The organism is Streptomyces sp. NPDC085944 (assembly GCF_040686295.1).
GTDB lineage: Bacteria > Actinomycetota > Actinomycetes > Streptomycetales > Streptomycetaceae > Streptomyces > Streptomyces salinarius.
On record NZ_JBFBJX010000001.1, the window covers coordinates 471901 to 563912 of the forward strand.

At 72.0% G+C, this 92012-nt stretch carries 90 protein-coding genes and 2 pseudogenes (1 of these 92 running past the window's edge); 48 read left to right on the forward strand and 44 right to left on the reverse strand.

Annotation, left to right across the window (positions count from 1 at the left end):
* A protein-coding gene (locus tag AB0P07_RS02325; RefSeq protein WP_365544515.1) for an FAD-dependent oxidoreductase crosses the window boundary here: on the reverse strand, window positions 1-386 show its beginning. It extends 1057 nt beyond the left edge of the window; only the first 386 of its 1443 coding nucleotides appear in the window; the start codon lies at window positions 384-386; its stop codon lies off the left edge, out of view.
* An 81-nt stretch (window positions 387-467) separates the two neighbouring features.
* On the opposite strand from AB0P07_RS02325, the gene AB0P07_RS02330 reads away from it, so the two are divergent.
* The gene (locus tag AB0P07_RS02330; RefSeq protein WP_365543861.1) at window positions 468-1118 is read left to right on the forward strand and encodes a TetR/AcrR family transcriptional regulator; all 651 of its coding nucleotides are present in this window, start codon (window positions 468-470) and stop codon (window positions 1116-1118) included.
* On the opposite strand, the gene AB0P07_RS02335 is transcribed toward AB0P07_RS02330, so the two are convergent.
* A complete protein-coding gene (locus AB0P07_RS02335) occupies window positions 1103-2140 on the reverse strand; it encodes a class I SAM-dependent methyltransferase (RefSeq protein ID WP_365543864.1) in 1038 nt (345 codons plus the stop codon). The genes AB0P07_RS02330 and AB0P07_RS02335 overlap by 16 nt on opposite strands.
* A 112-nt stretch (window positions 2141-2252) precedes the next feature.
* Entirely contained in the window at window positions 2253-3200 is a 948-nt protein-coding gene (locus AB0P07_RS02340) for a class I SAM-dependent methyltransferase (protein ID WP_365543870.1), read from the reverse strand.
* A 369-nt stretch (window positions 3201-3569) separates the two neighbouring features.
* Between AB0P07_RS02340 and AB0P07_RS02345 the strand changes: the two genes are divergently transcribed.
* The 3 genes from AB0P07_RS02345 to AB0P07_RS02355 are packed head-to-tail and all read left to right on the forward strand — an operon-like array spanning window position 3570 to window position 7919.
* Window positions 3570-6485: a YfhO family protein gene (locus AB0P07_RS02345; RefSeq protein ID WP_365543873.1), complete on the forward strand. Its 2916-nt coding sequence runs from the start codon at window positions 3570-3572 to the stop codon at window positions 6483-6485.
* A gap of 19 nt (window positions 6486-6504) precedes the next feature.
* A complete protein-coding gene (locus AB0P07_RS02350) occupies window positions 6505-7470 on the forward strand; it encodes a glycosyltransferase family 2 protein (RefSeq protein WP_365543876.1) in 966 nt (321 codons plus the stop codon).
* Window positions 7470-7919, forward strand: a complete 450-nt coding sequence (locus AB0P07_RS02355; RefSeq protein WP_125629111.1) for a GtrA family protein — start codon at window positions 7470-7472, stop codon at window positions 7917-7919. Before AB0P07_RS02350 ends, AB0P07_RS02355 begins: the two co-directional genes overlap by 1 nt.
* Before the next feature lie 18 nt (window positions 7920-7937).
* Here AB0P07_RS02355 and AB0P07_RS02360 read toward each other — a convergent pair whose 3' ends face one another.
* Entirely contained in the window at window positions 7938-9272 is a 1335-nt protein-coding gene (locus AB0P07_RS02360; protein ID WP_365543879.1) for an alpha-2,8-polysialyltransferase family protein, read from the reverse strand.
* Window positions 9269-10249 (reverse strand): glycosyltransferase family 2 protein, encoded by a 981-nt coding sequence (locus AB0P07_RS02365; RefSeq protein WP_365543882.1) that lies wholly within the window; start codon window positions 10247-10249, stop codon window positions 9269-9271. The genes AB0P07_RS02360 and AB0P07_RS02365 overlap by 4 nt, the downstream gene beginning before the upstream one ends.
* Before the next feature lie 198 nt (window positions 10250-10447).
* On the opposite strand from AB0P07_RS02365, the gene AB0P07_RS02370 reads away from it, so the two are divergent.
* The 14 genes from AB0P07_RS02370 (at window position 10448) to AB0P07_RS02435 (ending at window position 26258) form a co-directional block, all read left to right on the forward strand.
* On the forward strand, window positions 10448-11773 hold the full coding sequence (locus tag AB0P07_RS02370; RefSeq protein WP_365543885.1) for a DUF6716 putative glycosyltransferase: 1326 nt from the start codon (window positions 10448-10450) through the stop codon (window positions 11771-11773).
* 50 nt (window positions 11774-11823) lie between these two features.
* Entirely contained in the window at window positions 11824-13095 is a 1272-nt protein-coding gene (locus tag AB0P07_RS02375) for an N-acylneuraminate cytidylyltransferase (protein ID WP_365543888.1), read from the forward strand.
* Between the two features lie 13 nt (window positions 13096-13108).
* Window positions 13109-14047 carry an N-acetylneuraminate synthase family protein gene (locus AB0P07_RS02380; RefSeq protein WP_362347259.1) on the forward strand — a complete coding sequence of 313 codons (939 nt, stop codon included), beginning with the start codon at window positions 13109-13111 and terminating at the stop codon, window positions 14045-14047.
* Between the two features lie 42 nt (window positions 14048-14089).
* Entirely contained in the window at window positions 14090-15157 is a 1068-nt protein-coding gene (locus AB0P07_RS02385) for a hypothetical protein (protein ID WP_365543891.1), read from the forward strand.
* A 125-nt stretch (window positions 15158-15282) separates the two neighbouring features.
* Entirely contained in the window at window positions 15283-15753 is a 471-nt protein-coding gene (locus AB0P07_RS02390; RefSeq protein ID WP_365543894.1) for a hypothetical protein, read from the forward strand.
* A gap of 215 nt (window positions 15754-15968) precedes the next feature.
* Window positions 15969-17207: a M20 family metallopeptidase gene (locus tag AB0P07_RS02395; RefSeq protein WP_365543897.1), complete on the forward strand. Its 1239-nt coding sequence runs from the start codon at window positions 15969-15971 to the stop codon at window positions 17205-17207.
* Between the two features lie 159 nt (window positions 17208-17366).
* The gene (locus AB0P07_RS02400) at window positions 17367-18410 is read left to right on the forward strand and encodes a BMP family ABC transporter substrate-binding protein (RefSeq protein ID WP_164411714.1); all 1044 of its coding nucleotides are present in this window, start codon (window positions 17367-17369) and stop codon (window positions 18408-18410) included.
* A gap of 312 nt (window positions 18411-18722) precedes the next feature.
* Window positions 18723-19769: a BMP family ABC transporter substrate-binding protein gene (locus AB0P07_RS02405; RefSeq protein ID WP_365543901.1), complete on the forward strand. Its 1047-nt coding sequence runs from the start codon at window positions 18723-18725 to the stop codon at window positions 19767-19769.
* Window positions 19770-20008: 239 nt separating this feature from the next.
* Complete coding sequence (locus AB0P07_RS02410; protein WP_365543904.1) at window positions 20009-21622, forward strand: ABC transporter ATP-binding protein; 1614 nt, start codon at window positions 20009-20011, stop codon at window positions 21620-21622.
* Window positions 21622-22746, forward strand: a complete 1125-nt coding sequence (locus AB0P07_RS02415; protein WP_365543907.1) for an ABC transporter permease — start codon at window positions 21622-21624, stop codon at window positions 22744-22746. The genes AB0P07_RS02410 and AB0P07_RS02415 overlap by 1 nt, the downstream gene beginning before the upstream one ends.
* Window positions 22743-24017, forward strand: a complete 1275-nt coding sequence (locus AB0P07_RS02420) for an ABC transporter permease (protein WP_365543909.1) — start codon at window positions 22743-22745, stop codon at window positions 24015-24017. The genes AB0P07_RS02415 and AB0P07_RS02420 overlap by 4 nt, the downstream gene beginning before the upstream one ends.
* Window positions 24014-24406: a cytidine deaminase gene (locus AB0P07_RS02425; RefSeq protein ID WP_365543912.1), complete on the forward strand. Its 393-nt coding sequence runs from the start codon at window positions 24014-24016 to the stop codon at window positions 24404-24406. The genes AB0P07_RS02420 and AB0P07_RS02425 overlap by 4 nt, the downstream gene beginning before the upstream one ends.
* Window positions 24407-24436: 30 nt before the next feature.
* Window positions 24437-25714, forward strand: coding sequence for a thymidine phosphorylase (locus AB0P07_RS02430; protein WP_365543915.1), 1278 nt, complete (start codon window positions 24437-24439; stop codon window positions 25712-25714).
* Window positions 25715-25871: 157 nt separating this feature from the next.
* Entirely contained in the window at window positions 25872-26258 is a 387-nt protein-coding gene (locus AB0P07_RS02435) for an STAS domain-containing protein (protein WP_078653440.1), read from the forward strand.
* Here AB0P07_RS02435 and AB0P07_RS02440 read toward each other — a convergent pair.
* Window positions 26151-27155, reverse strand: coding sequence for a sigma-70 family RNA polymerase sigma factor (locus AB0P07_RS02440; RefSeq protein WP_365543918.1), 1005 nt, complete (start codon window positions 27153-27155; stop codon window positions 26151-26153). The genes AB0P07_RS02435 and AB0P07_RS02440 overlap by 108 nt on opposite strands.
* A 111-nt stretch (window positions 27156-27266) precedes the next feature.
* Window positions 27267-28574 (reverse strand): MFS transporter, encoded by a 1308-nt coding sequence (locus AB0P07_RS02445; RefSeq protein ID WP_365543920.1) that lies wholly within the window; start codon window positions 28572-28574, stop codon window positions 27267-27269.
* 63 nt (window positions 28575-28637) lie between these two features.
* Between AB0P07_RS02445 and AB0P07_RS02450 the strand changes: the two genes are divergently transcribed.
* Window positions 28638-29591 carry a LysR substrate-binding domain-containing protein gene (locus AB0P07_RS02450; RefSeq protein WP_365543923.1) on the forward strand — a complete coding sequence of 318 codons (954 nt, stop codon included), beginning with the start codon at window positions 28638-28640 and terminating at the stop codon, window positions 29589-29591.
* A 26-nt stretch (window positions 29592-29617) separates the two neighbouring features.
* Here the strand turns inward: AB0P07_RS02450 and AB0P07_RS02455 are convergent, their stop codons facing one another.
* Entirely contained in the window at window positions 29618-30379 is a 762-nt protein-coding gene (locus AB0P07_RS02455) for an alpha/beta hydrolase (RefSeq protein WP_365543926.1), read from the reverse strand.
* 182 nt (window positions 30380-30561) lie between these two features.
* On the opposite strand from AB0P07_RS02455, the gene AB0P07_RS02460 reads away from it, so the two are divergent.
* Window positions 30562-31713 (forward strand): adenosine deaminase, encoded by a 1152-nt coding sequence (locus tag AB0P07_RS02460; protein ID WP_365543929.1) that lies wholly within the window; start codon window positions 30562-30564, stop codon window positions 31711-31713.
* A gap of 179 nt (window positions 31714-31892) precedes the next feature.
* A complete protein-coding gene (locus AB0P07_RS02465; protein WP_061442870.1) occupies window positions 31893-32261 on the forward strand; it encodes a hypothetical protein in 369 nt (122 codons plus the stop codon).
* A gap of 84 nt (window positions 32262-32345) precedes the next feature.
* Here AB0P07_RS02465 and AB0P07_RS02470 read toward each other — a convergent pair whose 3' ends face one another.
* The 5 genes from AB0P07_RS02470 to afsQ1 form a co-directional block, all read right to left on the reverse strand.
* Window positions 32346-32549 carry a PspC domain-containing protein gene (locus AB0P07_RS02470; protein WP_365543932.1) on the reverse strand — a complete coding sequence of 68 codons (204 nt, stop codon included), beginning with the start codon at window positions 32547-32549 and terminating at the stop codon, window positions 32346-32348.
* 95 nt (window positions 32550-32644) lie between these two features.
* A complete protein-coding gene (locus AB0P07_RS02475) occupies window positions 32645-33187 on the reverse strand; it encodes a VanZ family protein (protein ID WP_365543935.1) in 543 nt (180 codons plus the stop codon).
* Window positions 33188-33373: 186 nt separating this feature from the next.
* Entirely contained in the window at window positions 33374-33985 is a 612-nt protein-coding gene (locus AB0P07_RS02480; protein ID WP_365543938.1) for a hypothetical protein, read from the reverse strand.
* Window positions 33985-35583, reverse strand: coding sequence for a two-component system sensor histidine kinase AfsQ2 (gene afsQ2, locus AB0P07_RS02485; RefSeq protein ID WP_365543941.1), 1599 nt, complete (start codon window positions 35581-35583; stop codon window positions 33985-33987). Before afsQ2 ends, AB0P07_RS02480 begins: the two co-directional genes overlap by 1 nt.
* Window positions 35580-36257 (reverse strand): two-component system response regulator AfsQ1, encoded by a 678-nt coding sequence (gene afsQ1 / locus AB0P07_RS02490; protein WP_003974066.1) that lies wholly within the window; start codon window positions 36255-36257, stop codon window positions 35580-35582. The genes afsQ2 and afsQ1 overlap by 4 nt, the downstream gene beginning before the upstream one ends.
* Before the next feature lie 208 nt (window positions 36258-36465).
* Here afsQ1 and AB0P07_RS02495 point away from each other — a divergent pair, with 208 nt between their 5' ends.
* Entirely contained in the window at window positions 36466-37233 is a 768-nt protein-coding gene (locus tag AB0P07_RS02495; RefSeq protein WP_233645821.1) for a SigE family RNA polymerase sigma factor, read from the forward strand.
* 251 nt (window positions 37234-37484) lie between these two features.
* Here the strand turns inward: AB0P07_RS02495 and AB0P07_RS02500 are convergent, their stop codons facing one another.
* Window positions 37485-38120 (reverse strand): uridine kinase, encoded by a 636-nt coding sequence (locus AB0P07_RS02500; RefSeq protein WP_365543945.1) that lies wholly within the window; start codon window positions 38118-38120, stop codon window positions 37485-37487.
* 158 nt (window positions 38121-38278) lie between these two features.
* Here AB0P07_RS02500 and AB0P07_RS02505 point away from each other — a divergent pair, with 158 nt between their 5' ends.
* Window positions 38279-38689, forward strand: coding sequence for a hypothetical protein (locus AB0P07_RS02505; protein WP_365543948.1), 411 nt, complete (start codon window positions 38279-38281; stop codon window positions 38687-38689).
* A gap of 68 nt (window positions 38690-38757) precedes the next feature.
* Here the strand turns inward: AB0P07_RS02505 and AB0P07_RS02510 are convergent, their stop codons facing one another.
* The 5 genes from AB0P07_RS02510 to deoC all read right to left on the reverse strand — a co-directional run bounded on the left by AB0P07_RS02510 (window position 38758) and on the right by deoC (window position 42715).
* Complete coding sequence (locus AB0P07_RS02510) at window positions 38758-39009, reverse strand: type II toxin-antitoxin system RelE/ParE family toxin (protein WP_365543950.1); 252 nt, start codon at window positions 39007-39009, stop codon at window positions 38758-38760.
* Entirely contained in the window at window positions 39010-39258 is a 249-nt protein-coding gene (locus AB0P07_RS02515) for a type II toxin-antitoxin system Phd/YefM family antitoxin (RefSeq protein ID WP_365543953.1), read from the reverse strand.
* Window positions 39259-39376: 118 nt separating this feature from the next.
* Window positions 39377-40273 (reverse strand): aldehyde dehydrogenase family protein, encoded by an 897-nt coding sequence (locus tag AB0P07_RS02520; RefSeq protein ID WP_365543956.1) that lies wholly within the window; start codon window positions 40271-40273, stop codon window positions 39377-39379.
* Window positions 40266-41726 carry an aldehyde dehydrogenase family protein gene (locus AB0P07_RS02525; RefSeq protein ID WP_365543959.1) on the reverse strand — a complete coding sequence of 487 codons (1461 nt, stop codon included), beginning with the start codon at window positions 41724-41726 and terminating at the stop codon, window positions 40266-40268. Before AB0P07_RS02525 ends, AB0P07_RS02520 begins: the two co-directional genes overlap by 8 nt.
* Before the next feature lie 5 nt (window positions 41727-41731).
* Window positions 41732-42715 carry a deoxyribose-phosphate aldolase gene (gene deoC, locus AB0P07_RS02530; protein WP_365543962.1) on the reverse strand — a complete coding sequence of 328 codons (984 nt, stop codon included), beginning with the start codon at window positions 42713-42715 and terminating at the stop codon, window positions 41732-41734.
* Between the two features lie 114 nt (window positions 42716-42829).
* On the opposite strand from deoC, the gene AB0P07_RS02535 reads away from it, so the two are divergent.
* Window positions 42830-43540 carry a PH domain-containing protein gene (locus tag AB0P07_RS02535; protein ID WP_263550152.1) on the forward strand — a complete coding sequence of 237 codons (711 nt, stop codon included), beginning with the start codon at window positions 42830-42832 and terminating at the stop codon, window positions 43538-43540.
* Between the two features lie 201 nt (window positions 43541-43741).
* Here the strand turns inward: AB0P07_RS02535 and AB0P07_RS02540 are convergent, their stop codons facing one another.
* The 3 genes from AB0P07_RS02540 to AB0P07_RS02550 form a co-directional block, all read right to left on the reverse strand.
* Window positions 43742-45400 carry a phospho-sugar mutase gene (locus tag AB0P07_RS02540; protein WP_365543965.1) on the reverse strand — a complete coding sequence of 553 codons (1659 nt, stop codon included), beginning with the start codon at window positions 45398-45400 and terminating at the stop codon, window positions 43742-43744.
* 601 nt (window positions 45401-46001) lie between these two features.
* Window positions 46002-46826: a purine-nucleoside phosphorylase gene (locus AB0P07_RS02545; RefSeq protein WP_365543968.1), complete on the reverse strand. Its 825-nt coding sequence runs from the start codon at window positions 46824-46826 to the stop codon at window positions 46002-46004.
* 94 nt (window positions 46827-46920) lie between these two features.
* The gene (locus AB0P07_RS02550; RefSeq protein ID WP_061442846.1) at window positions 46921-47358 is read right to left on the reverse strand and encodes a gamma-glutamylcyclotransferase; all 438 of its coding nucleotides are present in this window, start codon (window positions 47356-47358) and stop codon (window positions 46921-46923) included.
* A gap of 72 nt (window positions 47359-47430) precedes the next feature.
* Between AB0P07_RS02550 and AB0P07_RS02555 the strand changes: the two genes are divergently transcribed.
* Together AB0P07_RS02555 and AB0P07_RS02560 are read left to right on the forward strand one after the other, a co-directional pair.
* Window positions 47431-48879 (forward strand): NAD(P)H-quinone dehydrogenase, encoded by a 1449-nt coding sequence (locus AB0P07_RS02555; RefSeq protein ID WP_365543971.1) that lies wholly within the window; start codon window positions 47431-47433, stop codon window positions 48877-48879.
* Between the two features lie 177 nt (window positions 48880-49056).
* A complete protein-coding gene (locus AB0P07_RS02560) occupies window positions 49057-50043 on the forward strand; it encodes a DeoR/GlpR family DNA-binding transcription regulator (protein ID WP_365543974.1) in 987 nt (328 codons plus the stop codon).
* A 109-nt stretch (window positions 50044-50152) separates the two neighbouring features.
* Here the strand turns inward: AB0P07_RS02560 and AB0P07_RS02565 are convergent, their stop codons facing one another.
* Window positions 50153-51925, reverse strand: coding sequence for a biotin carboxylase N-terminal domain-containing protein (locus AB0P07_RS02565; RefSeq protein ID WP_365543977.1), 1773 nt, complete (start codon window positions 51923-51925; stop codon window positions 50153-50155).
* Window positions 51926-52299: 374 nt separating this feature from the next.
* Between AB0P07_RS02565 and AB0P07_RS02570 the strand changes: the two genes are divergently transcribed.
* A complete protein-coding gene (locus AB0P07_RS02570) occupies window positions 52300-52788 on the forward strand; it encodes a hypothetical protein (RefSeq protein ID WP_365543980.1) in 489 nt (162 codons plus the stop codon).
* On the opposite strand, the gene AB0P07_RS02575 is transcribed toward AB0P07_RS02570, so the two are convergent.
* From AB0P07_RS02575 to AB0P07_RS02590, 4 genes are all read right to left on the reverse strand, one after another.
* A complete protein-coding gene (locus tag AB0P07_RS02575; RefSeq protein WP_365543983.1) occupies window positions 52757-53380 on the reverse strand; it encodes a nucleoside triphosphate pyrophosphatase in 624 nt (207 codons plus the stop codon). The two genes, AB0P07_RS02570 and AB0P07_RS02575, sit on opposite strands and share 32 nt — an antisense overlap.
* 32 nt (window positions 53381-53412) lie before the next feature.
* Complete coding sequence (locus AB0P07_RS02580) at window positions 53413-53541, reverse strand: hypothetical protein (RefSeq protein ID WP_365543986.1); 129 nt, start codon at window positions 53539-53541, stop codon at window positions 53413-53415.
* Window positions 53542-53676: 135 nt separating this feature from the next.
* Window positions 53677-53886: an acyl-CoA carboxylase subunit epsilon gene (locus AB0P07_RS02585; RefSeq protein ID WP_365543989.1), complete on the reverse strand. Its 210-nt coding sequence runs from the start codon at window positions 53884-53886 to the stop codon at window positions 53677-53679.
* Between the two features lie 9 nt (window positions 53887-53895).
* Complete coding sequence (locus AB0P07_RS02590) at window positions 53896-55488, reverse strand: acyl-CoA carboxylase subunit beta (protein WP_365543992.1); 1593 nt, start codon at window positions 55486-55488, stop codon at window positions 53896-53898.
* Window positions 55489-55598: 110 nt separating this feature from the next.
* Here AB0P07_RS02590 and AB0P07_RS02595 point away from each other — a divergent pair, with 110 nt between their 5' ends.
* Together AB0P07_RS02595 and AB0P07_RS02600 are read left to right on the forward strand one after the other, a co-directional pair.
* Window positions 55599-56489, forward strand: a complete 891-nt coding sequence (locus tag AB0P07_RS02595) for a biotin--[acetyl-CoA-carboxylase] ligase (RefSeq protein ID WP_365543995.1) — start codon at window positions 55599-55601, stop codon at window positions 56487-56489.
* 156 nt (window positions 56490-56645) lie between these two features.
* Window positions 56646-57776, forward strand: coding sequence for an adenylate/guanylate cyclase domain-containing protein (locus AB0P07_RS02600; RefSeq protein WP_365543998.1), 1131 nt, complete (start codon window positions 56646-56648; stop codon window positions 57774-57776).
* Window positions 57777-57816: 40 nt separating this feature from the next.
* Here the strand turns inward: AB0P07_RS02600 and AB0P07_RS02605 are convergent, their stop codons facing one another.
* The gene (locus AB0P07_RS02605; protein WP_365544001.1) at window positions 57817-58536 is read right to left on the reverse strand and encodes a hypothetical protein; all 720 of its coding nucleotides are present in this window, start codon (window positions 58534-58536) and stop codon (window positions 57817-57819) included.
* 210 nt (window positions 58537-58746) lie between these two features.
* On the opposite strand from AB0P07_RS02605, the gene AB0P07_RS02610 reads away from it, so the two are divergent.
* From AB0P07_RS02610 to hutH, 3 genes are all read left to right on the forward strand, one after another.
* Window positions 58747-59547: an enoyl-CoA hydratase-related protein gene (locus tag AB0P07_RS02610; protein WP_365544004.1), complete on the forward strand. Its 801-nt coding sequence runs from the start codon at window positions 58747-58749 to the stop codon at window positions 59545-59547.
* Between the two features lie 398 nt (window positions 59548-59945).
* Window positions 59946-61094: a diguanylate cyclase gene (locus AB0P07_RS02615; RefSeq protein ID WP_365544006.1), complete on the forward strand. Its 1149-nt coding sequence runs from the start codon at window positions 59946-59948 to the stop codon at window positions 61092-61094.
* A 97-nt stretch (window positions 61095-61191) separates the two neighbouring features.
* Window positions 61192-62814: a histidine ammonia-lyase gene (hutH, locus tag AB0P07_RS02620; RefSeq protein WP_365544009.1), complete on the forward strand. Its 1623-nt coding sequence runs from the start codon at window positions 61192-61194 to the stop codon at window positions 62812-62814.
* Between the two features lie 163 nt (window positions 62815-62977).
* Here the strand turns inward: hutH and AB0P07_RS02625 are convergent, their stop codons facing one another.
* A complete protein-coding gene (locus AB0P07_RS02625; protein ID WP_365544012.1) occupies window positions 62978-63295 on the reverse strand; it encodes a hypothetical protein in 318 nt (105 codons plus the stop codon).
* A 109-nt stretch (window positions 63296-63404) separates the two neighbouring features.
* On the opposite strand from AB0P07_RS02625, the gene AB0P07_RS02630 reads away from it, so the two are divergent.
* From AB0P07_RS02630 to AB0P07_RS02645, 4 genes are all read left to right on the forward strand, one after another.
* A complete protein-coding gene (locus tag AB0P07_RS02630) occupies window positions 63405-63758 on the forward strand; it encodes a hypothetical protein (RefSeq protein ID WP_365544015.1) in 354 nt (117 codons plus the stop codon).
* A gap of 231 nt (window positions 63759-63989) precedes the next feature.
* A complete protein-coding gene (locus AB0P07_RS02635; RefSeq protein WP_365544018.1) occupies window positions 63990-65237 on the forward strand; it encodes an Ig-like domain-containing protein in 1248 nt (415 codons plus the stop codon).
* A gap of 147 nt (window positions 65238-65384) precedes the next feature.
* Complete coding sequence (locus AB0P07_RS02640; protein ID WP_365544020.1) at window positions 65385-66869, forward strand: ABC transporter permease; 1485 nt, start codon at window positions 65385-65387, stop codon at window positions 66867-66869.
* 34 nt (window positions 66870-66903) lie between these two features.
* Window positions 66904-67587, forward strand: coding sequence for an ABC transporter ATP-binding protein (locus AB0P07_RS02645; RefSeq protein WP_365544023.1), 684 nt, complete (start codon window positions 66904-66906; stop codon window positions 67585-67587).
* Between the two features lie 296 nt (window positions 67588-67883).
* Here AB0P07_RS02645 and AB0P07_RS02650 read toward each other — a convergent pair whose 3' ends face one another.
* Window positions 67884-68378, reverse strand: coding sequence for a TetR/AcrR family transcriptional regulator (locus AB0P07_RS02650; protein WP_365544518.1), 495 nt, complete (start codon window positions 68376-68378; stop codon window positions 67884-67886).
* Between the two features lie 141 nt (window positions 68379-68519).
* Here AB0P07_RS02650 and AB0P07_RS02655 point away from each other — a divergent pair, with 141 nt between their 5' ends.
* The gene (locus AB0P07_RS02655) at window positions 68520-69503 is read left to right on the forward strand and encodes an SDR family NAD(P)-dependent oxidoreductase (protein WP_365544026.1); all 984 of its coding nucleotides are present in this window, start codon (window positions 68520-68522) and stop codon (window positions 69501-69503) included.
* A gap of 18 nt (window positions 69504-69521) precedes the next feature.
* Here the strand turns inward: AB0P07_RS02655 and AB0P07_RS02660 are convergent, their stop codons facing one another.
* Window positions 69522-70397, reverse strand: coding sequence for a helix-turn-helix transcriptional regulator (locus AB0P07_RS02660; RefSeq protein ID WP_365544028.1), 876 nt, complete (start codon window positions 70395-70397; stop codon window positions 69522-69524).
* Between the two features lie 168 nt (window positions 70398-70565).
* Here AB0P07_RS02660 and AB0P07_RS02665 point away from each other — a divergent pair, with 168 nt between their 5' ends.
* Complete coding sequence (locus AB0P07_RS02665) at window positions 70566-71606, forward strand: NAD(P)-dependent alcohol dehydrogenase (RefSeq protein WP_365544031.1); 1041 nt, start codon at window positions 70566-70568, stop codon at window positions 71604-71606.
* Window positions 71607-72031: 425 nt separating this feature from the next.
* Here AB0P07_RS02665 and AB0P07_RS02670 read toward each other — a convergent pair whose 3' ends face one another.
* Window positions 72032-73069, reverse strand: coding sequence for an aldo/keto reductase (locus AB0P07_RS02670; protein ID WP_365544034.1), 1038 nt, complete (start codon window positions 73067-73069; stop codon window positions 72032-72034).
* A 158-nt stretch (window positions 73070-73227) separates the two neighbouring features.
* On the opposite strand from AB0P07_RS02670, the gene AB0P07_RS02675 reads away from it, so the two are divergent.
* Both AB0P07_RS02675 and AB0P07_RS02680 read left to right on the forward strand, forming a co-directional pair.
* Window positions 73228-73824 (forward strand): TetR/AcrR family transcriptional regulator, encoded by a 597-nt coding sequence (locus AB0P07_RS02675; RefSeq protein ID WP_365544037.1) that lies wholly within the window; start codon window positions 73228-73230, stop codon window positions 73822-73824.
* Window positions 73825-73942: 118 nt separating this feature from the next.
* Window positions 73943-75757 (forward strand): restriction endonuclease, encoded by a 1815-nt coding sequence (locus AB0P07_RS02680; RefSeq protein WP_365544039.1) that lies wholly within the window; start codon window positions 73943-73945, stop codon window positions 75755-75757.
* On the opposite strand, the gene AB0P07_RS02685 is transcribed toward AB0P07_RS02680, so the two are convergent.
* Window positions 75736-76383: a hypothetical protein gene (locus AB0P07_RS02685; protein ID WP_365544520.1), complete on the reverse strand. Its 648-nt coding sequence runs from the start codon at window positions 76381-76383 to the stop codon at window positions 75736-75738. The genes AB0P07_RS02680 and AB0P07_RS02685 overlap by 22 nt on opposite strands.
* A 48-nt stretch (window positions 76384-76431) precedes the next feature.
* A pseudogene (locus tag AB0P07_RS02690) lies at window positions 76432-76890 on the reverse strand (DUF4291 domain-containing protein); the annotation flags it as partial.
* Between the two features lie 127 nt (window positions 76891-77017).
* On the opposite strand from AB0P07_RS02690, the gene AB0P07_RS02695 reads away from it, so the two are divergent.
* Entirely contained in the window at window positions 77018-78130 is a 1113-nt protein-coding gene (locus AB0P07_RS02695; protein ID WP_365544042.1) for a hypothetical protein, read from the forward strand.
* A gap of 52 nt (window positions 78131-78182) precedes the next feature.
* Here the strand turns inward: AB0P07_RS02695 and AB0P07_RS02700 are convergent.
* The 3 genes and pseudogenes from AB0P07_RS02700 to AB0P07_RS02710 form a co-directional block, all read right to left on the reverse strand.
* Window positions 78183-78338: pseudogene (locus AB0P07_RS02700) on the reverse strand (DUF4291 family protein); the annotation flags it as partial.
* Between the two features lie 56 nt (window positions 78339-78394).
* Entirely contained in the window at window positions 78395-78595 is a 201-nt protein-coding gene (locus AB0P07_RS02705; RefSeq protein WP_323185080.1) for a hypothetical protein, read from the reverse strand.
* A 68-nt stretch (window positions 78596-78663) separates the two neighbouring features.
* Entirely contained in the window at window positions 78664-79017 is a 354-nt protein-coding gene (locus AB0P07_RS02710; RefSeq protein WP_365544523.1) for a DUF6247 family protein, read from the reverse strand.
* 221 nt (window positions 79018-79238) lie between these two features.
* On the opposite strand from AB0P07_RS02710, the gene msrA reads away from it, so the two are divergent.
* On the forward strand, window positions 79239-79751 hold the full coding sequence (msrA, locus tag AB0P07_RS02715; RefSeq protein ID WP_365544045.1) for a peptide-methionine (S)-S-oxide reductase MsrA: 513 nt from the start codon (window positions 79239-79241) through the stop codon (window positions 79749-79751).
* 65 nt (window positions 79752-79816) lie between these two features.
* Here the strand turns inward: msrA and AB0P07_RS02720 are convergent, their stop codons facing one another.
* Window positions 79817-80935 carry a hypothetical protein gene (locus AB0P07_RS02720; RefSeq protein ID WP_365544048.1) on the reverse strand — a complete coding sequence of 373 codons (1119 nt, stop codon included), beginning with the start codon at window positions 80933-80935 and terminating at the stop codon, window positions 79817-79819.
* A gap of 96 nt (window positions 80936-81031) precedes the next feature.
* On the opposite strand from AB0P07_RS02720, the gene AB0P07_RS02725 reads away from it, so the two are divergent.
* Window positions 81032-82186, forward strand: a complete 1155-nt coding sequence (locus tag AB0P07_RS02725) for a cystathionine gamma-synthase (protein WP_365544051.1) — start codon at window positions 81032-81034, stop codon at window positions 82184-82186.
* Between the two features lie 10 nt (window positions 82187-82196).
* Here the strand turns inward: AB0P07_RS02725 and AB0P07_RS02730 are convergent, their stop codons facing one another.
* The 3 genes from AB0P07_RS02730 to AB0P07_RS02740 all read right to left on the reverse strand — a co-directional run bounded on the left by AB0P07_RS02730 (window position 82197) and on the right by AB0P07_RS02740 (window position 83699).
* Entirely contained in the window at window positions 82197-82454 is a 258-nt protein-coding gene (locus AB0P07_RS02730; protein ID WP_365544525.1) for a hypothetical protein, read from the reverse strand.
* A 100-nt stretch (window positions 82455-82554) separates the two neighbouring features.
* A complete protein-coding gene (locus tag AB0P07_RS02735; RefSeq protein ID WP_365544054.1) occupies window positions 82555-83061 on the reverse strand; it encodes a sigma factor-like helix-turn-helix DNA-binding protein in 507 nt (168 codons plus the stop codon).
* A gap of 134 nt (window positions 83062-83195) precedes the next feature.
* Complete coding sequence (locus AB0P07_RS02740) at window positions 83196-83699, reverse strand: MarR family transcriptional regulator (RefSeq protein ID WP_365544057.1); 504 nt, start codon at window positions 83697-83699, stop codon at window positions 83196-83198.
* Between the two features lie 163 nt (window positions 83700-83862).
* Between AB0P07_RS02740 and ilvA the strand changes: the two genes are divergently transcribed.
* The 3 genes from ilvA (at window position 83863) to AB0P07_RS02755 (ending at window position 87144) form a co-directional block, all read left to right on the forward strand.
* Complete coding sequence (ilvA, locus tag AB0P07_RS02745; protein WP_365544060.1) at window positions 83863-85092, forward strand: threonine ammonia-lyase; 1230 nt, start codon at window positions 83863-83865, stop codon at window positions 85090-85092.
* A gap of 190 nt (window positions 85093-85282) precedes the next feature.
* Window positions 85283-86290, forward strand: coding sequence for an ATP-binding cassette domain-containing protein (locus tag AB0P07_RS02750; protein ID WP_365544062.1), 1008 nt, complete (start codon window positions 85283-85285; stop codon window positions 86288-86290).
* Window positions 86287-87144: an ABC transporter permease gene (locus tag AB0P07_RS02755; protein WP_365544065.1), complete on the forward strand. Its 858-nt coding sequence runs from the start codon at window positions 86287-86289 to the stop codon at window positions 87142-87144. The genes AB0P07_RS02750 and AB0P07_RS02755 overlap by 4 nt, the downstream gene beginning before the upstream one ends.
* Window positions 87145-87252: 108 nt before the next feature.
* Here the strand turns inward: AB0P07_RS02755 and greA are convergent, their stop codons facing one another.
* Window positions 87253-87750, reverse strand: coding sequence for a transcription elongation factor GreA (gene greA, locus AB0P07_RS02760; protein ID WP_365544068.1), 498 nt, complete (start codon window positions 87748-87750; stop codon window positions 87253-87255).
* Between the two features lie 179 nt (window positions 87751-87929).
* Window positions 87930-88328, reverse strand: a complete 399-nt coding sequence (locus tag AB0P07_RS02765) for a DUF4307 domain-containing protein (protein WP_365544071.1) — start codon at window positions 88326-88328, stop codon at window positions 87930-87932.
* 151 nt (window positions 88329-88479) lie between these two features.
* On the opposite strand from AB0P07_RS02765, the gene mca reads away from it, so the two are divergent.
* Entirely contained in the window at window positions 88480-89340 is an 861-nt protein-coding gene (gene mca / locus AB0P07_RS02770) for a mycothiol conjugate amidase Mca (protein ID WP_365544528.1), read from the forward strand.
* Window positions 89333-89569, forward strand: a complete 237-nt coding sequence (locus AB0P07_RS02775; protein WP_365544074.1) for a hypothetical protein — start codon at window positions 89333-89335, stop codon at window positions 89567-89569. Before mca ends, AB0P07_RS02775 begins: the two co-directional genes overlap by 8 nt.
* A 37-nt stretch (window positions 89570-89606) precedes the next feature.
* Here AB0P07_RS02775 and AB0P07_RS02780 read toward each other — a convergent pair.
* Window positions 89607-92012, reverse strand: a 2406-nt coding sequence (locus tag AB0P07_RS02780) for a tetratricopeptide repeat protein (RefSeq protein WP_365544077.1), incomplete at its 5' end; no start/stop codon positions are given.

Consider the following 92012-nt stretch of genomic DNA (forward strand, 5'->3'; position numbering starts at 1 on the left):
GCGAGCCGCGCCGCCAGGATCTCCTGGGTCCGCCACTGCGGCACCATCCACGCCCGGTTGTACGGTGAGTCCTCGCTCGGCTCGGCCGGGTCGAACATGTGGTGCTCGCCGACCCGCTCGCCGTTCCTCCAGACCATGCCGACCGGGTAGGTGCCGCCCGCCGCGTGGATCGCGCCGACCACGCCGAGGTCGTCGAGGACCTCCATCGTGCGGGGCTGGAAGCCCTTGCCCCGCGATCCCGGGAACAGCTTCCCGGCGGCCTCCAGGACCAGCGCGTCCACCCCGCGCCGGGCCAGGTCGACACCCAGGGCGAGACCGGTGGGGCCCGCGCCGACGATCAGCACATCGGTGTCCGGGGCATCACGGTCCAGGGCATGCGTATCCATGACATTCACGGCAACTCTCCTTAACGTTGTTAAGTTCCGTGTGGGTCCGAGGGTGGCCCTAACGTCGTTAAGGTGTCAAGCGTGAGTACGGAACGACGCGCCCCCCTCGACCGCCGACGGGTCGCGGACACGGCGCTGAAGCTGCTGAACGAGGTCGGTCTGGACGGCCTGACCCTGCGCACCATCGCCAGGGAGCTGGACGTCAAGGCACCCGCGCTGTACTGGCACTTCAAGGACAAGCAGGCCCTGCTCGACGAGATGGCCACCGAGATGTACCGGCGGATGGTCGCCGGGACCCCGCTCGACCCGGCCGACACCTGGCGGGAGCGGCTGCTGAAGGCCAACCGCGGCCTGCGCGCGGCCCTGCTCGCCTACCGCGACGGCGCCAAGGTGTTCAGCGGTTCACGCTTCACCGGCGCGGTGCACGCCGAGTACATGGAGGGCACCCTGCGGCTGTTCACCGCCGCCGGGTTCACCCTCGCGCAGGCGGTGCGGGCCACCACGACGACCTACATGTTCACGCTCGGCTTCGTCACCGAGGAACAGGGCGTCGAGCCCCTGCCCGGCGAGCGCCGGGAGGGCTTCGACGTGGACGAACGCGCCCGCCTGCTGGCCGACTACCCCCTGACGGCCGCGGCGGGCGCGGAGATCTTCACGGACTACGACCGGCACTACGAGGAGTCGCTGGCCCTGGTGATCGAGGGTGTCGCGGCGACCTACCGCCTCGGCTGAGCCGCCCCCGCCGCCCTGCCCGCACCGCCCGCACCGCTCGCCTTCGCCCGCTGTGCCGCCCGGTAGCGGCGCACGGCCCGCGTGACGACGGGCGGCAGCAGGTCCAGGGCGAGCCGCCGGGCGCGTTCCCGCGGGGCCGACGCGCGGGCCGCACGGACGGCGCGGGCCGCCGGACGCGCCTGCGCGGTCTGCCCCGGCACCGGTGCGCCGTCCGGCCGACCCGCGCCCGGTGCCGGGGTGGGCGCGGGGGCGGGCGCCGGGTGGCGCGAGGACGGCAGCGAGGGCGGCCGCAGCCGCTTGCCCTTGGCTCGGGTCCGCACCAGCCGGTGCCCGGCGGCCTGCTCCACGGTCACCGTGATGTCGTCGCGGCCGCGCAGCGCGGCGATCAGCTCTTCCCGCACGGGCTCCGGGTCGCCCCAGGTGCCGTACAGCTTCTGGCTGCTCAGGCAGACCGGACGCAGCCCACGGTTGAGCACCGCCTCCCAGGCCGCGACGGCGACGCCCGGGGTGTGCTCGCTGCGGAAGTCGTCCAGGACGACGATGCCGTCCGGCCCCAGCAACTGCTTGGCCGCGCCGATGTCGCCCTCGACATGTTCGTACAGGTGCGAGGCGTCGACGTGCACGAAGCGGCAGCTGCCGGGCGCCACCTCGTCGACGACCGCGGAACTGGGCGCCTGGACGATCGTCGGCAGGGTGTCGTGGAAGGAGAGGTAGTTCCGTTCGAAGGCCTGGCGGGTGAGGGAGGAGTACGACTTGGCCGCCTCCGCCCGGTTGGCCGCGTCCGGCGGCTCGGCCCCGAACAGGTCGCAGACGGTGAGCGTCTCGCCGTCCCGCAGCCGGTGCCCGAGCAGGATCGCGCTCTTGCCCAGGTAGGCGCCCAGTTCCAGCAGGTCGCCGCGGGTGTCCAGCCGCTCCTGCCGCTCCAGGAACCAGGAGAACAGCACCTGGTCGAGCGGCCAGAACCAGCCCGGGACGTCGTTCAGCTCACCGGGGTACTCGTGCGTCTCTTGCGCAGTGGCCATGAGGGGAGGATGCCTCCTCGTTGGCCGAAATGGAGGGGGTACGCGCGATCCGACGGTCGGAAAATCGCACGTATCGCCCAACGCGTGCGGCCCTACACCCTGCGAAGCCCCCTCACGCCGCCCGCAGAAACGCCGAGCGGGCCGCCCTGCCCAGGAAGGTGAAACGGGTCTTCCCCTTCAGGTGCTCGTCCAGGGCGTCCTTGATGCCCGGCCAGCTGGGGTCGTCGTAGTCGTCCAGGACGACGATCGCGCCGGGCGCGGCTATCTCCTCGGCCCACTCGAGATCCTGGGCGACGCCCTTGGCCGAGTGGTCGCCGTCCACGACGATCACGCCGTAGCCGCGGTCCGAGACGGCCGCCCGGGTCTCGGGGTCCTCGGAGAAGCCGTGCCGGATGCGCGCCGCCGCGCCCGCCGGACCGGCGAGGGCGAGATTGGTGCGCACGGCGCGCTCGTCGACCGGCGACCCCGTGGGGTCCGCGCGCTGGTCGCTGCCGGGCTGGAGCTGCACCCCGGCGAAGGGGTCGACGATGGTCAGGCTCGGGCTGCGGCCGTCGCGCTCCATCATCCGGACGAGGCCGGCGGAGAACATGCCGTACAGGGTGCCGATCTCCAGGATCTCGTCGTTCGGCGGGTCCAGCAGGGGGATCGTGCCGAGCTTGCCGCAGATGTTCATGGTGCCGCCCGCGATCCGGCCGACGCCCAGCGACTCCAGCGCCACCAGCAGCCGGAAGGCGGCGGCGACGTTGCGCTCCGCCGCGCCGCGGTCGCCGGACAGGGCCGCTACCTCGGCGTGCAGGTGCTCCAGCGAGGCCTCGCCGACCATGCGGGAGATACCGCGACCGCCGGGGCCGAGCAGCAGTTCGAAGGTGAGCTGCCGCTGCCTGAGCACCTCGACCTCACGGACCAGCCGCTCGGTGTCCTGGGCGGCCGGCGTCGCCCGGACGCCGGTGCGGCGGACCGCCGAGCGGACCTGCCGCTCGATGCGCTGGTCTATGAGGTCGGCGACGGGGCGCAGCAGACGCCGGGAAACCGAGCTGTGGAGCAGGGAACGGCTGTTCATGGAGCAAGAGCCTCTATCCGTCATGGGGGCGCACGGCAGTGCGTGGAGCACGTGGGAGGTGGCGCAGAGGTTAGCCCAGGAAAACGCCGTCGATTTCTCGCCGTAAGGCCGTCGGGAAAGAGGGAATTAACCCCTGCTTCATTTTCCGTACGAGCCCCGTCCTCCTCCGGCTCGGCGGCGTGCGTCTGGAATTGATCATTTCTGCGGGCTCCGGGCGCATTCGGTCATTAATCATTCGTCCACTGTTCACCGGCGATTGCACAACGAGGGGGGAATACCCCCGGTCTAATCGATCGGACAAGCGCACAGGGAGTGACGTCCCCGCACGAGGCGCTGAACGCGACGAATTTTGCTTGGGGCCCGCCGAGAATGAATCGCTCAACCCTGCGCGGCAAGCCGCGACCGGCAGCCGCGCTGCTCGCGGCGGCCATCACCGTCACCGCGTTCTGCGCGGCCGACGCCCTCGCGCGCAGCTACCCCTTCGGCCCGCGCACCCGCGCGGTCAACGATCTCGGCAACCAGTACGTGCCGTTCCACGCCCACCTGTGGGACCTGCTGCACGGACGGGCCGACGGCGGCCTGCTCGTCAACTGGCAGTCCGGGTTCGGCTCCAGCTTCCTGCCCGACCTCGGGACGTATCTGAGCAGCCCGTTCGCCCTGCTCGTGGCCCTGTTCCCGAGGGACGAGATCGACCTCGCCGTGTACGTGATCACCGTCCTGAAGACCGCGTGCGCCGGCGCCGCCATGGCCTGGCTGCTGCTCCGGCTGCGCCCCGGCCGCTGGTGGGCGGCGGGGCTGCTGGGCTCCGCGTACGCGCTGTGCGGCTGGTCGCTCGCCGACGCCTCGTACAACCCGATGTGGCTCGACGGCCTCGTCGCCCTGCCCCTGCTGTGCCTGGTCGGCGAATGGGCACTCCTTGGACGGCGCCGGCTGCTCGGCGTGCTGATCGTGGCGCTCGCCTGGATCGCCAACTTCTACACCGCGTACATGGCCACCCTCGGCGCCGGACTCCTCCTGCTGCTGCGGCTGTGGCTGTCCGGCCTTCCCCGGCGCCGGGCCCTGGCGGCGGCAGGCCGGGCCACGGCCACCGTCGCCCTGGGCGTCGGTCTGGCCGCCCCGCTGGTCACGGTCGTCTACTTCGGCACCAAGCACGCCTACCCGGGGCGGGTCACGCACTTCGCGCCGGTCGCGACGGAGGACGTGCTGGCCCGGCTGCTGCCCACGACGTACGGGTTCGGCAGCCCGGCGCTCTTCGTCGGCACCACCGCGCTGCTGCTGGCCCTCGCCCTGCCCTTCCACCGGGCCGCCCCCGTGCGGGTGCGCGCCGGATGGAGCCTGCTGGTGGTCGCGGTCGCGCTCTCGATGCAGTGGACGCCGACCCATCTCGCCTGGCACGCCTTCGCCACCCCCAACGGCAGCCCCTACCGCCAGACGTTCGTGCTGTGCGCGCTGCTGGTGATCGCGGCCTGGCACACGCTGTCCTACGGCGTACCCGCCCGACGCGCGCTGGCAGCGGCCGGCGCGCTGCTCGCCCTCGCGGCGGCCGCCGCGAGCCGCAGCGGCCTGGTGCACGCCTACGCCTGGCCGGTGCTGCTCCTGGCCACCACCGGAGCCCTCGGCGGCCTGCTCCTCCTGCGCCACACGGAGGCGGCCCGCTCCACCGCGCCCACGGACCGTCCCGGCGCGGGCGAGGTCTCCGAGGCCAGTCCCGCCGCATCCGGCAGCGGCTCCGCTGCGGGGGCGGGCGCCCTTGGGGTGGGGAGCGGTCCCGCCGCAGGGGGAGGCCCTGCGGCCGGGACGAGCGTTGCGGACGCGGGGAGTGTTCCCGGCGCGGGGGGAGGCTTTGCCGCCGGGAGGGGCTTTGCCGCCGGGGCCGGTGGGCCGGCCGGGCGCAGGCGTGGCGTGCTCGTCGGGCTGGCCGTCGTGCTCCTGGTCGGTGCCCAGGTCGGCGAGGCCGCCGCCACCTCCGCCGCCGCCACCCGGCTGCGGCTGAACCACCTGGACGACTACGCGCCCTGGGGGGACCGGCAGCGGAGTCAGTCGCAGGCCGTGTCCGAGGCCGGCGGCTGGCCCGCCTACCGCACCGACCCCGGCCGGGAACAGACCGTGGGCAACGACCCGATGGTGGTGGGCGGCCAGGGCGCCCAGTACTACAGCAGTCTCACCGCCGACGTCCTCAGCCGGACCCTCACCGCCCTCGGCGGCGGCTGGACCTCGCGCGGCCGGAACCTGCAGAGCCTGGACAACGCCGTCACCGACGCGATCTTCTCCGTGGGCGCCCGGGTGCACTCCCCGCCGGACCAGCACCAGAAGTGGAACCCTCGCGACAGCACCCCGGTGACCGTGTCCCGGCAGGACGTACCGCCACTCGTCACCGTCCGTCCGGCCGCCGCGCCCGGTGCCCGCACCGGCGTCCCGGCCTTCGGCCCGTCGCCCTACCGCAACCAGGAACTGCTGCTGGGCACCCGCGTCTACACCGTGCCCGCGCTGACCGTCCGCACCGCCGACGGCGCGCAGCCCGAACGCGCGGCCGACGACCGGGCGGGCACGGTGATCGAGGTGCCCCGCACCAAGGGCTCCGGCGCGCAGGGCTCCCGCGGCAAGGCCGCCGCCGCATCCCGGCCCTCGATCGCGGCGCAGTGCCCGGCCGGCAGCGAGGTCTACCTCTGGGCACCCCACTTCTCGGGCACCGCCCGCCTCACCGACACCCCGGCCCGCCCGCTGACCGGCCGTTTCACCTCCGACGCCGCCAAGATCGCCGCGATGCAGCGGCTGGGCACCGCCCCGGCGTCGGGCCGGGTACGGATCGAGCTGTCGCCCACCCGGACCGGCACCGTCCCGGACGGCGCGGTCGGCTGCCTCGACACCGCGCGACTGCGCACCGCCGTCCAGCGGCTCAAGGAAACGGGCGCCGACGAGGTGACCGTCTCCGACGGCACCGTCCGGGCCCGGCTGCCGGCCGGCAGCACCGGCACCGCCGTGCTCGCCGCCCCCCGCATCGCCGGCTGGCGGTGCGCCGCCGACGGGGCCGGGGCCAAGCCCGCCGAGACCTACTACGGCCTGATCGCCGTCCCCCTGGACGGCTCCGCGACCAGCGTCACCTGCACCTTCCACCCGCCCGGCCTGCGACTGGGCGCGGCCGTCGGGGGCGCCTCGCTCCTGACCCTCGTCCTGCTCGGCACCCTCACCGCCGTCCGCCGACGGCGCTCCGCACACCACCCCGCGCTCCGCACGGCCGGCGCCACCGCCACCCGCCCGCGCGAGCGCACCACCAGCGCCCTCTGACCGCGCCCCGGAGACCCTGATGCTCATATCGATCGTCGCCCCCTGCTACAACGAGGAAGACGTCATCGAACGCTTCCACGCCGCCGTGCAGAAGGTCGCCGACGACCTGCTGCCGCTCGGCCACGACATGGAGTTCGTCTACGTCGACGACGGCAGCCGCGACCGGACGCTCACCCTCCTGGAACAGCTCGCCGAGCGCGATCCGCGCGTCCGCTACGTCTCCTTCAGCCGCAACTTCGGCAAGGAGGCCGCCCTTCTCGCCGGTCTGCGCCACGCCTCCGGCGACTCGGTGGTCGTCATGGACGCCGACCTCCAGCACCCGCCGGAGCTGATCGGGCAGATGGTCGAGCTGCACGGCCAGGGCTACGACCAGGTCCTCGCCCGGCGCAGCCGGCGCGGCGACCGGTTCACCCGCACCCTCACCGCCCGCCTCTACTACCGGCTGGTCAACCGGCTCGTCGACGTCGAACTCGTCGACGGCGTCGGCGACTTCCGGCTGCTGTCGCGGCGCGTGGTGGACGCGGTGCTGGCCCTGACCGAGTACAACCGCTTCTCCAAGGGACTGTTCGCGTGGGTCGGGTTCCCCAGCACCACCTTCGAGTACGAGAACGCCGTACGCGAGCACGGCCGCAGCTCCTGGACCCTGAAGTCCCTGCTCAACTACGGCCTCGACGGGCTGCTGTCGTTCAACAACCGGCCGCTGCGCGCCGCCCTCCACCTCGGCATGACCCTGCTGACCTGCGCCGGGCTCTACACGGCGTGGATCGTGGGCGCCGCACTCGTCAACGGCGTGGAGACACCCGGCTACGTCACCATCATCACCGTCGTCACCGCGCTCGCGGGGGTGCAGATGGTGATGCTGGGCGTCGTCGGCGAGTACACCGGCCGGATCTACTACGAGGTCAAGGGACGCCCGCACTTCCTGGTGAAGGCGACCAACGTGGAACGGGAGCCGAGCTCCGCGACGAAGGACCTCATCCGCTGATGCCCCGCCTCGTCACCGCCCGCCCGATGGCGCGGCAGATCGCGGTCTTCGCCGTGGTCGGCGTCGTCAACACCGGCCTGTACTACGGCCTCTACCTGCTGCTCCTCACCCGCCTGCCCTATCTCCTCGCGCACGTCCTCGCGTTCCTGCTCAGCATGGTCGGGTCCTTCTTCCTCAACGCCCGCTTCACCTACCGGACCCGGCCCACCTGGCGGAAGTTCCTGCTGTTCCCGCTGACGAACGCCGCCAACTTCGTGATCACCACGGTCGGTGTGTACGTGATCGTCGACGTGCTGCGGGCCGGCAGCCGGTTCGCCCCCCTGCTGGCCTCCGCGGCGGCGATCCCGGTGACCTTCGTGGTCTCCCGCTGGATCATGCTGCCGAACGCGGGGAGCGCGCCCGCGCCCGAAACGACGAGGGCGCCCGCCGAGGCGGACGCCCTCAGGTGACCGGCACCGGCCCTCACCTCACCGCTTGATCGACCGCCGGATGGCCCGCGCCCGCCGCACCACCCTGCGTGCCGCGGCGTTGCGCGGCAGGAAGGCCAGCCGCTCCGGAACCCCGCCGGGCAGGCCCAGCGACGTCAGCCGCCGCTTCTTGAAGTACCGGCTGGTGCGGGCGTTCAGGTTGCCCCGCAGGTACTCCTCGGCCGCCGGACGCAGCTCGGGGAGGATCTTGGGCTGCATCGCGAACCCGACGGCCCGCACCAGCGCGGCGAGGGCATCGGTGTCCAGGCCCCGCCGCCCCGCGGCGACGGCGTCCCGGTCGGCCGGCTCGGGCAGCAGCGCGTCCACGATGGTGACCGGGACGCGGTTGCTGTTCTCGTACGGCGTCAGCCGGTCCAGCAGGGTCTGTGTGCCGACCCGGGCGACCGGCAGCCCGTAGAGCGCGGACGCGGTCAGCAGGGCCGTGGAGAAGCAGCCGACGACCAGCGCCGGGCGCGTCCGCCCGTACAGCACCTCCGCCAGGACCGGGGTGTCCAGGACGGTCAGCTCCACGCCGAGCTTCTCCGCCTCCTGCTCCAGGGTGCGGGTGAAACGGGCCGGGGCCGTGGGATGCGGCTTGAACACCACCCGGGAGTGACCGAGCCCGACCGCGCCCGTCAGCATCTGGACGTGCAGCTCCTCCTCCTCCTCGGCGGAGAGGATGCCCAGCGCCGACAGGTACTGGCCGAGCAGCAGCGCCGCCCCCTCGCCCCCGGGCAGCCCGGCGTCCGTGTCCGCCAGCTCGGCCAGCACCTTGGTGAACGCCGGGGTCGGCACGATCTGGGCCGGGACGTCGAACTCGGTCAGCAGCAGGGGCGCCAGACCCGGGACCAGGTCGAGGTGGAGCAGCCGTTCCACGCGGGTGCCGACCAGCGGGTCGAGCTTGTTGCGGGTGGGGCCGTAACTCATCAGACCGTCGGCGTACACCGTCAGGGGCGCGTCGCTGAAGATCTGCGCCACGCCGAGCGCGGGGTGCACCTGGATCGACTCCACGGCGAGCGACACGTCGTCCTCGCCCAGGTCCCACAGCAGCCGCAGATGCCGCTCCCACAGGGGCGCGTCCTCCACCCGCGGCTGCCAGCCGCCCGGATGGAAGGGGAAGATCGTCTCGTTCCAGGACAGCACGTCGTCGAAGCGCGGCCGCAGCCGCTCGAACCCGGGCATCTCGTCCAGGGCGGGCGTCGTCTCGGGCGTCGCCGCGTTGTTGGAGACCAGCAGGATCCGCCGGTCGGCCGGGGGGAAGCAGCCCGTGTCCAGGGCCGCGGCGAGCGTGGCCGTGCCGTACAGCGTCGACGCCAGGAAGATCTGCGTGCTCACGCCGCCACCTCCGCACCCGGCACCGCACGGCGGCGCAGCCGGCGCAGCAGCGTGGCGCGCTCGGTGTCCATCGAGCCGAGCACCTCCTCGAGCGCGTCCTGCGGCATCCGCCGCAGGGCGGCGGCGCTCATCGCCTTCAGTTTGCGGGCCACGGCAGGCTCGAACCTTTCGACGGAACCGAGATGGTGGGAGATGATCGCGCAGTACGTGCGCACGGCCTTCGGCAGCAGCCGCGCGGCGTCGGCGTCCCCGGCCGCCCCCGCGACGACCTCGTCGAAGGCGCGGATGAAGTCGAGCTGGCGGACATCGCCGATCTGGGTGAGCGAGGACGCCACCCCGCGCCGGTAGAAGACGCCGAGCAGCCCGGTCACCGCGAACGACTCCGCCTCCCGGTGCAGCTTCCAGATCCAGGGCCGGTCCTCGGCCGTGCGCAGCCCGTCGGTGAAGTGCAGCAGCCCCCGCTCGGCCAGCCGGCGGTGGTAGACGCCGGCCCACGCGTAGGCGTAGTCGACCGAGGTCGACCGGTGGGCGGGGAGGATCGCGTCGCGCGGGCGCATGACGACGCCCCGCCGTCCGTGCGGCACCCGGTGCACGACCCGGGCCCGTGCCGTGCACTGGACGTGGTCGGTGCGCACGAAGTCGCAGCCCAGGCCCTCGACGGCGGCGACGAGCCGCTCGTAGTGGCCGGGGGCCAGCCAGTCGTCGCCGTCCAGGAACGTCAGGTACTCGCCGCGCGCCCGGTCGATGCCGGTGTTGCGGGCGGTGGCCAGGCCGCCGTTCTTCTCGTGTCGGACCAGCACCGCCCCCGGCAGCTCGGACTCGGCCCGCGCGAGGAGGTCCGCGGTCCCGTCGGACGAGCAGTCGTCGACGAGAATGAATTCGAAGTCGTCGCGCGCGTTCGCGCGCAGACTCCGCAGAGTGTCGGGAGCGTATTGCCGCACGTTGTAGAACGGCACGATGACGGAGAGCTTTGGCACGTGAATGACGTTAGGTGCCGGCCCGGCACCGGGCTTTACCTGAACCTTGACACGCGGTGAACGAGGCGTGGCGAAGCGGTGAAGCGCGCACTGTCCGGTTCTCCCGGCGGCTGGATTCCCCATTCGGCGATGTGCTGTTCACCGTTTGTTGGATTCCGGTTGGGCGGTTCCTAGAAATGCCTTTTTAGCGTCTACGACGTGCCAGCAAGTGCAACGAAGGCCCTGCGAGTCGCCGTCCTGGCGGACTCCGACACCCGGTGGAAATGGGGCGCGCTCACCGCGAGCCGCGTCTGCCCCGGCGACACGGAGATCCACCTCGACGGGTACCTCCTGCGCGGCCGCGCCACTCCCACCCCCCGCCAGCTGCGGGAGGTCGGCGTCGGTGCGGACTCGCTCCGCGAGGTGACCGCCCTCGAGTTCCTGCGCGCCATGGACGGGGCGCGGGACGAGAAGCCGTACGACGTCCTGGTCCTCGCCCTGGTCGGCGGCGGCGTCCAGGCCATGCTGCACGGACTCGGCCGCCTCTGGCGGGACCGCGCCGAGCGGCCCGTGGTCGTCACCGGCTACGTCGGCGTCGTCTACGAGAAGCTCGCCGACGGCCTGCTGCTGCGCCACGGCGCCGACCTGGTCCTCGCCAACTCCCGCCAGGACGCGGAGCGCTTCCGCGCCGTGTACGAGGGGGTCGGCGCCGACCCCGCCGCGGTGACCGAGGTCGCCCTGCCCTTCCTGGGCGGAGCCGCCTACGCCGGCGAGCACGACCCCTGCACGGTGGTCTTCGCGGCGCAGCCCTCGGTGCCGGACAGCCGCAGGGACCGTACGTACCTGCTGGACCGCCTGATCCGGCACGCCCGCCTGCACCCCGGGCGCGAGGTACTGCTCAAACTGCGCTCCAGGCCCGGCGAGCACACCACGCACATCGAGGAGCTGCCCTACCAGAAGCTGGTGCAGCGGGCCGACCCGCCGCCCAACTTCCACCTGGTCTACGGGCACATGGGCGACGTCCTCGACCGTACCGACCTGCTGGTCACCGTCAGCTCCACGGCGGCCCTGGAATCCCTGCACCGGCGCATCCCCACGGTCGTCCTGACCGACCTCGGGGTGCGCGAGGCGCTCGGCAACCACCACTTCGTGGGCTCCGGCTGCCTCGCCTCCTGGGACCAGCTCGACGCGGGTCACCGCCCGGTCCCCGACCCCGAGTGGGTCGCCCGGCAGGGCGTGGCGGCGGACGGCGGCTACGACACCGCCTTCGACGAGGCCGGGAAGCGCATCGCCGCCCTCCTCGCCCGGCCCGGCGGCCTGCCCCCGCTCGCCCCGTACTACACGCCGGCCACCGCCCCCGGCTACCTGCCCGGCATCCTCGCCCGCCACCACCTCGCCCCCGACGGCACGCCGCTGCCCGGCGCCCCGGCCGCCGACCGGCCCCCGGGCCCCGTCCGCCAGGTCGTGCGCCGCGCGGCCCGCGGCGCCTACCGGCACGGCGTCCAGCGCGTCGCCCCGGTGATCCGGCGGATGGGCGAGCTGTGACCGGCCCGACCCGGGGCACGGCCCCGACACCTGCGCAAGGAGCAGACCCCATGTCCAACCGCCCAGCGGGCCACGGCGCTTCGGTGCGCCGGGTGCTCGCCGTGATCCCCGCGCGCGGCGGCTCCAAGGGAGTGCCCGCGAAGAACCTCGCCGCCGTCGGCGGCGTCCCCCTGGTGGTCCGCGCGGTGCGCGAATGCCGGGCCGCCCGTCTCGTGACGGACGTCGTCGTCTCCACCGACGACCAGGCCATCGCCGCCGCGGCCCGCGAGGCCGGCGCCGAGGTCGTCCTGCGGCCCGCCGCCATCGCCGGGGACACGGCCACCTCCGAGGCCGCCGTACTGCACGCGATGGACGCCCACGAGGCCCTGCACGGCGCCGCCGTGGACGTGGTCCTGCTCGTGCAGTGCACCAGCCCGTTCCTGGTCCGCGAGGACGTCGACGGGGTGGCCGGCGCGGTCGCCGGGGGCGGTGCGGACACGGCCGTCACCGTCGCCCCCTTCCACGGCTTCGTCTGGCGCGACGGCACCGACGGGGCCGACGGCGGCCGCGGCGTCAACCACGACAAGGCCCACCGCCCCCGCCGCCAGGACCGTCCCCAGGACCTCCTGGAGACCGGCGCCGCCTACGCCATGGCCGCCCCCGGCTTCCGCGAGCACCGGCACCGCTTCTTCGGCCGCACCGAACTGGTCCGCACCGACCCGGCGCGCGTCCTGGAGATCGACGACCCGCACGACCTGGCCCGCGCCCGCGCCCTCGCACCGCACTTCGACGCGGCCCGGCCGGGCGCGCTGCCGACCGCGGCCGACATCGACGCGGTGGTCCTCGACTTCGACGGCACCCAGACCGACGACCGGGTGCTGATCGACTCCGACGGACGCGAGTTCGTCTCCGTGCACCGCGGCGACGGGCTCGGCATCGCCGCCCTGCGCCGCAGCGGCCTGACGATGCTGATCCTGTCCACGGAGGTGAACCCGGTCGTCGCCGCCCGCGCACGCAAGCTCAAGCTGCCCGTGCTGCACGGCATCGACCGCAAGGACCTCGCCCTCAAGCAGTGGTGCGAGGAGCAGGGCATCGCGCCCGACCGCGTGCTCTACGTCGGCAACGACGTCAACGACCTCCCGTGCTTCGCCCTCGTCGGCTGGCCCGTGGCGGTCGCGAGCGCCCACGACGCCGTACGCGGCGCGGCCCGCGCGGTCACCACCGTCCCCGGCGGCGAAGGCGCCGTACGGGAGATCGCGACCTGGCTCCTGGGCCCGTCCCTGGACGCCCTCGACCCCGTCGGCACCTCCCTCGAAACCCCCACGCTCACCCAGTCCAAGTAAGGAACCCCCAGCCATGAGCACCAACTCCCGCATCCGCACCTTCGGTACGCGCGAGGCCGGCCCCGGCCGCCCCGTCTACATCACCGGCGAGATCGGCATCAACCACAACGGCGACCTCGACAACGCCTTCAAGCTGATCGACGTGGCCGCCGAGGCGGGCTGCGACGCGGTCAAGTTCCAAAAGCGCACCCCGGAGATCTGCACCCCGCGCGACCAGTGGGACATCGAGCGGGACACCCCCTGGGGCCGGATGACGTACATCGACTACCGCCACCGCGTGGAGTTCGGCGAGGACGAGTACCGGCAGATCGACGACTACTGCAAGAGCAGGAACATCGCCTGGTTCGCCTCCCCGTGGGACACCGAGGCCGTCGCCTTCCTGGAGAAGTTCGACGTCCCCGCCCACAAGGTCGCCTCCGCCTCCCTGACCGACGACGAGCTGCTGCGCGCCCTGCGCGCCACCGGCCGCACGGTCATCCTGTCCACCGGCATGTCCACCCCGAAGCAGATCCGCCACGCGGTCGAGGTCCTGGGCAGCGACAACATCCTCATGTGCCACGCCACCTCCACCTACCCGGCGCAGGCCGAGGAGCTGAACCTGCGCGTCATCAACACCCTCCAGCAGGAGTACCCGAACGTCCCGATCGGTTACTCCGGCCACGAGACCGGCCTGCAGACCACACTGGCCGCCGTCGCCCTCGGCGCCACCTTCGTCGAGCGCCACATCACCCTCGACCGCGCCATGTGGGGCTCCGACCAGGCCGCCTCCGTCGAGCCGCAGGGCCTGACCCGCCTGGTCCGCGACATCCGCACCATCGAGGCCTCCCTCGGCGACGGCGTCAAGAAGGTCTACGACTCCGAGCTGGGCCCGATGAAGAAGCTGCGCCGCGTCACCGGCGTCGTCGCCGAGGCCGAGATCGCCGCCGCCGCGGGCGAGCCCGTCACCGTCTGACCGCCGGCCACCGAGTCACTCACCACGGGACGGTCCCCACCGATGAGCCCCCGCGCCGGGAACGCCGGCCCCCGCACTCTCGCCTTCGTCGAGAGCCCGGTACAACTGCTGAACGTGCTGGAGTGGGCGCACACCCGCGCACCCGGCGCGGAGCTCACCCTCGTGGTCCTCTCGCCCGTCGACCCGATGACCCGCGGCCAGCTGCGCCGCATGGCGGAACTGGCCCGCAAGGAGGGCCACGACATCCGCTGGGAGGAGGCACGCGGCGGCGCCACGGCCCCCTTCCGCACCATCGGCGGCCTGACGACCCCGCTGCGCCAGGCGGAACGGGTCGTGCTGGGCGACCCCTTCTCCCGCTACGTGCAACTGCTCCTCACCATCACCCGCGCCCACGACCTCGTCGTCGTCGACGACGGCACGGCCACCATGGAGTTCGTCACCCAGCTGGCCCACGGCGAACGGCTGGTGCGCTGGCACCGCAAGGGCAGCCGCCCCGGCCCGCGCGACCTGCTCTTCGCCCCCGTCGCCCGGTCCGCCCGCCACCGCCTCACCCCGACCCCCGACCGGCAGGTCTCGGTCTTCTCCTCCATGCCCATGGCGGACGTCCCCGAAGGCGTCACCGTCACCGCGAACGACTTCGCCTGGACCCGGGACCGCTTCGGCCCGCCCCGCGTCACCAAGGGCGCGGACATGGTCGGCACCTCCCTGGTGGAGACCGGCGTCGTCGACGCGGACCGCTACGTGGCCGCCGTACACGCCCTGGCGAAGACCCACGGCGCGGCCCGCTACTTCGCCCACCGCCGCGAGAGCGCCGAGAAGCTGCACCGGCTGTCCGTGGAGACCGGTTTGCAGATCGTGCGCCCCGACCTCCCGCTGGAGCTGATCGCCCGCCGCGGCCCGATCGGCCGTACCGTCCTCAGCTTTCCCTCCACCGTCGTCCACACCCTGCCACTGGCCCTCGCCGGCACCGAGGTCCGCGTCGCCGTCTGTGACATCGACCCCGCCTGGCTCACCGAAGCGGCCTCACCGAGGGCCCGCGGCTTCCTGAACGGAGTAACAGGTTCCGCGCGGGACGTGCACCGGTTGCCGGCGGTGGCGGGAACCGGATAGCAGGCCGGAGCGGCCGGCCGCCGGAACCGGATAGCAGGCCGGAGCGGCCGGCCGCCGGAACCGGATAGCAGGCCGGAGCGGCCGGCCGCCGGAACCGGGCCGCCCCTACCGCTGTCCGGACAGGCATGGCAACTGCTCTGTTCCTGGTCCTCACCCTCGCCCCGCTCGTGGCGCCCTTCGCCGTCGTGGGCGCCGCCGTGGCCCTCGCCCGGCGGGCCCGGGTCCGTGCTCCGGCCGCCGGACGGTGCCGGCCGAGCGGGACGACCTGCGCCCTGCTGGCGGTCCTCGGCGGCGGGGCGGCGCTCGGTGCGTACGCCTGGGGCCTGTCGCGGGGCTTCTACCTCCTCGACCCCGACCAGATGTGCGCCTCCCGCGGCGCACGGGGCGACCACGTCGTGACCCGTGCGGCCCTCCCCGTCAGCGTGCGCTGCGTCACCGGGGACGGCGCGGGCACCGAGCTGGTGCCCGGCTGGGTGAACCCGGTGGTCGTCGCCGGGCTGGCCCTCTTCGCGCTCGCCGTCGTCGAGGGGGTGCTCGGGGTGGTCCGCCGGCGGACCCGGCGGACTCGGGCGAGTGGAGGAAGCCACGCGTGGTAACCGTCAGGAAGAGGACGGGTGCCGCCGAGCGGCCGGAGCCGCTCCCGGTGATCTCTTCTGATCGGCTCGGTCGGAAAGGCGGCCGAGTTTACCCAAGCGAGTTGATGACTATGCGTAGGGCGGCCGAGTTTTCTTCCCCTAACGGGCTGAATTTTTGTTGATCGTGGGTCCACCGGCCGCCCGGGCGCCCTACGCTGCAAAGGGTGAACGTGTTGATGTCCCCAGAGTCCGAGGCCGGTACTCCCGGTGAAGCCGTGCTGCCCGGCACCTTGCCGGACGCGCTGCGCGCGGAGCTCGTGGCCTTCCGCCGCGATCTCCACATGCACCCCGAGCTGGGCAACCAGGAGTTCCGCACCACCGCCGCCATCAAGGAACGGCTGGAACGGGCCGGCCTCAAGCCGCGCGTGCTGCCCATCGGCACCGGGCTCGTCTGCGACATCGGCACCGGCACCCCGTCGGGACAGTGGTCCGGCGGGCCGCGCATGCTCGCCCTGCGGGCCGACATCGACGCCCTGCCCATCCCCGACACGAAGGACGAGTGCGCGTACCGCTCACAGGTGCCCGACCGCGCCCACGCCTGCGGCCACGACGTGCACACCACCGTCGTCCTCGGCACCGGGCTCGTCCTCGCCGCCCTGCACGAGCAGGGGCTGCTGCCCCGTCCCGTACGGCTGGTCTTCCAGCCCGCCGAGGAGGTGCTGCCCGGTGGCGCCGCCGACGCCATCGAGGGCGGCGCGCTCGACGGGGTGCGCCGCATCCTGGCCGTGCACTGCGACCCCAGGGTGGACGCCGGGAAGATCGGGCTCAGGGTCGGCCCCATCACCTCCGCCTGCGACCGCATGGAAATCGCGCTGAACGGCCCCGGCGGCCACACCGCCCGCCCGCACCTCACCACCGACCTGGTCACCGCCGCCGCCCGCGTCGCCACCGACGTGCCCGCGCTCGTCGCCCGGCGCGTGGACAGCCGCAGCGGGCTCGCCCTGACCTGGGGACGCATCGAGTCCGGCCACGCGCCGAACGTCATCCCGCAGCACGCCGAACTCGCCGGCACCGTGCGCTGCCTCGACCTCGACGCCTGGCGGCAGGCGCCCGACCTGGTGATGGGCGCCATCGACGAGATCGCGGGCCTGTACCGGGCCAAGTCCGAGATCACCTACGTCCGCGGCGTCCCTCCGGTCGTCAACGAGGTCACCAGCACCGAGCTGCTCCAGGCCGCCATGGTCGCCCGGCGCGGCACCGACGCCGTCGAGGGCACCGAGCAGAGCCTCGGCGGCGAGGACTTCTCCTGGTACCTGGAGCACGTGCCCGGCGCCATGGCCCGCCTCGGCGTCCGCCCACCCGGCGAGCGCACCGTCCGCGACCTCCACCAGGGCGACTTCGACGTGGACGAGCACGCCATCACGGTCGGCGTGGAGATGTTCACCGCGGCGGCGCTCATCGACGCGGTGCAGTAGAACGTCCCCGTTCGAACCGGTCGTTAACAGGGCGGTAACCAGCCAGCGGCACGAATGGATAACGGCGCCGCGCAACCCCGTTCCCAGGAGGTTCTACGCGCGTTAATGTGCGCCGAACCGAGCGCCCGCTGCGGGGCTTTGGAGAATGGGGAACTTCAGATGCGTCGGACATCAAGACTGATCCGCGTCGCGGTGGGGGTCGCGTCGCTCGCACTCGCGGCCACGGCCTGCGGCGGCACCAGCGGCGAAAGCGGCGACGGCGGCGGTGACGACAAGGGCCTCGCCATCGCCTACGACGTCGGCGGCAAGGGCGACCAGTCCTTCAACGACGCCGCGTACGCCGGTCTGGAGAAGGCCAAGAAGGAGTTCGGCTACAAGACCGCCGACATCGAGCCCACCGACGGTGAGACGGACGCCGACAAGGAACAGCGGCTGACCTCCCTGGCCAAGCAGGGCTACAACCCCGTGATCGGCGTCGGCTTCGCCTACGGCCCGGCGATGAAGGCCGTCGCCGCCAAGTACCCGGACACCACCTTCGGCATCGTCGACTCCGTGGTCGAGGGCAAGAACGTCGCCTCCCTCGTCTTCGCCGAGAACGAGGCGTCCTACCTCGCCGGTGTCGCCGCCGCCAAGGCCACCAAGACCAAGACCGTCGGCTTCGTGGGCGGTGTGAACGTCCCGCTGATCCACAAGTTCCAGGCCGGCTACGAGCAGGGCGTCAAGGACACCGACCCGAAGATCAAGGTCATCTCGCAGTACCTGACGCAGACCGCGGAGGAGGGCGGCTTCTCCAGCCCCGACAAGGGCAAGGCCGCCGCCGAGGGCCAGATCGAGAAGAAGGCCGACGTCGTCTACGCCGCGGCCGGTCTCTCCGGCCAGGGCGTGATCGAGGCCGCCGCCAAGGCGAAGATCTGGGCGATCGGCGTCGACTCCGACCAGTACAAGCAGGAGGCCCTCGCGGCCTACAAGGACTCCATCCTGACCTCCGCCCTCAAGGACATCGAAGGCGCGGTCTTCGCGCTGGCCAAGTCCGTCGAGGACGGCAAGCCGCTGACCGGCACCCACACCTTCGACCTGAAGTCCGACGGCGTGGGCCTGTCCGACAGCAACCCGAAGTTCGCCGAGGTCCCGGGCGCGAAGGAGGCCGTGGAGAAGGCCAAGGCGGGCATCGTCGACGGCTCCATCAAGGTCGCCACCGAGTAGTCGCGACGGCACGGCACAGAACCCGACGAAGCGGACGGGCGCCTGCGGGCACCCGTCCGCTTCGGCATGCCCGCGGCGCCGAAGCCCGCGCCCCTCTGCGCAGGCCGCTCCGCCGAGGCCCGGGCGTCACACTCCGCCACCCCCCGTTTGCGTCCGGCAAGCCCGGTACCCCCATTCGTGCGGCCTTGCTCACGGCCGGATAACAAGGTGGACAGAAGGGGTTTTCAGGCAGGTCTACGCGCGTTAATCTGCGGCGAAAGCCAGCGCCGCAGCCGAACCGTCCCCGGCGCTTGTACGACAGGAGCACCAGACATGCGCCGGATTTCCCGGATCACGGTCGCAGGCGCAGCGACCGCCTCCCTGGCCCTCGCCCTCGCCGCCTGCGGTGGTACCTCGACCGACTCCGGCTCGGAGTCCAAGGGGGACAAGGGCCTCGCCATCGCGTACGACGTCGGCGGCAAGGGCGACCAGTCCTTCAACGACGCCGCGTACGCCGGCCTGGAGAAGGCCAAGAAGGAGTTCGGCTACGAGACGGCCGACGTCGAGCCCACCGACGGCGAGACCGACGCCGACAAGGAGCAGCGGCTCTCCTCGCTGGCGAAGCAGGGCTACAACCCGGTCGTCGGCATCGGCTACGCGTACGCCAACGCCATGAAGAACGTGGCGGAGAAGTACCCGGACACCACCTTCGGCATCGTGGACGACGCCACCATCGAGGCGGACAACGTCGCGGACCTGGTCTTCAACGAGCAGGAGGCGTCCTACCTCGCCGGTGTCGCCGCCGCCAAGTCCACCAAGACCGACACGGTCGGCTTCGTGGGCGGTGTGAACGTCCCGCTGATCCACAAGTTCCAGGCCGGCTACGAGCAGGGCGTCAAGGACACCGACCCCAAGGTCAAGGTCATCTCGCAGTACCTGACGCAGACCGCGGAGGAGGGCGGCTTCTCCAGCCCCGACAAGGGCAAGACCGCCGCCGAGGGCCAGATCGAGAAGAAGGCCGACGTCGTCTACGCCGCGGCCGGTCTCTCCGGCCAGGGCGTGATCGAGGCCGCCGCCGCCAACAAGGTCTGGGCGATCGGCGTCGACTCCGACCAGTACCAGCAGGAAGCCCTCGCGAAGTACAAGGACTCCATCCTGACCTCGGCCACCAAGGACGTCGCCAAGGCGGTCTACAGCCTTGCGAAGTCGGTCGAGGACGGCAAGCCGGAGACCGGTATCGTTCGGGGCGATCTGAAGTCCGGCGAGGTCGGTCTCTCGGACTCCAACCCGAAGTTCGCGGACAACGCCGAGCTCCAGGCAGCCATCAAGACGGCCAAGGAGAAGATCATCAGCGGCGAGATCAAGGTCAAGAGCAGCTGAACGGCTGAGTAGCACCTGCAACACCTCGAACAGCGTGTAACCGCGCCGGTTGCGCCGCGCGGCGGGGTACGGGAAGAGCGGCCCGGAAGGCGCCCTCCCCGTACCCCGTCGCGTCGATGCGCCGCCGCCGCTTTTAGATGCCGTAGGGGCGCTACGCGCGTAGACGGCCCCCGTCCCCAGGAGAGTGCGCCATCAACGCGTCCAGCAGCCCTCCGGCGAAAGCGGCGGTCAGCGAACCGGTGACCGCCGTCGAACTCGCCGGAATCACCAAGCGTTTCCCCGGAGTCGTGGCCAACCACGACATCCACCTCACCGTCCGCAAGGGCACCGTCCACGCCCTCGTCGGCGAGAACGGCGCCGGCAAGTCGACGCTGATGAAGATCCTCTACGGCATGCAGAAGCCGGACGAGGGCACCATCGCGGTCGACGGCGAGAAGGTCTCCTTCTCCTCGCCCGCCGACGCCATCGTGCGCGGCATCGGCATGGTCCACCAGCACTTCATGCTCGCCGACAACCTCACGGTCCTGGAGAACGTGGTCCTCGGCAGCGAGAAGCTGTACGGCATCGGCGCCAAGGCCCGCCGCAAGATCAAGGAACTCTCCGACCGCTACGGCCTCGGCGTGCGCCCCGACGTCCTGGTCGAGGAGCTGGGCGTCGCCGCCCGCCAGCGCGTGGAGATCCTCAAGGTCCTCTACCGCGGCGCCCGCACGCTGATCCTCGACGAGCCCACGGCCGTCCTGGTGCCGCAGGAGGTGGACGCCCTCTTCGACAACCTGCGCGAGCTGAAGGCCGAGGGCCTCTCGGTCATCTTCATCTCCCACAAGCTGGGCGAGGTCCTCTCGGTCGCCGACGAGATCACCGTCATCCGCCGCGGCACCACCGTCGGTACGGCCGTCCCCGCCGAGACCACGCCCCGCCAGCTCGCCGAGCTGATGGTGGGCAGCGAGCTGCCCACGCCGGAGACGGCGGAGTCCACGGTCACCGACCGCCCGGTCCTCACCGTCGACACGCTGCGCCTGGCAGCCCCGAGCGGCAAGGCCCTCCTCGACGACATCTCCTTCACCATCCACGCCGGTGAAGTGCTGGGCATCGCCGGCGTCGAGGGCAACGGCCAGACCGAGCTGGTCGACGCGCTCATCGGCCTGCGCCACGCCGACTCCGGCACCATCCGCTTCCTCGACCAGGACATCACCGCGCTGCCCACCCGCAAGCGACGCGAACAGGGCGTCGGCTACATCCCCGAGGACCGCCACCGCCACGGCCTGCTCCTGGAGGCCCCCCTCTGGGAGAACCGCATCCTCGGCCACGTCACCGAGAAGCCCAACAACAAGGGCGTCTGGCTGGACCTGAAGAGCGCCCAGCAGGACACCCGCCGCATCGTCGAGACGTACGACGTGCGCACCCCCGGCATCGACGTCACCGCGGCCTCGCTGTCCGGCGGCAACCAGCAGAAGCTGATCGTCGGCCGCGAGATGAGCCACAAGCCGCGCTTCCTCATCGCCGCCCACCCCACCCGCGGCGTGGACGTCGGCGCGCAGGCCGCGATCTGGGACCACATCCGCGAGGCCCGCCGCGAGGGCCTGGCCGTGCTGCTGATCTCCGCCGACCTGGACGAGCTGATCGGCCTGTCCGACACCCTCCGCGTGATCTACGACGGCAAGCTGGTCGCGGACGCCGACCCGGCCACCATCACCCCCGAGGCGCTCGGCTCGGCGATGACCGGCGCCGCCTCCGGACACCTGGAAGACGAAGAGAACCCCGAGACCCCGCACGGCGCGAACGGCTCCCCGAAGTCCGCGGCGCCCCCCGCGTCGCCCGCGTCCCCCGAGTCTCCGGAAGACGAGGCCCGCTGATGAAGAAGTTCGACAAGGAGCGCGTGCTCCTCGCGGTGGCCGGACCGGTCATCGCGCTCGCCGTGGCCTTCGTGCTCAGCGCGATCGTCCTGATCGCCTCGGGCAAGAACCCGGTCGAACCGTTCGCCCTCATGCTGGAGCAGGCCGGATTCTCCGACATCCAGGTCCTGATCATCAACCAGGCCTCGCTGTACTACATCGCGGCCCTCGCGGTGGCCATCGGCTTCCGGATGAACCTGTTCAACATCGGTGTCGACGGCCAGTACCAGCTCGGTGCCTTCATGGCCGCCGTCGTCGGTGCCCACGCGAACCTGCCGGCGTTCCTCCAGGTCCCGCTGCTGCTCCTGACCGCCGTCCTCACCGGCGCCTTCTGGTCCGGCATCGCCGGTGTCCTCAAGGTCACCCGCGGCGTCAGCGAGGTCGTCGCGACGATCATGCTCAACGCGATCGCCACCTCGCTCATCGTCTACATGTGGAAGCCGGACGTCTTCGGCGTCAAGGTCGGCAACAACAGCACCACCGGCGAGATGCACGAGTCCGGCTGGATCCCCGGCATCGACATGGGCGCGGCCGGCGAGATCTACGGCCTGGTCATCCTCGCCGCGCTCCTCGGCATCGGCTACTGGGTCGTCCTCAACCGCACCCGCTTCGGCTTCGACCTGCGCGCCTCCGGTGCCTCCGAGTCCGCCGCGGCGGCCAGCGGCGTCGACCCCAAGCGCATGGTGCTCACCGCGATGCTCATCTCCGGCGGCCTCGCCGGTCTTGCGGGCCTGCCCATCCTGATGGGCGACACCCACACCTACAGCCTCAACTTCCCCACCGGGGTCGGCTTCCTCGGCATCGGCATCGCCCTCCTCGGCCGCAACAGCCCGGTCGGCATCGCCTTCGCCGCCCTGCTGTGGGCCTGGCTCGACAAGGCCTCGCCCGAGCTCGACTACCACGGCTTCGACAAGGAGATCGCGGTCATCATGCAGGGCCTGATCGTCCTCTCGGTCGTCGTCTCCTACGAGGCCGTCCGTGAGTGGGGCCTGCGCCGCCAGCAGCGCCGCGTCGGCGCGGAGCTGGCCGCCGGTCACGTCCTCGGCGCCACCGACAACTCGAAGAAGGAGGTGGCCGGCCGATGACCGCTCCGACCACAGCGACCGACGTCAACCAGCCCTCGCTGGAGCACGCGCCACGGACCGGCCGCCGCATGTCGTGGCCCGTGCTGCTCCTGGTCGTCGCCGGAGCCCTGGCGCTGACCTCGATCGTGCGCCTGATCACCGGCGCCAACGGCATCACCAACGTCAGCCAGATGTCCACCGCGCTCCAGCTCGCCGTACCGATCGGCCTCGCCGGTCTCGGCGGTCTGTGGGCCGAGCGCGCGGGCGTCGTCAACATCGGCCTCGAGGGCATGATGATCCTGGGCACCTGGTTCGGTGCCTGGGCCGGCTTCCAGTGGGGCCCGTGGACCGGCGTGCTCGTCGGCATCATCGGCGGCTGCCTCGGCGGCCTGCTGCACGCCGTCGTGACGATCACCTTCAACGTCAACCACATCGTCTCCGGTGTGGCCATCAACATCCTCGCCCTCGGCGCCACCCGCTACCTCGCGCCGCTCGCCTTCGAGGGCCACCAGGGCGGCTCGGCCAAGCAGTCCCCGCCGGTCGACTCCCTCGGCCACTTCTCGATCCCGGGTCTGTCGGACTGGCTGGAGAGCCTCAACGACCAGCACTGGTTCTTCGTCTCGGACATCGCGGGGCTGCTCGGCGGTCTGGTCACCGACGTCTCCTGGCTCACCCTGATCGCGGTCGCCCTGATCCCCGCCACCTGGTGGATCCTGTGGCGCACCCCGTTCGGCCTGCGCCTGCGCTCCTGCGGCGAGAACCCGATCGCGGCCGAGTCCCTCGGCGTCAACGTCTACAAGTACAAGTACCTCGCCGTGATCATCTCCGGCGGCCTGGCCGGCCTCGGCGGCGTCTTCCTGTCCATCGTGGCCAACCCCTTCTACCTGGAGGGCCAGACCAGCGGCCGCGGCTACATCGGCCTCGCCGCGATGATCTTCGGCAACTGGATGCCGGGCGGCCTCGCCATCGGCGCCGGCCTCTTCGGCTACACCGACAGCCTCAACCTGCGCGGCGGCTCCGCCAACGTGCACGCCCTGCTGCTGCTCGGCGCGCTGCTGCTGGTCGCCGGCGCCATCTGGCTGGCGATCCGCAAGAAGTACGTCAAGGCCGCGATCACCTTCGTCATCGGCGCCCTGGTCTTCGCCTGGTACGCCGGCACCAACGAGGTCCCCAACCAGGTCGTCTCCGCCACGCCGTACGTCGTCACCCTCGTCGTCCTCGCCCTGTCCGCGCAACGGCTGCGGATGCCCAAGGCGGACGGCATGCAGTACCGGAAGGGACAGGGCAAATGACCGACGTCGACTGGGGCGCGCTGCGCACGGCGGCACGGGAGGCGATGGCCCGCGCCTACGCCCCCTACTCCGGGTACGCCGTGGGCGCCGCCGCCCTGGTCGACGACGGCCGCACCGTCACCGGCTGCAACGTGGAGAACGCCAGCTACGGCATCGGCCTGTGCGCCGAGTGCGGACTCGTCTCCCAGCTGCAGCTGACCGGCGGCGGCCGGCTGACGCACTTCGTCTGCGTCGACGGCGTTGGCGACGTCCTCGTCCCCTGCGGCCGCTGCCGGCAGCTCCTGTACGAGTTCGGTGGCCCGGAGCTGCTGCTCGAGACGCCGGAGGGGATCCTTCCGCTGTCCCGGATGCTCCCGCAGGCCTTCGGCCCCGACCACCTCACCAAGTAGCAACTCGCGTTAGGAAAGCCAGACATGGCCATGGACGTCATCTCAGTCATCCGCACCAAGCGGGACCGCGGCGAGCTGACCGGTGAGCAGATCGACTGGGTCATCGACGCCTACACGCGCGGTGAGGTGGCCGACGAGCAGATGTCCTCGCTCGCGATGGCGATCCTGCTCAACGGCATGAACCGCGGCGAGATCGCCCGCTGGACGGCCGCGATGATCGCCTCGGGCGAGCGCATGGACTTCTCGTCCCTGTCCCGTCCGACCGCCGACAAGCACTCCACGGGCGGCGTCGGCGACAAGATCACGCTGCCGCTGGCCCCGCTGGTGGCGGCGTGCGGCGCGGCCGTCCCGCAGCTCTCCGGCCGCGGCCTCGGCCACACCGGCGGCACCCTGGACAAGCTGGAGTCCATCCCCGGCTGGCGCGCCCTCCTCTCCAACGAGGAGATGCTGGACGTCCTGGACACCACCGGCGCGGTGATCTGCGCGGCGGGCGACGGTCTCGCGCCCGCCGACAAGAAGCTGTACGCGCTGCGCGACGTCACGGGCACGGTCGAGGCGATCCCGCTCATCGCCTCCTCCATCATGTCGAAGAAGATCGCCGAGGGCACCGGCTCGCTGGTCCTGGACGTGAAGGTCGGCTCCGGCGCCTTCATGAAGACGATCGAGGACGCCCGCGAGCTGGCCTCCACCATGGTCGGCCTCGGCACCGACCACGGGGTGAAGACCGTCGCGCTGCTCACCGACATGGCCACGCCCCTCGGCCTGACCGCGGGCAACGCCCTGGAGGTCCGCGAGTCGGTCGAGGTCCTGGCCGACGGCGGCCCCTCCGACGTGGTCGAGCTGACGCTGGCCCTGGCCCGCGAGATGCTGGACGCGGCGGGCCTGAAGGACGCCGACCCGGCGAAGGCGCTGGCCGACGGCTCCGCGATGGACGTCTGGCGCCGCATGATCGCGGCCCAGGGCGGCGACCCGGACGCCGCTCTGCCCACCTCGAAGGAACAGCACGTGGTGAAGGCGGGCGCCTCCGGCGTCCTGACCCGTCTCGACGCCTACGACATCGGCGTCGCCGCCTGGCGCCTGGGCGCGGGCCGCGCCCGCAAGGAGGACCCGGTGCAGGCCGCCGCGGGCGTCGAACTCCACGCCAAGCCCGGCGACACGGTCACCGAGGGCCAGCCCCTCCTCACCCTGCACACGGACACCCCGGACCGCTTCGAGTACGCCCTCGCGGCGGTGGAGGGCGCGTACGACGTGGCCCCGGCGGGCACGGACTTCACCGCCTCGCCGGTGGTGCGGGAACGCATCGCCTGACCTGCGCCCGCGGCCGGAGGCCGCTGATGTCACAGCCCATTCGGGTGAACGGGATCGGTAGACCAGTGCCGGTCCCGTTCGGCATGCTGGGATCGGTGACGCACCGATAGGAGAACCGCCAGTGCGGTCAATGTGATCCCCGACGGCCTCGGCACCGATGATTTCCCGGCCCGGGCCGGGTCTACCGCACGTGGACGCCGTGACACCCGCCGTACTCGTGCTGCCGGGGCCCGTCTCCCGTGGGGAGACGCCCCGGTTCTGCGACGAGGTGCGCGCGCTGCTGGAAAGCACCCGGGCCGGGGTGGTCGTCTGCGACGTCGGCGGCCTCGGGCCGCCGGGGCTCGCCGTGGTCGACCTGCTGGCCCGCCTGGAGCTCACCGCCCGGCGGGCCGGGGGCCGGATCCGGCTGCGCGACCCCGATCCGGCCCTGCACGCCCTACTGGACCTCGTCGGCCTCCGCTTCGAGACGGAGCGGCAGGTCGAACAGCGGGAACCACCGCTTGGTGTCGAGGAAGCAGTGGAACCCGGTGATGCGGCCGTCTGAGATCTCCAGCACCTGGACCGCCCACGGCGCGAACCCGCCCGCCTCCGGGTCCGGCTTGTAGTGCGCGAAGGCCGGCAGCCCGTTGGCCTCCACCCGCAGCAGCCGGGAGCCCGCGCACGCGGCGCCGAGCGTCGTCATGAAGCCGGTGATGTCCGCCGGACCGGCCAGCCACAGGTCGAACGGCGGCATCGTCATGACCGCGTCCTCGTGCAACAGTGCCGTCAGCGCCGTCATGTCATAGCCCTCGAAGGCCGCGACATAGCGCTCCAGGAGCTTCTGCTGCTCCTCGTCCAGCGGGTCGCAGACCGCCGCGTCGGCGCCCCGGTCCTCCCGCTCGGCGAGCGTCGCGCGGGCCCGCTGCAGGGCGCTGTTGACGGAGGCGACCGACGTGCCGAGCAGCTCGGCGACCTCGCTCGCCCGCCACGCCAGCACCTCGCGCAGGATCAGCACCGCCCGCTGCTTGGGCGGCAGTTGCTGCAGGGCGGCCATGAAGGCGAGCCGCACGGACTCCTTGGCGACCGCGGCCTCCGCCGGGTCCGCGGTCTGCGGCAGCACGCGGGCGTCCGGCATCGGCTCCAGCCAGGTGTGGTCCGGGCGCGGCGACAGGGCGGCCTGGGCGAGCGGCGTCGACTCCGTCAGGTCCATCGGGCGCGCCCGTTTGTTGCCCGCGCTCAGCATGTCCAGGCAGACGTTGGTCGCGATCCGGTACAGCCAGGAGCGCAGGCTGGAGCGGCCCTCGAACTTGTCGTAGCTCCGCCAGGCGCGCACCAGGGTGTCCTGCACCGCGTCCTCGGCCTCGAAGGAGGAGCCGAGCATCCGGTAGCAGTACCCCGTCAGCTCGGGCCGGTGCTTCTCCAGCGCCGAGTCCAGCTCCGGCGTCACGGTGCCGTTGGTCATCGTCCGTCCACCCACCCCTGTGGCGTCCCTTAGTGCGCGTCTTCGCGCCTCGCACTTCGGAAGCTACCGCAGGGGACTGACAATGGCCTGTGCAGTCAAGAAAAGCGCAGGTCAGCGAGGGAGGCTCAGCACCCTCACCGGAGTGCCCGCGGCCCGGCGCGCCGCCAGCGACCCGGACACCGTGATCACCACGACGCCCAGCACGGCGAGGACGCCGACCCCGACCGTCCCGGCCCAGCCGCCGGAGTGGAAGGCCACCGCGCCGACCGTACTGCCCGCGCTGGAACCCACGTAGTAGGCGGACTGGTAGAGCGCCGAGGCCTGGGCGCGGCCGTGCTGCGCGGTCTTGCCGACCGCCGAGGAGGCCACCGCGTGCCCGGCGAAGAAGCCCGCCGTGATCAGCACCAGGCCGAGGAGGACCAGCGGGAGGGACGGCGCCAGGGACAGCAGCAGGCCCGCCGCCGTCGTACCGGCGCCCAGGTAGAGCGCACCGCGGCGGCCCAGGCGTCCCACCAGCCGGCCCGCCGTCGACGCCGAGACCGTGCCGACCAGGTAGACCAGGAAGATCGAGCCGATCAGGCCCTGCGGGAGGGAGAAGGGCGCCTCGGCCAGCCGGTAGCCGATCACCGTGTAGACGCCGCCGAACACCGTCATGAACAGCGCGCCGATCGCGTACAGGCGGCGCAGCAGCGGGTTGGCGAGGTGGTCGCGGACCGTGCGGACCAGGACCCGCGGGCGCAGCGAGCCCGGCGCGAAGTGCCTCGGCGCCGGCAGCAGCAGCCGGAAGGCCACCGCGCACGCCACCGCCACCAGGCCGACGACCCCGACGGCCACCCGCCAGCCCCACTCCTGGGCGACCCAGCCGGTGATGACCCGGCCGCTCATCCCGCCCACGCTGTTGCCCGCCACGAACAGGCCGATCGCGGTCACCAGCGCCCGCGGCCGCACCTCCTCCGCCAGGTACGCCGTCGCCGAGGCCGGCAGCCCGGCCAGCGCCGCGCCCTGCACCGCCCGCAGCGCGACCAGCGCCGGCAGCGACGGGGCGAAGGGCACCAGCAGCCCGACGGTCACCGCGACCGCCAGCGACGCCGTCATGACCGTACGGCGGCCGAACCGCTCCGACAGCGCGCTCATCGGCAGCACGAACAGCGCGAGGCCACCGGTCGCGGCGGCCACCGTCCAGCTCGCGTCGCTCGCCGTGACGCCCAGGTCGCCGGAGATCAGCGGCAGCAGGGCCTGGGTGGAGTAGAGCAGCGCGAAGGTCGCGACGCCCGCCAGGAACAGCGCGAAACTCATCCGGCGGTAGCCGGGGCCGCCCGGGGCCATGCGCGAGTCGGAGGGTTCGACGGAGTCGGGGACGGCGGGGGCGGCGGATGCGGCGTCCACGACCGTGGACGCCCCGGTATCGGCGGGAGTCATGCCACGAAGGTACGAAGCCCCTTACTCATCCGTCCAATGCATGGAATGGCCATAATCGTTCCCATGGTGCATCAGCAGAGCTCACGGCCCCGCCTGTCACCTTCCGGTGACACAGAAGACATCGTCGCGCTGCTCGCGCCCCGCCTCGCGCACTTCGCCGGCGTGGCCCGCACCGAGCACGTCACCCGGGCCGCCCAGGAGATGAACGTCCCCCAGTCGACCCTCTCCCGCGCCCTCGTCCGCCTGGAGGAGGACCTCGGCGTCGACCTGTTCGTCCGCCGCGGCCGCACCCTCGCCCTCACGGTCGCCGGGCGCACCTTCCTCGGCTCCGTCGAACGCGCCCTCGCCGAGGTGGAGCGCGCCGCCGACGAGGTCCGCGCCGACGCCGACCCGGCCACCGGAAAGGTCGCCTTCGGCTTCCTGCACACCATGGGCGCCGAGACCGTCCCCGGCCTGCTGCACGCCTTCCGCGCCGACCACCCCCGGGTCCGGTTCAGCCTCGTGCAGAACTACGGCGAGGCCATGCTGGAGCGGCTGCGCGCCGGCGAGCTGGACCTGTGCCTCACCTCGCCGGTCCCGGACGCCCCCGACCTGGTCGCCCGCCGCCTCGACGAGCAGAAACTGCGCCTGGTCGTCCCGGCCGACCACGCCCTGGCCGGCCGCAGGCGCATCCTCCTCGCCGAGGCCGCCGACGAGAACTTCGTGACCCTGGAGCCCGGCTACGGCCTGCGCCGCATCACCGACGCCCTGTGCAAGGAGGCCGGTTTCCGGCCCCGGGTGGCCTTCGAGGGCGAGGAGGCGGAGACGCTGCGCGGCCTGGTCGCGGCCGGACTGGGCGTCGCCCTGCTGCCGCCGCCCGCCGTGCCCCGCCCCGGCGTGGTCGAACTGACGGTCACCGCGCCGCGCGCCGCCCGCGAGATCGGCGTGGCCTGGCTGGCGGGACGCACGGACACGCCGCCCGTGGCGGCGTTCAAGAGGTTCCTGCTGTCCCGGCGGGGCAGCCTGCTGCCGTCCTGAGCCTCCCGCGCCGGGGCGGACGCGTGCTACCGCCGCAGCGACTTCCCGAACCCCGCCGCCAGCGGCATCCGCAGCCCCAGCGGCGGAGGAGCGGCCAGGGCGTCCTCCACCGGACGCGAGAAGGGCTGCCCGAACAGCACGCCCATCACGAAGTCCTCCGCCAGCGCCGCGACTTCGTCCCGGTACTGGCGCAGCCCGTGGCCGTCGGAGTGCACCTCGAACCGGCACACGGCACGGTTCGCCTTCTTCGCTCGGGAGGCGAGCCGGAACGACAGCTCCGGGTCGCTGTGCCCGTCGTTCGTGCCGTGCACGATCAGCACCTGCCGCCCGGCGAGCTGCTTCACCGGTTCGGGGGGCGCGGCGACATCGTCCTCCGGCAGCCAAGGGGCGATCGCCAGCACCGAGTTGACGGCTTCGTGCCCGGCCGCCCGCAGCGCCGCGCGGCCGCCCATCCCGGTGCCGAGCAGACACAGGGGCACGTCGCCGTAGCGCCGCACCGCCTCGTCGGCGGCCCATTCGGCGTCCCGGGCGAGGTGCGCCTCGGCGCCGTTCCAGCCGCGGTAGCGGTAGTGCACGACGTGCGTGGCCAGCCCCTCCTCCCGGCCCGCGCGTGCCAGCCTGCGCCCCAGCGCGCGTACGGACGCGGCCGCGAGCAGCGCGGAGGGCCTGCGGTCGGAGACCTCGTCGCCCCCGGGGAGCAGCAGCACCACCCCGCCCACCGCCGTCCCCTCCGGACCGAGCGTCCGCCCCAGCCGGGCCCGACGGACCGGCGTCGCTTGCTGTGCCATGACAGAAGATTCTCAGAAGACCAGGTGTACGGAACCCGTCCGCGCAGTCACCGTTACATATCGGGGAGTCCACGCACCGGCCATGACGTCGCCCGTTCCGGCCATGTGGCCGGTCCCCGCGCGTTCGTGCGGGTCCGTGCGTTCGCCCGGTGTTCTACGCGCGTAGGAGTTAGAGTGCGGAAATGACGAGCCAGAGCACCGAGAAGAGCGCCGCGGCGAGCACCGCGACGTTCTCGAAGACACCGTCGCCGGACCACATCCGCCGGGCGCCCAAGGTTCTGCTGCACGACCATCTCGACGGCGGGCTGCGCCCCGGCACGGTCGTCGAACTCGCCCGCGAGACGGGCTACCCGGACCTCCCGGAGACCGACGCCGACCGGCTCGGCTCCTGGTTCCGGCAGGCCGCCGACTCCGGGTCCCTGGAGCGGTACCTGGAGACCTTCTCCCACACCGTCGGCGTCATGCAGACCCGCGACGCCCTGGTCCGGGTCGCCGCCGAGTGCGCCGAGGACCTCGCCGAGGACGGCGTCGTCTACGCCGAGGTGCGGTACGCGCCCGAGCAGCACCTGCAGCAGGGGCTGACCCTCGAAGAGGTCGTCGAGGCCGTCAACGAGGGCTTCCGGCAAGGAGAGCGGCGCGCCCGGGAGAACGGCCACCGCATCCGGGTCGGCGCCCTGCTCACCGCCATGCGGCACGCCGCCCGCTCCCTGGAGATCGCCGAACTCGCCAACCGCTACCGCGATCTCGGCGTCGTCGGCTTCGACATCGCGGGCGCCGAGGCCGGCTACCCGCCCACCCGGCACCTGGACGCCTTCGAGTACCTGAAGCGGGAGAACAACCACTTCACCATCCACGCCGGCGAGGCCTTCGGGCTGCCGTCCATCTGGCAGGCCCTGCAGTGGTGCGGCGCCGACCGGCTCGGGCACGGGGTGCGCATCATCGACGACATCCAGGTCCACGAGGACGGCTCGGTCAAGCTCGGGCGGCTCGCCTCCTACGTCCGGGACAAGCGGATCCCGCTGGAGCTGTGCCCCAGCTCCAACCTCCAGACCGGCGCCGCCGACTCCTACGCCGAGCACCCCATCGGGCTGCTGCGCCGGCTGCACTTCCGGGCCACCGTCAACACCGACAACCGGCTGATGTCCCACACCGGCATGAGCCGCGAATTCGAGCACCTTGTCGAGGCGTTCGGTTACACGCTCGACGACATGCAGTGGTTCTCCGTCAATGCGATGAAATCAGCGTTCATTCCTTTCGATGAACGACTGGCCATGATCAATGACGTCATCAAGCCCGGATACGCGGAGCTGAAGTCCGAATGGCTGTTCCAGTAGACGGCTTCCACCAGCGGATATGCGGAGAGCGAGGGGTGACCGGGAGGCGACGGTAATACGGGAACGGGGACAGGCTTTCACAATCCGTCCGCATTTCGATGTTTGCCGCCGAGGGGTGAGCGTGTTTACGGTCGAGCACCGCTCACATCCCCGTCACCCCATTACGAGGACGCATTTCCATGAAGCAGTCTGCTGCCAAGACCCTCGGTGTCGCCGCCCTCGGTGCCGCCTTCGCCGCCGCCGGAGCCGGCGCGGCCACCGCGGCCCCCGAGCTCCCGGACACCGCGCAGACGGTGGACTCCGTCGCCCGTACCCTCCCCGCGGAGACCGTCTCCCAGGTGGCGCCCGGCGCGGGCAACGCGCTGGAGCAGGGACGCCGGATCGCCGGCACCGGTCTGACCGTCGCGCAGCCGGTCGTCGAGCAGGTCGTCGCCGAGCAGCTTGCCGAGGGTCCGACCGAGCCGGTCGCCAAGCTGCTCGGCGGAGTGCCGCTGAAGGGCCTGCCCACCCAGGGCCTGCCGGTCAACGGCCTCCCGATCGGCGGCTGACCGCGCCTCTCCCCACGCGCCGAAGGGGCGCGCCCGGTGTCGCCGGGTGCGCCCCATCGGCGTACCAGAGGGGAGGTACGTCTTTCACCAGGCCGTACGGGCGGCCTTCTCCTCGGACGGAAACAGGATCCACAGGGCCAGGTAGAGCAGGAACTGCGGACCGGGCAGCAGGCAGGAGACCAGGAAGATCACCCGCATCGTGCCGGCCGAGGTGCCGAAGCGCCGGGCCAGCGCGGCGCACACTCCGCCGATCATGCGGCCGTGGGTGGGGCGGGCGAGGCGGGACATCGCGGCTCCTTCGTGAGCGTCTGGGCGGGGCTGCCCTCCGGCTTCCCCTTCATCTGCCCTCCACGCTACGGAGACGAACGGAACAAAGCGTCGCTCTACGGGGCGATACCGACCCTGGGAATCGTCGGGGTCCGACCCTGAGCGGGCTCCTCCTGGGGTACGTCCTCCTGCCGGTACCGGCGACGGAGCCGGGCCCGGCCCGCGGGGACGACGACGAGGTGCGCGAGGGCCACGCCCACCGTGTTCAGCAGCACCGAGTCGATGTCGACCACCTGGCCGGGCACCCCGGTCTGCAGCAGCTCGATGCCCACCGACAGCAGGGCGGCCGCGGCCGTGGTGCGCAGCAGGGACGCCAGCGGCGAGACGGCCCACCGCCCGCCGGCCATCGGCAGCAGGAACCCCAGCGGGGCCAGCAGCGCCAGTCCCCCGGCCAGCGAGTGGGCGGCCTGGACCCCGCCCAGCGCCAGGTCGGCGCGGATGCCGGCGAAGGGCTCCAGATTGGGAGGCAGCACCCAGGGGACGTCCAGCGGCCGCAGCGCGTACCAGGCGACGAACGCGAGATGCGCGACGAGGAGAACGCCTCCCGTCACACGGATGCGGAGCGCGACGCTGCCGCCGAGGAACCCATGACGCTGCACGTCCCCCTAGACGCGGCCCACGCCGCGCACGGTTCCGGCCCCTGCTCCGCAAGGGTGAGGCTTGCGCCACACGCCCCTCGTACGGCCTACACGGTGCCGGTCCCGCGCCGGCCTTCACCCGGCCGCGTACGGCCTGGCGGCGCCTCGTACGGCCGCGTACCGGCCCGTGCGGACGTCGTCCGGCCGTCAGTCGGTCGTCACCTCGTCGGCCGGTGGTTCGTTGCTGCCGGGGCGGGCCCGGACCTCGTCCGTGCAGCTGTAGCGGCGGGCGGACCGGTCGGCGGGCCCGGCCAGGACCACGGAGCCGTCGCCCTCGCCCGCGACGGAGTCGGAGAAGGTGCACACGACCTGCGCGAGGGCGTACGAGGTGAGGTCGTCGGGATCGGTGCTCAGCCGCAGCGTGTCCTCCGGGTCGCCGGAGCGCGGTCCCGTCACGGTGATCCCGCGGCGTACGTCCGACGTGTACCCGGCCTCCTTCTCCGCGGCCGAGGGCTGCTCCGCCAGCTCGTTCAGCAGCCCCTGGGCCACCAGCACGCGCCGCCCGGAGTCCGATGCGCCGTCCGGCACCCGCACCGTGCGGTCCACGGCCACCAGCGAGGAGCCGCACAGCAGGAACACCCGCGCCGGCATCCCGGGAGTGGCCCGCGTCGACACGTCCGACTCGGCGAGCGAGCAGCGCACCCGGGAGGGCGCGGGACCGTAGTCCGTGGGCACCTCGGTGGCGCGGATGCCGCACCCGGTCAGCAGCACGGCCAGTACTCCGAGCCCGGTCAGGGCCGGCAGCCGGCGTACGGTCATCAGACCTGTCCCTTCGCGTCCTTGCCCTGGTCCTCGGTGCCCTCGCGGTCCTCCCCGGCGGGCGGGGACGGGTCCTGCGGCAGCCGCAGCGTGAAGACCGCGCCGCCCTCCGGGGCGTTCTCGGCGGATATCTCACCGCCGTGGATGTGCGCGTTCTCCATGGCGATGGACAGGCCGAGCCCGCTGCCCTCGGAGCGCGGCCGGGAGGCGCTCGCCTTGTAGAAGCGGTCGAAGACGTGCGGCAGGACGTCCTCGGGGATGCCGGGACCGTTGTCCCGCACCCGGATGACGATCTCGTGGTCCGCCCGCGCCACCGACACCCTGACCGGCGACCCGCCGTGCTTGAGCGCGTTGCCGATCAGGTTGGCGAGGATGACGTCCAGGCGGCGCGGGTCCAGGCGGGCGTGGATGCCGCGCTCGGCGTCCAGGTCGACGGCGTCCAGCCAGGCCCGGGCGTCGATGCAGGCGGTGATCTGGTCGGCGACGTCCACGTCGTCCAGGACCAGCCGGGCGGTGCCCGCGTCGAAGCGGGTGACCTCCATCAGGTTCTCCACCAGGTCGTTCAGCCGCCGCGTCTCGCTCACCACCAGCCGCACGGCGGGCTCGACCATCGGGTCGAAGCTGCCGCCCTCGCCGTCGCCCTCGTCCGCGTACTCCAGCTCCTCCTCCAGCACCTCGGTCACCGCGGTGAGCGCCGTCAGCGGCGTACGCAGCTCGTGACTCATGTCGGCGACGAAGCGCCGCGAGGCCTGCTCCCGGCCGGCCATGTCCGCGACCCGCTTCTCCAGGTTCTCGGCGGCGTTGTTGAACGTGCGGGACAGATCCGCCAGTTCGTCGGTGCCGGACACGCGCAGCCGGGTGTCCAGCTTCCCCTCGCCCAGGCGCCGCGCCGCGACCCCGAGCCGGTGCACCGGCTTCAGCACGGTCGTCGCCAGGGCCTGCGCGAGCAGCGCGGAGCCGAGCAGGGCGAGCCCGGTGGCGATCCCCAGCGACCAGGCGAGCGAGTTCAGGTCCTTGGCCTCCGGTTCCAGCGACTTGAGCATGTAGCCGGTCGGTCCGCCGCCGATCACCTTCGTCCCGGCCACCAGGTACGGGGTGCCGTCGTCGGTGATCCGCTGCCAGTACAGGTGGTACGGGTGCTTGTTGGCGGAGGTGAGCTTCTGCTCCTTGTTCACCGCGGCGCGCAACGACTCCGGCACGTCGGCCAGCGCGAAGCCGCCCAGGCCGCCCGAACTGCCGTACACGGCCTCGCCGTCGGCGCCCTCGGCGACCAGCAGCACCGTGAACCGCTGGCTGCTGTTGGCCATCTGCCCCGCGGTGTGCTGCAACTCGTCCTGTGTGGGGTGCTCGGGCAGCGCGCCCGCCCGGCTCTGCATCTCCTGCTCGAAGTCGCGCAGTACGGCGTCCTGGGTGCGGGTGAGCACCGCCTCGCGGTTGAGCCAGTAGGCGATGCCGGACGCGGACACGGCGGCGGTGAGCGCGACCAGACCGAAGACGAGGACGAGCCTCAGCCGCAGGCTGGTGAAGCGCAGCCCGGACCAGACTCCCTTGCGAGCCGCGGCCAGGCCGCGGTCACCCCCTGGTTGTTCCTTGGTCACTGAGGCGGATCCAGCCGGTAGCCGACACCCCGTACGGTACGGATCAGGGTCGGGGACGACGGCACGTCCTCGACCTTGGCGCGCAGCCGCTGGACGCACGCGTCCACCAGCCGGGAGTCGCCGAGGTAGTCGTGCTCCCACACCAGCCGCAGCAACTGCTGCCGGGACAGCGCCTGTCCGGGCCGCCGGCTCAGTTCGAGCAGCAGCCGCAGCTCGGTCGGCGTCAGCTGCAGGTCCTCGCCGTTCTTCGTCACGGTCATCGCCGAACGGTCGATGACCAGGCTGCCGAAGCTCGCCGAGTCGGTGGACTCCCGTTCCCCGCGCCGCAGCACGGCCCGGATCCGGGCGTCGAGGACCCGGCCCTGGACGGGTTTGACCACGTAGTCGTCGGCGCCCGACTCGAGACCGACGACCACGTCGATGTCGTCGTTGCGCGCGGTCAGCAGGATGATCGGCAACTGGTCGGTGCGCCGGATGCGACGGCACACCTCGAAGCCGTCGATGCCGGGCAGCATCACGTCCAGCACGATCAGGTCCGGCCGCTGCTCGCGCAGCAGCTTCAGACCGTCCTCACCACTGGCAGCGGTGGCCACCCGGTGGCCCTGGCGCGTCAGGGAGAGCTCCAGGGCCGTGCGGATGGCGTCGTCGTCCTCGATCAGCAACAGGGAAGGCACGCACTCATTCTGGCCCATGAGGGGGCCGGTGTTCGACCTGCGGGTGCGGTTGGGGTCCCACGACACGGCCGGACCCTGTGAAGGAAGGGTGGTGCAGCGGTGACGGACCCCTGTGACAGCTCTGTGACAGTCGGCGGACACGGCCATGAAGTCACCGGGGCAGGCTTTTCGTCACAGGCAACCGGCAGTCCACGACGGGGGGCGCGAGATGAACACGCTGAAGGGCACCAACACCAGCGCAGTGCTCACGCGTCTGCACGACGTGCACGCACACCGGGGTTCCGAGAAGTCCGGTGCCGATGGGGGTCCCTCCCGCGCGAGCGGATTCGAGCGTGGGGGAGGGCGGGGGTGCGCTCGCGGCACCGGGCGTCAGCACACCGCGTACATGACGGTGGTTGACGCGAACACGGGGGAAACGGGGAACACGGGGGACCGGGGGGAGCGACGTTCCCTGTCGGAGGCGGAGTTCACCGCCTACGTCCAGGAGCGCCGCTCCTCCCTGTACGCGACCGCCTACCACCTCACCGGCGACCGCTTCGAAGCCGAGGACCTGCTGCAGAGCGCGCTGTTCTCGACCTACCGGGCGTGGGACCGGATCAGCGACAAGGCGGCCGTCGGCGGATACCTCCGCCGCACCATGACCAACCTGCACATCAGCGCCTGGCGGCGGCGCAAGCTCAACGAGTACCCGACCGAGGAACTGCCGGAGACGCCGGGCGACATGGACGCGATGCGCGGCACCGAACTGCGCACGGTCCTGTGGCAGGCGCTGGCCCGGCTCCCCGAACTCCAGCGCACCATGCTGGTCCTGCGCTACTACGAGGGCCGTACGGACCCGGAGATCGCGGACATCCTCGACATCAGCGTCGGCACGGTGAAGTCCAGCATCTGGCGGTCGCTGCGCCGGCTGCGCGAGGACGAGGTCCTCAGCTTCGGCCGTGACCGTGAGGACGCCTTCGGCGAACTGGTCGCCTGAGGGCGGGGGCGGGGGCCCGTGAAAAAAGTTCGAGCCGGGGTGTATCAGGGGGCGGGACCCGGACTCTTACTCACGGGGAAGCACCACGGGGGAACAACGGGGGACACGGGGGAACGACGGGGGACGGGGATCACGGGGGATCCACGGGGGAGTGGAAAGGGAGCGGGACTGGAGGGCCGGGGGGTCCGTCCAGTCCCGCTTCCGCATGTCCGGGCAGGTGCGAGCAGGGGCAGGTGCGCGTACGGCAGGCGTCACACGGCCGTACGGCTCGTGGCGCACCGGCCCGCCGCCGCGGCGGCCAGGCGGCCCATCGCCTCGCCCCGGTCGCACACGTGGGCGCCGAGGGCGGACTGCCGGGCGATGACCGAGCGTTCCTGCCGCATCAGCCGCCAGCCCCTGCGCAGCAGGAACGGCACCGACTTGCGGCTCTCGCGCAGGTCCCGCAGGAACCGGCGGCGGAAGGTCGTCAGCGGGCCCCGGCTCAAGCACAGCGCGTCGGCCAGCACGCCCAGTTCCCGGCAGCGGTCCACCAGCTCCGCGGCGAAGATGCCCTCCGCGAGGAACAGCGGCGTCCGCCCGACGTCGACGGACTCCTCGCCGGTGCGGGCGCTCAGCGAGATGTCGTAGACGGGCACGTCGGTACGCCCCGTGCGGCACAGCTCCCCGATGGCGGCGAGGGCCGCGTCCGCGTCCCACGACGCCGGGTGGTCCCAGTCGATGTCGGAGCTCTGGGGCACCGTCGGCAGTGTCGGATCGGTGCCCTCCTTGTAGAAGTCGTCGAGACGCAGCACCGGGAGGCCGGAGTGCGCGGCGAGGAGGGACTTGCCGGAGCCGGAGGGGCCGCAGAGCAGCACGACTCGCGTCGGTATGGGCGGATGGGAGCTCACGGGACACCAGTCTGAGGCATCGAACGGCTGTCGTAGACCTCGCGGGTGGACTTTGCAGCGGGCGTCACATCTCGATGGCGCTGTGCGGTGACCTGATCACGGTGCGCGCTGTTAACAGGGCAGTCCGAAGCAATCCACAGCAAGAGGTGGCAGCAGCGATGGCCCGACACGCGTCCCCCCGCACTCCGCACGCACAGCGCGCCCTGATCGTCCTCGCGACCGTGGGGACCGCCCTGGCAGCCGGAGCGGCGACGGCTTCCGCGGCCGACGGCGGCGGCGACACGATCGCCGGCCTGGCCCACACCCGCCCCACCTCGCTGGGCAACATCGACCCGCAGGCGGGCCTGGCGGCCGTCACCGGCACGGTCGGCTACGTCACCGGCCCCGTCGCCGGCCTCAAGCCCAACCCATTGGCCGGCACCGGCGTGGACCCGCTGGACAACGGCGTGGGCACCAAGGTCGCCGACTTCCAGCCCTTGTCCTCGACGGCCCTGACGGGACCGGTCGCCCAGGCGCAGTCACTGGGCGCCGTGCCGGTGGTGGGACAGGTGACGAAGCTGCTGCGCTGACGGAGCGCGTACGCGTCGGGCCGCGACCTCGGTGAGGGAGATCGCGGCCCGATGGCGGTGCGGAAGGATCAGGGGGTTCGGCCGAGATGGGTGACGACGACACGGATCACGTCGTCCTCGATGATGTACAGGACCCGGTAGTCGCCGACGTGGAGACGCCGCAAGTCGGGTGATCCGTAAGGGGCCGAACTCTGCGGACGTGGTTGAGTGCTCAGTGCGTCGACTGCCTCGTAGACGGCTGACAGGCCGCTGGGGTCCTCCTTGAGGAAGCGCACTGCCGCGTTGGTCGCGCGAGGCTCCCAGATGATCTCGTATGCCACTTACCGCAGCCCCAGCATCCGGCCGACTTCTTCGTGCGGGATGCCCGGTTCCAGCGTCCCCTCCGCCTTGCGCCGCTGATAGTCAGCCACCACCAGGGCGTCTTCGAGATCCTCTATCACCTGGGGTGACACGAGAAGGGCGGCGACGTGCCCGTGATCGGTGAGGGCGATGGTCTCGCGGCCGTGTGCGGCACGGCGCACGAGATCGCCGAGCTGGGAACGGGCGGCGCTGATGGCGATCTCAGTCATGTGCACATGGTTGCTCAACTGTCCTCTTGTGGTCAATTCAGCAAGGAAGTGCAACGAAGAGCGGCGCTCTCCCCGGACGGAGGGAGGGCGCCGCTCGGTCGCGGTGCGACGTGGAGGATCAGTACGACGAACCCGACGCGCCCAGCGCGCCCGTCGGGTGCCAGACCGTCTTCGTCTCCAGGAACGCCGTCATGCGGTCCGTGCCCGGGGTCGCCGACCAGTCGACGTCGTCCACAGGCTGTGGACGCAGGACGCGCTTCAGATTGTCCGCCGCCGCGATCTCCAGCTCCTTCGCCAGCGTCTCGTCGGCGCCCGTGAGGTCGATCGCGTTGACGTCCTGGTGGGCGGCGAGCGGCGTCGCGATCTCCGCCGTACGGCCGGAGAGGACGTTGACCACGCCGCCGGGCACGTCGGAGGTGGCCAGGACCTCGCCGAGGGAGAGCGCGGGGAGGGGGGACTTCTCCGACGCCACCACGACCGCCGTGTTGCCGGTCGCGACGACCGGTGCGAGGACGGACACCAGGCCCAGGAACGACGACTCCTGCGGGGCCAGGACGGCGACCACGCCGGTCGGCTCCGGGGAGGAGAGATTGAAGAACGGGCCCGCGACCGGGTTGCCGCCGCCGACCACCTGGGCGATCTTGTCGGTCCAGCCCGCGTACCAGACCCAGCGGTCGATCGCGGCGTCCACCTGGGCCGCCGCCTTCGACTTCGACAGGCCCTCCGCGTCGGCGACCTCCGCGACGTACTGGTCGCGGCGCCCCTCCAGCATCTCGGCGACGCGGTAGAGGATCTGGCCGCGGTTGTACGCCGTCGCGCCGGACCAGCCGCCGAACGCCTTGCGCGCGGCGACCACCGCGTCACGGGCGTCCTTGCGGGAGGAGAGGGGGGCGTTCGCCAGCCACTTGCCCTTTGCGTCGGTCACCTCGTACACCCGGCCGCTCTCGGAACGCGGGAACTTCCCGCCGACGTACAGCTTGTAGGTCTTGAGGACACTGAGTCGTGCATCAGACATCGAGGTATGCCTCCAGGCCGTGGCGGCCGCCCTCGCGGCCGAAGCCCGACTCCTTGTATCCGCCGAACGGCGAGGTCGGGTCGAACTTGTTGAACGTGTTGGACCAGATCACACCCGCGCGGAGCTTGTTCGCGACCGCCAGGATGCGCGAGCCCTTCTCCGTCCAGATGCCCGCCGACAGGCCGTACGGGGTGTTGTTGGCCTTGGCCACGGCCTCGTCCGGGGTGCGGAAGGTGAGGACCGACAGCACCGGGCCGAAGATCTCGTCGCGGGCGACGGTGTGCGCCTGGGTGACGTTCGTGAAGAGCGTCGGGGCGAACCAGTAGCCGGAGGAGGGGAGTTCGCAGGCCGGGGACCAGCGCTCCGCGCCCTCCGCCTCACCCTGCTCCGCGAGCGCGGTGATACGGGCCAGCTGCTCGGCGGAGTTGATCGCGCCGATGTCGGTGTTCTTGTCGAGCGGGTCGCCCAGACGGAGGGTGGTGAGCCTGCGCTTGAGGGAGTCGAGCAGCTCGTCGTGGATCGACTCCTGGACCAGGAGGCGGCTGCCCGCGCAGCAGACCTGGCCCTGGTTGAAGAAGATGCCGTTGACGATGCCCTCGACGGCCTGGTCGATCGGGGCGTCGTCGAAGACGATGTTGGCGCCCTTGCCGCCCAGTTCCAGCGTGAGCTTCTTGCGGGTGCCCGCGACCGTGCGCGCGATCTGCTTGCCGACCGCCGTGGAGCCGGTGAAGGCGACCTTGTTCACGTCCGGGTGCGCGGTCAGGGCCGCGCCGGCGCGGCCGTCGCCGGTGATGATGTTGACGACGCCCTTGGGGAGACCGGCCTGGCGGCAGATGTCCGCGAAGAACAGGGCCGAGAGGGGGGTCGTCTCGGCGGGCTTCAGGACCACCGTGTTGCCGGTCGCGAGCGCCGGGGCGATCTTCCACGCCAGCATCAGCAGGGGGAAGTTCCAGGGGATGACCTGGCCCGCGACACCCAGGGGGCGGGGGTCGGCGCCGTAGCCGGCGTGGTCGAGCTTGTCGGCCCAGCCCGCGTAGTAGAAGAAGTGCGCCGCGACCAGGGGCAGGTCGGCGTCGCGGGTCTCCTTGATCGGCTTGCCGTTGTCCAGGGTCTCCAGGACGGCGAGTTCGCGGCTGCGTTCCTGGATGATGCGGGCGATGCGGAAGAGGTACTTCGCGCGCTCCGCGCCGGGCAGCGCCGACCACTTCTCGAAGGCCTTGCGGGCGGCCTTCACGGCGCGGTCGACGTCCGCCTCGCCGGCCTCGGCGACCTCGGAGAGGACCTCCTCGGTGGCGGGGGAGACCGTCTTGAAGACCTTGCCGTCGGCCGCCTCGGTGAACTCGCCGTCGATGAACAGGCCGTAGGAGGGGGCGATGTCGACGACCGCGCGGGACTCGGGTGCCGGTGCGTACTCGAAGGCGGGTGCGGATGAGGGAGTGGGTGCGGGTGCCATGTCGATCAGTCCACCGTCACGTAGTCGGGGCCGGAGTAACGGCCTGTGGCCAGCTTCTGGCGCTGCATCAGCAGGTCGTTGAGGAGCGAGGAGGCGCCGAAGCGGAACCAGTGGTTGTCCAGCCAGTCCTCGCCCGCCGTCTCGTTGACCAGGACCAGGAACTTGATCGCGTCCTTCGCGGTCCGGATGCCGCCGGCCGGCTTCACACCGACCTGGACACCGGTCTGCGCGCGGAAGTCGCGGACCGCCTCCAGCATCAGGAGCGTGTTGGCGGGCGTCGCGTTGACGGCGACCTTGCCGGTGGACGTCTTGATGAAGTCCGCCCCGGCCAGCATGCCGAGCCAGCTCGCGCGCCGGATGTTGTCGTACGTCGACAGCTCGCCGGTCTCGAAGATGACCTTCAGGCGGGCGGATGTGCCGCACGCCTCGCGCACGGCGGTGATCTCGTCGTACACCTTCATGTAGTGCCCGGCGAGGAAGGCACCGCGGTCGATGACCATGTCGACCTCGTCCGCGCCCGCCGTCACGGCCTCGCCCACGTCGGCCAGCTTGACGGCCAGCGAGGCGCGGCCGGCCGGGAAGGCCGTGGCCACCGAGGCGACCTTCACGCCGGAGCCGGCGACGGCCTCCTTCGCGGTGGGCACCATGTCGGGGTACACGCAGACTGCTGCGGTGGCGGGGGCCGTGCGGTCGGTCGGGTCGGGACGGACCGCCTTCGCGCCGAGCGCCCGGACCTTGCCCGGGGTGTCCGCGCCTTCCAGCGTCGTCAGGTCGACCATCGAGATGGCCAGGTCGAGGGCGTACGCCTTCGCGGTGGTCTTGATGGAACGGGTGCCGAGGGAGGCGGCGCGCGCCTCCAGGCCGACCGTGTCGACGCCGGGCAGACCGTGGAGGAAGCGGCGCAGCGTGCTGTCGGACGCGGTGACGTCGGCGAGTCCGTGTGCGGGGCCGTTCACGGGGCCCTGTGCGGCGGGTGCAGTGGTGGGCATGGTCACCAGGTGAGCATATCTACGCGCGTAGCGGTCTGTACAGCCCCGAAGGCGGGTTCGGTGGAACAGCACCGCATGTGAGCGTCCGCCGGGCTGTCGTGCACAATCGGCTGCATGACGACACCGGAGCCGCAGTCACCCTCGCCGCAGCCGTCGGCACCCGTGTCCAAGGACCGGGTCTACCGCTCGCCCGCAGGCATCGCCGGAGGCGTGCTGGTGCTCGCCCTCGCGCTGTGGCTCGGCATCGACGCCCTGGTCGCGGGGGAGGGGAACACCCGCTGGAAGGCGCTCGCGGTGCTGGTCTTCCTCGTGCCGCTCGTCGCCGCCTACACCGTGCGGCCCGCCGTCTTCGCCAACGACGACCGGCTGCGGGTGCGCAACCCGTTCCGCGTGATCGTGCTCCCGTGGGGGGAGGTCGGGTCCTTCCGGTCCGCCTACTCCAACGAGGTCTTCGCCGAGGGCGGTGGCAAGTACCAGCTGTGGTCCATTCCCGTCTCGCTGCGCGGGCGCAAGAAGGCCGCGCGGCGGGAGGACCGGCGGGCGGCCGGTGGCGCCGGTGGCGGTCGCGGGCGCGGCATGCTCGGCGGCATGGGGCAGCTGCAGCTCGGTGCGCGGACCGACGGGTCGGGCGCCACGGCCGTCGAGGCGGACGGGCCGGTGCGGGCGCAGGGCGACAAGATCATGGACGAGCTGCGCGAGCTGTGGGAGGCGCGGAAGGACGCCGCGAGCTCCAAGGGCGAGGTGACGGTGCGGTGGGCCTACGAGATCGTCGTGCCGGTGGTGGTCGGGGCGGTCGCGCTGGCGGTACTGCTCGGGGTGGGGTGACGGTTCTCTGCGACGGGGTGACGGTTTCCTCCGTCGGGGTGACGATTTCCTTCGACGGGGTGACGGTTTCCTCCGTCGGGTGACGGTTTCCTTCGGTGGGTGACGGTTTCCTTCGACGGGTCGGGTGAGTGTCCTCCGACGGGCGGGTGAGAGTGCGGCGGGTGAGTGTGGTCCGGGGGCCCTTGTGGGCCCCCGGTTTCGTCAGATGCCGGCTGCCGTCGACAGGTCGCGCTTGAGTGCGGTCAGCAGGTCCGTCGCCTTCGACCGGGCCGTCGGGAGGTCGGCGTGCGTGGCGACCGGGACGACCACCTCCAGGTAGCACTTCAGCTTGGGCTCCGTGCCGCTCGGGCGGACGATCACCCGGGCGCCGTCGAGCGTGTAGCGCAGGCCGTCCGTGGGCGGCAGCGTGTCCGTGCCCCGGGTGAGATCCTCGGCCTTGGCGACGGGGAGGCCCGCGAGGGTTGTCGGGGGCTGGTCGCGCAGGCGGTGCATCGCGGCGGCGATCAGGGACAGGTCCTCCACGCGTACCGAGAGCTGGTCGGTGGCGTGCAGGCCGTGGTCCACGGCGATGTCGTCGAGGAGGTCCAGGAGGGTGCGGTTCTTGGCCTTGAGAGTCGAGGCCAGTTCAGTGATCAGGAGGGCCGCGGTGATGCCGTCCTTGTCGCGGACGCCCTCCGGGTCGACGCAGTAGCCCAGGGCCTCCTCGTAGCCGTACCTGATGTTCTCCACGCGGGCGATCCACTTGAAGCCGGTCAGCGTCTCGACGTGGGGGACGTTCGCCTTCGCGGCGATGCGGGCGAGGAGGGAGGACGACACGATCGACTCCGCGAACGTGCCGGTCGCTCCGCGGGTGACCAGGTGGGCGGCGAGGAGGGCGCCCACCTCGTCGCCCCGCAGCATGCGCCAGCCCGCGGCGGCCGTGGTGTCGGGTACGGCCACTGCCAGGCGGTCCGCGTCCGGGTCGTTGGCGATGACCAGGTCGGGGGCGGGGCTGGTCGCGCGGGCCGTCGCGAAGGCGAGGTCCATCGCGCCCGGCTCTTCCGGGTTGGGGAAGGCGACGGTGGGGAAGTCCGGGTCGGGGTCGGCCTGCTCGGTGACGAGGACGGGCCGCGGGAAGCCGGCCCGGTCGAAGGCTGCGAGGAGGGTGTCCCTGCCCACGCCGTGCATCGCGGTGTACACCGTGCGGGCGGTGCGGGGGGAGTCGGCGGCCAGGACGGCGTCCGTACGGGTGAGGTAGGCGTCGAGGACGTCGTCGGCGAGGGTCTGCCAGCCGGTGGTGGGACGGGGGACGTCGTGGAGGGAGCGTACGGCGTCGATCTCCGCGGCGATCTCGGCGTCGGCCGGGGGCACGATCTGGGAGCCGTCGCCGAGGTACACCTTGTAGCCGTTGTCGCGGGGCGGGTTGTGGCTGGCGGTGACCTCCACGCCGGCGACGGCGCCGAGGTGGCGGATCGCGAAGGCGAGGACGGGGGTGGGGAGGGGGCGGGGGAGTACGGCCGCCCTGAGGCCGGCGCCGGTCATGACGGCTGCCGTGTCGCGGGCGAAGTCCGCTGATTTGTGGCGGGCGTCGTGGCCGACGACGACCAGGCCGTTGGGGTGGCCCTGCTGCTTCAGGTACGCGGCGAGGCCGGCGGCGGCGCGGATGACGACCGAGCGGTTCATGCGCATCGGGCCGGCGCCGAGTTCGCCGCGGAGGCCCGCGGTGCCGAACTGGAGGGTGCCGGAGAAACGTGCGGTCAGCTCGGCGTGGTCCTCGGCGTCGATGAGGCGGGCGAGTTCCGCGCGGGTGTCCGCGTCGGGGTCCTCGGCCAGCCATGCCTTGGCTCGTGCGAGGAGGTCGTCGTCGTTCGCGTCTGGCACGTCGGTCAGCCTCTCGGGTGTGGGTGGTGGGTGGTCGGTGGTGGGTGGTGGGTGGTGCGGGGTGCCTGCGGCGCCTGTGCTGGTGCCTGCGGCGCCTGTGCGGGTTGGGTGGGGGTGCGCGTGGCGCCTTGGGGTGCGTGGTGGGTCGGGGCCGGGCCGGGGGGTGTCCGTCCTCGGAACGGCGCGGAATCGGTCGGCCACAGATCTTCCCCGGCGTTGACGCGCCAACCGCTGCGGGCGGACACCCCCCGACCCGACCCCTCCTCGCCGTACGCGCCTGCCGGCCGCCCCACGCCGCCGCCTCGTCCCCGCCGTACGCGGCTCCCCGCCGCCCCAACTGCAGACAGTCCGCAACGCCGTCGCCGCCATCGCTGCCGGCAGTCGCCATGCCGCCGTAGCTGCGGGCAGTCGTGCCGCTGGGGCGGCACGGGTGGGCGGTGGGGGTACCTCCCAGGCCGTTCAGGCACTGGGGGAGGCACCCCGCAACGCCGGGCCGCGTGACCCACCCCGTGCCCGCACCCGCGCCGGGTAGCGAGGGAGCCCCGGGGCCCTGGGCCCACCCTGCACCCGCGGCGGGAGGGGGCAGCGGGTCCCGGGGTCCTTACAGGCGGCCCAAGACCTGGGTCAGCAGCGTCCCCATGCGGGCGGCGGAGTCGCGGCCCGCCTGGAGGACCTCCTCGTGGTTGAGGGGCTCGCCCGTCATGCCCGCGGCGAGGTTGGTGACCAGGGAGATGCCCAGCACCTCCGCGCCGGCCTCGCGGGCCGCGATCGCCTCGAGGACCGTGGACATGCCGACCAGGTCGGCCCCGATGACGCGGGCCATGCGGATCTCGGCCGGGGTCTCGTAGTGCGGGCCGGGGAACTGGGCGTAGACGCCCTCCTCCAGCGTGGCGTCGACCTCCTTGCACAGCGCGCGCAGGCGCGGCGAGTAGAGGTCCGTGAGGTCGACGAAATTGGCGCCGACGATGGGGGAGGTGGCGGTGAGGTTGATGTGGTCGCTGATCAGGACCGGCTGGCCGGGGCGCATGCCCTCGCGCAGGCCGCCGCAGCCGTTGGTCAGGATGATCGTCTTGGCGCCGGCCGCGACGGCGGTGCGGACGCCGTGGGAGACGGCGGCCACGCCGTGGCCCTCGTAGTAGTGGGTGCGGCCCAGGAAGACCAGCGCGCGCTTGTCACCGATGGAGTACGAGCGGATCTTGCCGCCGTGCCCCTCCACCGCCGGCTTGGGGAAGCCCGGCAGGTCGGTGACCTTGAGCTCGGCCTCGGGGGCGCCCAGTGCGTCCACGGCCGGTGCCCAGCCGGAGCCCATCACGAGGGCGACGTCGTGGGTCTCGGCGCCGGTGAGTTCGCGCAGGCGGGCCGCGGCGGCGTCGGCGGCGGCGTGGGGGTCGCCCTGGATGTCGTCCGGAAGAAGAGATGCGTTCACGCCGAAGAGGGTAGCCGGTTTGTGGCTACGCGCGTAGATGGCAGAGGTCACGGGATGGTGGTTTTTGGCTTGGAGGTTTTGCCAGGGTGCGCTCTCAGCAGGGGCGTTTGCGGAGTTCCATGACGTAGTCGTGGGGCGCGCCGGCCGATTCGGCGGCGTCCGCGATCTCGCCCAGGTAGCGGGCCGAGGGCAGGCCACCCTCGTAGGCGTTCAGGACGTAGGTCCACGCCCCCTCCTCTCCGTCGAGGGTGTGGACGCGTACGCGGGTGCGGCGGTAGATGTCCAGGCCCACCCCCTCCCAGCGGTCGAGGGAGTCCTCGTCCATCGGGGCGATGTCGTAGAGGGACACGAAGACCTGGGAGATCGGGTCCTCCACGAGGGTCGCGAGTGCGCCCTCCCAGCCCATGTGCTCGCCCCCGAAGGTCAGCCGCCACCCGTTCAGCCAGCCGGTGGCGCGCAGCGGCGAGTGCGGGGCGCGGCGGGTCATCAGCCGCGCGTCGAGGTTGCCGGCGTAGGCGGCGTAGAGCGACATGGGGGGAAGGGTACGCGCCGTTCTGGTAACGGTGGTGGCCCCGGGCGGCCGGTCGTTGAAGGGTGCGGGACAATGGAGTACGTGACTCGGATCGTGATCATTGGTGGCGGACCCGGCGGATACGAAGCGGCGCTGGTGGCCGCTCAGCTCGGCGCGGAGGTGACCGTCGTCGACTGCGACGGTCTGGGCGGGGCGTCGGTGCTGACCGACTGCGTGCCGTCCAAGACCCTCATCGCCACTGCTGAGGTGATGACCACCTTCGACTCCTCCTACGAGGAGCTGGGGATCATCGTCGCCGACGACACCCCGCCCATGGAGCAGGCCGCCCGGGTGGTCGGCGTCGACCTGGGCAAGGTCAACCGGCGGGTGAAGCGGCTCGCGCTGGCGCAGTCGCACGACATCACCGCCTCCGTGACCCGTGCGGGTGCGCGGGTCGTGCGGGGGCGCGGGCGGCTGGAGGGCATGCAGGCCCTCGACGGGTCGCGCAAGGTCGTGGTGCGGGCCGCCGACGGGAGCGAGGAGACGCTGACCGCCGATGCGGTGCTCATCGCCACGGGCGGGCATCCGCGGGAGCTGCCGGACGCGCGGCCCGACGGGGAGCGGATCCTGAACTGGACCCAGGTCTACGACCTGGAGGAGCTGCCCGAAGAGCTCATCGTGGTCGGGTCCGGTGTCACCGGCGCCGAGTTCGCCGGGGCCTATCAGGCGCTCGGGTCGCGGGTCACGCTCGTGTCGTCGCGGGACCGGGTGCTGCCGGGTGAGGACCCGGACGCGGCGGCTGTTCTGGAGGACGTGTTCCGGCGGCGTGGGATGAACGTCATGTCACGGTCGCGGGCCCAGTCCGTCAAGCGGGTGGGGGACCGGGTCGAGGTGACGCTGTCGGACGGGCGGGTCATCGGCGGGTCGCACTGTCTGATGGCCGTCGGCGCCATTCCCAACACCGAGGGGATGGGGCTGGAGGAGGCGGGAGTCCGGCTGAAGGACTCCGGGCACATCAAGACCGACCGGGTCTCGCGGACCTCGGCTCCCGGCGTGTACGCCGCCGGTGACGTCACCGGCGTCTTCGCGCTGGCCTCCGTGGCGGCCATGCAGGGGCGGATCGCCATGTACCACTTCCTCGGCGACGCCGTCACTCCGCTGAATCTGAAGACCGTCTCCGCCAACGTCTTCACCGACCCCGAGATCGCCACCGTCGGGTACTCGCAGGCCGACGTCGACGCCGGCAAGATCGACGCCCGGGTGGTGAAGCTGCCGCTGCTGCGCAACCCGCGGGCCAAGATGCAGGGCATCCGGGACGGCTTCGTCAAGATCTTCTGCCGGCCCGGGACCGAGATCGTGGTGGGTGGTGTCGTTGTGGCGCCGCGTGCTTCGGAGCTCATTCATCCCATCTCGATCGCCGTCGACAACAATCTGACGGTCGAGCAGATCGCCAACGCCTTCACCGTGTATCCCTCGCTTTCGGGGTCGATCGCGGAGGTGGCGCGGCAGTTGCACGCCCGGAAGGCCGGCGGGGAGCAGTAGCCGGCGGGTGCGGCCGGAATCGACTCCCCGCTGGTCACGGGGAGTCGCGGCGCTTGCGGGCGGCATAGGCGGCCGGGGTAGGCGCGTATACCACTTCCGGTGGTGGCATGCGAACAACTTCTGTTATTCGGCGCATACTGCTGAAAGCAGACGGTCGTTGGGGTTACTGTCAGTTTCGTGTTCGCTGCAGAACGTCGCCAATTGATCCTCGAAATGGTGCGAGCGAACGGGGCCGTGTCGCTCCGTGAGCTCGCCCGCGTCGTCCAGACCTCCGAAGTGACCGTACGGCGGGACGTGCGCGCACTGGAGGCAGAAGGACTCCTCGACCGCCGGCACGGCGGTGCGGTACTGCCGGGCGGGTTCACGCGAGAGTCCGGCTTTCCGCAGAAGTCCCATCTCGCGACCGCCGAGAAGACGGCCATCGCCGATCTCGCCGCGGGCCTCGTCGAAGAGGGCGAAGCCATCGTGGTGGGGGCGGGTACCACGACGCAGGAGCTGGCCCGCCGGCTCGCGCGGGTGCCCGGTCTGACCGTCGTCACCAACTCGCTGCTGGTGGCCCAGGCCCTCGCCCACGCCAACCGGGTCGAGGTCGTGATGACCGGTGGCACGCTGCGGGGGTCCAACTACGCCCTGGTGGGGTCCGGGGCCGAGCAGTCCCTGCAGGGGCTGCGGGTCTCCAAGGCTTTCCTGTCCGGGAGCGGGCTGACCGCCGAGCGGGGGCTGTCCACGTCCAACATGCTGTCGGCGTCCGTCGACCGGGCGCTGGTGCAGGCCGCGGCCGAGGTCGTCGTCCTCGCCGACCACTCCAAGCTGGGTACGGACACGATGTTCCAGACCGTGCCCACCGACGTCATCACCCGTCTGGTCACCGACGAGTCGCCGGCCCACGACGACCGCGCCGCCACCGAGCTCCAGGCCCTGGCCGATCAGGGTGTGCAGATCGCCGTGGCCGGGTCCTCGGGGGGTGGTGCGGCGAACGGCAGCGGGACACCGGGGGCCGCGGGGGGTGAATCCGTGGCACGTCAGCAGCGCCGGGACGTGCCGCTTCCCGGGCCACGCCGACAGGTTCCGGGAGCGGCGGCGGGGCTGCGGTCGGCCACCGCCCTCGGAGAGCAGAGCGGCGGGGCGGAACGGGCGCGCGTCGCCGACCTGCGTCGCCGGTAGGAGGGACTCCGAGGCATCCTGCGGCCTCCGTCCGCCGGGCAGTGACAGGGGCGCCCGGCGGACCGTGTGAGGTGGTCCGCCGGGCGCCCCTGTGCGGTGCGGGTGCCGCTCAGTCCTTGATCTCGCAGATCGGGGCGCCGGAGGTGATCGAGGCGCCGACCTCGGCGCCCAGGCCCTTGACGGTGCCGGACTTGTGGGCGTTGATCGGCTGCTCCATCTTCATCGCTTCGAGGACGACGATCAGGTCGCCCTCCGCGACTTCCTGACCCTCCTCGACGGCGAGTTTGACGATGGTGCCCTGCATCGGGGAGGCGAGGGTGTCGCCGGAGGCCGCCGGGCCGGACTTCTTCGCCGCCCGGCGCTTGGGGCGGGCGCCGGCCGCCAGGCCGGTGCGGGCCAGGGACATGCCCAGGCTGGAGGGGAGGGAGACCTCCAGACGCTTGCCGCCGACCTCGACGACGACGGTCTCGCGGCCGCTCTCCTCGTCCGCCTCGGTGTCCGCGGGCGCGGTGAAGGGCTTGATCTCGTTGACGAACTCCGTCTCGATCCACCGGGTGTGGACCGTGAACGGGTCGGTGGAGCCGGTCAGCTCGGGGGCGAAGGCCGGGTCGCGGACGACGGTGCGGTGGAAGGGGATGGCGGTGGCCATGCCCTCGACCGTGAACTCGTCCAGGGCACGGGCCGCCCGCTGGAGGGCTTCCTTGCGGGTGCGGCCGGTGACGATCAGCTTGGCCAGCAGGGAGTCCCAGGCCGGGCCGATGACCGATCCGGACTCGACGCCGGCGTCCAGGCGCACGCCCGGGCCGGTGGGCGCGTCGAAGCTGGTGACGGTGCCGGGGGCGGGCAGGAAGCCGCGGCCGGGGTCCTCGCCGTTGATGCGGAACTCGAAGGAGTGGCCGCGCAGGACCGGGTCGTCGTAGCCCAGCTCCTCGCCGTCGGCGATGCGGAACATCTCCCGGACCAGGTCGATGCCGGCGACTTCCTCGGTGACCGGGTGCTCGACCTGCAGGCGGGTGTTGACCTCCAGGAAGGAGATCGTGCCGTCCATGCCGACGAGGAACTCCACCGTGCCGGCGCCGACGTAGCCGGCCTCCTTCAGGATCGCCTTCGACGACGAGTACAGCTCCGCCAGCTGGGCCTCGGACAGGAAGGGCGCGGGGGCCTCTTCGACCAGCTTCTGGTGGCGGCGCTGCAGGGAGCAGTCGCGGGTGGAGACGACGACCACGTTGCCGTGCTGGTCGGCCAGGCACTGCGTCTCCACGTGGCGGGGCTTGTCGAGGTAGCGCTCGACGAAGCACTCCCCGCGGCCGAAGGCCGCCACGGCCTCGCGGACCGCGGAGTCGTACAGCTCCGGGACCTCTTCCAGGGTGCGGGCGACCTTCAGGCCGCGGCCGCCGCCGCCGAACGCCGCCTTGATCGCGATCGGCAGGCCGTGCTCCTTCGCGAACGCCACGACCTCGTCCGCGCCCGAGACCGGGTCGGGGGTGCCGGCGACCAAGGGGGCGCCGGCCCGCTGGGCGATGTGCCGGGCGGCGACCTTGTCGCCCAGGTCGCGGATGGCGTGCGGGGGCGGGCCGATCCAGATCAGACCCGCGTCCAGGACCGCCTGCGCGAACTCCGCGTTCTCGGAGAGGAATCCGTAGCCGGGGTGGATGGCGTCCGCGCCCGACTCACGCGCGGCTTTCAGGACCTTGGCGATGTCCAGATAGCTGGTCGCGGGGGTGTCACCACCCAGGGCGAACGCCTCATCAGCGGCGCGGACATGCAATGCGTCCCGGTCCGGGTCCGCGTAGACGGCCACGCTCGCGATCCCGGCGTCCCGGCAGGCCCGGGCCACGCGGACAGCGATTTCGCCACGGTTGGCGATGAGCACCTTGCGCACGATTGAGGCTCCCTCCTTGAAACAAGCCGAGTTTAGGGACTGCCGACACGGCACTTCGACCCGTCCCCAATGGTGAGCTTGCCCACACGGAGCGTGATTCGAGGCTCGCTCGAGCCGCGAAAGCCCTTGTAGTACCGCCCTGCGCAGGACTCCTGGGGGAAACCCTAGCTCTCCTGTGTGGTCAAGGTCTCTGTAAGGGCGTGCTGCGGGCCACTCGGTTTCTTTGTGGAGTCCCTACTAATGGCCCAACGATTCTTTGCTCGTGCCGGAACCCTTGTGGTGCGCATTACCCGTTAGTAGCGTTCCTCGGGTCTCGGACGTACTTGGGGTAACAGCTGTCCTGTGCGGCAGCGGTCGAAAGTGGGTGGGGACCGGTGTCAGTGCGCAGGCCGGTGGCGTGGATCGTGGCGGTCGTGCTCTTCGTGGAGGCCGTCGGGGTCGCGGCGCTGAACTGGTTCCTGGCGATCGTCGTCGACCGGCAGGACATGTCCCTGGCCGGTCTCGACCCGGACATGATGTCCTTCTCCTCGAAGATCGGCGGGGTCGTCTTCGGGCTGTACTTCGCGCTGTGCGGCCTGGTCGCGCTGCTCGTGGCGGTGCGCGACCGCGCTCCCGCGGGGCTCGGCCGGGTCCTGCTGATCAGCGCCGCCGTGGTGCACGGCCTGCTCGGCGCCTTCACCTGGGGGCTGGTGGGGCCCGGCGCCTTCGTCTTCATGATCGTCGTACTGGGGCTCATCGTGCTGCTCCTGATGACGTACGACGCGCGCGAGGAGCCCGCCGCGCCCGGGCCGCGACCCGAGGGCGGCGGCAAGGGTGACGACGGCTCCCCGGTCAGCCCTCCGCCGGCGCCCACAACTCCGTGATGCCGGTCCCGAGCTCGGCGAGGAGCCGCCGCAGCAGGGGCAGGCTGAGGCCGATCACGTTGCCGTGGTCGCCGTCGATGCCGTCGATGAACGGCGCCGAGCGGCCGTCCAGGGTGAACGCCCCCGCGACGTACAGGGGCTCCCCGGAGGCCACGTAGGCGGCGACCTCGTCGTCGGTCGGCTCGCCGAAGCGGACGACGGTGGACGCGGTCGCCGAGACGTGGCGGCCGGAGGCGGTGTCCCAGACGCAGTGGCCGGTCTGCAGCGTGCCCGCCCGGCCGCGCATCGCCTTCCAGCGCGCGGTGGCCTCCTCGGCGTCGGCCGGCTTGCCGAGCGCCCGGCCGTCCAGGTCGAGCACCGAGTCGCAGCCGATCACCAGGGCGCCGTGCACCTCGGGCTTCGCGGCCACCACGGACGCCTTGGCCTCGGCCAGCGCGAGGGCCAGCTCGGCGGGGGTGGGGGCGGTGACGGCCTCCTCGTCCACGCCGCTCACCAGCACCTCGGGGGCGAGTCCGGCCTGGCGCAGCAGGCCGAGCCGGGCCGGGGACTGGGAGGCGAGGACGATTCGGCGGCGGGGCCGGGCAGCAGTCATGGGGTCACATTAACCACCGGGGCCGGGGCGGCTCACCCCAGGCCGAGAACGATCATCGCGAGGACCATGGCCAACGCCAGGAAGAGGCTCAGCCGCCGCAGCATGGCCTGCGTGTCGCGCAGTTCCTCGGGCGGCTCGTTCTCGGGGTCGGACCACAGCATGCCCCTAGCGTGGGGCTTGGCCGACGCGGGTGACTTGAGTACGGGTACTCAAAAAGGGGCGCGGGGTTGCGGTGAAGTGCGCTCACGCGGCGGAGCCGCGAATCGACACGGCCCCGCGCCCCTGGGTGTCCGCTCTCACCCGGGCCAGTACGTGCGCGTCCAGGACGCCGGGCCCGGCTGGGGGAGGCGGGGCGTCGCGATGCGGGACGGGTCCGACCACGCGTCGCGCGGCGAGCGGGGACCGGACGGCTCCGTGTGTGCCGCCGCCGCGCGGGCTCTGACCACCGTCAGGGCGGCGGCGAGTTCTTCCGGGGTGGGGTTGCCCCGTACGACCTTGATGGTCACAGCGGCTCCTTACAGGGGGATGTTGCCGTGCTTCTTCGGGGGCAGGTTCTCCCGCTTGGTGCGCAGCTGGCGCAGGCCTCGGACGATGTGGCGGCGGGTGTCGGACGGCATGATCACCGCGTCGACGTAGCCGCGCTCGGCCGCTGAGTAGGGGTTGAGGAGGGTGTCCTCGTACTCCTGGATCAGGCGGGCCCGGGTGGCCTCGGCGTCGTCACCGGCCTCGGCGATGGCGCGGCGGTGCAGGATGTTGACCGCGCCCTGGGCGCCCATGACGGCGATCTGGGCGGTGGGCCAGGCCAGGTTGAGGTCGGCGCCCAGGTGCTTGGAGCCCATGACGTCGTAGGCACCGCCGAAGGCCTTGCGGGTGATGACCGTGATCAGCGGGACCGTGGCCTCGGCGTAGGCGAAGATCAGCTTGGCGCCGCGGCGGATGATGCCGTCGTGCTCCTGGTCCACGCCCGGCAGGAAGCCGGGGACGTCCACGAAGGTGAGCACGGGCACGTTGAAGGCGTCGCAGGTGCGCACGAAGCGGGCCGCCTTCTCGGAGGCCGTGATGTCCAGGCAGCCGGCGAACTGCATCGGCTGGTTGGCGACGATGCCCACCGGGCGGCCCTCGACCCGGCCGAAGCCGGTGAGGATGTTCGGCGCGAACAGCGGCTGGGTCTCGAGGAACTCGCCGTCGTCCAGGACGTGCTCGATGACGGTGTGCATGTCGTACGGCTGGTTCGCCGAGTCCGGGACGATCGTGTCCAGCTCGGCGTCCTCGTCCGTGACCGCGAGGTCCGCCTCCTCCGGGAAGGCGGGGGGCTCGGAGAGGTTGTTGGACGGCAGGTACGACAGCAGCTGCTTGACGTACTCGACGGCGTCCTTCTCGTCGCCGGCCATGTGATGGGCCACACCCGAGGTGGAGTTGTGGGTGCGGGCGCCGCCCAGCTCCTCGAAGCCGACGTCCTCGCCGGTGACGGTCTTGATGACGTCGGGTCCCGTGATGAACATGTGGCTGGTCCGGTCGACCATGACCGTGAAGTCGGTGATCGCGGGGGAGTAGACCGCGCCGCCCGCGCAGGGGCCGACGACCAGGCTGATCTGCGGGATCACGCCGGAGGCGTGGGTGTTGCGGCGGAAGATCTCGCCGTAGGCGCCGAGCGAGGCCACGCCCTCCTGAATGCGGGCACCGCCCGAGTCGTTGATGCCGATGACCGGGCAGCCGGTCTTCAGCGCGAAGTCCATCACCTTGACGATCTTCTGGCCGTAGACCTCGCCCAGCGCGCCGCCGAAGACGGTGAAGTCCTGGGAGAAGACCGCGACGGGACGGCCGTCGACGGTGCCGTAGCCGGTGACGACGCCGTCGCCGTAGGGACGGTTGGCGTCCAGGCCGAAGTTGGTGGAGCGGTGCCGGGCGAACTCGTCCAGCTCGACGAAGGAACCCTCGTCGAGGAGGAGGCCGATGCGTTCACGAGCCGTCAGCTTGCCCTTGGCGTGCTGCTTTTCGACGGCGCGTGCGGAACCGGCGTGTGTCGCCTCCTCGATACGGCGCCTGAGATCCGCGAGCTTGCCCGCGGTCGTGTGGATGTCGGGCTGCTGCTCTTCCGGCTCGGACATCGGGATGCGGCTCCCTGCCTGCTCAAAAGGGGGGACGGTTACTCGTTCGTAGAGTAGTAGGGGCCCTTCCGATCGGCAGTGCGGTGTTTCCCACACCTAGGGTGGGTTGCATGACGCCCCGAGATTCCTCCGACTCCCCGAACGACGCCTCGAACGACGCCTCGAACGGCCGGTGGTCCGACCTGGAGCGGCCGCCCCTCAGCAGCATGTCCCTGCGCCGGGGCCTGGTGCGGGAGGGAGGCCTGTGGCGGCAGGTGGACGTCGTGCAGCGCACCGGGTCCACCAACTCCGACCTCGTGGCCCGGGCCGCCGAGGGCGACCTGGCGGAGGGTGTCGTCCTCGTCGCCGAGGAGCAGAGCGCCGCACGGGGGCGCCTGGACCGGCAGTGGACGGCGCCGCCGCGCTCCGGGCTCTTCTTCTCCGTACTGCTGCGGCCCGCCGAGATCCCCGTGGACCGCTGGGGCTGGCTGCCGCTGCTCACCGGCGTCGCCGTGGCGACCGGCCTGTCCCGCGTGGCCGGCGTCGACACGGCTCTGAAGTGGCCCAACGACCTGCTGGTGACCGTCGGCGACGAAGAGCGCAAGGCCGGCGGCATCCTGGCCGAGCGGGCCGGCCCCGACGGCGTCGTCATCGGCGTCGGCGTCAACGTCTCCCTCCGCGCCGGGGAACTGCCGGTCGCGCGGGCCGGGTCGCTGGCGCTGGCCGGGGCCGCGAACACCGACCGGGACCCGCTGCTGCGCGGGGTGCTGCGGTCGCTGGAGGACTGGTACGGGCGCTGGCGCGAGGCCGGCGGCGACCCGGCGGCCAGCGGGCTCCAGGAGACGTACGCGGCGGGGTGCGCGACCCTCGGGCGCATGGTGCGGGCGGAGCTGCCCGGGGACCGGTCGCTCGTGGGGGAGGCGGTGGCCGTGGACGGCGACGGGCGGCTGGTGCTGGCGACGGAGGCGGGGGTGCAGGAGCCGGTGGGGGCGGGCGACATCGTGCACCTGCGGTTGGCGTGAGCCCCGATGCGGGGGAGGGTCGGGGGTACGGGCCGCGCGAGGACCCTGGCCCCGGGGCCCGTGCGGAGCTGGACGCACGGGAGTGAGCTGGGGCACACCTGACGTAAAGTTGGGGCCGGTCGAACCTGACCGCGGAAGATCGGAAGGGCAACAGGCGTGACCGTCGACGACACCGGCTCCGGCGCGGACGGGGACGGCCGGGTGGACCCCGAGCCCGCCCCGGACTCCGCCGACCCCGGCGAGGACCCGCTCGCGCTCCGCCTCGAAGGGCTCATCCTGGGCGCCGAGCGCCGGTACACGCCCTTCCAGGCCGCCCGTAGCGCGGGCGTCTCCATGGAGCTGGCCTCCCGGTTCTGGCGGGCCATGGGGTTCGCCGACATCGGCCAGGCCAAGGCGCTCACCGAGGCCGACGTCCTCGCTCTCAGGCGGCTGGCAGGTCTGGTCGAGGCGGGGCTGCTCAGCGAGGCGATGGCCGTCCAGGTCGCCCGGTCCACGGGGCAGACCACCGCCCGGTTGGCCGAGTGGCAGATCGACTCCTTCCTGGAGGGCCTGACCGAGCCCCCCGAGCCCGGGATGACGCGCACCGAGGTGACGTATCCCATCGTCGAACTGCTCCTTCCCGAGCTGCAGGAGTTCCTCGTCTACGTCTGGCGGCGCCAGCTCGCCGCCTCGGCCGGCCGGGTCATCCAGGCCGGGGACGACGAGGAGATGGTGGACCGGCGGCTCGCGGTCGGCTTCGCGGACCTGGTCGGCTTCACGCGGCTGACCCGGCGGATGGAGGAGGAGGAGCTCGGCGAACTGGTCGAGGCCTTCGAGACCACCTCCGCCGACCTGGTGGCCGCGCGCGGCGGACGGCTGGTCAAGACCCTCGGCGACGAGGTGCTCTACGCCGCCGACGACGCCGGTACGGCCGCCGAGATCGCGCTGCTCCTCGTCGAGACGATGGCCCACGACGAGACCATGCCGGAGCTGCGCGTCGGCATCGCCTTCGGCACGGTCACCACCCGGATGGGTGATGTCTTCGGCACGACGGTCAACCTGGCTTCCCGGCTCACCTCGATAGCACCGAAGGACGCGGTGCTCGTCGACTCCGCCTTCGCGGAGGAGCTGATCCGCACCGGGGACGCCCCCGCCTCGGAGGCGGCGGCCGCCGCGGAGAAGGAGGGCGAGGAGCCGCCGGTGTACCGCTTCGCGCTCCAGCCGATGTGGCAGCGTCCGGTGCGCGGTCTGGGCGTGGTCGAGCCGTGGCTGCTCACGCGCCGGGGCGACGGCGGCGGGGAGGCGTAGCACGCCGGGCGCGGAGGCCGGGTGGTCAGAAGCCGGGTGTTCAGTCGCCGAGCAGGTCGACGCAGAGGCCGATGACCGGCACGCACAGGCCCGGGTCGTCGGGTTCCGGCGCCGGTGCGGGGGCCGACGGGGTGCCGTGGCCCGGTGGCGGGGTGGGCGGCGTGGAGTGCGGCGCGGGCCGGTCGGAATGCGACGGCTGCGGGGTGCCCGGGGCGCGGTCCCGCTCTCCCTCCCCTTCCTGCTCCTGTTCCCGCCCTTCCCCCGGCCGCCCGTCCTCGGAGGCGTCCGGGGCGCTCTGAGCGCCCGGCCCGGTCGTCGAGGCGGGGAGCGGGGCCGGTGGGCCGCTCGTGGCGGGGTCCGGTACGAGACCGGGTATGAGACCCGGTTCGGGGGAGCCGCTCAGGCCGTCCATGGCGGACGCCGCCGAAGGGCTCGCCCCGGGCGTCCCGCCGTCGGCGCCCGTGGCGGTGGACGCCGGCGCCCGGTCGTCCGAGGCCGTGTCCCGGCCTGCGCCGTCCACACGTGGTGCCGCCTCGGCGCCGTAGCCGACGCCTCCGTCACCGCCCGGCTCGGGCAGCAGGCGTACGACGCTCAGGGCGGCGGCCGCCAGGGCGAGGCCGCCCGCGACCAGCAGCACCTTGCGGGGGCGGGGCCTGCGGTGCCGGCCGCGGCGCCACCACGCGTACCGGGGCGCGGTCCGCACGCCGGTGGCCGTGCCGGTGGCCGGACCGTCGGTCCTCGGTGTGCTGCTCGTCGTCATGGTCCCTCCCCGGTGCGCACGCGCCCCCGCTGCGCCGTGGCGGAGCGAGGCTACGGTCTGCTGTCGGCCGGAGTGGGGCGGTCGGCCGTATGTCACTCGAACGGGTGGGCGGGGTCGGCGCGGGGAGTGCGCGTCCGGGCTTCCCCCGCGCGGGCCCGCCTGCGATGATCGGGCGGTCGACTTGTTAACACACGTTAACCGGAGGGTGCCATGAGCGAGGAGCGGTTCGGAGAGTTCGTCCTGGTGCGGCGGCACGGAGACGGGCATGTCGCGGAGCTCGCGCTCGACCGGCCGAAGGCCATGAACGCCGTATCGACCGCCATGGCCCAGTCCCTGAGCGCGGCCTGCGCGGCGCTGGGCGAGGACCGCGACGTCCGGGTGGTGGTGCTGACCTCGACCCACGAGCGGGCGTTCTGCGTCGGGGCGGACCTGAAGGAGCGCAACTCCTTCTCCGACGCCGATCTGCTGCGCCAGCGGCCGGTGACGCGGGGGGCGTACACGGCGGTGCTCGAACTGCCGCAGCCGACGGTCGCGGCCGTGCACGGGTTCGCGCTGGGCGGCGGGTTCGAGCTGGCGCTGTCCTGCGACGTGATCGTGGCCGACCCCACGGCCGTGGTGGGGCTGCCGGAGGTGTCGGTGGGCGTGATCCCGGGCGGCGGCGGTACGCAGCTGCTGCCGCGCCGGGTGGGGGCGGCGCGCGCGGCCGAGCTGGTGTTCACGGCGCGGCGGGTGGCGGCCGAGGAGGCGCGCGAGCTGGGGCTCGTGGACCAGTTGACGGAGGAGGGCCGGGACCGGGAGGACGCCTTGGAGCTGGCCTCCCGGATGGCCGCGAACTCGCCCGTGGGCCTGCGCGCGGCCAAGCGCGCGCTGCGCCTCGGGCACGGCCTCGACCTGCGGGCGGGCCTCGAGGTCGAGGACGCGGCGTGGCGGTCGGTGGCGTTCTCGGGGGACCGCGCGGAGGGCGTGGCGGCGTTCAACGAGAAGCGCGCGCCCCGCTGGCCGGGCGAGTAGGCCCACCGTCCACCCGCGACCACCGCGGTCCTGCGGCGGCGGTTCCCGTCCGGGGGCGGGGCCCGGGCGCGCCGTCGGCCGCCCGTCCGGCGTCGCGTGCTGCGGTAGGCGCGGGTCGCCACCCGCCCGGGTATCGCCTGCTGCGGCCCGGCCCGGCGGGGGAGGTGTCCGTCGGTCGTCGTCCTGCACGCCTCCGGATGCGGCGTCCAGCGTGGTTCGGCGTTGTCTGTCGTGGGCGTCGGCTGTCCGCCGTGGTCGGTGTGCCTCGCCGTCGTGCGGCGTGAGCCGTTGCCCGGGCCCTGCGCCGCGGTCCTCGGCAGGGTGCCCGCCCGGTCGGCAATCGCCCGGTTCGCCCCGTTTAAGTAACGTTTCTTCGTGAATTTCCCTAGCCTGGAGTGATGGGTGACGACAGGCGGCTCGCGGCCGTGGTGGCGCTTGCGCAGGGGATGGCCGCCGCGCACAGCGCGCGTGAGGCGTGGCGGGCGGCGGCCGTCGGCGGGTGTCTGGCGCTGGGCGGGAGCTTCGCCGCGCTGTCGGTGTGGGAGCGGGAGCTGGGCCGGCTGCGGGTGCTCGTGAACGTCGGGCGGCGCGCCGAGGGCGAGGAGGAGTTCCCCGAGGACGAGTCCTACCCCGTGCACCAGTTCGCGGAGATCACCGAGTTCCTGCACGAGCGCTGGGCCGGCGGCGGCGAGCCCGACGCCTGGGTCGAGACGGCCGAGGGGCCCGCCGCCGGGCGCCCCGGCTACGTCCATCAGCGCGTCGCCGCCCTGCGCCGCCGGGGCCGCGGCTGCTGCGTGGTCGCGCCGATCGTGCTGCACGGGAGGGCGTGGGGCGAGCTGTACGTGGCCCGGCCGGTGGGGGAACGGGTCTTCGAGCGGGCCGACGCCGACTTCGCCACCGTACTGGCCTCCGTCGTCGCCGCCGGGATCGCGCAGACCGAGCGTCTCGAGGAGGTCCGGCGCCTCGCGTACACCGACGCGCTCACCGGGCTGGCCAACCGCCGCGCCGTCGACTCCGCGCTGGACGAGGCCGTCGAGCGGCACCGCGAGGAGGACGTCGTCGTCAGCCTCGTCGTCTGCGACCTGAACGGCCTCAAGAGGGTGAACGACACGCACGGCCACGCCGTCGGGGACCGGCTCCTGGAGCGGTTCGGGTCGGTGCTGTCGCTGTGCGGGGCGATGCTGCCCGGGGCGCTCGCGGCGCGGCTCGGCGGCGACGAGTTCTGTCTGCTCGCGGTGGGGCCGCCCGCCGACGCGGTGGTCAAGGCGGCCGAGGAGCTGTGCCGCCGGGCGGCCGAACTGGAGCTGGGTGACGGCGTGGCCTGCGGGGTCGCGTCCACGGAGGACCCGGTCGGGCCGGTGCGTTCCGCCCGCCGGCTGTTCCGGCTCGCGGACGCCGCCCAGTACCGCGCCAAGGCGGAGCGGGCGGCCGGGCCGGTCGTCGCGGGACGCGAGGGTCCCGACGACCCCGTCGTACGGCTCGCGGACGAGCCCTCCCGGGAGGAGGACGGGGAGCGCAGGCGGTTCCGGGGGCGGCACTCGCCGTGACACCGGGCCCGACGGGAGCGGTAAGGGGCGCAGCCCGCACGCGTCCGTGACGTACCCCCTCGTGACATCATCGAATTCACTGCGTACGCTCCTGAATATGGATATGCACACTGTGGTGAGCGGGGAAGGCGCGAAGCGCGGCCTTGAAAGGGTGGTGGTGGGTGACGGGCGGGCGGCCGGGGTCACCGCGTCCGACGTCCTCGCCGTGGCGCGCGGCGGCGCCCGGATCGAACTCTCCGACGACGCGGTCGCCGCCCTGGCCGCGGCCCGCGGCATCGTGGACGCGCTGGCCGCCAAGCCGGACCCCGTGTACGGCGTCAGCACCGGCTTCGGCGCCCTGGCGACCCGGCACATCAGCCCCGACCTGAGGGCGCAGCTCCAGCGCAACATCGTCCGCTCGCACGCCGCCGGGATGGGCCCGCGCGTCGAACGCGAAGTGGTGCGCGCGCTGATGTTCCTGCGGCTGAAGACCGTCTGCTCCGGACACACCGGCGTCCGCCCCGAGGTCGCGCAGACCATGGCCGACGTGCTCAACGCCGGGATCACCCCGGTCGTGCACGAGTACGGCTCCCTCGGCTGCTCCGGCGACCTCGCCCCGCTGTCGCACTGCGCGCTCACCCTCATGGGCGAGGGCGACGCCGAGGGCCCCGACGGCACCGTACGGCCGGCCGGCGAACTGCTCGCCGAGCACGGGATCGCCCCGGTCGAGCTGCGCGAGAAGGAGGGCCTCGCTCTCCTCAACGGCACCGACGGCATGCTCGGCATGCTCGTCATGGCCCTCGCCGACCTCGACACCCTCTACAAGTCGGCCGACATCACCGCCGCGCTGACCATGGAGGCGCTGCTCGGCACCGACAAGGTGCTCGCCCCCGAGCTGCACGCCATCCGCCCGCACCCGGGACAGGCCGCCAGCGCCGCCAACATGGCCGCCGTGCTCAAGGGCTCGGGCCTGACCGGCCACCACCAGGACGACGCCCCCCGCGTCCAGGACGCCTACTCGGTGCGCTGCGCGCCGCAGGTCGCGGGCGCCGGACGCGACACCATGGCCCACGCCGGACTCGTCGCCGAGCGCGAGCTGGCCGCGGCCGTCGACAACCCGGTCGTCCTGCCTGGGGGTGCCTCCCAGGCTTTCGGCACTGGGGGAGGGCGCGTGGAGTCCAACGGCAACTTCCACGGCGCCCCGGTCGCCTACGTCCTCGACTTCCTCGCCGTCGCCGTCGCCGACCTCGGCTCCATCGCCGAGCGCCGCACCGACCGGCTCCTCGACAAGAACCGCAGCCACGGCCTGCCGCCGTTCCTCGCCGACGACGCGGGCGTCGACTCCGGCCTGATGATCGCCCAGTACACGCAGGCCGCCCTGGTCAGCGAACTGAAGCGGCTCGCCGTACCGGCCTCGGCGGACTCCATCCCCTCCTCCGCCATGCAGGAGGACCACGTGTCGATGGGCTGGTCGGCGGCGCGCAAGCTGCGTACGGCTGTCGACAACCTCACCCGCGTGATCGCCGTCGAGCTGTACGCCGCCACCCGCGCGATCCAGCTCCGGGAGGGCCTGACGCCGGCCCCGGCCTCCCAGGCCGTCATCGAGGCCGTACGGGCGGCCGGTGTCGAGGGCCCCGGCCCGGACCGCTACCTGGCGCCCGACCTCGCCGCGGCGGACGCGTTCGTGCGCGCCGGGCACCTGGTCGCGGCCGCGGAGACGGTCACGGGGCCGCTGCGCTAGCGGGCGGCGGGGACATGACCGAGGGGGCCCGGCGCGACGCCGGGCCCCCTCGGGTCGCCTCCGGACCCACCGCACGGTCGGGTCGGACCTTCCGGCAGGCCTTCCAGCCGATCTCCAGCCGACCTTCCGGCGGTCAAGAAACCCAAAAGAACGTCAAGTTCCGTCAAAGACCGAGGCGTTCCCGGCGGACCGAGTAGCCCACGAAGCCGGCGCCGAGACCCAGGCAGAGGGCGCCGCCGACGACGTACGGCGTGCTGTCGAAGCTGCCGGTGTCGGCCAGCCGGGTCGTTCCCTCGCCGGTTGCCGCCGTGTCCGTGGACGCCGCTCTCGCCTGGGCCGTGACCTGCGGAGACGGCGTCGCGGCCGCGGAACCGAGGGCCGGTGTCTCGGGTGTCGCGTTGGCCGACGGGACGAACCACAGGGCACACAGCAGACCGCCCGCGGCGGTGGCGGTCAGCAAGGAACGGCGAGCGGATGACACGGAATATCGATCCCCTTGTGGCGCTGGCGAATTGGCCGTGTGGGCAGATGTTAGTGAAAGGCGCGGGTCACAGGAAAGTCACGGGAGGGATCGGCCTTACGCTCCGGGCATGAGCACTCCAGAGACATCACGGTTTGTACGGATTCGCGTCGAGCTGGTTCTCGAGATCGACGACGAGGAGGCCGTCACCGGGGCCGCGCTGCAGGCCCTCGCCGACGACACCGACATGTCCGACGCGGAACGGACCGACTCCGAGCGCGCTGTGACCGAGGACACCGCCGAGGCCATGGCCCACCTGGTGGACCCGTTCGACCTGGTGGGAGCGGTGCCCGGGGTCGAGCTCCGGCAGGCCTCCTGGAGCAGTGAGCAGATCGACTACGACCCCGACTCGCCCGAGTGGGACCTCGGCGAGGATGATGACGACGAGAACGACCCGGAAGGCGATGAAACGACGGTCGGCTGACGCGGTGTGGGGAAATTCCTGACCCCGGACGGCAACCGCCGGCCGGGGTTTCGTCGTCTCACGGTGCGCACAGACCGATACCTCCCCGCACCGCCTCCGCCCTCAGCGGCGAAACGTGGCATGCCCCACACCCGTGAGCGATGTGGAACGGGACGAACCGGTCGTAGCGTTGAAAGTTCTTGACGGGGTATCTCGGGGTTTCGGGAATCGGCAACGATGGAGAAGCGTGTGATGACGGACGGTAAGCGGCGCAAGGGTCTGGCGGCCGCGTCCGCACTGCTCGGCGGTGTGCTGGTGCTCTCTGCATGTTCCAGTGGCGACGCCGACACCTCCGGGGGTGGGGACGGCAAGACCTCGCAGGCCGAGGTCGACGAAGCGGCGGCCAAGAAGACGTCCGAGGCCCAGATCAAGATCACGCCCCAGGGCGGCTCGGACAACGCCTCCATCAACAACTCCGCCGGCGTCACCGTGAGCAAGGGCACGCTCACCGAGGTGAAGATGACCGCCTCGGACGGCACCGAGGTCAAGGGCGAGATATCCGCCGACAAGACCAGCTGGAAGCCCAGCGGGCAGCTGGAGCGTGCCACCAAGTACCAGATCACGGCGACCGCGCAGGACTCCGAGGGCCGCGCCGCCCACGAGAACGCGTCGTTCACCACGGTCTCCCCCGAGAACAGCTTCATCGGGACCTTCACCCCGGACGACGGCAAGACCGTCGGCGTCGGCATGCCCGTGTCGATCAACTTCGACAAGGAGATCACCGACAAGGCCGCCGTCCAGAAGGGCATCACGGTCAACAGCAGCAGCGGCCAGGAGGTCGCCTGCCACTGGTTCTCCACCCAGCGCATGGACTGCCGCCCCAAGGACTACTGGCAGGAGGGCTCGACCGTCACCCTCAAGCTGGTGCTCGACGGGGTCGAGGGAGCCGACGGCGTCTACGGCGTCCAGCAGAAGTCGGTCACCTTCAAGATCGGCCGCAACCAGGTCTCCTACGTCGACGCGAAGACCAAGCAGATGAAGGTCACGCAGGACGGCAAGACCGTCAAGACCATCCCGATCTCCGCGGGCTCCCCGGAGAACAAGACCTACGAAGGCCAGATGGTGATCTCCGAGAAGTTCAAGGAGACCCGGATGGACGGCTCGACCGTCGGTTTCACCGACGACGACGGCAAGGGCGAGTACGACATCAAGGACGTGCCGCACGCCATGCGCCTGAGCACTTCCGGCACCTTCATCCACGGCAACTACTGGGGCAAGGGCATCTTCGGCAGCGTCAACACCAGCCACGGCTGCGTCGGCCTGCAGGACGCCAAGGGCGCCAACGACCCGAACACGCCGGGCGCCTGGTTCTACAACAACTCGATCATCGGTGACGTGGTCGTCGTCCAGAACACCGGCGACAAGACCATCGCCCCGGACAACGGCCTCAACGGCTGGAACATGGACTGGGCCCAGTGGAAGGCGGGTTCGGCGGTCTGACGCCGACTCCCTCCGGGCCGACCGCACCGCGCACGGGCGCCCGCCACCCCTCGACGGGGCGGCGGGCGCCCGCCGTTTCCCGGGCTTCTCATCCTCCTCTTACGCGGCCCTTATCCCGTCATCACGGGCCGTGCCTAGCTTGCGCCCATGTTCTTCACCTACCTGAGGCGCGAGCTGCGCCGCCGCAGAAAGGCGGCCCTCGTCGTCGCCTCCGGACTGGCCCTGGGCATCGCGCTGGTCATCGTCGTCGACTCGGTCTCCTCCGGCATGGGCCGGGCCCAGGACAAGGTCCTGCAGTCCCTGTACGGGCTCGGCACGGACATGACGGTCACCAAGGCCGCCGAGACCTCCTCCGGAAGCACCGCCGAACGGCCGCGCTTCCGCTTCGACGCGCAGGACGACGGCTCCGAGGAGGAGCAGAGCACCGACCGCGTCATGGTGCAGGGCTTCCAGACGCTGGCGAGTTCCACCGTCGGCAAGGTCGCCGGGCAGAGCGGCGTCGCCGACGCGGTGGGCGGCCTGAGCCTCCAGGTCGTCAAGGTCAGCGGCGAGTTCTCGCGCGGCCAGTTCAGGCAGGACGCCTCCGGCGGCGCGGGCGGCACGGGCCCGGGCGGCGGCCCGGGCGGCGGCCAGTCCCCGCAGGGCCGCGTCCAGGGGGGTGGCGCCGACTTCGACGTCAACAGCTACTCCGTCTACGGCACCGACGTCACCGAGCCCGCCCTCGGCCCGCTGACCACGTCCACCATCACCAGCGGACGCACCTTCAAGGAGTCGGAGACCGACGCCGAGGTGGCCGTCGCCGACTCGGCGTACGCCAAGGAGAAGAAGCTCAAGACCGGCAGCACGGTCACCGTCAAGGACACGGAGTTCGAGATCGTCGGCATCGCCACGGCCGACAGCGGTGACGCGGCGGCCAACCTCTACGTGCCGCTGAAGCAGGCCCAGACGCTGGGCGACGCGAAGGACAAGGTCACCACGATCTACGTCAAGGCGACCGACTCGCAGCGGATCGAGGGCGTCAAGTCCGCGGTCCAGAAGAACATCCCGGGTACGACCGTCACCACCTCCGCCGACCTCGCCGACACCGTCTCCGGCTCGCTGTCCACCGCCTCCTCGCTCGCCACCGGCGTCGGCAAGTGGCTGTCGGTCGTCGTCCTGGCGGCGGCCTTCCTGGTCGCCGGTCTGCTCACCTCCTCCGCCGTCTCCCGCCGGGTGCGCGAGTTCGGCACGCTCAAGGCGCTCGGCTGGCGCTCGGGCCGGGTCACCCGGCAGGTGATCGGCGAGGCCGTCGTCAACGGCCTGGTCGGCGGCGCCCTCGGCATCGCGCTGGGCCTCGCGGGCGCCTACGCCGTCACCGCCGTCAGCCCGACGCTGCAGGCCCAGCTGGGCGGCGGCACGGGCGGAGCCGGGGGTGCGGGCGGGCCCGGCGGCCTCGGCGGGGGCGGCATGGGCGGCCCTGGCCGGCAGGCCGCAGCCAAGACCCTGGACATCGCGCTGACCGCACCCGTCAGCCTCACCACCATCGCCCTCGCGGTGGGCCTCGCCGTGGCCGGCGGACTCGTCGCCGGCGGCTTCGGCGGCTGGCGCGCCTCGCGACTGCGCCCGGCGGACGCCCTGCGCCGCGTCGAGTAGCGCACCCCCTTCCCCGTACTCCAGGAGTTGCACCATGTACGAACTCAGCGGCGTCACCAAGCACTACACCCGCGGCAAGGCCACCGTGCACGCCCTCGACGGCGTCGACCTGACCATCGCCGACGGCGACCGGCTCGTCATCCAGGGCCCCACCGGCGGCGGCAAGTCCACCCTGCTCCAGATGCTGGGCGCGCTCGACCGGCCCAGCGCGGGCCGGATCGTCCTCGACGGCACCGACCTCGCCACGCTCCCCGAGGCCAGGCTGACCCGGGTGCGCAGCGAGAGCATCGGCTTCGTCTTCCAGTCCTTCAACCTGATCCCGACCCTGACCGCCCAGGAGAACGTCGAGACCGCCCTGGTCCCGCTCGGCGTCAAGGCGAAGGAGCGGCGCGAGAAGGCAGCCGAGGCACTGGCCTCCGTCGGCCTCGGCGAACGCCTCGGCCACCTCCCCGGCGAGATGTCCGGCGGCCAGCAGCAGCGCGTCGCCATCGCCCGCGCCCTGGTGAAGCAGCCCAAGGTGCTCCTCGCCGACGAACCCACCGGAAACCTCGACGAGTCGACCCGCGACGAGATCATGGACGTACTCGACCGCATGTGGAAGGAGCTGGGCCTCACCTTCGTGATGGTCACCCACGACTCGGCGATCGCGAAGAAGGCCCCTCGCCTCGCGACCATCCGCAAGGGCCGCATCACCGTGAAGGAGAACGCGGCGGCCTGACGGCCAAGGGGCCAGGTCCCGGCGGGCGGCGAGTCGGCTGCACGTGGTCCGCGCCAACTCCGTGGTGCGCCACCCGGCGGGTCCGACGTCGACCAGGCGCTGTCCGAGACCGTCGCCGTGGGACCGGCGCTGAACGCGGCCGACCGTCCGTGCGGCCGAATGCCCCTCCCGTGCCGAGCGTGCGCCGGGACGGACCGGTGTGCTGCCGACCAGGGGCCGCGGGGTCGAACTCCCGGCGACGTACATCCACCACTGCCACAACCCCGAACATCACGGCGAGCCGCACAGGAGCGGGCTCAGTGCAGCAGGAGGCCGACCGCGGTCGTCAGGCGTTCGAGGTAGAACTCGCGGGACTGGGCCTGGTGCTTGAGGCCGATCGACGTGCTGATCATCGTCTGGGCGAGGGGGAGGGCCCCCTTTCGTCCCGACTCGGCGGAGATGGCCTCCGTGATCAGTTCCTCGAAACGCCGCGGCGCGGTCTCGACGACCTCTCCGAGGACGCCGGGGTTGTCCTCGATGACCGTGGCGGCGTCGCGTGCCAGCGGGCCGATGTAGCGGCCCGCCCACTGGTCGAACGCCTCGACGAGGCGCTCCGTGAGGGGGCGGCCGCGGTCGGCCAGGACCTGTTCCACCGCGGTGAGGTCCCGCTCCAGGGCCTGGCCGACCGCGGCACGGAACAGCGTCTCCTTCGAGGAGAAGAGGAAGTAGAGCCCGGGTCGGGAGATGCGGGCCGCCCGTGCCACCTCCTCCATCGTGGTCTTGCGGTAACCGAAGCGCGCGAACGTGGCCATGGCGGACTCCAGGACCGTCGTGCGACGGCCGGTGTCGGCGACGGTCGACGGCGCGTGGCCGGCATCGGGACTGCTCATGAAGCGAGCGTACGGGCGCGATACGCACTATACAAATAGAGTCCAGTGCGTATAGTTGCCGCTATGAATGCTCGCCGGCTCGTCTCCACGCCCTTCACCTCCTCCAGCACCGCGGACGAGGTGCTCAGAGGCGTCGATCTCACCGGCCTCCGCGCGATCGTGACGGGGGCCTCCTCCGGACTCGGCGTCGAGACGGCTCGTGCGCTGACCGCGGCCGGGGCGGAGGTGACACTCGCCGTCCGGAACACGGCCGCGGGGGACGCCGTCGCCGAGACGATCGGGAAGGCGACCGGAGCAGCCCGGCCCCGCGTGGTCCGGCTCGACCTCGCCGACCGGGCCACCGTCACGCGGTTCGTCGACGCGTGGGACGGCCCGCTCCACCTGCTCGTCAACAACGCCGGGGTCGTCACTGGTGGCCTCGAACGGACCCGCGAGGGCTGGGAGCGGCAATTCGCGACGAACCATCTCGGCCACTTCGCGCTGGCCACCGGCCTGCACCGCGCCCTCGCCCGGGGAGCGGCCGACCGCGGTGGAGCAAGGATCGTCTCGGTCAGTTCGACGGCGCACATGCGCTCCGGCGTCGACTTCGACGACCTCCACTTCGAGCGCCGCGGCTACGACCCGCAGATCGCCTACGCCCAGTCGAAGACGGCCAACTCCCTCTTCGCCGTCGAGGCAAGCCGTCTGTGGGCGTCCGACGGAGTCGTCGCCAACGCGGTGAACCCCGGTGGTGTCGCGACCGGGCTGCAGCGGAACTTCACGCCGGAACAGCGGGCGTCGCTCGACGCGGCCGAGGCCGCCGGAGTCTTCACGTACAAGACGGTCGAGCAGGGGGCCGCCACCACCGTGGTCGCGGCCGTCGCTCCCGAGTTCGCCCGTTCCGGCGGCCACTACCTCGACGACGGGCAGGAGGCCTACACGGTGCCGAACGACGCCGACCTCGGGCAGCACCCGCACGGCGTCAAGGAATGGGCACTCGACCCCGCGGCCGCCGAGCGCCTGTGGACCGTCTCGACCGACCTGCTCCGTCTCCGGCCTGCCGGCTGATGCGTGGGCGCCGGCCGCTCACGTCGGCAGTGAAGCCGCCGCGTCCGTCCCCCAGCTGGCCAGGAGCCGCAGTGCGTCCGCCGACGGGGAGCCGGGCTCCGCGTGGTACGTGACGAAGGCCTGTTCGTCGTCGTCCACCAGGCGGAACGTCTCGAAGGACAGGGTCAGGTCGCCGACCAGCGGGTGCCGCATCCGCTTGACGCCGTAGCTCTTCTCCTTGACGTCGTGCGTGGCCCACAGGCGGCGGAACTCCTCGCTCTTCACCGAGAGCTCGCCGACCAGCGCGGACAGGCGCGGGTCGTCCGGATGGCGGCCGGCGTCCATGCGCAGGAAGCTGACCATGTCGTACGCCTTCTGGTCCCAGTCGACGAACAGCTCGCGGTAGTCCGGGTTCAGGAAGACCAGCCGCGCCCAGTTGCGCTCGGCGGCCGGCAGCTTGCCCCAGTCGCCGAAGAGGGCCGCGGCCATCCGGTTCCAGGCGAGGATCTCCGAGCGGCGGCCCGACACGTACGCGGGCACCGTGTCGATCGACTCCAGCAGTTGGAGCAGCGCCACCCGCACCGGCTGCTTGCCCCGGGCGGCCCCGGCCCGCCGACGCTGCTGCTTCGGCCGCGCCAGGTGGGTCAGGTGCGCCTGCTCGGCGTCGGTCAGCCGCAGCGCCCGGGCGATGGCGTCCAGGACCTCCGCCGAGACGTTCTGCCCGTTGCCCTGCTCCAAACGCGTGTAGTACGCCACCGACACCCCGGCCAGCTGCGCCAGCTCCTCGCGCCGCAGTCCGGGCACCCGGCGCTGCCGTCCGTACGACTCCAGACCCACGTCCTCCGGCTTGAGCCGGGCCCGCCGGGTGCGCAGGAACTCGCTCAGTTCGGCCCGCCGGTCAAGCTGTCCATCCATGTCCTCCAGTATCACCGGACGTATTCCCGGTCGTACGCACATGAGCCTGTCCCCGCCAGTGGTACGCACGCCGGTCGTACGCAAAGCCGTGGTCTGGGTGGATCGGCGGGCGCCAGGCAGGGTGGAAGCATCACCCAGTCACGTCAAGAGAATTCCGGAGAACCCGGCATGACCACTGTCGCCGCGTACGCAGCACCCGCCGCCAAGGCGCCGCTGGAGCGCACCACCATCGAGCGGCGCGAGGTGCGTGAACACGACGTCCTGATCGACATCAAGTTCGCCGGCATCTGCCACTCCGACATCCACCAGGCCCGCGAGGGCTGGGGCGAGGCCATCTTCCCGATGGTCCCCGGGCACGAGATCGCCGGTGTCGTCGAGGCGGTCGGCTCCGGCGTCACCAAGTTCAAGGTCGGCGACCGCGTCGGCGTCGGCTGCCTCGTCGACTCCTGCCGCGAGTGCGAGAACTGCAAGGCCGGCCTGGAGCAGCACTGCCTCAAGGGCAGCGTCGGCACCTACAACGCCGTCGGCTACGACGGTGAGCCCACCTACGGCGGCTACGCGCAGAAGGTCGTCGTCGACGAGGCGTTCACCGTCCGCATCCCCGACGGACTGTCCCTCGACGTGGCCGCGCCGCTGCTGTGCGCGGGCATCACCACGTACTCCCCGCTCAAGCACTGGGGTGTCGCCCCCGGCAAGAAGGTGGCCGTCATCGGCCTGGGTGGCCTCGGCCACATGGGCGTCAAGATCGCACACGCGCTGGGCGCCGAGGTCACCGTCCTTTCGCAGTCGCTGCGCAAGAAGGACGACGGCCTGAAGATGGGCGCGGACCACTACTACGCGACCAGTGACGAGCAGACCTTCCAGGACCTGGCGGGCAGCTTCGACGTGATCCTCTCCACGGTCTCCGCGCCGCTCGACTTCGGTGCCTACCTCGGCCTGCTCAGGACCGGCGGCGCCCTGGTGAACGTCGGCGCACCCGAGGAGCCGATCGCCCTGAACCTGTTCTCGCTCATCGGCGGCAACAAGACCCTCGCGGGCTCCATGATCGGCGGCATCGCCGAGACCCAGGAGATGCTGGACTTCTGCGCGGAGCACGGCATCGGCGCCGAGATCGAGCTGATCGCCGCCTCCGAGATCAACGAGGCCTACGAGCGCGTCCTGTCCAGCGACGTGCGCTACCGCTTCGTGATCGACACCGCGACGATCTGATCCCTCCCGGGAGAGCCCGGGGAGCTTTTCTCTGAATTCTTCCCCGCTCCCTGTCACACAGCCGCCCCGCCCCGGGGCATACCGCCACGACACACGCGGCGGACGTCCGGGCGGGGCGGCCGTGCGTCGGCCCCCACCCCGCTCCCCGGACGCCACGGATCCCCGGAGCGGCAGCCATGACGCACCCCGCCTCGCCCCCCAGCACGGCCCCTCCTGGTCGCCGGAGGCACCGGCCCCCTCGGCAGCCACGTCGTCCCGCTGCTGCGGTGGGCCGGCCGACACCTACCCGTCCTCGCCCGCGGCCCCCGCCCCGACGCGGACGGCGTCACGTACGTCAGCGGCGACCTGCGCACCGGCGAGGACGTCGAGGCCGCCGTCGAAGGCACGCACACCGTTGCTCCACCTGGCGGGCCGGCCCGCCGCGCTCAGCGGGCCGCCGGCCGGCGCCGGCGGCGCAGCGCGGGGTCGAGCAGCGCGGGCGTGGCGTCGAACTTCTCGTGCGCCGCCAGGTCCGCACCCGGCGCGACGACGGCGTCGATCGCGTCGAGGACGTCGTCGGAGAGCACGGTGTCGGCGGCGGCGAGCTGGGAGCGCAGGTGGTCCAGGGTGCGGGGCCCGACGAGCGCGCCGGTCACGGCCGGGTGGGCGGTCACGAAGCCGAGCGCGAGCTGGATCAGCGTGAGCCCGGCCTCGTCGGCGACGGCGGCCAGCTTCTCGACGGCGTCGAGCCGGGCGCGGTTGGCGGGCACCGAGGGGTCGAAGCGCTCGGGCATGAACCCGGACCGGTGCGTGGTGACCTCCTGGCCCGCGCGCACCGCGCCCGACAGCCATCCCGAGGCCAGCGGGCTCCACACCAGCACACCGAGTCCGTACTGCTCGGTCACGGGCAGCACGTGGCTCTCGATCCCGCGCTGGAGCATGGAATAGCTGGGCTGCTCGGTGACGTACCGGCCCAGCCGGTGCTCGCGGGCGGCCCACTGCGCCTCGACGATCCGGTACGCGGGGAAGGTGGAGGACCCGAAGTACCGGATCTTCCCGGCGCGCTGCAGATCGGTGAGCGCGGACAGCGTCTCCTCGTCGCTGGTCTTCGGGTCCCACCGGTGGATCTGGTACAGGTCGACGTGGTCCACGCCGAGGCGGCGCAGGCTGTTGTCCAGCTCGGTGACCAGCCAGCGGCGCGAGGAGCCCTGGTGGTTGGGGTCGTCGCCCATCGGCATGCTCGCCTTCGTGGCCAGCACGATGTCGTCGCGGCGCCCGGCGATCGCCTTGCCGACCATCTCCTCGGACTCGCCGCCGCCGTACCTGTCGGCGGTGTCGATGAGGTTGATCCCGGCCTCCAGGGCGGCGTCGACGATGGCGGTGGCCTCGTCCTGGGTGGTGCGCCCGATGCTGCCGAAGTTCATGGCGCCGAGCGCGAGCGAGCTGACCTGCACACCGGTGCGGCCCAAGGTGCGGTACTGCATGACGTGTTCCTCCACTACGGGTGGTGTGACGTGGCATGACCTGGTGGCGGGCTCGACGCTCTGGCATCATGGAGAGACCAAGCGGAACACCGTCCCGTTTACTCCTCCGACGATACGGAACGGTGTCCCGTTTATCAAGCGGTGAAGGGAACGGCACGGTGAAGGACGGCGAAGCGGCGACGGGGCGGGCGGCCTCGCGGCCCAAGCGCGCGGACGCCCGGCGCAACGAGAAGACCCTGCTCGACGCGGCCGCCGCGGTGTTCGTCAGATCGGGCGTGGAGGCCCCCGTACGCGACGTCGCGGCCGAGGCCGGTGTCGGCACGGCCACGATCTACCGCCACTTCCCGACCCGCGCGGACCTCATCATCGGCGTCTACCGCCACCAGGTGGAGGCCTGCGCCGAGGCCGGCCCCGCCCTGCTCGCGAGCAGCCCGACGCCGTACGCCGCGCTCGCGGCCTGGATCGACCGGTTCGTGGACTTCCTGGTCACCAAGCACGGCCTCGCCGCGGTCCTGCAGTCCGACAACGCCGGCTTCGAGACCCTCCACGCCTACTTCCTCGACCGCCTTGTCCCCGTCTGCACCGACCTCCTCGCCGCCGCGACCGCCTCCGGTGAGATCCACACCGACGTCGAGGCCCACGCCCTCATGCGCGGCGTCGGCAACCTGTGCATCGGCGCGGAGACGTCAAGCCCGCAGTACGACGCGCGGGAGCTGGTGCGGATCCTGATCGCGGGGCTGCGCGGGGTGGGCTGATCCCGGCGTGGCCGCGAAGCGTGGCGAGTGGATGTGCGCGGCAGCGATTGCTGGATAGGGTCGACCCGCTACAACTGGTTGTGGGGACAACCGGTGCTGGGGGGAGGGCTGACAACCCATGAGTCGTCGCGCCAGGGGATACGTCGGAATCTGGGCCGAGATGCAGCGGCAGCGGCAGCGCCAGCTCGAGGCCGAGGAGCGGCAGCGCAGACAGGAAGCCCGGCAGGCGCGGGCCTACGAGCGGCGCGCCGCCCAGAGCTACCGCGAGTACAAGCAGGCCGAGGCGATCCGCCGCACGGAGGAGCTGGACGCACGGGTGGCCGCCCTCCAGGACCTGCTGGTCTCGGGATGCCGGGCCTCGGCCTTCCTGCCCTCCGCGCTCATGCGCGGCGAGGAGCTGCAGTCCCTGGCCGAGGTGATGGACGGCGTCGCACGCCGGGAGCCCGACGCCGTGGTCGAGTACTTCTCCGCGGCTCTATACACCTCGACGGCCTGGCCCGAGGGGTTCCCGCGCCGGGTCGCGATGACCTACGACCCCGCGGCCCGGCAACTGGTGCTGGACTGGGAGCTGCCCGCGGGTGACGTCGTCCCGCAGTCCAAGTACGTGCGGTACATGTACGCGGCCGACCAGTACCGGGAGACCCCCCGTCCGGTGGGACAGCGACGGGCCCTCTACAAGGAGGTCGTCGCGCAGTGCATGCTGCTCGTGCTGCACGAACTGTTCGCCGCCGACGAGTCCGGGGCCCTGGAGTCGGTGGCCCTCAACGGCTTCGTCGACGGACACGACCCCACGACGGGCCGGCCGGACCGCATCTTCCTGGCCACCGTCATGGCCGAGCGCTCCTCCTTCCGTGAACTGCATCTGGCCCAGGTGGACGCGGAGAGCTGCCTGGCCGACGCGCTGCGCGGGCAGGTGTCGGCCCGCCCGGACCAGCTCCTCGCGGTCCGGCCGGGCCGGCGGCCGGAGGAGGTCGGCCACCGCGTCACCACCCACGGCGACGACGAGGAACCCGACCTGTACGAAATGGACCCGATCGCCTTCGAGGGCCTGGTGGCCGAGCTGTTCGAGGCCATGGGGATGCGGGCGGTCACCACGCAGCGCACCAACGACGGCGGGGTGGACGTCCACGCACTGGACCCGACGCCGATCCGGGGCGGCCAGATCGTCGTCCAGGTGAAGCGGTACCGCAACACGGTGCCGCCCACCGCCGTCCGCGACCTGTACGGGACGGTGCAGGACGCCGGAGCGAACAAGGGCGTCCTCGTCACCACGTCGGGCTTCGGCCCCGGTTCGCACACCTTCGCCAACGGCAAGCCGCTGGAACTGATCGCTGGGAACGAACTCGTCGACCTGCTGCGCCGCCACGGCCTGCGCGGCCGACTGGGCGACGGCGGCCGCCCGGACTCCGCCTCGTCGCGTCCGACCACCCCGGAACCGTCACTGCCCGACGCGTACAACATCCTCGGCATGTCCTGGACCGGGAGCGTCGCCCTGGATGTGTGCGCCCTGGTGTGCCGCGGCAACCGCATCCTTACCGACGACCACTTCGTCTTCTACAACAACCCGCGGACCCCGGACGGCTCCGTACGGACGCTCCCCGCCACCGCGCCCGACAAGGCCGCGATCTGCGCCTCGTTCGACACGCTGCCCGGGGACGCCGATCGCCTGGTGCTGGTGGCCGCCGTCGACCCGGAGGTCAACCCGGACGCCGATCTCTCCGGTTTCACGGACGCGTGCATCCGCCTGCTCGACCCGTCCCTGACGGAGCTGGGCCGACTGCAGGTGTCCGACGGCCGCCCGCACGAGACCGCCCTCGTACTCGGCTCCTTCCGCCGCAGGGCCAACGGCGACTGGGACTTCGTCGTGGGCGGCAGGGGCTACTCGGGCGGCCTGGAGGAACTGCTGCGCGACTACGGCGTCGAGGTGGACTGACGCGACCACAACGACAGGTCGCTGCTCGTCGCCACGGCGATGGTCCGGCCGGAGGGCGAGAAGCCGGCCGCCCGGAAGGTCGAGTAGTCGGCGTGGAGGATGTGCCACCAGTCCTCCCCGTGCCGACCGGCGTGGGGGAGCCCGCCGTCGCGGGACAGCAGGACGCGCTCGTTCGGCCAGGCGGGGGTGACGACCTCCAGCTCCCAGCCGTCCCGGGTGCCGGTGTGCAGCCCGCCACCGAAGAGCCCCGCGATGTGCACTCGGCTGCCCTCGATCGGTCCCAGCCCGGGACAGGAGAGATCGGCCGCCTCGTCCGGTGTGCTGCTCTCGGGATCGGGGTCCCGGTCCCTGGCGATCTTCTCCCCGGTGACGGTGTCGAAGAGACCGTGACCGTCGTGCGAGACGACCATGACCAGGTCGTGGCCGCTCTCGGGGTGCGAGGCGAAACCGATGCCGAGCAGCCCGCCGACCGCTGCGAAGGCGACGGGCCGCCAGGGCTCGGGCGCGGTCACCACGGGCGCCGCGAGCAGCCGGTTCCGCATGGCTCGCTGATACGGCGAGAGCTGCGGCTCGTGCACCGACGGCTCGGTGGGTGGCGACTTCTTCGTACGGGACTCACAGGGCATACGGAACATCTGGACTCCTCCGCAAACGGCGTCGTCGCCTGCTCGTCGTCACGGTCGCAGGGCGCTCAGCACGGCGTCCGCGGCGGGGTACGGCTGCTCCCGGGGCAGCAGGGCTCGCGCCGCGTCGAGGTCGTCGTTCCGTACGAGGGCGTGGATCTCGTGGGCGAGTGGGGTCACGTCGCGGATGGCGACCGTCCACTCGTCGGCGTAACCGCGTGCGGCCTCGCCGGAGAGGCCCAGTTGCAGGGAGCGGTACGGCAGCGGCCGCAGACGCAGGTCGCGCTCCGGGTCCCACTGGACGCGGGTGGGCGAGCGCTTCAACTCGCGTTGCCAGGTCGCCCGGTCGGGGTGCACACCGGGCGCGTAGCTCGACAGGCACGCGTGGCGCAGGGCCCACTCGAAGCCTTCACGGCTGATCTCGACCGCCAGGACGGTCTCCTGGCCCTCCTTGGTGGCCCATCCGCAGCGGTACATCATCCACAGGAACGACGGCTTGATCCACGTCAAGCCGCGTTCACAAACCTATCGGCTCCTGCTGGCAGGCGGCTCCTGACATGACTGAAACCGGCACCGGACCGTAGAGGAAGATGTCGCCATGGTTGATCACTCTCGCGGTATATCGCCCATGTCACTCGTGGACGAGGAGCAGGCATACACGCTCTGCGGTGACACGGCGGCCACGGAGAGCTTCACCTTCGGGAGCGCCACTGCCGGCATCGGCGACGCCGGGACACTGATCATTGTGGCAGCTGGGGATGGCCTCGACAGAAGCTGCGTCTGGAACGCTGATGAGGTCCGCCTTCTCGGCCCTGCTCCGGCTCCGGTAGGGCAACGGCTCCTGGAAGAGTCCTGGGAGCGAGGCGCAGGTGAAGCGCAGTCGTCTGTTCACTTGGCGGTGCGCAACTCGGAAGGTCTCGTCTATCTCGGCACCGGATCCGTGACTCAGGTCGGAACGGTCGTTCGGCCGGGTAGCGGCGTACACGTACTCTCCGACTGCTCACTTCGGCTTCATTCTCCCTTGAGCAGGCTCGACTTGGCCCGCGTGCGTCCCGATCTCCCACCATCGGGCCTTCCGAGCCTTGAGTGGCTCCGGCATGTGGACGGTCAGCGAGCCAGTGCGCTCGAACAGTTCGTCACGGGCTGGTATCCCGTTGAGCCCGAGACGGACGAGATACCGTCGGATTCGGAGCCTCCCTCGGATCTGCCCGACGGATTGAGGAAGTTCTACCGGCTGGCACAGCACCGCCCGCGCTGCCTGGGAGTGCAGAACCGAGTCCTTCCCCTCTCCAAGCTTCATACCGATGCCACGGGGGAGATGCTCGTTTTCGGCGAGGAGAATCAGGGGTGCTTCTTCTGGTCGCTGCTGTGGACGCTCGATGGCCCCGAAGCGGATCCCATCGTCTGGTTCCGTGAGGACGACGAACCGGCGATCGCCGAGCAGGAACCACTCAGTGGCTTCCTCATCCAGTTCTCGCTCTTCGAGGCATCCATGGGCGCCGACTACGTGGCGCTGTCCTTTCGGCTCACCGCAGAGCAGGTCGACCGGATCGCCGAGGCACTCCTCCCCGTGCCCTTGCGCCCGTTCTGGCTCGCGGCTCCCACGCGCTTCTACGTGGCTCCGGGCCTCGTCCTGCATGTCACAGACGAAGGAATCGGCAACGGGTTCAGCGCCCGGGCCGGCGCCACCCACCGCAGTGCCCTCGCCCCCTTGGCCGACCTGGTCGAGTGGGACCGGTTCGACGGCTGACATCGCGAGACACGGCCGCTTCGCCGACAGACTCGACAGAGGTCTGTGAACGCGGCTTGATGACCCACGTCATCCTGTCGCGTTTCCAGGCCGCCGGAAAACGTCCCTCGCGGGCGGCGGGGAGGCCGATCCCCGGGGAGTACGCCTGGTAGACGGTGACGGTGGACGCCGTGTGGGCCGCCCGGATCTCGCGCTGCGCTTCTCGCATGCCGTACAGCTTCGGCCGCAGGCCACGCCCGGGCCACCGGTTTTCGGCGGGGACGGCTACAGGGCGTCGAACGGGGGGATGATACGGACGATGATGACCAAGGGATCCCGCGGTGCAACCAGGAAGTAGAACCACCCTCCGGCCGCGTCCATCCGTCGTAGTCCGCCCGAGCGCGGGCCGTTGCCGAGATCGCTGATGTCGACACCCGTACTGGCCAGGTCGATCAGTTGACCGGCCAGGCGTTCCACTTCCGTCACGACGTGGGCAGGGAGACCGCCTGCTACGTGGTCGTAGTCAGGGTCGTATTCCCATCGCCACTCCACAGTCATCGGGAGTGAAGACCGACGGCTGCGTGCGCCTGGTCGAGGATGCGTCCGATCTCGGATGCGGCTTGTCGCGCCTGGGCAGCGTCGCCGGATGCGGCGCGGTCCTCCCAGGCGCGCAGGTCTGCTGCCAGGCCCGGCTGGCGTTGGATGTAGACGTAGACCGCCCACTGGGCGACGAACCGCTGCAGGGGTGCCAGATCCGAGCCCTGCCGGGACTGGTCTGCCGCCTGGTCCAGCTCGCGTGTGAACGCGGGCAGCGCCGCCGGTGTGATCTGCCGGACGGCCTGACGCAGGGCGGCCACCGTTGCAGGGGGCTGGGGAATGAGTGGTTGCCCGGCGGCGGAGATGGTCATTGCTGCTCCCATGGGCGCGATTCTGGTCCCGCGCCTCAGGCTATCCGGCAGGGGCGCCGACGCACCGCTCGAACGGGTGAGGCAGAACCGATACGCCCCGTCCGGTGACCTGGAATCGTTGGGGCGCCCCGAGCGTTGGACACAGCGTGGGCATGCAGGCCGGTGAGGTACGGGCCGAGTGGCCCGGACGACCGAGCCGAGAGATTTTGGAGGGTGCCGCGATGGCTGCGCAGACGCAGAGGGCCGTGCTGGCGGGCGGATGTTTCTGGGGCATGGAGGAGCTGATCCGCCGGCTCCCGGGCGTGACCGCGACCCGGGTCGGTTACACAGGGGGCGACGTGCCGAACGCGACGTACCGCAACCACGGCACGCACGCGGAGGCCATCGAGATCCTCTTCGACCCCGAGGAGACCGACTACCGCGCGCTCCTGGAGTTCTTCTTCCAGATCCACGACCCGAGCACCAGGAACCGCCAGGGCAACGACATCGGCCTCAGCTACCGCTCGGCGATCTACTACGTGGACGACGAGCAGAAGCGGATCGCCGAGGACACCATCGCCGACGTGGACGCCTCCGGGCTGTGGCCCGGCCAGGTCGTCACCGAGGTGGAGCCGGTCGGCCCCTTCTGGGAGGCCGAGCCCGAGCACCAGGACTACCTGCAGCGTTACCCGGACGGGTACACCTGCCACTTCCCGCGCCCGGGATGGCGGCTGCCCGCCCGTACCGAGGGCTGAGGGACTCCCGGAGAGGCGGTCCGGCCGGGGATCGGCCGGACCGTCCGCATGAGCGCGCCCGGCGGTCAGTGCGGCAGCGTGGCCGGGCTGCCGCCGTTCGCCTCGTACCCCGCCACCGCCAGCGCGCGGTAGACCGCGAACTCCGCCGCCGGGTCGGGCGACAGGGTCCACGGCAGTGCGCCGACGTGACCGTCTATGACCGTCAGCTGGTTCATCGCCTCGGCCCAGCGCTCGCCGCGGACCAGGAAGAAGACCAGGAGATGGCGGACGTGCGCCTGCATCGGGTCGTCCGGGCGGGCCGAGTGCACCGCGTGCAGCGCGCCGTGGACGGCCTTGGTGACGACCTCGCTCTGGTAGAAGCCGCTGACCAGGTTGACCTCGGGCAGGTGCTCGAAGACCGCGAAGAGCGGCATCGCCGCCAGCAGCGAGCCCCGCGGCGCCCGCGCGGCCGCCGCCTCCGCGAAGGAGTACGCCAGCTCGCGCGAGCCGTGCCACTTCTCGCACCAGTACTGCAGGGCGGCCAGGTGCGCGCCCATGTGGTGGGGGGCACGGTCCAGGATCTTCAGCCAGAGCTGCTCGAACTCCTCGCGCGAGTAGCCGAGACCGCGGGCCACCGACAGCTCGACGAGGTACGGGATCGGGTCCCCGGGCGCGAGAAGGGCCGCCTCGCCGCAGGCGGCCTTCGCCTCCTCCATGATGATCCGGAACTCGTCCGTGCCCGGCGTCGCCGTCCGCCACGCCTGCTGCACCAGGAACTCGGCGTGCACCGCCGCGCCGCCCGCGTCCTTGGGCGCCTCCGCCCGCCACACCCGCAGCCACTGCCCGCCCGGAGTCTCCCCGACGCCGCCGGGCCGCTGGCGCAGCTCCAGCGACGCGGCGCCCGCGAAGGCCTGGACCCGCTGCCAGCGCCGCTCGCCCTCCGCCTCCGTGCCGGCGAGGAGCTGCTGCGCCCCCCGGTAGTCCTGGGTGCGCTGCACCAGGTCGAGGACGTCCAGGAGGTCCTGGTCGGGACCGGGCATGCGGACGTCCAGCTCCTCCTCGCGGGCGAAGCCGTAGTTCGCGGGGTCGGCGGCGTCCGGGTGGCCGGGCTCGACCAGGCCGACCGCGCCGCGCCGGCGCCGCGAGAGTTGGAGCAGCACGAAGCCGAGCATGACCAGTGCCATCAGGACCCAGAGAATCTCCATGTCTCAAGCGAACCAGACGCCGCCGACAATTGGCCAACCTGTCCCGTGCCCTGTGGAAAACGCGCGAGGCGTTCCGCACGGCTACCCTCGGTGCCCATGAGCGACAGGCACATCAGTCAGCACTTCGAGACGCTCGCCATTCACGCGGGCAACACCGCCGACCCCCTGACGGGCGCGGTCGTCCCGCCCATCTACCAGGTGTCGACCTACAAGCAGGACGGCGTCGGCGGACTGCGCGGCGGCTACGAGTACAGCCGCAGCGCCAACCCGACCCGCACGGCGCTGGAGGAGAACCTCGCCGCCCTGGAGGGCGGCCGTCGCGGTCTCGCGTTCGCGTCCGGACTGGCGGCCGAGGACTGCCTGTTGCGCACGCTGCTGCGCCCCGGCGACCACGTGGTGATCCCGAACGACGCGTACGGCGGCACCTTCCGCCTCTTCGCCAAGGTCGCCACCCGGTGGGGCGTGGAGTGGTCGGTGGCCGACACGAGCGACGCCGCCGCCGTGCGGGCCGCCCTCACCCCGAAGACCAAGGCGGTATGGGTGGAGACGCCCTCCAACCCGCTCCTCGGCATCACCGACATCGCGCAGATCGCGCAGGTCGCCCGGGACGCCGGCGCCCGGCTCGTCGTCGACAACACCTTCGCCACCCCGTACCTCCAGCAGCCGCTGGCCCTCGGCGCGGACGTCGTCGTGCACTCCCTGACCAAGTACATGGGCGGTCACTCCGACGTCGTCGGCGGCGCGCTGATCGTGCGCGACCAGGAGCTGGGCGAGGAGCTGGCCTTCCACCAGAACGCGATGGGCGCGGTCGCCGGGCCCTTCGACTCCTGGCTGGTGCTGCGCGGCACCAAGACCCTCGCCGTGCGCATGGACCGCCACAGCGAGAACGCGACGAAGGTCGCCGAGATGCTCTCGCGGCACGCGCGCGTGACGAGCGTGCTCTACCCGGGGCTGCCCGACCACCCGGGGCACGAGGTCGCCGCCAAGCAGATGAAGGCGTTCGGCGGCATGGTCTCCTTCCGCGTCGAGGGCGGCGAGCAGGCGGCCGTCGAGGTGTGCAACCGCGCGAAGGTCTTCACGCTCGGCGAGTCCCTGGGCGGCGTCGAGTCGCTGATCGAGCACCCGGGCCGGATGACGCACGCCTCCGCCGCGGGCTCGGCCCTGGAGGTGCCCGCCGACCTGGTGCGGCTGTCGGTCGGCATCGAGAACGCCGACGACCTGCTGGCCGACCTCCAGCAGGCGCTCGGCTAGGAAGCGGGGCTCACCAGCCCTCCCAGTCGGTCACGGGTGGGGTCGTCTCCGAGGGCGGCTCCACCCACGGCTGCACGGTCAGCGCCCACACCGCGAACGCCACGGCCGCTGCGCCCAGCAGCAGCCACAGCAGGCGCCGGACGGCCCTCCTGCGCCGCAGTATGCGGCCGCCCCGGCGGACGGCCTCCGCGTAGAGGTCGGGCGGCACCCTCGGCGGCGACTGCTCCATGATCTGTCGCGCGGCGGCCTCGCGCCCGGCGCGGTTCACCGGCACCCCCGCCCGCGCCACGCGCGCGTGCCGGTCGTGGCGGTGCCCTTCGCGCACGTCGTCGTGGTCGTGCCCGTACGGCGGCCGTCCCTCTCGCCCGTCACGGCGTCGCCGCCTTCGCCTTCGCCGTCACCGACCGGGGCGGTGCGGGCGGCGGGTGCAGCAGGGCGGCCGTCGCCCGGTCGCAGATCGTGCGGATGCGGTCCACCGGCAGGCCCAGCAGCGCGGACGCCTGTTCCTCGGCGACGCCCTCGTACAGCCTGAGCACCAGGATCAGCCGTTCGTGCGGGTCGAGTACGCCCAGCGTGCCCTCGGGGCGCCGGCGCATCCGGTCGAGCACGCCGTACCGGTGCCAGATCTCGCGGGCGAAACGGGCGGCCAGGTACTGGCGGGCGCGGTCGTACGGGTCCTCCCCGTGCAGCCCGTCCCAGCCCGCGTAGGTGTGGGCCAGGCTCAGCGCCAGCAGGCGCCGCGCGCGCGGGTTGGCGTCCGGAGCCTCGGCGGTGAGCAGGGTGGCGGCATGCAGCAGCCGCCCTGCCGCGCCCGCGACGAACGCCTCGAACTCGCGGGCCCGACGGGCACTGTGGGACGCATGCCGGTCTCGCACCGCGCCTCCCGCCCAGACGGCGACGAACCCTGAGGTCTCATATCAGGCCAGGGGCGGCCCGCCGGTCAAGGGTTCGGTCGAACCCCGCCGTCGAAAGCTCCCGAAACCCCTGGAACCCGTCCACCGAAGGTCGTTCAGGAGCCCGGGGTATCCGTGGCCGCCGCGCCGGAGGGGGCCATACGGGCGGACAGGGCGCCGTTGAAGCGCGACAGGAGCGTGCAGAACGCCTCGCGCTCCTGCGGGGCCCAGTCGCGTGTCAGCTCGGCCATGAGCTGACGCCGGGAGGAGCGGACCTCCTCGAGCCGTGCCACGCCGCGCGGGGACAGCTGGAGGACCACCGCGCGTCCGTCCTCGGGGTGGGAAGTGCGCTTGACGAGTCCGGTGTCGACCAGCGGGGCCACCTGCCGGGTGACCGTCGAGGAGTCGATGCCCATGCTCGCGGCGAGCGCCTTCACACCCATCGGGCCCTCTGTGTCGAGGCGGTTGAGCAGCAGGTAGGCGGCGCGGTCCATGGAGTTGCGCACCTGCCCGACCCCGCCGAGCCGGGTCTGCTCGGCGCGGCGGGCGAAGAGCGCGACCTCGTGCTGGAGCGTCTCGAGAAGACCGGTGTCACCGGCGGTCGTCATGTCCATCGACATTTCAGGCGTTGTGGGCATGGCCGGGGGCTCACTTCGTGGAGGGCTGCTAATTGGGGGACAGGGTACGCGGCCGGACGGCAGGGCGTACCTGCGCGGGACAAAGCGGGTCTCGGAGGTTGGTCACAACGCCGCGCGGCGGCCGGGAACTGCGATGCTGGAGGGTATGAGCTACAGCACAGCGCCCCGCGTCGCTCCCGTCACCCTCGACGACGTGCGCGGAGCCCAGAAGATGCTCTCGGGCGTGGCGCGGGTGACGGCGATGGAGGGCAGCCGGCACCTGTCGCAGCTGGTCGGCTCGCCGGTGCACTTCAAGTGCGAGAACCTCCAGCGGACCGGCTCCTTCAAATTGCGCGGCGCCTACGTGCGGATCGCCGGGCTGCTGCCCGAGCAGCGTGCCGCGGGCGTGGTCGCGGCAAGCGCGGGCAACCACGCGCAGGGCGTGGCGCTGGCGTCGTCGCTGCTGGGCGTGCGGTCGACGGTGTTCATGCCGAAGGGGGCGCCGCTGCCGAAGATCAGCGCGACCCGCGAGTACGGCGCCGAGGTGCGGCTGCACGGCCAGGTGGTGGACGAGACGCTGGCCGCCGCCCAGGAGTACGCCGAGCGGACCGGCGCGGTGTTCATCCACCCCTTCGACCACCCCGACGTCATCGCGGGGCAGGGCACGGTCGGGCTGGAGATCCTGGAGCAGTGCCCCGAGGTGCGGACCGTCGTGGTCGGCATCGGCGGCGGCGGGCTGGCGGCCGGCATCGCGGTCGCGGTCAAGGCGCTGCGGCCCGACGTGCGGATCGTGGGCGTGCAGGCGGAGGGCGCGGCGGCGTACCCGCCCTCGCTGGCGGCGGGGCGCCCGGTGGCCGTCGAGAACCCGGCGACGATGGCGGACGGCATCAAGGTCGGGCGGCCCGGTGACGTGCCGTTCGGGATCGTCGGCGACCTGGTGGACGAGGTCCGCACCGTCTCCGAGGACGAGCTGTCCACCGCCCTGCTGCTGTGCCTGGAGCGGGCCAAGCTGGTCGTGGAACCGGCCGGGGCGAGCCCGGTGGCGGCGCTGCTGAGCACGCCGGACGCCTTCGCGGGGCCGGTGGTGGCGGTCCTGTCCGGCGGCAACGTGGACCCGGTGCTGATGCAGGGCGTGCTGCGGCACGGCATGGCCGCACAGGGCCGCTACCTGGCGGTCCGGCTGCGGCTGACGGACCGGCCCGGGGCCCTCGCCACGCTTCTGGGGGTGTTGTCAGTGGTCGACGCTAACGTCCTCGATGTGAGCCACGTCCGAACCCATCCGCGGCTCGGGCTCACGGAGGCGGAGGTCGAACTGCACCTGGAGACGAAGGGACCGGAGCACTGCGCCGAGGTCGGCCGGGCCCTGCGCGAGGCGGGCTACACGGTCATCGACTAGCCGCCTTCGACCCGGACCGGCCCCCGACCAGGGGCGACAGAAACTTCGTCACTCGTTCGAGCAACTCCATTGTAAGACGCGATACATCGCGTTATGGTGTGTTGTAATCGCTCGCCGAATCACTCGCTGAGCGCGGCGAAACGCACAAACCTAGGCTTTCCGAAGAATCCCCGACGACGTGGAGACTCATATGCCAGGCGCCATCTATGCCGAAGGCCTGGTGAAGACCTTCGGCGATGTAAGGGCTCTGGACGGCGTCGACCTCGACGTGCCCGAGGGCACGGTCCTCGGCCTGCTCGGGCCGAACGGCGCGGGCAAGACCACCGCCGTCCGCTGCCTCACGACCCTGCTGCGTCCCGACAGCGGCAGGGCGGTCGTCGCGGGCATCGACGTCCTCAGGCAGCCCAACGAGGTACGGCGTTCCATCGGCCTCTCCGGCCAGTTCGCGGCGGTCGACGAATACCTGACCGGCCGGGAGAACCTGCAGATGGTCGGGCAGCTCTACCAGATGAAGAGCAGGGCCGCGAAGGCCCGGGCCGGCGAGCTGCTCGACCAGTTCCACCTCTCCGACGCCGCCGACCGCCCGACGAAGACCTACTCGGGAGGCATGCGCCGCCGGCTCGACCTGGCGGCCGCCCTGGTGGTCTCCCCGCCCGTCATGTTCATGGACGAGCCCACCACGGGCCTCGACCCCCGCAACCGGCAGGAGCTGTGGGAGGTCATCAAGCAGCTGGTCGCCGGCGGCACGACCCTCCTGCTGACCACGCAGTATCTGGAGGAGGCCGACCACCTCGCGCACGACATCGCCGTCGTCGACCACGGCCGTGTCATCGCCCGCGGCACCTCCGACCAGCTCAAGGCCCGCACCGGGGGAGAGCGCGTCGAGGTCGTGGTCCACGAGCGGGACCGCATCGGGACGGCCTCCGAAGTGCTCGCCGGTTTCGGGAAGGGCCCGACCACCGTCGAGGAGCACACCCGCAAGCTGACCGTCCCCGTCACCGGCGGTGCGAAGCTGCTCGCCGAGGTCATCCGCGAACTCGACACCCGCGGTATTGAGATCGACGACATCGGTCTGCGCCGCCCCACCCTCGACGACGTCTTCCTCTCCCTCACCGGCCACGTGGCCGAGGCGGCGGACGAGACGAACGGCCCGGCGGGCGACGCCGGCCACGAGCAGGAGAAGGAGACCGCCAAGTGAGCGCCGCCACCGACGCGCCGCCGGCCACGGCGCCCGCCAACCCCATCGGCCAGTCCCTGCGGGACTCGCTGGTCATCGCCCGCAGAAACCTGATCCGGATGACCCGGATCCCGGAGATGGTCCTGTTCGGGGTCATCCAGCCGGTGATGTTCGTCATCCTGTTCACGTACGTCTTCGGCGGTTCCATCAAGGTCGGCAGCACCACCGACTCGGACGTCTACAAGAACTTCCTGATGGCGGGCATCTTCGCGCAGACCGTCACCTTCGCCACCGCCGGATCGGCGGCCGGCATCGCCGACGACATGCAGAAGGGGCTCGTCGACCGCTTCCGGTCCCTGCCGATGGCGCGCGGCGCCGTGCTGACCGGGCGGACGGTCGCGGACCTGGTGCAGACGTCGATCACCCTGCTCGTCCTTGCGATCGTCGCGCTGCTCGTGGGCTGGCGCCCCGGGTCGCCGGATCCGACCAACATCGGGCGGGTGCTCGCGGGCTTCGGGCTGCTTCTGCTCCTGGGGTACGCCTTCACGTGGATCGGCGCCCTGATCGGCCTGTCCGTCCGGACGCCGGAGGCGGCGACCTCCGGCGGGATCATCTGGCTGTTCCCCGTCACCTTCGTGTCCAACGCCTTCGTCGACCCCACCCAGATGACCCCCTGGCTCCGCCACGTCGCCGAGTGGAACCCGTTCAGCGCGGTCGTCCAGGCGTGCCGCGAGCTGTTCGGGAACCCGGGCGTCGTGCAGTCGGACGCCTGGCCCATGCAGCACCCGGTCTGGGCGACGCTCACCTACTCGATCGTGATCGTCCTGATCTTCAGGACCCTGGCGGTGCGCAAGTACCGCAGAGCGGTCGGCTGACGCCGAGATCGGGAGGGACGACCGGTCGGCAGGACGACGACGAGCCCCCGGTGTCGCGGGGACGCGGGGACACCGGGGGCTCGTTGGCGGTGGGCGGTGGGCGGTGGGTCAGCCGTTGTACGGCTCCGCCCTGAGGATCTTCACCGAGGCCATCTTGCCGTTCGGCAGCTCGTACTCGGCGTCGTCGCCGACCTTGTGGCCGATGACGCCCGAGCCCAGCGGGGACTGCGGGGAGTAGGTCTCGATGTCCGAGCTCGCGTACTCGCGCGAGGCGAGCAGGAAGGACAGCGTGTCGTCCTCGTCGCCGTCGAAGGCGATCGTGACGACCATGCCGGGCGCCACCTCGCCGCCGGCGGCCGGGGCCTCGCCGACCTTGGCGCTCTCGAGCAGCTGGGTCAGCTGGCGCACGCGGAGCTCCTGCTTGCCCTGCTCTTCCTTCGCCGCGTGGTACCCGCCGTTCTCACGCAGGTCCCCCTCCTCGCGAGCCGCGGCAATCTTGGCAGAGATCTCGGTGCGCGCAGGACCAGTAAGGTATTCAAGCTCCTCCTTGAGCTTGTTGTACGCCTCCTGGGTCAGCCAGGTGACGTTCTCGCTGGTCTGGGTCACGGGTGCTCCTCGTTGGTACTGGGAATACAAATCAACGCCCTACCCAGAAGGATGTTCCTTCACGGAAGGGCGAAACCACGAGCCTAACAATTGAGTGGCCGAAGGGGGAGGACATAAGCCACCAGATTCATGTCACCGCAGGTCAGGTGAGAGGTATTGGCGCCCGGGGCCCCGCCGGATCACTCCGGATGGCAGCCGAGCAGCTCGGCCGTCGTCCCCGCGGCCTTGGTCCGCAGGGTGACGACCCTGTCGATGCGGGTCTCGTCCCCGGCGAAGCGGAAGTCGGCGCGGCCCACCTCGTCGCCGTCCTCCGCCTGGGAGCGCACCGTGCAGTAGCCGGTGACACCGGCGTCCTTGCGGACCTCCAGGTGCACCCGCACCGAGTCCTCGGCGAGCTCGAACCCGATCAGCTCACCGCTGATCTTGTTCTGGCCGACGTAGTGGTAGCCGAACCAGCCGATCAGGGCGAGCAGGAGTGCGCCGAGCACGGCGCCGACGACCTTGAGCGTGCGGTCGGCCTGCTCGTCCGAGGAGCGGCCGTAGCGGCCCTGAGGAGTCCGCGTGCTAGCCGTGCTCATGATCGTCCTCTCCGGGTGAGCGGGTCCGGGTTCCCGGGCCCCGGAATTATTCCGCTCCCGATTCGGTCACTATAGAAGCCTGCGATTGCGCCGCTGCACGCCGGGGCGCCGACTGACCGAGGATTGAGTCTTGACTGACCAGCTGCGACTGATGGCCGTTCACGCACACCCCGACGACGAGTCGAGCAAGGGCGCGGCCACCATGGCGAAGTACGTGTCCGAGGGGGTGGACGTGCTGGTGGTGACCTGCACGGGCGGGGAACGCGGCTCCATCCTCAACCCGAAGCTCCAGGGGGACGCGTACATCGAGGAGAACATCCACGAGGTGCGCAGGAAGGAGATGGACGAGGCCCGGGAGATCCTGGGCGTGGGGCAGGAGTGGCTCGGCTTCGTCGACTCCGGCCTGCCCGAGGGCGACCCGCTGCCGCCGCTGCCGGAGGGCTGCTTCGCCCTGGAGGACGTCGACAAGGCGGCCGGTGAGCTGGTGCGGAAGATCCGCTCCTTCCGGCCCCAGGTGATCACCACCTACGACGAGAACGGCGGTTACCCGCACCCCGACCACATCATGACCCACAAGATCACGATGGTGGCCTTCGAGGGCGCGGCCGACACCGAGAAGTACCCGGAGAGCGAGTACGGACCGGCGTACCAGCCGCAGAAGGTCTACTACAACCAGGGCTTCAACCGTCCCCGCACCGAGGCGCTGCACAACGCGCTGCTGGAGCGCGGCCTGGAGTCGCCCTACGAGGACTGGCTCAAGCGCTGGGCGGAGTCCGAGCGCAAGGAGCGCACCCTCACCACGCACGTGCCCTGCGCGGACTTCTTCGAGATCCGCGACAAGGCGCTGATCGCCCACGCCACGCAGATCGACCCCGACGGGGGCTGGTTCCGGGTGCCGATGGAGATCCAGAAGGAGGTCTGGCCCACCGAGGAGTACGAGCTGGCCAAGTCCCTCGTGGAAACCTCCCTCCCCGAGGACGACCTCTTCGCGGGCATCCGCGACAATGCCTGACATGAGTGCAAGCGCAAGCCTGGCAATGACGCACCTCGTCACTCTCGCCGAGCTCGACGAGGACAAGGTCACCCCCGGTGTCCTCGGGTTCATCGTGTTCGCGGTGATGGCTCTGGCGGTGTGGGGACTGATGAAGTCCATGAACCGTCACATGGGCAAGGTGGACTTCAAGGAGCCGGCCGACCCGGACGCGTCCGGCGGCCCGGAGGCGAAGCCCCAGCGGGGCTGACCCCCGGCAGCCGTCCCGAGGGCGGGCGGGCCCGGTCTCAGGCCGTGACCGCCACGCCCATCACCTCCCTCGCCTGGCGGCCCGGGACCATGCCCAGACGCCAGGCCTGCCAGCCCGTCTCCAGCTGCACGCCGCGCTCCAGGAGGAGCTGGTAGGCGTCCACGTAGTCGTCCAGCTTGGCGTCGCGGGCACGGTGCCGGGCGCGGGCCAGCTGGGCGAGCTCCTCCTGCGCCACGGCCGTGCCGACCTCCACCCCGCCGGGGGCGGCGTACGGCAGCAGCGTGCAGCGCAGGAAGCGGGCCCAGTCCTCGCCCCGCCGGTCGCCGTACCCGGCGAAGAGGGCGGCCGCCTCGTCGCACAGGGCCAGCGCCTGCGGCGTGCGCGCGTTGCCCGCGTCCACGACCGCCAGCTCCAGGCACGTCCACGCCTCGCCGTGCCCGACGCCGATGCGCTGGAAGTCGGCGCGGGCGTCGACCAGGAGCTGGCGGGCGAAGCCGGAGTTGCGCAGCGAACCGGTCTGGGCGGCCCGCTGGTCCCGGGTGACCCGCGCCGAGTGGTGCCGGGCGCAGGCCAGGCCGTACACGTCCCGCATGCGGGAGAACATCGTGCGGGAGCGTTCCAGCTCGCGCACCGACTGGTCCAGGTCGCCGGTCTCCTCCAGCGCCTGGCCCAGGTAGTAGACCGTCCAGGCCTCGCCGCGGGCGTCCTCGTTCTCGCGGTGCCGGGCCGCCGCGCGCCGCAGCTCGTCCACCGCCTCCAGGGCGTCGCCGTCCACCATGCGGGCCCGCGCCAGCTGGGTCAGCGCCCAGGCCTCGCCGCGCGCGTCCTGCGTGCGGCCGTACAGGTCCAGGGCCGCCCGCAGGTCCGACTCGGCGCCCGGCACGTCGCCCATGCGCAGATGCAGCTGGCCGAGCTGGAAGTGGGCCCACGCCTGGCCGTGCACCGACTCGCCCGCGCGGTGCAGCACCAGTGACTCGGTGAGCAGTTCCAGGGCCTCGGCCAGCCGGGCCCGGTCCCGCTGCACCGCCGCCAGCGCGTGCAGCGTCCACGCCCGGTCCGTGGCCAGCTCCGGCGCGGCCTGCAGGTCCAGCGCCTCCTGGAGCTTGGCCGCCGCGTCGGTCAGGTTGCCCTGGTGGTGCAGCGTGATCCCCAGCGAACACAGGGCGCGCGCCGCACCGGCGTCGTGGTGGGCGTCCCGGTACAGGTCGACCACGGAGGCCAGCGTCGTACGCGCCTTGTCCAGTTCGCCGAGCTGCCGGGCCGCGATACCGGTGCGCCACTGCACCGAGCGCACCAGCAGCCCCTGGTCCACGGACTGCGCCAGCTCGCTGATCTCACCGAGCCGGTAGAGGTCGCCGCGCAGCAGACAGTAGTCGCACAGCGCGCCCAGCAGGTTCAGCACCGTGCCCTGGTCGACGCCCTCCGCGTGCCGGAGCGCCGCCGTGATGAAGCTCGACTCGTCGTCCAGCCAGCGCAGCGCCTCGTCCAGGGACGTGAAGCCGTACTGCCCGAACTGGTTGGAGCGGGTCGACATGTTGCCGTCGACCAGGCGCAGCACGGAGTCGGCCAGCTCGGCGTAGTTCGCGATGAGCCGTTCCTGCGCGGCCGTCCGCTCGCCGGGCTCCTCCTCGTCGGCGAGCCGGGCGCGGGCGAAGGCGCGCACCACGTCGTGCAGGCGGTAGCGGCTGCCGCGGACGTGGTCGATGAGGCCCGCCCGTGACAGCGCCGCCAGCTGCCGGGTCGCCTCCGACTCGTCCGTGGCCAGCAGCGCGGCGGCCGCGGCGGCACCCAGCGAGGTGCGCCCCGCGAGCGCCAGCCGGCGCAGCAGCCGCCGGGCCGGCTCCGACTGGTCGGTATAGCGCAGCCACAGCGCCCGCTCGACCGGCTCCACGGGACCGTAGGCGCCCAGGTCGCTCGCCAGCGCGCGCGGCGAGCGCGACCCCAGCGCCGACCCGGCGATCCTGAGCGCCAGCGGCAGCCCGCCGCACAGCTGCCGGATCAGCTCGCTCGACTCGGCGTCGTACGGCCCCGACGCGTCCTCCGCGGCGGCGGCCAGCAGCTCCTCCGCGCCCGCCGCGTCCAGCGCCTCGACGGGCAGGTCGTGCACCCGCGCCGGCAGGTCGGGCGGGAGCCGCAGCGCCTCCCGCGCGGTGACCAGCACCAGGCTGTCCGAGCGCTCCGGGACCAGCGCGCGCACCTGCTCGGGGTCCGAGGCGTCGTCGAGGACGACGGTGACCGGGACGCCCGTCAGATGCTGGTGGTACAGCTCGCTGAGCCGCTTGACCTGCTGGTCCGCGGAGGACCGCTCCCGGAACAGCAGCTGCTCGCGCGGCGCCCCGAGCCGGTTCAGCAGGTGCAGCAGGGCGTCCCGGGTACTCAGCGGCGACCCGCCGCCCGTCCCCGAACCGCCCGCTCCCGTGCCGCCGTCCCCGAGGCCACCGGC

Excerpts from the sequence above, each read along its gene's own strand:
- AB0P07_RS02335 (WP_365543864.1), bottom strand. The coding sequence starts at position 2,140 with ATGGCCACTGCGCAAGAGACGCACGAGTACCCCGGTGAGCTGAACGAC.
- AB0P07_RS02340 (WP_365543870.1), bottom strand. The coding sequence starts at position 3,200 with ATGAACAGCCGTTCCCTGCTCCACAGCTCGGTTTCCCGGCGTCTGCTG.
- AB0P07_RS02345 (WP_365543873.1), top strand. The coding sequence starts at position 3,570 with ATGAATCGCTCAACCCTGCGCGGCAAGCCGCGACCGGCAGCCGCGCTG.
- AB0P07_RS02350 (WP_365543876.1), top strand. The coding sequence starts at position 6,505 with ATGCTCATATCGATCGTCGCCCCCTGCTACAACGAGGAAGACGTCATC.
- AB0P07_RS02355 (WP_125629111.1), top strand. The coding sequence starts at position 7,470 with ATGCCCCGCCTCGTCACCGCCCGCCCGATGGCGCGGCAGATCGCGGTC.
- AB0P07_RS02375 (WP_365543888.1), top strand. The coding sequence starts at position 11,824 with ATGTCCAACCGCCCAGCGGGCCACGGCGCTTCGGTGCGCCGGGTGCTC.
- AB0P07_RS02380 (WP_362347259.1), top strand. The coding sequence starts at position 13,109 with ATGAGCACCAACTCCCGCATCCGCACCTTCGGTACGCGCGAGGCCGGC.
- AB0P07_RS02385 (WP_365543891.1), top strand. The coding sequence starts at position 14,090 with ATGAGCCCCCGCGCCGGGAACGCCGGCCCCCGCACTCTCGCCTTCGTC.
- AB0P07_RS02390 (WP_365543894.1), top strand. The coding sequence starts at position 15,283 with ATGGCAACTGCTCTGTTCCTGGTCCTCACCCTCGCCCCGCTCGTGGCG.
- AB0P07_RS02395 (WP_365543897.1), top strand. The coding sequence starts at position 15,969 with ATGTCCCCAGAGTCCGAGGCCGGTACTCCCGGTGAAGCCGTGCTGCCC.
- AB0P07_RS02400 (WP_164411714.1), top strand. The coding sequence starts at position 17,367 with ATGCGTCGGACATCAAGACTGATCCGCGTCGCGGTGGGGGTCGCGTCG.
- AB0P07_RS02405 (WP_365543901.1), top strand. The coding sequence starts at position 18,723 with ATGCGCCGGATTTCCCGGATCACGGTCGCAGGCGCAGCGACCGCCTCC.
- AB0P07_RS02415 (WP_365543907.1), top strand. The coding sequence starts at position 21,622 with ATGAAGAAGTTCGACAAGGAGCGCGTGCTCCTCGCGGTGGCCGGACCG.
- AB0P07_RS02420 (WP_365543909.1), top strand. The coding sequence starts at position 22,743 with ATGACCGCTCCGACCACAGCGACCGACGTCAACCAGCCCTCGCTGGAG.
- AB0P07_RS02425 (WP_365543912.1), top strand. The coding sequence starts at position 24,014 with ATGACCGACGTCGACTGGGGCGCGCTGCGCACGGCGGCACGGGAGGCG.
- AB0P07_RS02430 (WP_365543915.1), top strand. The coding sequence starts at position 24,437 with ATGGACGTCATCTCAGTCATCCGCACCAAGCGGGACCGCGGCGAGCTG.
- AB0P07_RS02435 (WP_078653440.1), top strand. The coding sequence starts at position 25,872 with ATGATTTCCCGGCCCGGGCCGGGTCTACCGCACGTGGACGCCGTGACA.
- AB0P07_RS02440 (WP_365543918.1), bottom strand. The coding sequence starts at position 27,155 with ATGACCAACGGCACCGTGACGCCGGAGCTGGACTCGGCGCTGGAGAAG.
- AB0P07_RS02445 (WP_365543920.1), bottom strand. The coding sequence starts at position 28,574 with ATGACTCCCGCCGATACCGGGGCGTCCACGGTCGTGGACGCCGCATCC.
- AB0P07_RS02450 (WP_365543923.1), top strand. The coding sequence starts at position 28,638 with ATGGTGCATCAGCAGAGCTCACGGCCCCGCCTGTCACCTTCCGGTGAC.
- AB0P07_RS02455 (WP_365543926.1), bottom strand. The coding sequence starts at position 30,379 with ATGGCACAGCAAGCGACGCCGGTCCGTCGGGCCCGGCTGGGGCGGACG.
- AB0P07_RS02460 (WP_365543929.1), top strand. The coding sequence starts at position 30,562 with ATGACGAGCCAGAGCACCGAGAAGAGCGCCGCGGCGAGCACCGCGACG.
- AB0P07_RS02465 (WP_061442870.1), top strand. The coding sequence starts at position 31,893 with ATGAAGCAGTCTGCTGCCAAGACCCTCGGTGTCGCCGCCCTCGGTGCC.
- AB0P07_RS02470 (WP_365543932.1), bottom strand. The coding sequence starts at position 32,549 with ATGTCCCGCCTCGCCCGCCCCACCCACGGCCGCATGATCGGCGGAGTG.
- AB0P07_RS02480 (WP_365543938.1), bottom strand. The coding sequence starts at position 33,985 with ATGACCGTACGCCGGCTGCCGGCCCTGACCGGGCTCGGAGTACTGGCC.
- AB0P07_RS02495 (WP_233645821.1), top strand. The coding sequence starts at position 36,466 with ATGAACACGCTGAAGGGCACCAACACCAGCGCAGTGCTCACGCGTCTG.
- AB0P07_RS02505 (WP_365543948.1), top strand. The coding sequence starts at position 38,279 with ATGGCCCGACACGCGTCCCCCCGCACTCCGCACGCACAGCGCGCCCTG.
- AB0P07_RS02515 (WP_365543953.1), bottom strand. The coding sequence starts at position 39,258 with ATGACTGAGATCGCCATCAGCGCCGCCCGTTCCCAGCTCGGCGATCTC.
- AB0P07_RS02520 (WP_365543956.1), bottom strand. The coding sequence starts at position 40,273 with ATGTCTGATGCACGACTCAGTGTCCTCAAGACCTACAAGCTGTACGTC.
- AB0P07_RS02525 (WP_365543959.1), bottom strand. The coding sequence starts at position 41,726 with ATGGCACCCGCACCCACTCCCTCATCCGCACCCGCCTTCGAGTACGCA.
- deoC (WP_365543962.1), bottom strand. The coding sequence starts at position 42,715 with ATGCCCACCACTGCACCCGCCGCACAGGGCCCCGTGAACGGCCCCGCA.
- AB0P07_RS02535 (WP_263550152.1), top strand. The coding sequence starts at position 42,830 with ATGACGACACCGGAGCCGCAGTCACCCTCGCCGCAGCCGTCGGCACCC.
- AB0P07_RS02550 (WP_061442846.1), bottom strand. The coding sequence starts at position 47,358 with ATGTCGCTCTACGCCGCCTACGCCGGCAACCTCGACGCGCGGCTGATG.
- AB0P07_RS02555 (WP_365543971.1), top strand. The coding sequence starts at position 47,431 with ATGGAGTACGTGACTCGGATCGTGATCATTGGTGGCGGACCCGGCGGA.
- AB0P07_RS02575 (WP_365543983.1), bottom strand. The coding sequence starts at position 53,380 with ATGACTGCTGCCCGGCCCCGCCGCCGAATCGTCCTCGCCTCCCAGTCC.
- AB0P07_RS02580 (WP_365543986.1), bottom strand. The coding sequence starts at position 53,541 with ATGCTGTGGTCCGACCCCGAGAACGAGCCGCCCGAGGAACTGCGCGAC.
- AB0P07_RS02590 (WP_365543992.1), bottom strand. The coding sequence starts at position 55,488 with ATGTCCGAGCCGGAAGAGCAGCAGCCCGACATCCACACGACCGCGGGC.
- AB0P07_RS02595 (WP_365543995.1), top strand. The coding sequence starts at position 55,599 with ATGACGCCCCGAGATTCCTCCGACTCCCCGAACGACGCCTCGAACGAC.
- AB0P07_RS02605 (WP_365544001.1), bottom strand. The coding sequence starts at position 58,536 with ATGACGACGAGCAGCACACCGAGGACCGACGGTCCGGCCACCGGCACG.
- AB0P07_RS02610 (WP_365544004.1), top strand. The coding sequence starts at position 58,747 with ATGAGCGAGGAGCGGTTCGGAGAGTTCGTCCTGGTGCGGCGGCACGGA.
- AB0P07_RS02615 (WP_365544006.1), top strand. The coding sequence starts at position 59,946 with ATGGGTGACGACAGGCGGCTCGCGGCCGTGGTGGCGCTTGCGCAGGGG.
- hutH (WP_365544009.1), top strand. The coding sequence starts at position 61,192 with ATGGATATGCACACTGTGGTGAGCGGGGAAGGCGCGAAGCGCGGCCTT.
- AB0P07_RS02630 (WP_365544015.1), top strand. The coding sequence starts at position 63,405 with ATGAGCACTCCAGAGACATCACGGTTTGTACGGATTCGCGTCGAGCTG.
- AB0P07_RS02635 (WP_365544018.1), top strand. The coding sequence starts at position 63,990 with ATGACGGACGGTAAGCGGCGCAAGGGTCTGGCGGCCGCGTCCGCACTG.
- AB0P07_RS02640 (WP_365544020.1), top strand. The coding sequence starts at position 65,385 with ATGTTCTTCACCTACCTGAGGCGCGAGCTGCGCCGCCGCAGAAAGGCG.
- AB0P07_RS02645 (WP_365544023.1), top strand. The coding sequence starts at position 66,904 with ATGTACGAACTCAGCGGCGTCACCAAGCACTACACCCGCGGCAAGGCC.
- AB0P07_RS02650 (WP_365544518.1), bottom strand. The coding sequence starts at position 68,378 with ATGGCCACGTTCGCGCGCTTCGGTTACCGCAAGACCACGATGGAGGAG.
- AB0P07_RS02655 (WP_365544026.1), top strand. The coding sequence starts at position 68,520 with ATGAATGCTCGCCGGCTCGTCTCCACGCCCTTCACCTCCTCCAGCACC.
- AB0P07_RS02660 (WP_365544028.1), bottom strand. The coding sequence starts at position 70,397 with ATGGATGGACAGCTTGACCGGCGGGCCGAACTGAGCGAGTTCCTGCGC.
- AB0P07_RS02665 (WP_365544031.1), top strand. The coding sequence starts at position 70,566 with ATGACCACTGTCGCCGCGTACGCAGCACCCGCCGCCAAGGCGCCGCTG.
- AB0P07_RS02670 (WP_365544034.1), bottom strand. The coding sequence starts at position 73,069 with ATGCAGTACCGCACCTTGGGCCGCACCGGTGTGCAGGTCAGCTCGCTC.
- AB0P07_RS02680 (WP_365544039.1), top strand. The coding sequence starts at position 73,943 with ATGAGTCGTCGCGCCAGGGGATACGTCGGAATCTGGGCCGAGATGCAG.
- AB0P07_RS02685 (WP_365544520.1), bottom strand. The coding sequence starts at position 76,383 with ATGCCCTGTGAGTCCCGTACGAAGAAGTCGCCACCCACCGAGCCGTCG.
- AB0P07_RS02710 (WP_365544523.1), bottom strand. The coding sequence starts at position 79,017 with ATGACCATCTCCGCCGCCGGGCAACCACTCATTCCCCAGCCCCCTGCA.
- msrA (WP_365544045.1), top strand. The coding sequence starts at position 79,239 with ATGGCTGCGCAGACGCAGAGGGCCGTGCTGGCGGGCGGATGTTTCTGG.
- AB0P07_RS02720 (WP_365544048.1), bottom strand. The coding sequence starts at position 80,935 with ATGGAGATTCTCTGGGTCCTGATGGCACTGGTCATGCTCGGCTTCGTG.
- AB0P07_RS02725 (WP_365544051.1), top strand. The coding sequence starts at position 81,032 with ATGAGCGACAGGCACATCAGTCAGCACTTCGAGACGCTCGCCATTCAC.
- AB0P07_RS02740 (WP_365544057.1), bottom strand. The coding sequence starts at position 83,699 with ATGTCGATGGACATGACGACCGCCGGTGACACCGGTCTTCTCGAGACG.
- ilvA (WP_365544060.1), top strand. The coding sequence starts at position 83,863 with ATGAGCTACAGCACAGCGCCCCGCGTCGCTCCCGTCACCCTCGACGAC.
- AB0P07_RS02750 (WP_365544062.1), top strand. The coding sequence starts at position 85,283 with ATGCCAGGCGCCATCTATGCCGAAGGCCTGGTGAAGACCTTCGGCGAT.
- AB0P07_RS02765 (WP_365544071.1), bottom strand. The coding sequence starts at position 88,328 with ATGAGCACGGCTAGCACGCGGACTCCTCAGGGCCGCTACGGCCGCTCC.
- mca (WP_365544528.1), top strand. The coding sequence starts at position 88,480 with ATGGCCGTTCACGCACACCCCGACGACGAGTCGAGCAAGGGCGCGGCC.
- AB0P07_RS02775 (WP_365544074.1), top strand. The coding sequence starts at position 89,333 with ATGCCTGACATGAGTGCAAGCGCAAGCCTGGCAATGACGCACCTCGTC.